The 115,343-nt window shown below is 36.0% G+C and carries 95 protein-coding genes and 1 pseudogene (2 of these 96 running past the window's edge); 35 read left to right on the top strand and 61 right to left on the bottom strand.

The window, feature by feature from the left end; all coding sequences use genetic code 11:
* From WH188_RS04115 to WH188_RS04095, 5 genes are all read right to left on the bottom strand, one after another.
* On the bottom strand, positions 1–131 hold the 5' end (the start) of the coding sequence (locus WH188_RS04115) for an FAD-dependent oxidoreductase (protein WP_339423344.1). The gene continues 1,870 nt to the left of window position 1, outside the view; only the first 131 of its 2,001 coding nucleotides appear in the window; it begins with the start codon at positions 129–131; its stop codon lies off the left edge, out of view.
* Positions 132–148: 17 nt separating this feature from the next.
* A complete protein-coding gene (locus WH188_RS04110) occupies positions 149–1,840 on the bottom strand; it encodes a RagB/SusD family nutrient uptake outer membrane protein (protein WP_339423342.1) in 1,692 nt (563 codons plus the stop codon).
* 11 nt (positions 1,841–1,851) lie between these two features.
* Positions 1,852–4,893: a SusC/RagA family TonB-linked outer membrane protein gene (locus WH188_RS04105; RefSeq protein ID WP_339423341.1), complete on the bottom strand. Its 3,042-nt coding sequence runs from the start codon at positions 4,891–4,893 to the stop codon at positions 1,852–1,854.
* 74 nt (positions 4,894–4,967) lie between these two features.
* Positions 4,968–6,062, bottom strand: coding sequence for a FecR family protein (locus tag WH188_RS04100; protein WP_339423340.1), 1,095 nt, complete (start codon positions 6,060–6,062; stop codon positions 4,968–4,970).
* Between the two features lie 88 nt (positions 6,063–6,150).
* Positions 6,151–6,741: an RNA polymerase sigma factor gene (locus WH188_RS04095; RefSeq protein WP_132771284.1), complete on the bottom strand. Its 591-nt coding sequence runs from the start codon at positions 6,739–6,741 to the stop codon at positions 6,151–6,153.
* A 288-nt stretch (positions 6,742–7,029) separates the two neighbouring features.
* On the opposite strand from WH188_RS04095, the gene WH188_RS04090 reads away from it, so the two are divergent.
* A complete protein-coding gene (locus WH188_RS04090; RefSeq protein WP_132771283.1) occupies positions 7,030–7,689 on the top strand; it encodes an SRPBCC family protein in 660 nt (219 codons plus the stop codon).
* Positions 7,690–7,710: 21 nt separating this feature from the next.
* Here the strand turns inward: WH188_RS04090 and WH188_RS04085 are convergent, their stop codons facing one another.
* The 10 genes from WH188_RS04085 to WH188_RS04040 form a co-directional block, all read right to left on the bottom strand.
* Positions 7,711–8,139: a DUF2225 domain-containing protein gene (locus tag WH188_RS04085; RefSeq protein WP_132771282.1), complete on the bottom strand. Its 429-nt coding sequence runs from the start codon at positions 8,137–8,139 to the stop codon at positions 7,711–7,713.
* A gap of 26 nt (positions 8,140–8,165) precedes the next feature.
* Entirely contained in the window at positions 8,166–8,306 is a 141-nt protein-coding gene (locus WH188_RS04080) for a DUF3606 domain-containing protein (RefSeq protein ID WP_132771281.1), read from the bottom strand.
* 662 nt (positions 8,307–8,968) lie between these two features.
* Positions 8,969–10,111: an AhpC/TSA family protein gene (locus WH188_RS04075; RefSeq protein ID WP_339423339.1), complete on the bottom strand. Its 1,143-nt coding sequence runs from the start codon at positions 10,109–10,111 to the stop codon at positions 8,969–8,971.
* Between the two features lie 27 nt (positions 10,112–10,138).
* Entirely contained in the window at positions 10,139–11,572 is a 1,434-nt protein-coding gene (locus WH188_RS04070; RefSeq protein ID WP_165905940.1) for a PKD-like family lipoprotein, read from the bottom strand.
* A 19-nt stretch (positions 11,573–11,591) separates the two neighbouring features.
* Complete coding sequence (locus WH188_RS04065; RefSeq protein ID WP_132771278.1) at positions 11,592–12,398, bottom strand: DUF4843 domain-containing protein; 807 nt, start codon at positions 12,396–12,398, stop codon at positions 11,592–11,594.
* A gap of 12 nt (positions 12,399–12,410) precedes the next feature.
* Positions 12,411–13,904: a RagB/SusD family nutrient uptake outer membrane protein gene (locus WH188_RS04060; protein WP_132771277.1), complete on the bottom strand. Its 1,494-nt coding sequence runs from the start codon at positions 13,902–13,904 to the stop codon at positions 12,411–12,413.
* Positions 13,905–13,932: 28 nt separating this feature from the next.
* Complete coding sequence (locus tag WH188_RS04055; RefSeq protein ID WP_339423338.1) at positions 13,933–17,298, bottom strand: SusC/RagA family TonB-linked outer membrane protein; 3,366 nt, start codon at positions 17,296–17,298, stop codon at positions 13,933–13,935.
* 97 nt (positions 17,299–17,395) lie between these two features.
* The gene (locus WH188_RS04050; protein ID WP_339423337.1) at positions 17,396–18,565 is read right to left on the bottom strand and encodes a FecR family protein; all 1,170 of its coding nucleotides are present in this window, start codon (positions 18,563–18,565) and stop codon (positions 17,396–17,398) included.
* Between the two features lie 66 nt (positions 18,566–18,631).
* Positions 18,632–19,219 carry an RNA polymerase sigma factor gene (locus WH188_RS04045; RefSeq protein ID WP_168126008.1) on the bottom strand — a complete coding sequence of 196 codons (588 nt, stop codon included), beginning with the start codon at positions 19,217–19,219 and terminating at the stop codon, positions 18,632–18,634.
* Between the two features lie 234 nt (positions 19,220–19,453).
* A complete protein-coding gene (locus WH188_RS04040) occupies positions 19,454–19,618 on the bottom strand; it encodes a hypothetical protein (RefSeq protein WP_207902464.1) in 165 nt (54 codons plus the stop codon).
* A 155-nt stretch (positions 19,619–19,773) separates the two neighbouring features.
* On the opposite strand from WH188_RS04040, the gene WH188_RS04035 reads away from it, so the two are divergent.
* The 6 genes from WH188_RS04035 (at position 19,774) to WH188_RS04010 (ending at position 31,117) form a co-directional block, all read left to right on the top strand.
* Positions 19,774–20,925 (top strand): TlpA family protein disulfide reductase, encoded by a 1,152-nt coding sequence (locus WH188_RS04035; RefSeq protein ID WP_339423336.1) that lies wholly within the window; start codon positions 19,774–19,776, stop codon positions 20,923–20,925.
* Positions 20,926–21,631: 706 nt separating this feature from the next.
* The gene (locus WH188_RS04030; RefSeq protein WP_339423335.1) at positions 21,632–23,284 is read left to right on the top strand and encodes a hypothetical protein; all 1,653 of its coding nucleotides are present in this window, start codon (positions 21,632–21,634) and stop codon (positions 23,282–23,284) included.
* A gap of 9 nt (positions 23,285–23,293) precedes the next feature.
* A complete protein-coding gene (locus WH188_RS04025) occupies positions 23,294–25,012 on the top strand; it encodes an IPT/TIG domain-containing protein (protein WP_132771271.1) in 1,719 nt (572 codons plus the stop codon).
* 22 nt (positions 25,013–25,034) lie between these two features.
* On the top strand, positions 25,035–26,732 hold the full coding sequence (locus WH188_RS04020) for an IPT/TIG domain-containing protein (RefSeq protein WP_165905938.1): 1,698 nt from the start codon (positions 25,035–25,037) through the stop codon (positions 26,730–26,732).
* 943 nt (positions 26,733–27,675) lie between these two features.
* Positions 27,676–29,409, top strand: a complete 1,734-nt coding sequence (locus WH188_RS04015; protein ID WP_339423334.1) for an IPT/TIG domain-containing protein — start codon at positions 27,676–27,678, stop codon at positions 29,407–29,409.
* A 25-nt stretch (positions 29,410–29,434) separates the two neighbouring features.
* A complete protein-coding gene (locus WH188_RS04010; RefSeq protein ID WP_168126005.1) occupies positions 29,435–31,117 on the top strand; it encodes an IPT/TIG domain-containing protein in 1,683 nt (560 codons plus the stop codon).
* Between the two features lie 289 nt (positions 31,118–31,406).
* Here WH188_RS04010 and WH188_RS04005 read toward each other — a convergent pair whose 3' ends face one another.
* From WH188_RS04005 to WH188_RS03970, 8 genes are all read right to left on the bottom strand, one after another.
* Positions 31,407–32,528 carry an acyltransferase family protein gene (locus WH188_RS04005; protein ID WP_339423333.1) on the bottom strand — a complete coding sequence of 374 codons (1,122 nt, stop codon included), beginning with the start codon at positions 32,526–32,528 and terminating at the stop codon, positions 31,407–31,409.
* Positions 32,529–32,536: 8 nt separating this feature from the next.
* On the bottom strand, positions 32,537–34,354 hold the full coding sequence (locus WH188_RS04000) for a right-handed parallel beta-helix repeat-containing protein (protein ID WP_339423332.1): 1,818 nt from the start codon (positions 34,352–34,354) through the stop codon (positions 32,537–32,539).
* A 108-nt stretch (positions 34,355–34,462) separates the two neighbouring features.
* Positions 34,463–35,860 (bottom strand): Gfo/Idh/MocA family protein, encoded by a 1,398-nt coding sequence (locus WH188_RS03995; RefSeq protein ID WP_339423331.1) that lies wholly within the window; start codon positions 35,858–35,860, stop codon positions 34,463–34,465.
* 27 nt (positions 35,861–35,887) lie between these two features.
* Positions 35,888–36,355, bottom strand: coding sequence for a DUF5018-related domain-containing protein (locus WH188_RS03990; protein WP_168126001.1), 468 nt, complete (start codon positions 36,353–36,355; stop codon positions 35,888–35,890).
* A gap of 25 nt (positions 36,356–36,380) precedes the next feature.
* Entirely contained in the window at positions 36,381–38,255 is a 1,875-nt protein-coding gene (locus WH188_RS03985; protein WP_339423330.1) for a RagB/SusD family nutrient uptake outer membrane protein, read from the bottom strand.
* Positions 38,256–38,266: 11 nt separating this feature from the next.
* Positions 38,267–41,560 carry a SusC/RagA family TonB-linked outer membrane protein gene (locus WH188_RS03980; RefSeq protein ID WP_339423329.1) on the bottom strand — a complete coding sequence of 1,098 codons (3,294 nt, stop codon included), beginning with the start codon at positions 41,558–41,560 and terminating at the stop codon, positions 38,267–38,269.
* A gap of 200 nt (positions 41,561–41,760) precedes the next feature.
* On the bottom strand, positions 41,761–43,002 hold the full coding sequence (locus WH188_RS03975) for a FecR family protein (protein WP_339423328.1): 1,242 nt from the start codon (positions 43,000–43,002) through the stop codon (positions 41,761–41,763).
* Positions 43,003–43,010: 8 nt separating this feature from the next.
* Positions 43,011–43,592 carry an RNA polymerase sigma factor gene (locus tag WH188_RS03970; protein ID WP_168125998.1) on the bottom strand — a complete coding sequence of 194 codons (582 nt, stop codon included), beginning with the start codon at positions 43,590–43,592 and terminating at the stop codon, positions 43,011–43,013.
* Between the two features lie 499 nt (positions 43,593–44,091).
* Here WH188_RS03970 and WH188_RS03965 point away from each other — a divergent pair, with 499 nt between their 5' ends.
* Genes WH188_RS03965 through WH188_RS03955 form a run of 3 tightly spaced genes read left to right on the top strand, consistent with a single transcriptional unit; the run spans position 44,092 to position 49,772 of the window.
* The gene (locus WH188_RS03965; protein ID WP_339423327.1) at positions 44,092–46,923 is read left to right on the top strand and encodes a TonB-dependent receptor; all 2,832 of its coding nucleotides are present in this window, start codon (positions 44,092–44,094) and stop codon (positions 46,921–46,923) included.
* A gap of 17 nt (positions 46,924–46,940) precedes the next feature.
* Entirely contained in the window at positions 46,941–48,179 is a 1,239-nt protein-coding gene (locus WH188_RS03960; RefSeq protein ID WP_339423326.1) for a DUF4876 domain-containing protein, read from the top strand.
* 36 nt (positions 48,180–48,215) lie between these two features.
* The gene (locus WH188_RS03955) at positions 48,216–49,772 is read left to right on the top strand and encodes a DUF6850 family outer membrane beta-barrel protein (RefSeq protein WP_339423325.1); all 1,557 of its coding nucleotides are present in this window, start codon (positions 48,216–48,218) and stop codon (positions 49,770–49,772) included.
* Between the two features lie 53 nt (positions 49,773–49,825).
* Here WH188_RS03955 and WH188_RS03950 read toward each other — a convergent pair whose 3' ends face one another.
* From WH188_RS03950 to WH188_RS03930, 5 genes are all read right to left on the bottom strand, one after another.
* Positions 49,826–51,034, bottom strand: a complete 1,209-nt coding sequence (locus WH188_RS03950) for an APC family permease (RefSeq protein ID WP_339423324.1) — start codon at positions 51,032–51,034, stop codon at positions 49,826–49,828.
* Positions 51,027–51,911 carry a hypothetical protein gene (locus WH188_RS03945; RefSeq protein WP_339423323.1) on the bottom strand — a complete coding sequence of 295 codons (885 nt, stop codon included), beginning with the start codon at positions 51,909–51,911 and terminating at the stop codon, positions 51,027–51,029. Before WH188_RS03945 ends, WH188_RS03950 begins: the two co-directional genes overlap by 8 nt.
* Before the next feature lie 791 nt (positions 51,912–52,702).
* Positions 52,703–52,927 carry a hypothetical protein gene (locus WH188_RS03940; RefSeq protein ID WP_132771263.1) on the bottom strand — a complete coding sequence of 75 codons (225 nt, stop codon included), beginning with the start codon at positions 52,925–52,927 and terminating at the stop codon, positions 52,703–52,705.
* Between the two features lie 94 nt (positions 52,928–53,021).
* Positions 53,022–53,426, bottom strand: a complete 405-nt coding sequence (locus WH188_RS03935; protein WP_045756394.1) for a DUF5675 family protein — start codon at positions 53,424–53,426, stop codon at positions 53,022–53,024.
* A gap of 122 nt (positions 53,427–53,548) precedes the next feature.
* Positions 53,549–54,307 carry a hypothetical protein gene (locus WH188_RS03930; protein ID WP_132771261.1) on the bottom strand — a complete coding sequence of 253 codons (759 nt, stop codon included), beginning with the start codon at positions 54,305–54,307 and terminating at the stop codon, positions 53,549–53,551.
* A gap of 543 nt (positions 54,308–54,850) precedes the next feature.
* Here WH188_RS03930 and WH188_RS03925 point away from each other — a divergent pair.
* Positions 54,851–55,048 (top strand): hypothetical protein, encoded by a 198-nt coding sequence (locus WH188_RS03925; RefSeq protein ID WP_132771260.1) that lies wholly within the window; start codon positions 54,851–54,853, stop codon positions 55,046–55,048.
* A 155-nt stretch (positions 55,049–55,203) separates the two neighbouring features.
* On the opposite strand, the gene WH188_RS03920 is transcribed toward WH188_RS03925, so the two are convergent.
* From WH188_RS03920 to WH188_RS03900, 5 genes are all read right to left on the bottom strand, one after another.
* Positions 55,204–56,298, bottom strand: coding sequence for an alpha/beta hydrolase (locus WH188_RS03920; protein ID WP_132771259.1), 1,095 nt, complete (start codon positions 56,296–56,298; stop codon positions 55,204–55,206).
* A 39-nt stretch (positions 56,299–56,337) separates the two neighbouring features.
* A complete protein-coding gene (locus WH188_RS03915; RefSeq protein WP_165905936.1) occupies positions 56,338–56,688 on the bottom strand; it encodes a cyclophilin-like fold protein in 351 nt (116 codons plus the stop codon).
* Positions 56,689–56,819: 131 nt separating this feature from the next.
* On the bottom strand, positions 56,820–57,383 hold the full coding sequence (locus WH188_RS03910; protein WP_132771257.1) for a sugar O-acetyltransferase: 564 nt from the start codon (positions 57,381–57,383) through the stop codon (positions 56,820–56,822).
* Between the two features lie 93 nt (positions 57,384–57,476).
* On the bottom strand, positions 57,477–58,298 hold the full coding sequence (locus tag WH188_RS03905) for a helix-turn-helix domain-containing protein (RefSeq protein WP_339423322.1): 822 nt from the start codon (positions 58,296–58,298) through the stop codon (positions 57,477–57,479).
* 214 nt (positions 58,299–58,512) lie between these two features.
* Positions 58,513–58,689, bottom strand: a complete 177-nt coding sequence (locus WH188_RS03900) for a hypothetical protein (protein WP_339423321.1) — start codon at positions 58,687–58,689, stop codon at positions 58,513–58,515.
* A 693-nt stretch (positions 58,690–59,382) separates the two neighbouring features.
* Here WH188_RS03900 and WH188_RS03895 point away from each other — a divergent pair.
* From WH188_RS03895 to WH188_RS03870, 6 genes are all read left to right on the top strand, one after another.
* On the top strand, positions 59,383–59,556 hold the full coding sequence (locus tag WH188_RS03895; protein WP_165905935.1) for a hypothetical protein: 174 nt from the start codon (positions 59,383–59,385) through the stop codon (positions 59,554–59,556).
* A 12-nt stretch (positions 59,557–59,568) separates the two neighbouring features.
* Positions 59,569–60,045 carry a hypothetical protein gene (locus tag WH188_RS03890; RefSeq protein WP_339423320.1) on the top strand — a complete coding sequence of 159 codons (477 nt, stop codon included), beginning with the start codon at positions 59,569–59,571 and terminating at the stop codon, positions 60,043–60,045.
* 256 nt (positions 60,046–60,301) lie between these two features.
* Positions 60,302–60,892 carry a hypothetical protein gene (locus tag WH188_RS03885; protein WP_132844831.1) on the top strand — a complete coding sequence of 197 codons (591 nt, stop codon included), beginning with the start codon at positions 60,302–60,304 and terminating at the stop codon, positions 60,890–60,892.
* Positions 60,893–61,297: 405 nt separating this feature from the next.
* Positions 61,298–63,979 carry a TonB-dependent receptor gene (locus WH188_RS03880; protein WP_339423319.1) on the top strand — a complete coding sequence of 894 codons (2,682 nt, stop codon included), beginning with the start codon at positions 61,298–61,300 and terminating at the stop codon, positions 63,977–63,979.
* Positions 63,980–64,753 (top strand): GLPGLI family protein, encoded by a 774-nt coding sequence (locus WH188_RS03875; RefSeq protein ID WP_132771251.1) that lies wholly within the window; start codon positions 63,980–63,982, stop codon positions 64,751–64,753.
* Between the two features lie 106 nt (positions 64,754–64,859).
* Entirely contained in the window at positions 64,860–65,303 is a 444-nt protein-coding gene (locus WH188_RS03870; RefSeq protein WP_339423318.1) for a hypothetical protein, read from the top strand.
* On the opposite strand, the gene WH188_RS03865 is transcribed toward WH188_RS03870, so the two are convergent.
* A complete protein-coding gene (locus WH188_RS03865; protein ID WP_132771249.1) occupies positions 65,232–65,609 on the bottom strand; it encodes a hypothetical protein in 378 nt (125 codons plus the stop codon). The genes WH188_RS03870 and WH188_RS03865 overlap by 72 nt on opposite strands.
* A 530-nt stretch (positions 65,610–66,139) precedes the next feature.
* Here WH188_RS03865 and WH188_RS03860 point away from each other — a divergent pair.
* Positions 66,140–66,337 (top strand): hypothetical protein, encoded by a 198-nt coding sequence (locus tag WH188_RS03860; RefSeq protein WP_132771248.1) that lies wholly within the window; start codon positions 66,140–66,142, stop codon positions 66,335–66,337.
* 56 nt (positions 66,338–66,393) lie between these two features.
* On the opposite strand, the gene WH188_RS03855 is transcribed toward WH188_RS03860, so the two are convergent.
* From WH188_RS03855 to WH188_RS03840, 4 genes are all read right to left on the bottom strand, one after another.
* On the bottom strand, positions 66,394–67,128 hold the full coding sequence (locus tag WH188_RS03855; RefSeq protein ID WP_339423317.1) for a LytR/AlgR family response regulator transcription factor: 735 nt from the start codon (positions 67,126–67,128) through the stop codon (positions 66,394–66,396).
* Positions 67,125–68,165, bottom strand: coding sequence for a hypothetical protein (locus WH188_RS03850; protein ID WP_339423316.1), 1,041 nt, complete (start codon positions 68,163–68,165; stop codon positions 67,125–67,127). The genes WH188_RS03855 and WH188_RS03850 overlap by 4 nt, the downstream gene beginning before the upstream one ends.
* A gap of 70 nt (positions 68,166–68,235) precedes the next feature.
* Positions 68,236–69,111: a hypothetical protein gene (locus WH188_RS03845; protein ID WP_339423315.1), complete on the bottom strand. Its 876-nt coding sequence runs from the start codon at positions 69,109–69,111 to the stop codon at positions 68,236–68,238.
* A gap of 60 nt (positions 69,112–69,171) precedes the next feature.
* Positions 69,172–69,309, bottom strand: a complete 138-nt coding sequence (locus WH188_RS03840) for a hypothetical protein (protein WP_021190927.1) — start codon at positions 69,307–69,309, stop codon at positions 69,172–69,174.
* Positions 69,310–69,599: 290 nt separating this feature from the next.
* On the opposite strand from WH188_RS03840, the gene WH188_RS03835 reads away from it, so the two are divergent.
* The 3 genes from WH188_RS03835 (at position 69,600) to WH188_RS03825 (ending at position 71,122) form a co-directional block, all read left to right on the top strand.
* Positions 69,600–70,154, top strand: a complete 555-nt coding sequence (locus WH188_RS03835) for a hypothetical protein (protein WP_339423314.1) — start codon at positions 69,600–69,602, stop codon at positions 70,152–70,154.
* 385 nt (positions 70,155–70,539) lie between these two features.
* Entirely contained in the window at positions 70,540–70,848 is a 309-nt protein-coding gene (locus tag WH188_RS03830; RefSeq protein WP_339423313.1) for a hypothetical protein, read from the top strand.
* A gap of 58 nt (positions 70,849–70,906) precedes the next feature.
* Positions 70,907–71,122, top strand: coding sequence for a hypothetical protein (locus tag WH188_RS03825; RefSeq protein ID WP_339423312.1), 216 nt, complete (start codon positions 70,907–70,909; stop codon positions 71,120–71,122).
* A gap of 67 nt (positions 71,123–71,189) precedes the next feature.
* On the opposite strand, the gene WH188_RS03820 is transcribed toward WH188_RS03825, so the two are convergent.
* The 4 genes from WH188_RS03820 to WH188_RS03805 form a co-directional block, all read right to left on the bottom strand.
* Positions 71,190–72,437: a TlpA family protein disulfide reductase gene (locus WH188_RS03820; RefSeq protein WP_339423311.1), complete on the bottom strand. Its 1,248-nt coding sequence runs from the start codon at positions 72,435–72,437 to the stop codon at positions 71,190–71,192.
* 4 nt (positions 72,438–72,441) lie between these two features.
* Complete coding sequence (locus WH188_RS03815; RefSeq protein WP_339423310.1) at positions 72,442–73,797, bottom strand: RagB/SusD family nutrient uptake outer membrane protein; 1,356 nt, start codon at positions 73,795–73,797, stop codon at positions 72,442–72,444.
* Positions 73,798–73,807: 10 nt separating this feature from the next.
* A complete protein-coding gene (locus WH188_RS03810; protein WP_339423309.1) occupies positions 73,808–77,155 on the bottom strand; it encodes a SusC/RagA family TonB-linked outer membrane protein in 3,348 nt (1,115 codons plus the stop codon).
* Between the two features lie 108 nt (positions 77,156–77,263).
* Positions 77,264–77,959, bottom strand: a complete 696-nt coding sequence (locus WH188_RS03805; RefSeq protein ID WP_339423308.1) for a hypothetical protein — start codon at positions 77,957–77,959, stop codon at positions 77,264–77,266.
* 988 nt (positions 77,960–78,947) lie between these two features.
* Here WH188_RS03805 and WH188_RS03800 point away from each other — a divergent pair.
* The 10 genes from WH188_RS03800 to WH188_RS03760 all read left to right on the top strand — a co-directional run bounded on the left by WH188_RS03800 (position 78,948) and on the right by WH188_RS03760 (position 84,244).
* Positions 78,948–79,151, top strand: a complete 204-nt coding sequence (locus WH188_RS03800; protein WP_339423307.1) for a helix-turn-helix transcriptional regulator — start codon at positions 78,948–78,950, stop codon at positions 79,149–79,151.
* 155 nt (positions 79,152–79,306) lie between these two features.
* On the top strand, positions 79,307–79,897 hold the full coding sequence (locus WH188_RS03795) for a hypothetical protein (protein ID WP_339423306.1): 591 nt from the start codon (positions 79,307–79,309) through the stop codon (positions 79,895–79,897).
* A 22-nt stretch (positions 79,898–79,919) separates the two neighbouring features.
* Complete coding sequence (locus WH188_RS03790) at positions 79,920–80,453, top strand: GNAT family N-acetyltransferase (protein ID WP_165905933.1); 534 nt, start codon at positions 79,920–79,922, stop codon at positions 80,451–80,453.
* Between the two features lie 19 nt (positions 80,454–80,472).
* Positions 80,473–80,691: a PLDc N-terminal domain-containing protein gene (locus tag WH188_RS26265; protein ID WP_132771234.1), complete on the top strand. Its 219-nt coding sequence runs from the start codon at positions 80,473–80,475 to the stop codon at positions 80,689–80,691.
* A complete protein-coding gene (locus WH188_RS03785; RefSeq protein WP_339423305.1) occupies positions 80,688–80,909 on the top strand; it encodes a hypothetical protein in 222 nt (73 codons plus the stop codon). The genes WH188_RS26265 and WH188_RS03785 overlap by 4 nt, the downstream gene beginning before the upstream one ends.
* Positions 80,910–80,954: 45 nt before the next feature.
* Entirely contained in the window at positions 80,955–81,755 is an 801-nt protein-coding gene (locus WH188_RS03780; protein ID WP_339423304.1) for a hypothetical protein, read from the top strand.
* The gene (locus tag WH188_RS03775) at positions 81,731–82,090 is read left to right on the top strand and encodes a TlpA family protein disulfide reductase (protein ID WP_339423303.1); all 360 of its coding nucleotides are present in this window, start codon (positions 81,731–81,733) and stop codon (positions 82,088–82,090) included. The genes WH188_RS03780 and WH188_RS03775 overlap by 25 nt, the downstream gene beginning before the upstream one ends.
* Positions 82,091–82,106: 16 nt before the next feature.
* A complete protein-coding gene (locus tag WH188_RS03770; RefSeq protein WP_339423302.1) occupies positions 82,107–82,592 on the top strand; it encodes a hypothetical protein in 486 nt (161 codons plus the stop codon).
* Positions 82,593–82,603: 11 nt separating this feature from the next.
* Entirely contained in the window at positions 82,604–84,004 is a 1,401-nt protein-coding gene (locus WH188_RS03765) for an HNH endonuclease (RefSeq protein ID WP_339423301.1), read from the top strand.
* A 6-nt stretch (positions 84,005–84,010) separates the two neighbouring features.
* Positions 84,011–84,244, top strand: a complete 234-nt coding sequence (locus tag WH188_RS03760) for a hypothetical protein (RefSeq protein ID WP_339423300.1) — start codon at positions 84,011–84,013, stop codon at positions 84,242–84,244.
* A 156-nt stretch (positions 84,245–84,400) separates the two neighbouring features.
* Here WH188_RS03760 and WH188_RS03755 read toward each other — a convergent pair whose 3' ends face one another.
* From WH188_RS03755 to WH188_RS03725, 7 genes and pseudogenes are all read right to left on the bottom strand, one after another.
* Positions 84,401–87,610 carry a DEAD/DEAH box helicase family protein gene (locus tag WH188_RS03755; protein WP_339423299.1) on the bottom strand — a complete coding sequence of 1,070 codons (3,210 nt, stop codon included), beginning with the start codon at positions 87,608–87,610 and terminating at the stop codon, positions 84,401–84,403.
* Between the two features lie 5 nt (positions 87,611–87,615).
* Positions 87,616–88,050 (bottom strand): hypothetical protein, encoded by a 435-nt coding sequence (locus WH188_RS03750; RefSeq protein WP_339423298.1) that lies wholly within the window; start codon positions 88,048–88,050, stop codon positions 87,616–87,618.
* 5 nt (positions 88,051–88,055) lie between these two features.
* Positions 88,056–88,490, bottom strand: a complete 435-nt coding sequence (locus tag WH188_RS03745; RefSeq protein WP_339423297.1) for a helix-turn-helix transcriptional regulator — start codon at positions 88,488–88,490, stop codon at positions 88,056–88,058.
* Between the two features lies 1 nt (position 88,491).
* Positions 88,492–89,019 carry a hypothetical protein gene (locus WH188_RS03740; RefSeq protein WP_339423296.1) on the bottom strand — a complete coding sequence of 176 codons (528 nt, stop codon included), beginning with the start codon at positions 89,017–89,019 and terminating at the stop codon, positions 88,492–88,494.
* A gap of 36 nt (positions 89,020–89,055) precedes the next feature.
* A complete protein-coding gene (locus WH188_RS03735) occupies positions 89,056–92,085 on the bottom strand; it encodes a site-specific DNA-methyltransferase (RefSeq protein ID WP_339423295.1) in 3,030 nt (1,009 codons plus the stop codon).
* A gap of 6 nt (positions 92,086–92,091) precedes the next feature.
* Positions 92,092–94,839, bottom strand: coding sequence for an SNF2-related protein (locus WH188_RS03730; protein ID WP_339423294.1), 2,748 nt, complete (start codon positions 94,837–94,839; stop codon positions 92,092–92,094).
* A 207-nt stretch (positions 94,840–95,046) separates the two neighbouring features.
* Positions 95,047–96,134: pseudogene (locus WH188_RS03725) on the bottom strand (IS3 family transposase).
* Between the two features lie 347 nt (positions 96,135–96,481).
* Here WH188_RS03725 and WH188_RS03720 point away from each other — a divergent pair.
* On the top strand, positions 96,482–97,417 hold the full coding sequence (locus tag WH188_RS03720) for a restriction endonuclease (RefSeq protein WP_339423293.1): 936 nt from the start codon (positions 96,482–96,484) through the stop codon (positions 97,415–97,417).
* A gap of 119 nt (positions 97,418–97,536) precedes the next feature.
* Positions 97,537–97,923: a hypothetical protein gene (locus tag WH188_RS03715; protein WP_339423292.1), complete on the top strand. Its 387-nt coding sequence runs from the start codon at positions 97,537–97,539 to the stop codon at positions 97,921–97,923.
* Positions 97,924–98,251: 328 nt separating this feature from the next.
* Here the strand turns inward: WH188_RS03715 and WH188_RS03710 are convergent, their stop codons facing one another.
* The 9 genes from WH188_RS03710 to WH188_RS03670 form a co-directional block, all read right to left on the bottom strand.
* Positions 98,252–99,067: a hypothetical protein gene (locus tag WH188_RS03710; RefSeq protein WP_339423291.1), complete on the bottom strand. Its 816-nt coding sequence runs from the start codon at positions 99,065–99,067 to the stop codon at positions 98,252–98,254.
* Positions 99,068–100,718: 1,651 nt separating this feature from the next.
* Positions 100,719–101,447 carry a hypothetical protein gene (locus tag WH188_RS03705; RefSeq protein WP_339423290.1) on the bottom strand — a complete coding sequence of 243 codons (729 nt, stop codon included), beginning with the start codon at positions 101,445–101,447 and terminating at the stop codon, positions 100,719–100,721.
* A 649-nt stretch (positions 101,448–102,096) separates the two neighbouring features.
* Positions 102,097–103,041: an Abi family protein gene (locus WH188_RS03700; protein ID WP_339423289.1), complete on the bottom strand. Its 945-nt coding sequence runs from the start codon at positions 103,039–103,041 to the stop codon at positions 102,097–102,099.
* A gap of 394 nt (positions 103,042–103,435) precedes the next feature.
* Positions 103,436–103,924 carry a hypothetical protein gene (locus WH188_RS03695; protein ID WP_339423288.1) on the bottom strand — a complete coding sequence of 163 codons (489 nt, stop codon included), beginning with the start codon at positions 103,922–103,924 and terminating at the stop codon, positions 103,436–103,438.
* Between the two features lie 201 nt (positions 103,925–104,125).
* The gene (locus WH188_RS03690; RefSeq protein WP_339423287.1) at positions 104,126–105,331 is read right to left on the bottom strand and encodes a hypothetical protein; all 1,206 of its coding nucleotides are present in this window, start codon (positions 105,329–105,331) and stop codon (positions 104,126–104,128) included.
* Between the two features lie 11 nt (positions 105,332–105,342).
* Positions 105,343–106,542 (bottom strand): hypothetical protein, encoded by a 1,200-nt coding sequence (locus tag WH188_RS03685; RefSeq protein WP_339423286.1) that lies wholly within the window; start codon positions 106,540–106,542, stop codon positions 105,343–105,345.
* Between the two features lie 237 nt (positions 106,543–106,779).
* A complete protein-coding gene (locus tag WH188_RS03680) occupies positions 106,780–107,907 on the bottom strand; it encodes a Fic family protein (RefSeq protein WP_339423285.1) in 1,128 nt (375 codons plus the stop codon).
* A 96-nt stretch (positions 107,908–108,003) separates the two neighbouring features.
* A complete protein-coding gene (locus tag WH188_RS03675) occupies positions 108,004–109,185 on the bottom strand; it encodes a hypothetical protein (protein WP_339423284.1) in 1,182 nt (393 codons plus the stop codon).
* A 368-nt stretch (positions 109,186–109,553) separates the two neighbouring features.
* Positions 109,554–110,024, bottom strand: coding sequence for a hypothetical protein (locus WH188_RS03670; RefSeq protein WP_132771186.1), 471 nt, complete (start codon positions 110,022–110,024; stop codon positions 109,554–109,556).
* A gap of 727 nt (positions 110,025–110,751) precedes the next feature.
* On the opposite strand from WH188_RS03670, the gene WH188_RS03665 reads away from it, so the two are divergent.
* Positions 110,752–111,630 carry a hypothetical protein gene (locus tag WH188_RS03665; protein WP_132771185.1) on the top strand — a complete coding sequence of 293 codons (879 nt, stop codon included), beginning with the start codon at positions 110,752–110,754 and terminating at the stop codon, positions 111,628–111,630.
* 172 nt (positions 111,631–111,802) lie between these two features.
* On the opposite strand, the gene WH188_RS03660 is transcribed toward WH188_RS03665, so the two are convergent.
* Complete coding sequence (locus WH188_RS03660) at positions 111,803–112,255, bottom strand: hypothetical protein (protein ID WP_339423283.1); 453 nt, start codon at positions 112,253–112,255, stop codon at positions 111,803–111,805.
* 1,183 nt (positions 112,256–113,438) lie between these two features.
* Here WH188_RS03660 and WH188_RS03655 point away from each other — a divergent pair.
* Positions 113,439–114,665, top strand: coding sequence for a helix-turn-helix transcriptional regulator (locus WH188_RS03655; protein ID WP_339423282.1), 1,227 nt, complete (start codon positions 113,439–113,441; stop codon positions 114,663–114,665).
* Between the two features lie 251 nt (positions 114,666–114,916).
* On the opposite strand, the gene WH188_RS03650 is transcribed toward WH188_RS03655, so the two are convergent.
* Both WH188_RS03650 and WH188_RS03645 read right to left on the bottom strand, forming a co-directional pair.
* The gene (locus tag WH188_RS03650; protein WP_339423281.1) at positions 114,917–115,072 is read right to left on the bottom strand and encodes a DUF2256 domain-containing protein; all 156 of its coding nucleotides are present in this window, start codon (positions 115,070–115,072) and stop codon (positions 114,917–114,919) included.
* A protein-coding gene (locus WH188_RS03645; RefSeq protein WP_339423280.1) for an ABC1 kinase family protein crosses the window boundary here: on the bottom strand, positions 115,073–115,343 show its 3' end. Its footprint extends 1,052 nt past the window's final position; 271 of the gene's 1,323 nt are visible here — the last part of the coding sequence; its start codon lies off the right edge, out of view — the gene reads right to left on this strand; its stop codon occupies positions 115,073–115,075.

Genomic DNA, 115,343 nt, shown 5'->3' with positions numbered 1-115,343 from the left:
GTATATGCGGCGGTAACGCCAGCAGAAGTCGCCCCATAGATGCACAGGTCCACTTGTTTATTCACTTGTCCATAAGCCACCTGCAGCATAACACTCCAAGTGGTTACAATTACTAAAAATCTGTTCATCATTATTCTAAATTTAAAGTTTAATAACCAGGATTTTGTTCTAAGTTTTTATTCGTTACAATTTCAATATTGGGAATAGGCCATAAATAATTCTTGTTCCCGTCGAACTTACGGATTTCTATGACACGCATATCCTTCTGATTTGCTACTTGTTGATAATTCGCCAGCCCATCTTGATCGATAGCGGGAGCATTAGCCAGCAATCCTTTCGGAATTCTTCCATACAAAGTCGAATTCATGGCTTTATTTGCCAATTTCCATCGTCTCAGATCAACCATCCTGAAACCTTCATTCGCCAGTTCATAGAGTCTTTCTTTACGTACAATCTCCCTAAGTTGCGTCTGAGACTGTCCGGCTCCAACCGCAGGCATATCGACAGTAGGACGCTGTCTAATTTTATTGATAGCATCATAGACACTTTGGTCAATGGTATTGGATTCTATCATTGCTTCCGCATAAATCAATAAAATTTCAGCATATCGGCTTTGAATAATATTCAGCTCGGATTCCATTGTAAAATCTTTATCTTTCATATCGACATATTTTTTCCAGCAGTACCCTGAGAAAGTCGCATATGCATTGATCGCATCCTGATTTTGAATACGGACTGGAGACGAGGTATTATAGTTATAATTCCAGCATAGCAGACTATCTTTGTGCGTTTCAAACTGAAATCCAAAGTATACAGAACCAGGAAGCGCAATCGTATAGGCCAATCGAGGGTCACGATTATTGAAAGGTTTCTTGGGATCATACATTGGTGATTTGTCAATAGCCAGTCCGTCGGTACATGTATAAGCATCAACAACAGATTGCGACGGTATCTTGTTTGAGGTACCTTGTGCGTTTCGAGATATAAACCCTCTTGTAGTACTATGCGTTTTTGTTTTTTGTAAACGCAGGTATTGAAAAGCAAATATTATTTCTTTCGACCCTTCTCCATCATAGGTAAAGAGCTGTCCAAAATCGGGATGTAAACTATAGACTTTAAGATCCATTACCGCTTTTGCTGATTTACTTGCTTGCTCCCACAACTCGTTGTTAAGAGCCGTGCGAGCACGGATAGCCAATGCGGCACCCTTTGTAGCCCTACCGATATCGGTATTACCATAGCTTACCGGCAGATTTGCGGCAGCATCTTCCAGTTCTTCTAAAATAAAATTAGCGATTTCAACCTTTGCACTTTTGGGAATATTAGCATCAGACAGGCTAACACTACTTTTAACCAAAGGCACTCCACCAAAATAATCGATCAGGTAAGAATACACATAAGCTCTGATAAATTGAGTTTCTGCTTTATATCTTTTTTGTAAGGTAGCATCCATCTTACCGTCCAGCTTAGAAATATTGTCCAAAATAAAATTGCATTTACTAATCACTTTGTAAGAGTTGGTCCAAATATTTCGGATATAACCATTATTACTATCATAATCTCCACGCCCCACGGCCTGCAGATCGGAAGTATTACGATCCCAACCAATATCTGTAGCATCGTCAAGTGTTAAATTAATAGGCATATCATCCGTGGGGTGAAATACGACGGCACTATATAATCCATTGACAACTAATGTCAGCTCTTCTTGATTAGCAAAATATTTTTCGTCAGACGGACCGTCCAATGGTGATCGATCCAAATATTTATCACATCCTCCCATCACAAACAGTATTCCGACAAATAAGATACTGAAAACATATTTACATAGATTTTTCATAAGTTCACAAATTATAAAGTAACATCTAAACCAAAACTATACACCTTAACCTGCGGATAAAAGTTACCATAACCGATAGGTGCCTCCACATCATAGCCATCCCAAAATTTGTCAATACTGAACAGGTTAGAACCATTAACAAAGAGCCGGAGTCTACTGACACCTATCGACTTCAAACTTTGGCCACGAAAGGTATAACCAAGCTGTACATTCTTCAATCGCAAATACGAAGCATTTTTCATCCAAAATTGAGAAGCTTGTTGATTATTATTTTGCCCAAAAGCTAGACGTGGGTATTTGGCATTTGTATGATCTGGGGTCCAACGATCTTTGTTGTCTTCTCTAATTGTTCCCCCAATGGCACCTGTAGTTGTAAACGGCTGTATCCCCGCCCCGTATAAATAACCATCTGCCTTACCGACTCCTTGCAGTAAGAAACTAAAGTCGATCCCCTTATAACTAAAATTGGAATTTAACGAATACGTATACCTTGGAATGGTGCTGCCTATGATAGTTTTATCAGATTCATTAATAACATTATCGCCATTTTGATCTTTGTATTTCAGATCTCCAGGAGCCAACGTTCCAAATTGAGTAGCGTGTGTCTTGATTTCATCTGCACTTTGGAAATATCCTTCAGAAACATAACCAAAAATAGAATTGATGGGATGACCTTCCCGATTCACAGTAAGCCCTGTTTGATTGACGCCGCGCATATCCAATACCTTGTTCTTCACATCTGAAAGATTGAATGTGAAATTGTATCGAAAAGCTTGAGCAGGATCATTTTTATAACCGACAGACATTTCCCAACCTTTATTTTCCACAACTCCGGCATTCTGATAGGGTTTATTTAATCCGATAATAAGTGGAATATCGAGCAATAACAAGATATCACTTGTCTTTCTATTGTAGAGATCAGCAGTAAAAGTCCATCTGTTGAATAATGTTAAATCAAGACCAATATTCTTTTCTTCAGTAGACTCCCAAGTAATATCAGGATTGGACATATCGTTGAGAGCAGCTGTATTTACAATACCATTTCCTAAAGTAGAGGACCCTAAGTTAAGCGTAGCAACAGAGGGATAAGTGCCAATATTCTGATTCCCTAATTTACCCCATGAAGCGCGAATCTTTCCCTCATTCAGCCACCCCTTAATTGAGCTCAGAAATTCTTCTTGGGAGAAACGCCAACCAGCAGACGCCGAAGGAAAAAAGCCATAACGGTTCCCTTTAGCAAAGCGAGAAGATCCATCGTAACGAGCATTGAGCTCGAGAAGGTAACGATCCTTAAAGACATAATTAATTCGAGAGAATAGCGATTGCAAAGCCCATTCCGAAGCACTTCCAGTAGCTGACTGATTCAAAGCCGATCCTGCATTCAATACCTCATAGTCAGGAAGAACATACGTATCTCGAAAGCCTTGGATATAATCAATCTTATAATCCTCACGGGCCCCCCCGACTAACCAGCGTACCTGATGCTGACCAAAATCCTTGTTAAAAGTCAATGTAGCACGCATATTATTAAATAACTCTTGGCTATTATACTGTGTTAGAGCAGTGCGAACAGGAACAGAAAAACTTGCTGTACCATCAGGAAAGTAAGACTGTACAGCTTTACGAAAGTTTTTATTTACTTGGGTAGCATATTTCGGTGCATAATTGACCTCTGCTGTAAGCCATTCTTTCGGTCTATAAATCAATGAGGCATTAATACTTCCAAACGGATTCTTATTGGTTGCAATACCTCCATCTGCTGCTGCAGAAACAGGATTATTACCATTCCAACCAAGCCCCCAAGTGCCATTAGCATTTCTAAAGGTTTGATTAGCAGGGATGCTACTCATCCATTGAAAAAGCTCCTCGATACCTGCCGATGGTGATGTAATGATTGGATTCACATATTGAAAATCAAACTTCATAGCAAGTTTTTCAGAAAACTTAACATCCACATTGTTCCTAATGGTATACCTTTTGAATGAACTGTTCAAAGTCAATCCTTGTTGATCAAAGTAGCCTACTGATGTCAACATTTTGACATTGTTAGTTCCCGCATTGACCGTTAGGAAATGACTGTGCTGAAATCCGTTGCCCTGTAATGATTCCTTCTGCCAATCCGTATTGGGGTATTCATCAGAACTCCCATTTCCTTGCGTTTGATAAGTTTTAATAATATCCTCTGGATACAGAGGACTAGCACCCACATTGGTATACGCTTCATTCGTAAGCAACATGTGGTCCAGTGCATTGACGATTTTAGGCATATTGGAAGCAGATTGCCACCCAAAATAATTATTATATGCTATTGCAACCTTTTCGGAGTTACCTCGTTTAGTGGTTACCAAAATTACACCATTAGCTGCTCTAGAACCATATATAGATGCTGATGCAGCATCTTTAAGAATGGAAATATTTTCGACGACATTAGGATCTATATTGTTCATGGATCCCTCAATACCATCAATCAATACCAAGGGGTTTGCGTTACCGAGTGTGCCGATACCTCGAATGCGAATGTCCCCGCCATCAGCACCAGGTTTACCTGAACGCTGGGTGACCGTCACACCAGATGCCATACCTTGAAGGGCAGATGATGTCTGGCCGGCTGGTCGATTATTTAAGTCAGCCCCCGACACCGCAGACACCGCTCCCGTTAGATTTACTTTTTTCTGAACGCCATAGCCGACAACTACGACTTCATCAATAGTCTTCGCATTGGTTTTTAACCGGATAAGAATTGTGTTTTTACTAGTTGCAGAGGCTACAAAATGCTTAACAGAATCAGCAGCATAGCCTACATGATGTCCAAAAATGGAATAGCTCTCGCCTTCAGTTAATGGACTCAAGGTGAATAATCCGTCATTATCCGCAATGAAATTCCATTTCTTATTCGTTTTTTCATGAATGAGATCAATGGTTGAACCGGGCAAGGAATTTCCTTCGGCATCCACTACTTTACCACTGACTTTCAGGTTGGATTGGGCAAATCCTACCGAAAAGTATAGGAATAGCTGTCCCATTAGCATTAATTTGATTAAAATATGCTTCATAATTTTAAGTATTGGTTATTAAAAATTAAAAAACTGGTCGTTTTATTTTTTATGTATCATAAAGGGTTGATTTCCTAATTTGGCCCCTCCTTTCTTGCTGAATTGCTCAAGGTGACGATTCCATTATCAAGGCGGAACGAGCAACCGTTTAATTGACAGAAATTGCTTAAGAATTTTTCAAGAGGCTCTTTTCTGTTGAGGCTTCCTGTAAAAGAATTGGATAGTAACTCGGGGCTTTCGCAGATAATCGAAACTTCATATAAATTTTCAATCACTTGCAGGAGTTGCGTATTTTTGGTTTGACTGAATTCAACGGATTGACTGGTCCATGCTACGTTCGCATTAAAACTTGGAATAAGCTCGCTCAGTTTTTTATCCACGCGCGCTATCCTGGATTTATCCAAAACTTTCTCCGTTAGTTTGGTCATTTTATGCAACTTCAGATCAACTTCCACCTCTTCATTCGGATTCAGGTACAAGAGGTCTTTTGGTAACGCACCAAAATGGCCAACTGAAATCCTACCCTCCAAAAGTTTGATTAGGATATTTTCATTCGCTTTGGGATCAACACTAAATACTGTACCCAGTGCCCGCGTCACATAGCCCATATAATTAACGGTAAAAGGAGCATTAGGATTTTTATGGACTTTATAAATTACTTTTCCCTGCATGTGTTTAATCTCGCGTATCCCTTCCTTGTTAAGTGCATAGCTGATCTTAGCATGTGGATACAGAATAGCAATGGAGCTATCCGGAAGCTGCATATCGATGGTATAATGATGCGTATTTTCGTAGTAGGACAACATTTGCTTATTGCTAACTTCGGACTGCGTTTTAAATTGGAATACATAAAGCAGTGAAAGGACACATAGGAATATTGCTGCAGTAGATGCCCACATCCAATACGTCATTTTTCGAGTTTTTAGCGCAACAGGCGGATCTATTTCATGGACCTTCTGCAGTACATGTTTATGAACCCTAGAAAGATCAGGTATGGAAATCCGTGCACTCACAGTTCCATCTTCCTCCTCTAAAATTTCGGCAATCCACTCCTGAAGAAGAACAGGGTCCACCTGGTTCAGCTCATCAAAGAATGCCTCATATTCCTTTAGGTCGAGTCTATTATGAATATACTCTTGCAGTTTATACTTAAAAAATTGTCCTTTCAAAACAGTTTATAATTAGTCCATACATTGCTGTATATAACTCTCTATACGTCTGTCAGACAAAAACACACTATTGCATTTTCAATTATTTTTAAAGTTTAAAGAGTAAAGTGGCTAAAAAGCTGATTATAGCCTCATTTCGGTAGTTTTTTTGAATATATTCTTTAATATCTTTCAATGCACTGACCAATTGATTACTAACAGTAGAAACCGAAATTCCAAGTTCTTCTGCTATTTCTTTGTAGCTCTTTTCCTGAAATTTATTAAGAATCAAAATTTCTTTTCGCTTTGGACTTAGCGAATCTATTGCTTTTGCTAAAATGTCTTGTGTATCTTTTAAATGAATATGTTCTTCTGTATGATAATACAATTCTACTGCCGATACCCATAGTTCCAGCTGCAGGGATTTATCACGTTGTACTTTCCGAAAAAAATCAATCGCCAGATTATCAGAAATATGATTGAGAAAAGAAACAAAACCTTTAGTAGCGTCGATCTTAGCACGGTTGACCCATACTTTAGTAAATACATCCTGCAAGATTTCTTCTGCCACAACTTGATCTTTTACCAACTTGATCAACCGCACATAAATCTTTGGAGAATATTGAAAATAGATCTCATTAAATGAAGCTAAATCCCCATCTTTCAATTTTTCTAATGTAGCTATTTCTTTTGGAGACATCCTATTGGTTTAACATTTAATTGGCATGAACGTTAAAGTCAAGGTAAAGATAAATTTTTCAAAATAAAAATATTATCGGATACCCATTTTAAAAATCATATTTTTTTACCGAGATAGCTAAGGAAAAGTTACAGCAATTTCTTTCGGTATTACTAAAGGATAGGTCTTGTAACATTGAAAAAACTCCGTGCCTAGCAGATTAAGATGTAAATGAACATTATCCATTTTGATTTGTACATATAGAAAGAAATCTGAGCAACAAAAATCTAGTATATAGATAATTATATCATGATGAATTATAAACAAAATATCAGTAAAACTGAACGCATAATCACGATCTTATCATCGTCATATTTACTTTATACAAGCCTAACGGGTAAAAAGAAAGATCCAGCACTGGCCGTCTCTAGTGCTCTACTTTTATTAAGAGGATCTACTGGTTACTGTCCAATATACGATAGGCTCGCGATCGACCAGGCAAATAACCCGACTGATGTGTTTATAGAATCGGTCATTACAGTAGACAGTCCTCGCCACGTCGTATATGCGTTCTGGAGAAAACTTGAAAATCTTCCGTCAATAATGAAACATCTGGATCGCGTTGATATAATTGATGAAAAGCATTCTGAATGGCATGTAAAAACACCCGCGGGACTAGATCCTTTATCCTGGAAGGCCACCATCACGGCTGATATTATCAACGAGCAGATTTCTTGGTCAAGTATGGCTGATTCGAAGGTTCAAAATGCTGGCACAGTAAAGTTTAAAGAAGCAGGAGAAAACAAAACGGAGATATCATTAAAAATGAGCTATAAAGCCCCGGTTGGTGAGTTAGGGAAAGCAGTTGCAAAGTTTTTAAATCCGGGTTTAGAAAGAATGATCCACAAAGATTTTAAGAACTTTAAGGATTATGTCGAATCTGAGGAATTAACAAAAGAGCAAGCCTAACTTAGAAAAAGCAATGATCGCTTATTTACGTTTTTTAGACTTCAGACTTGATGCTTCTAATTTTTTTTGAACGGTTTCCAGACGTTTCCGCCACGTGTTAATATGCGGTTCTTCGTATACCGGTAGGCCATCTTCATTCACAAGACCCAACGCTTTCGCTAGATCTTGACTAAGATCTGCCGATTGCTGATTTGTTTTTCTCCACGCTTGCTGGTCCTGCTTAATATCTTTATCGTACATCTTGATAGCCTTTTGAATTACCGCAAGTTCTTTCTTATAATCCTTCTGCTTGCGGTATAAGACCATAAGCCGATGATATGCCCCAGCGTTCAATGCATCTTTTTTAAGTACTTGCTTATAGCTATCGGCTGCTGCAGTATTCTCACTTTTCCCTTCCTGCTCCCTCCCTATTTTCATAAGCTCATGGACTGAAATACGGCCTTTGGTCATGCTATTATGTTAATTATAAATAATGTTTAATTATTTTTATCCAATCGGCCTATCACTTCTTGTCTGCTCACCCCCATTTTATCTTTAAAATATTGAATTTCGTAGTTTTCTGATCCACTCACCTGCGAACGATCCTGTTTTCCTTTTTTTGATTTATCATCTGCCATACTATGCAATTTTTATCTGTTAACGAATAGATTTTCCTTTGATCATAGCATTTTTCGTCCTGGTCATGCTTTGACAGATTGATCTATGTTCTAATTGATAACAAGTGTGAATAAAGGAAAGTTTGAAAAGACACTTCGAAGCAATATTTATCGCCACTAGGAAAAGCATAAATACCATCTTTAACATCTAAATTCTCCGGTTAACACCTTCATGTTGCTACCAAATACAGTGCTGACACATAAATAAAGGAATATGAATGTCCCACCATTTCAAAATGTAAATGGCTAGATTATCCTATAAAAAAGTTTAAAAATAATTTTTTTATGACCCTTTTTAAGGGACAGTTGTTTTATTATTGAAAACTATAGCAAACCTGCTTTTTATAAGGCAGAAAATAAATCGACGTAGTACAGTAGAAAGTCCAAATGCACCCAAAACTTTTGGATGACGAAACAAAAAAGAGGAAACGATAAAAAACATAAAAAAATTACTGTACATCAAAACGTCAAGATAAAGGGTCTAATGAGAATTAGGCCCTTTTGACTTTAAACAAAAGGGTAGCATACCGCTACCCTTTTAATATTAATAAAGCTTAACAGATCTCCCAATAGCAAGCAATAAGCTTAAATTTTAACAAAAAAGTGTACTTTATAAAGCATTATCAATTACCAAATACCTTTGCCAATTCGGCGTGTAAGTTATCGCCTTTTAAATTGATTGCAACAATAGTTCCTTGCGGATCCACCAGATAATTCTGCGGAACAGCCCTTACCCCATATAAAACTGCTGCGTCGTTAGACCACCCTTTCAAGTCAGCAACCTGGATCCATGGCATGCCATCATCTTCTATTGCTTTTAGCCAAGCATTCTTTCCTTTAGTATCATCTAGAGAAACAGCCAATACCTCTAAGCCTTTATTCTTATATTTGTGATATGCTTTAACCAAATTCGGGTTCTCAGCACGGCATGGGCCGCACCAGCTGGCCCAAAAATCGATCAAGACATATTTCCCTTTAAAATCGGAAACCTTAACCATTTTACCTTTGGTATCCGGTTGTGAAAAATCGGGAGCTTTACTGCCGATCTTTATGCTTCGCTCCGCTAAAAACCGTGCCTCCAACTGGCGCGCTGTAGTAAGCTGGCGTACCTCCTTCGATAGTTTTAAAAATATCGGCTCAATTTCAGAAAGCTTTCGTTTATTGGAAGCATCTACTAACGCATCAATTGAAAATATAGAGTTCGGATTATTTTCTGCGAAGACTAATTCCTTTACCCGACGCGCCTCAAATTTGGCTTCAAATTTTTCATGAATAGCTTGATATTGTTCATTTGCATCAGCAGCGTCTTTGTTTACTGCAGAGAATGCCTTATTGCCAGCGTCAATGATATCCATAAATCCTCCGCCTATTTCTTTTAAATATGCACTATATTCATCATGAATGGCTGATCCTTTAATTGAGGCCGTACGTAAAGAATCCTTAATCGTAAAATTATAATTCTCGTTGCCGAGGTAAAAGTATAAACGATCGCCCACATTTTGTGCCATCAGCTTCCCAGTTCCTTCTTGATCAAGAACCATTCTGGAATAAATAGGTTCATCGACCGTACCTTGCAAACTGAATTTTCCATTCACAATCTGGACAGAATCCGATGCTGGAAATCCATCTTTCGTATAGTCCAGATAGATCATCTTACCGTTAAACATTTTAGAAGCTGTTCCTTTAATCTGAAAAGCAGTCTCTTGTGCAAACAACAATGTTGGTGCTGCTGCCAGTATGATGGCAGCAATTTTTAAAATTTTCATATGTATAATTTAGCTATAGTTTATTACTTATTTCCTCCAGGTTAGGTCTACTATGTCGCCTGGTATTCCATCAATTTTCTTAAGGAGCTGTCCATCTTTTCCTACCTGAATATCCAGATAGTAGAGTGAGCTTCCAGCTCCAACTATAAGTGTATTTTCGTCATCGTCCAATTTCAATAAACTAACAGGCGACTGTATATTAACTTTTAATTCCTGCACCTGTTGATTGAGCGGATTATAACGGAACACTTTGTTTTGATAACCCACATAAATATATCCAATCCGACTAGCCACCATTTTAGTATTTGCATTGATCCATTCCTGATGTACAAAAAGCTTTTTATGATTTGCGGTAACTAAAAATGGTCCATTAAAATTAGCTGTAAACTTCAGTTCATAAACTTTACCTGAATTATCTTTCACAAAAGCATAAGTGTCCTTATTATTGATCTGCACCATGTGTAACAGATCCATCCTCACCTGGCTAGGATCAAATATTTCTGGATTCACGCTCGTATATTGCGTACCAAAATACATGGGTGAACCATATATATTGATCCGGATAAATTGTTTTTTATTTTTGTCAAAACCGATAATACTGAAATTATTGTCCACCGATGATAGGACAAATTGTGACGCCAGCTCATAATCACCATCTGCAAACGTTCCAAACATACCATAGGTTACCGATTGATCCCATGTAGTCGTTGCTCCACCATAAAATTTACCATTGATCACACCCAATAATGCCCCAAACGGATAAGTTTGTAAACTTCCGACATCGATACGTGGCGGTGCTAAGAAAAAGTTGTCATGCAATGTCCCCGGTTTCAAGGTCTCCTTCTTCAAATTATTCACATCCAGTCTAACTCCACCGTTTTTTGAAATAATCCAATATCCTAACGGAGTATTTCCTGTAAACTGATTCCTGACATAATGGATATGTAATGGATTAGCCGGAAGATTTTCACCATTAATGATTTCGTAAATATTAGCCTGAACCGAATGATCAGGTTTTATAAAAGAGAGCTTACTAATACCATTATCGACCGACAGCACCAATGATCCTCTCGAAAATGCTGTCACCCCTTGAATATGAAAATTATAGAAATATTTCATCCCATTTTCCTTGTTTGTAACGGTCAGTCTTGCGCGATAACGCTTAGCTTCCAAACCAAAAGCGATCCGTAGTGCTTGTCCTTCGTAATGATTAGTCTCCGGATTAATTGCTTCAGGAACATCAATTCGCCAGTTGCACTGTACCGAACCTGGATCAATTCCTAAAATTTTTGGACTAATGATCAAGCTGTCACCCACTGAAGCCTCATACAGCGTATCCAGCCCCGTGATTTGAGGTTCCTGCGGTAATGCAATGTTATAGTTACCTTTATCTTTATAGCAGCTGTATAAAGTTGCTATAACCATCACAATGCAAACAGATGCGAAGAACCCTTTCCTCATAAAAATATTTATAGCCATATTACCTCACCTCCTTTCCTGTTTCATCAATAAAAAAATACTTACCCGAACCTGCATTTTTCCTTAACAATATGGTTCGATTTGGATTATCCACATGGTAAAAGACATAAGTCTGCCCATCATCAGTGGACTCCAGTTTATAGTCCTTTTCAGGATGATCCTGAACCCACTTGAAGGGATCATTTAACATGATTAGCAATAAATTTGCGAAATAGAGATTTTTTGGTGCATCTATGCCCTGCATCGACAAAGTGCGCTGTTCTGTTACAAGCAAAAACAATTGATGTTTTACCCTGGAATAATTATCCAACCACATGGACCACCATTGGGGCTGTTCCAATTGTGCGGAGAGGATGATCCGGGCACGAATAAGGTTTTTATTTTCCGTCCCAAAATCCGTACTTGCTTTGAGTTTGATTATTAGAGACACGGCATGAGTTTCCAGGTCCTTGACGTTATGAATGATAATGGGTAAAAAAGTTTGTCCAGCTCCTTCCATAAGCGGATAGTCTGGCTTCAATTTGTCGTAATGAATCTCCGCTTGAGCTGTTGAAGAATCATTTTCTATATACGCCTGGAAGCTTCTTGATTTTTCATCCCGGTACCCCATTAATTTGACCGGTAGAAAGATCGTATCAGTAGCCTTAGTCATATCATATGCAAAAGTGTACACCATACTGTCACGATCTGCAGCAGTCAGATTAAAATAAATATTTGCTGGCCGGTCATACGTCATGACCGATACTTTTTTGCAAGAAAAGAACATAGAAATGCCAAGTGTCATGATTAAAAATGTAGTATATTTCATTTTGATGTTCAATTATCTTTGTCCATAAATTATTTCATCATCAGGAAGCGGCCACGTAAATACCTGCTGGTTCACGGGTATTAAAGCTCCCTGCTGACCAACTATAGGTTGATTTAATCGTTTATATGCAAAAAATAGCTGCCCCTCCGCATACATTTCCTTACGATACTCCTTTATCAGCACCTGACGAAAAGCAGCTTGGCTCATCATTTCCAGCTTCTGCCCGATTCCCCGATTTTGCCTCACCTCATCTAAATAAGCAAGTGCTTGAGCAGGATCATTTCCAAAAGTGCATTCAGCAGCGATATAATACATTTCACTTAACCTTACTGCTGGGGCGACCAAGTAATGCAAGTTGGCCGAAAAGTTCTCGCTGAAAACATTTCTTCTATATTTGAGCAAAGGAGAAATAAAAGCTGAACCTACGCTTGTACTTCCAAACCACTGCGTATAGCGCATATCGCTCCCTCCAGCCCCACCAACATCATATATAATCTTCGCTTCCTCTTGATCCAGGTACATCCCCGAGTTTCCCTCTGTAAACCACTCGTTATTAAACGTGTTGCTCATTGCAGGGATATACCAAGCAAACAACAATTCTTTATACAGGATACGGTCCTTTTTATCGGCATCAACTGCCAGGAAATCCGTACGATTTGTCCACGGAAACTTCTTTGCAACAATAATTTCTTTGGCATATGCTAACGCTTTTATTTGGTCGCCTTTATACAAATTAACACGAGCAAGTAAGCCACATACCGCAAAATAGTTCAGTCTGTGTCTCCTATTTTGCAAGAAAAGATTTCGGTCGCTGAGTTCCGAATTTTCTAGTGTGTCTGTACTTGTCGGATAACCGACAATGTAGGATTTCTGGCGAATGGGGTCTATTTTTAACAAATCCTTCGCCTGTTCCAAATCACGGATTACGGAGTCCAGCACTTGAGATACAGAGGACAATTTTGTCGATTTGTTGGAATAAGTTGTAACGTATGGTATTGCATCCACTTTATCATTGATAACAGGCGCTGGAGCAAATAATCTCAGGGCATCAAAATGCAGAAAAGCGCGCAAGGCCAATGCCTCCCCTTTAATCAAGGCGTAGTTGTTACCAATAAAAAGATTTTGTTTTTTATCGACTTCGCCTAGAATCAAATTAGCATTGACAATGCCATTATATAAGCCTTTCCATACATCATCCTTACGAGCGGTGAAATTCGCATCGTTGTACCTGAAGTTTTTAGTTTGCTGGTATCTTAATGGGTCATTACTGGGAATGGTATAGTTTTGGACCAATACTTCAGATGTACCGATGGTCAACTCTTTACCATATAAATCACTTTTCGCAGCTCTGGTGTAAACACCTATAAGAGCCTCTTTAAAGCCATCTTCTGTCGAGAACAGAATATTCTTATCCACATCACTTTCAGGCTGTATATCAAGCCATTTCGCACAAGAAAAAAAACCTAAAGTGGAAATAAACATTAGTGTTATATAAATCTTTTTCATTCTTCAATTAGTATAAGTCATTAGATATTTATAAGCCCGCTTGAAGGGTAAAAGAGATACTCCGCGCGAAAGGATAATTTATCCCACGTTCTTGCTTGACCGATGACCAACGAAAGATATCATTTGCAACCAGCCCCATCCGTAAGCTTGACAGTGCTAATTTTTTTGTAAAAGCTTTTCCAGCATCATATGAAATATTGAGTGACTGAAGCGCAAGTAAACGATCTGGCATTATAAATCGCGAAGAGACACGTGTCTGTCCAAGGTCTTGAATACTCTTATAGAAAGACACATCCCCCGGGTTTTTCCATTTTTCTTCCAGCACCCGGCTATCTACATTATATCTTGGATCTGCATTTTCCACCCGGTCCACCAAAGTTTGATTATAAGTTTTACCGCCCACCCGTGTTTGAAAATAAGCCACCATCATAAATTGCTTATAACGCAGCGTTCCTCCGAAAAAACCTTCTATTTTAGGAGTGGCCACAGCCACTACATCGATATCCTTCGCATCCCAGTCATAGGTCAACGATCCATCTTTTTTAATGAAAACTTCCTTTCCATTTTCAGGGTCGATACCAAGCGATGGCACGGCATAAATGGCATCTAACGATTGTCCTTCCTTGTATCTCAGCAAAGGCACAGCCATCAGATCACTTCCCTGCTGTGACTCATCCACCCTATCGTTATAACTTTTCAGTGCATTGGAAATCCGGATGATCTTATTTTCGTTCCGAACTAAATTAGCCAGCAAACTAAGCGTCCAGTTTTCGTTGCGGATAGGTATCCAGTTTGCATTAAGCTCAAAACCTTTATTTTCCATATCACCCAGATTTTCTTTATAGGATGTAAATCCGGTGGAAGGTGCTAAGTTGATGTCCGCCAAAATATCCCGTGTTATCTTATGATAATATCTTGGAGAAAATGTCAAGCGGTCGTTCCAGAAACCTAAGTCAATCCCAACATCTGTATTTTGGGTCTTTTGCCAGGTCAGATTCTCATTGCCATAATTCCGGACTGTACTACCTAACCCCGATGAATACCAGTTACTTTTATCATAATTGTAAGTAGTTCTTGCCATGTAGGGATCAAACTGCACAGAACCTGTCAGACCGATCGTTGTCCGCACACGTAACTGGCTAATAGATTCATTATCGAACCAGGATTCCTTATGTATATTCCAGCCGATACCCGTTGACCAAAATGGAGCAGAACGCCTGTTAGCTCCAAATTTAGATGAACCATCGATCCGCAAGGTGGCATCAAAAAGATACCTACTGTCAAATGAATAGTTTGAACTCAAGAATGCACCAAATAACCTGGAAGCGCTTAAGCTGCTTTGTGGACTTGCATTTTCAGCATACCCCTTTGCAAAACCGACACTTGTAAAACGATCATTAGGAAAACCTACAGCTGTAAAAGAACGCTCATCATAACTTTCCGTTCTTATATTTGTTCCCGCTACAATATTGAAATTATGTTTTTCGATTGTCCGCATCCAGTTCGCCCGCACATTGGCATCCCAGTACAGTTCATTATTCGTATAACTGGTATAACTACCTTTTAAATCTGTTTGACTTGTCGGATAATAAAAAAAATCATTGGCCAAAGGCGAACGGAAGTTGTCATTATTGTTTAGTCTCTTCAGTAAGCTTACTTGTCCACGCAATCGCAAACCATTGCCTAGATCTAGATCTGCAGATAGATTATCTAATAGTTCGGTATAGCCTAATTTGTTGAAGCTACTTAAAGTAGCATTATAAAGTGGGTTCAATACATGCTCCCTTTGGCTTGACCCTGAGTTGGCGACCCTGGTCCAAACATCAATTTCCTGAAGAATATTACCGTTATCGTCTTTCATCCGATAATAGGGGTTCATCAGCACATAATCTGAAAAATTACCATATGGAGATTCCGTACCATTCACGATGGTCACTGATAATTCATTTTGGAAGCGAACTTTATCACGAAGATTGTAGCTGAAATTCAGACCTCCTGAATATTGGTTTCTACCGGACCCTTTCATGACTCCAGGTCGTGTCTGGTAACGAAGGTCCACGCCATATCTGAATGTTTCTGCACCTCCCTGGATGTAAAGTCCATGCTTTTGCCCAACAGCAGTTCGCACAGGCTGAGAGAGCCAGTACGTGTCTACTCCGCCCAATACATTTGCTAATTTGCTATAATATAATTGATCAAGAACATCTTGCGACTGTCGTTGTAAATCACTATCATAGAGCCCTGCCAATTTTTCGTAAGCTAATTTATCTGGCGCATTCAAGACTTTATATCCGGTCAGATCAGGAACATTGACATTGCTTTCATGCGTATAAGTCAGCTGTAACTTTCCATCTTTAGGTGCTTTTGTCGTGATCACCATTACCCCATTTGCAGCACGTGATCCATATATCGCTGTTGCTGCAGCGTCTTTTAAAATGGTTACACTCTCAATACGGGTCATATCCAGATCCAAAACTTTTTGAACACTAACTTCAAAACCATCCATAATAAAGGCAGGCATATTGATCGAGGTCGTAATATTATCACGTCGCAGTACCTCATTATTTCCAGAAGGCAAGGAAGAAGATCCTCTGACATTGATATTGGGAAGCGCATTGGGATTAGATCCTGCTAAATTATTGTCCAGTAACTTGAATGATGGATCGAACACTTGCATCGCTTGGAGCACATTCTGAGGATTCACCTGTCTTAATTCTTCTCCGCTTTTGGTAACCGCAGTACCTGTGTAAGAATCTTTTTTGATGACCTGATACCCCGTTACGACCACTTGCTCAAGTGCATTAGGCTCCTCCTCCATGCGAATAGAATAGTCAAATTTATCATCCAATAACTGCAATAAATAAGTCCGATATCCCACCATACTCATGGTCAGCGTACCCTTTGCTTCCCCCAGAAAAAATTGTCCATTTTGATCTGAAATCGTGACTGGTTTCCCATTGTAAAGCACCGTTACTCCGTTTAAGGGATTTTGATCCTTACCCCTTACGGTAACTTTGATCTCTCGCTGTGAAGGTTTTTTAACCGCCGGAGCAGTTTTTTGATTGGTAGTATGCGATAGTTGTTCCAAGAATATTGTTTTTGAATCAATCGTATAGCTCATATCCTGATCCTTTAAAATCTGATCAAGAAAAACCTTAAGTGTCACCTTTTCGACTTTCACGGTTATCGGCTTTGCCCTATCAAGTAATTTTTTGGCACCCATGAACTCATAATTAGTCTGTTTCTTGATCGCCTGCAATACTTCTGTAAGTGCCACATCGCGACCCGAATAGGTAATGGTTTGCGCATTCAAATTTTGACAGATGAAAAATAGAAGCACAACAAACAATGACAATGGCTTTGTCACTTTTAAAGAGTAAGAATTTATTTTCATTAATAATGTTTAGGTTAGTTTGTCGGACTAGGTCCAATAAAATTCATATAGGCTTTCGTGTTAAGTTGTTTCTAATAGTCCTCCTTTCTTTTTAAAATCAGTTCTTTTCTATGATTAATTTTCCATTTGCTGTAAAATGGTAATGTAAATTCTGGTCTTTTAAGATCTTTAATATGGTACTCAGTTTACTGGTGCGATACGTTCCACCGAAAAACTCGACATCAGGCATCTGGCCCCTGTACTCAACATCCACATTATACCACCGTGACAAATCGTCCATGACTTCAAAGAGAGACTTTCCGTCAAAATTAAATCGGCCGTCTACCCAAGCCAGTTCCTGATCCACATCAACAGCACGGCTGGTTAGCTTACCTTTATTTACAAGAGACTGGTAACCTGGCAATAGAACAATATGCTTTCCACTAGTTAATTCTTTTACTTGTACTTTACCCTCCAGCAGTGTTGTTCTCATATCACTCTTGTTACCATAGGTATTCACATTAAAATGAGTACCAAGGACAGAAACTTGCTGATTTGCAGTTTCAACGATAAAGGGTTGATTTTTACGCTTGGCAACCTCAAAATAGGCTTCGCCATGCACATTGACCTCACGTTTATCCGTTGCAAATACGGTAGGATAACGAAGTGTCGTTGCCGCATTTAATTTGACACGTGTACCATCAGGTAAAATAACATCATAAATACCTCCTCGAGGAGTTTCTATTGTGGCAAATTGAGCTGCTTGTGTCTCTGCCACTTCCCCCCCATCATCATAATGAACTCCTTTATTACTGATAAAGACTTCACTTTCACGCTCATTTAGCTGAAATTGGCGTCCATCAGAAAAAGTTACTGTAGCTCGGTTTTTAGCAGGAAGTCTATCTGTCTGTGACAGTTGGTTTTCAGCAGGAATTTTTAAGCCAATCTGGTTATAGTACCAAACTGATCCAAAAGCAATAAGCAAACATGCTGCGGCAACATACGGTAGCAGACGTTTAAATTGAAAAGCTTTTTGAGGAACAGGCCTTACAAATAGTTTTGATCTTACTTTCTCAAAATCTCTATTTTTCTCAAATTCCTGTAAACTTTCAAAAGCCTTTTTTTGCATTATCTGATCAAAGCAACGTTTGTAAACCGCTTGATTCTCTTGAGACTCACTCAACCATTTTTTTATAAGCAAACGGTCTTCAGCGTGCTGTTCACCCTTCATTTCTTGAACAATGAGGGTGCTAATACGAATCAATAATTCTTCTTCTGTTAGGTTCATAATATCTCTTTTCAATAATAGATACCGCACCGAATTAAAAAAGTACTAAAGAAGAATAAAAAAAAATTAAATTTTTGAAGAAAAGAATACGATGGACATCAGGTAATGAAAAGAATCGCGGCTTAATAGCTTTCGCAATAAGCTTAAGGCGCGCAGTTTCTGATTCTTTACAGTTTGAATGTTAATATTTAACAAGTCGGCCACTTCCTGATTGCTATGACCTTCTAAATACGTAAGCTCCACGATCTCACGTGCTTTAGGAGGAAGTTTATTAAGAGCATGATACAGCTCTGCCATCGTTTCTGTATACACGATTTCCTGAAGTTGATTCGATTGATTTTGATCCTGAAGACGGATATAAGTATCCACCCGATTAAATCTTCTTTGCCGAGAAGCTTGATAATTTAGTCCCAAACGACGTGCAGTTTGATATAAGGCGGCTTTGAGATGCTGCATACTTTCATAATTGCGTTTACTTTGCCATAGTCGGATAAAACTTTCCTCTGCTATATCTTCCGATTCTTTAGACTCATAAACAAAACTTGATGCAAACAAACAGATACGAGCAAAATAGCGATGGTATATATACGCACATGCTTCTTCTTTTCCTTCAGAGAAGTCTTCAAGCAATTCTTTTTCGCTTGTATATTTCATTCATAAATCTATTTTCAGGTTCGGTAGCTGTTTTAAAACTCAAATATATACATAAAAGTTATAAAATATACCGCAAAAAACATGAAACAGGAGATTCAAGTAGAGTCTTCTCTCTCCCGCAATAGAGAAACATACCACCGCTTCAGTAAATAATCTAATAGGACACTTTCCGAATAGAATTGTTTACAAGAGCGTTTTCAAAAATGGAAATTAATTTTGTATATTAGGATTCGATTAAATCATCAATTCGGGCTTGGCTTGATGAATTGCCCCAGATAGTAAACTATCTGGGGCTTTTTTCATATCATTTTGATTTTCCCCATAATTCTTCAGCGAAATCATGTGAGTACTTGTATAAGCTGTATTATTATAAGTATTTACATCTTTTGAAAAATTCATAAAAATTCCTATATTGAAGATAATTACAAAGTGATCAGCTAAGATTATATTTCTTTCTTCTTAAAATGAAGTTAGTATTTAAGTAAGGTATAATCTGTTTTTTACCTTTCCCATTATTCTATTTAAATATTTTTAAATCATTAATAAATATGGTTATGAGATTACATTGCTTAATTGTTTTAACGATATTAATGACATTTTCTGCTATTGTGTATGGACAAGACCATGTTAAAGTCAGAATAAATCTCAGAGGTATTGACAAAGAGAAATTAATAGTGCATTTTGATGACGGTATTGTATTAGACGTACTTGAACTAGACCAAGCAGATTCTAGTATTAACATTGATAAACCTGTCTATACACGCTACCCTACATTAAATGTCACTTATGATCGTAAATATGATAAAAACTATTTCATAGATAGTAATCTCAGTATTTTGAATCTTTTTTATGATCCAAAGAGGAAAGAAACGCCATTTTATTCTGAAGGTAATACCCATATAACTGCTATTTATGATACGGCTTCAAATGAGATTTATCGTAATCTTAAAAGAGAGCAAGAAATAGAATTGATAAAACTGAATAATCTGTTTACAAAGCATGGTAGTGAGCTTCGCACGAATGATTCTATTAAATACGAACTTGCTAATACCGTGAAAGTCATCAACACTAAATCACTGGACTACCTAACACCATATGCCAATGACTTTTTTTCTTTTTACTATTTCAAAGATCAAGTACTTGGATTAGCTAGTTTAGTAGAAAATGATTCAGAATATTACAGTAACTTATTAGCGTATTACAATAATACATTTCCGGATGAATTTAGAAATACGAAGGAAGGGAAAAAAATCGCCGCTCAGTTACAGCAAAAAATATCACCTACACGTCTAAAAGAGAATGAAATTTTACCAGATATTCACTTTAAAGATATCAATCGCGGGGCAATTAAACTTAAAAACTCGAAAGAAAATTTTGTTTTGTTAGATTTTTGGGCAAGTTGGTGTGGACCTTGTTTACAACAGATACCAGATATCACGGAGCTGCGTAAGCAATTCTCCACAGATGTATTGAAGATAGTTAGCATTTCGATTGATAGAGATTCCACTAGTTTTATCAATAGTGTAAAGGAACATAAGATGGACTGGATAAATAGTTTGGATAGAGGTAGTTTGTTGAGCGATTCACTAGGTATCAGCAGCGTTCCAACACTTTTGTTATTGAATCGACATGGTAAGATCGTTTACTATAAAAACGGAGGAAAACTTGATGTAGATAGAATTCGTGCAATTATTAGGGAGGATTGATGTTTAGACAATATCATTTTTTAAATTAAACCTTTATCTTGATTTCTAAGCTAAGGTACATAAAAGATAGATCTCAGCTAATTTAAAGACGCATGAATCCTCTGTCATTTCAAAATGTAAATGGCTAGATTATCCTAAAAAAAAAGTTTAAAAATATTTTTTGTCATGAACCTTTTTATGGGACAGTTGTTTTATTATTGAAAACTATAGCAAACCTGCTTTTTATAAAGCAGCAAATAAATCGACGTAGTACAGTAGAAAATCCAAATGCACCCAAAACTTTTGGATGACGAAACAAAAAAGAGGAAACGATAAGAAACATAAAAAAAATTACTATACACCAAAACGTCAAGATAAAGGGTCTAATGAAAATTAGGCCCTTTTGACTTTAAAGAACTCTCCAATTAGCATGAAATCCATTAAGAAGATCAAAATGGATTATTTTTTATACCATTCAATGTTTTGATAATTTACACTGACGTAAATTTAGATTTCACTAATAATAAGCAAAAAAATGCAATCAATTAGGAACATTTAAAATCCCCTTTTTTAATATACTATTTAAATTTGTGCCAATTAATTATTTTTCAACAGTATAATTATTTCGCTAATATGGGATTTTTCATATCTTTGCGATCTAATAGCCATCTTAATTATACTTATGAAAAGACAGCATCTTTTGCGATGTTTATTATTTATATTAATCATGCAAATTTCCTGTAACAAAGTGGAAACAATCCCCATGGAAGATACCAAACCTATCCGGATTGAAACCCAAGGAATTGAAATCACCGAAGATAAGAAAACCATTTTGACAGCCAATATCTTACATCTTAACACAGATAAGGTTATTGAACATGGATTTGAATTCTTATACATTAGCTATATTGACAACCAGTCAATAGAAAAAACTAAAACCTATCCAATAACAGAAAAGGCTGTTCCCGGTCGAGTTTCATTAGCCTTAGAAGATAATATTCTAAATGAGCTAACGAATTTATCACGATACCGTTACTATATTAAAACTGATAAAGATGAAATAAAAGGTAATTATGTTCCCCTATATATCACTACTACACAAGATTTCAGTATTCATCCCAATCAAGCAATTACCGGCTATTCTGGTGAAACTGTAAAACTGAAAGGAAATTTTAAAGATGTCTCCATAAAATATGATTTATATATTGGTGACCATCCTACTCCGATTCCTTACAACATCAGTAATAACAGTATCGATTTAAGCTTTACGCTACCCGTCAATGGGTTTAAAGAAGAAGCTTCTGTTTATCTAATTAAAAAAGAAGATACCTCAAATTATCCTTCTCAGTTTTATATCGCTTCAGTAAAATATCTGACCCGTATCAATCCGCCAGATGATTACAATATTTCTCCTTACTCTTATCTACATTTAACTGTAAAAGAAGGGCCCGCTTACAACAGTTCCATTATTATTGGCAATAAACTTGTTCCTTATCGCGATTACATTATGCTCAGCGATTACATAAGTCCTGACGATGGTGATGTATTCCGTTTAGGCTATTATGATGGACGGGACACAGTAATTTTCCCTAAAAAATTACAAATTTTCCGTCCCGACATAAATAAAATATACTTTCCTTCGCTACGAGCTCATCCTTCTGGAAATGCGCTTGTATTAGGATTAAGCCATGATCAATTATTTGGCGATGTTGCCTTTTCATTAGGTTCGCACCCCGTACATATGGGATATGATAATCAAGGTATTTATTCCATCTATCCAGGAAGCTTACCTGATGGTGAATACCCATTGGAAATAAAATCCAAAAATTACCATCTCATATCCCAAAAGAAACTAAAAATAGAAACCTTAAAAGCAACCCATCTAACTCAAAACGGTCAGGATATGGGAAGTACGGTCACCGTATTTGGCAACTTTATTAAGGGACACCATTATAATATCATGTTAGATAACAATGGTCACTATGGCATACCTGCTGAAGAAGGCAAACTAAATTTTACCATCCCTATGCTCAAAGGCGGCAAACACAATCTCACAATTGGTTATACAGATGCTCATGAAAATTCAAGTACAGCAATTCAGACCAATCTCACTATAGAAGTTAACCAATTTACATTCACTAGTTTCTCTCCGCTTAAGGGAAACACCAGCACAAACATAAGGCTAAAAGGTAAATCGATAGCATTTGCGATGATTTATTTTGGAGATAACTGGGTACATGCTTCGCAAGTTGGCAATTCGCATGACGAAGTAATAATCAGTCTACCCTTTATGACACAACCCGGGAAATACAAAATCAGTGCCCGGATAGGTGAACGCTGGTTACAACTTTCAGATGCATTTGAAGTAACTAATCCCTAAACGAAGATTATGAAAACAGCATTTTATACAAAAAAATACGTTTTTTTGTTCGCACCTTTTTTTATGGCGATTATCCTATCCATAACATCAAGCTGCAAAAAAGAAAACACAACGACCATTTTCGATACCAGATCTATTCAAATCGTAAACGAAGGTGTCAGTGAAATTAGTGATGACAAGATCATACTAAACGGTATAATCGAAAATTTAAACAGTGAAACCATAATAGATCATGGATTTATCATTAAAGAAGAAAACCAACAGACTGCAGGAACAACCATAAGTCTTGGCAATACCCCAAAAATTGGCCCATTTCAATATACCTATATCCCACATACCAAACCCGAATTGGGCAATAGCTTCAGTTATCATTTTTATCTTAAAACAGACAAATCCTATTATAAATCAGGTGAATACTATTTTAAAGTCGATGGCATAAAGATAATTCAGTCGGGTACATTTGCACAAGCTACAGGCGATACCGTTCATATTAAAGGTGAGTTTTCAAAAGTTGATAGCAAATACAGTATAGATATTCTTGATCTCAATGCACGTCAGATTCCTATTGTATTAAATAAGGAAAAAACGCAATTATCATTTGTTATGCCTGCGACATTAGGGACACATAATAAAATTGTTAAGGCAACTCTTAATCGTTATGAATCAACAAAATTTTACAGCAGACCACTCATCAATCTACGCACATTAGGTCGTATTACCGCGCCCACAAAATTAAATTATTTTTTATATGAACCCGTTGCTTTTGGGGGAGTAAATTCTTATGAGGTTAATAATTATGACGGCAGCCTACGTTTGATCATAGGTGAACTGCAGATTCCCTTCAGTCCGAATGTCAATTTAAGTACCTTAAGTAATTTAAAAGGTAGCAGCTTTCGTATCGGGTATTTAAATGGCCGAGACTCTGTCATATTTCCACAACAGATAGCGATCAACAGACCAACTGCAGATCTTTTTCAATTGACAGCAAAAGAAGCGCACCCGAACACTTTGATCAAATTGCGATTTGATGATTACACCAAGTACTATTACAACTTAGAAAGACCCACGTTGATCTTTACGGATCGTGGTAACAGTTACACCATACCAAACAGTCCACATGATTATTCTGAATATTATCTCGGAGAGATTCCCGAAGCCACCTATAACGTTAACCTCAAACATGCAATAGGTTCCGTACAGTCTAGTCAACAAGTAAATATTAAAAAATTACATTGGACTCTCCCTACCCAATCCGATTATTATCCAGGAGACAATATTACGATTAGTGGAAATTTTATCGATGGCAATCATTATACGTTAAAATTAGAAAACAGCGATTATATTTATGAACTTCCTGTTGTAAAAGACAAATTGCAATTTCAGATCCCTTCAATTGCTCATGGGAATACAAGTTGGAAAATCGGATACAAACAATACGATGGCAGTACGTACTTTACAAGTGATGCTTTAAAGTTTAATGTATTATCACCTGCTTTTGATTCATTTTCTCCTTCTAAAGGAACTGTAGGAGAAGTCATCGTTATGAAAGGCAGAGCGATCAAGTATGCTCAACATTTCTTTTTAGGGGATATTCCAATCATTCCGATAATCTCCAACAATGATGAAATCATGTTTCAAATCCCACTCAGCATGTCAAAAGGAAAGATCAGATTATCAATCGTCACTAATGGAAAAACGATTTCTCCTGGTTATCTTGAAATTTACTAATCCATCATACTATATATACGATATGAAACGCATTATATATCTCTTAGTCGTAACAATAATCACGTTAGGTAGTTGTACCAAAACCGAAAATAAAGTAGAGGCTGTCGACACCAAACCTATAAATTTAGAAGCACCTATAGTTGACGGAATATCCAAGGAAGGAGCCACACTTTCGTGCCGTATCCTTTCTCTCAACAATGAGTCTGTCCAAGACTATGGAGTTCTGATCTATAAGATGGAAAGTGGAAATTTGAAAAAAGAGCAAGAGATATCGGTCGGTAAAGACGTAAAAATTGGAAAACTTAATTACTCCTTTCTTCCGAAGGGAGGATTAAAGAGTTATGAAACCTATGCTATTGCTTTTTATATACAAACCGAAAAAGGATTTTATAGATCAATTCCCACTACAATCCACTGGAATAATATCGCTATACAAGCTGTTGATCAAAAAAATGTCACATCGGGTGAAAAAATTATTGTTAACGGAAATTTTGAAGGCATCGACGAATCATATTTCGTCCTCAATTCTGGTAATCAATCAAGTGTTTCCTATCAAATAAGTTCAGATAAAAAAAGTTTAACCTTTGATATCCCTAAAACCACAGTACCACACGGGACTACAATGGAATTTTATCTGCAAAATAAAACAAATAATAGTTCTTTACCTGGGTATGAAAGCTATTTACTGGCACGCGTTAAAATAGTCGGTACTATTGATCCGATCACTGTCACTCAGATTTACTTAGGCACTCCGATCAAGCTTACAGGAAAAAATCTACCCAATATGTATGATTCGCCAGCAGACTTTCAATTGATTGTAAACGGAATAAAAGTAAAATATCAAAATCCATTAAACTTAATAGATGTGGAAGGGTTAAAGGGCAATAATTTTAAGATTGGTTATACTAATGGTAAAGAAGAGATCATATTCCCTATTCCCGTCAAGCTATTTACACCTAATAAAGACGATATCAGTTTTGCTACACAAGTAGTACATCCAAAGAGCACATTGCAGATTAAAGGTCTAAAATTTGGGCAATTCTTTAATTACAGTCAAGTGACAGTCCTATTCGACGGCAAAGCATTGCCACCTAGCTACGATTATAACGATGAGTATTTAAATGTTACCGTCCCTGATGTAGCAAACGGCTTTTATAGTGTTGGTATCAACAGTGCCTTTTATGATAAACTAGAAAGCAAAAATAAGATTGAAGTTCGAAAACTTGTGTTATCAAATATAGATGTGCAGCAAGCTTACGTTGGCGATAAAATTACGATCAAAGGTTCCTTTATTGATGGTCAACAATATGGTTTGGCATTAAATGACAATGGATATTTTGATGTGAAAGCCGATAATGGAGAAGTAAGCTTCCTGGTTCCAGATAGTAAGACTGGCCATACCGCTATTAAAATATATTACTATGGAACCAATGATCAATATTATGCCGGAGAAAATCTTTCTTTCAAAATAGAAAAAAGTAGCATCAGCAGCGTAAGTCCACTGCAAGCATACCCTGGCGACCTGATTACCGTAAAAGGAAATGGATTGACACAGGCTAGTTTTGTTTATTTAGGTGGAAAGTATGTTAATGTTGTAAATAGAACCAAAGATGGATTTCAATTTTTAGCACCATCCAATTTTATCCAGTCTAAAGGACGTGTTACCATCAATATCAATGAGGATATTATCCAGTCGGACGACTATATTGAAATCAAGTAATAATGCATGATACGAGCATAGTCAAACAGTAAAAATAATAAAAGCACCCCGTGAGAGGTGCTTTTTCCTTTCCATCACTGCTGGCATTTTTTCAAGAGTACTATCAAAAATGGAAATTAGTTTAGTATATTAGGGTCTGGTTAATCATCAATTCGGACTTGGTTTGATGGATTGCCCTAGATAGTTACATATCTGAGGCTTTTTTTGTGGTAATACAAAAAGCAATTATGGTTTAGATAAAGATTTAATTAAAGACTCCTTTTCTATGTTTAAGAATTATTGAGGATAGATATCGCTTTTTTTATATTCCCCTTAGAACTGTTTCAGCTAGTAAGAAAGTTATGAGGTGACATTGTTAATAGGTTAGTTAAATGGTGAGGAGTGGCGATTGTTAATCCGTTAGTAAGAAAGTTATGGGATTAGATCGTAAGCAGGTTAATTAAACGGCTATGAGACTGCGGAATCAGTACTTTAGAAATCGTATACTTTAGTTCCTCATGAAATTAATATTATGTACCACTTACCCTTTGGTATATTATAAAATTTTGCGTTATTTCACAATGTTGATAATTAATCTAAATACATTTTCCCCAAACAAAACGTTCTGATGCTTTATGCACGCGTTACTGCTGAGGAGATCAAAGAATTACAACAACTAAAAGGCAATACCAGTGTCCATAACTTCCTCATGCAGCTAAAACACTTGATTAGAAGTGATACAATAAAAAGCTATGTAATAAATAATAAATATTTATATTTGAACGAAATATAAATCACCTTTTATACTAAAGTTAAGTTGCTCTCCAAAATCCATGTAGTCTTTTAGTTTCTATGCTCTTATTTCATTTAAGACTGGACCTTAAAGTATACCTGCTATTAAAGATCAATCTACAGCCATAATAAAAAGATTTTTTATGCACATCAAATAACATTTTTAATTAGCATGTACTTTAAGTTTACCAATTCCATTCTGCGCACGGCACTTCCTTACAGCCTGCTCATCTTTACTATTTCTTTCTTTTTACTAAGCTGCAGTAAAGAAGAAAAAATAACTATGATCGATACAACTCCAATTTCAATAGAAATAGATGGTTACAAAAACTTAAAAAAAGATGAAATCACATTGTTAGGTAAAGTAACCTACCTAAATGATGAAAAAATTATTGATTTTGGATGGATTATCCAAGAACGTTTATTTGATGAGTCAGGAAAAGAAAAAGTGGTGGAAACTACAATCAGCATGGGCAAAGATCCAAAAGTAGGTACCGTCGAATATCATTACAAACCCAAAAAAAAGTTCGAATTCAATCAAGATTATAGTTATTTCTTATACTTAAAGACTGAAGAAAATGTTTACCGTTCAGAAAGCAATTCCTTTGTATTTAATGGCCTTGTTATAAAGACAGAGAAAACGTTAAAAGCTGCATTTGGCGATCAAGTAACCATAGAGGGGGATTTCAGTATGATAAATAGCGACTTTCAGCTCCAAATTGATGATTTTACAACGACAAGTATTCCTTATGAAGTAAAAAAAAATGGAACAATACTTAATTTTCAATTTCCCAAAAACCCTGGAAACATTTTCAGTGGTGAAGAACTAAATATTACCCTTAATAAAGTTGATCGAAACAAAACATACCGTGCCATTATAGGAAAAATTAAAGTCATAGCCACTGCAGAAGTGTCTGCAAAATTAAGTTACAAGTTTAGCGAGTCAATTGACTTTACGTCAAATGATTATTCACCTTCTAATCCACGCAATGGTTATCTAAAACTACTAATTGGAGACAATATTATTGATTTCACCAATAACGTCTATTTTAGGCACCTCAAAAAGGTCTCTCCGACCATGCGTATTGGATATATTAATGATCGAGATACTGTTATCTTTAAAGATGTCGTTACTTTTGAATTACCAGACCAAAAGCTAATTAATTTTAGCAGTATTGCTGTACATCCGCATTCCGATTTCAAACTTACAGGTGTAAATTTTGGTCAATACTTCACCAATCTTAATCCAATTGCACTCTTCGATAATAAATATCAAATATCATATCATGAAAATAATAATAGTTTCGTCGTTCCCGATATCCCAGACGGCACCTACAGTCTTACATTAAGATATCCGATAGGTACATTAAACATACCCAAAAACATTGAAGTCAGAAAATTAAAATGGACCAGTTTATCTACTATTAATCCCCATTATGGTGAAACTGTCACTATCAAGGGTAATTTTATCAAAGGTCAAGAGTATAGGATATTGACTCCCGAAAATCAAGACCAAGCGACGGTAGTTGCAGAAAAAGAAAATCAACTCGAAGTCGTAATATCGCCAAGATCTTTCTCTTCAGGTGAATGGAAAATAGGATATCGTGACCAGGATTACAACTTTACTTACAACGATAAAAGTCAATTTGTAACAATCAAATCACCTGTGCTTACTTCAGCCAGCCCTCTCCGCGGAAGAATAGGCCAAGTGATCACACTGAAAGGAGCAGGTATTTCCTATATTAATCGCGTTATGCTCGGCGATATGGATGTATACCGCACCGAAATAAACAATAATGAAATTCAAATCACAGTACCATCTTATGCACCAAAAGGCAAGATGAGATTGTCAATTATTACAAAAGACCAAATAAACACGCTACCAGAATTATTTGAAGTTTATTAATTTAATATACAGCACAAAATTAGCAATGAAAACTCTAATCCATTATATCTTATTTTTAATCACGCTACTGGTTATAGGATGCAGCAAGACAGAAGACCGTGTAGAAGCTGGAATCACAAAACCATTTCTTTTTGACGAGATGAAGCTTGAAAGCATGAATGGGGAAAGTATTGTCTTTTCAAGCAAACTCTTAGAGGAAAATAAGGATAAAATAACAGACTACGGTATTGTGATAGGATATACCCAAAGCGGAGAAACAAATGAAGAAAAAATTTCACTTGGTACAACGCCTAAATTGGGACCGATTTCTTACGAATATAAACCGAAATCACCATTCAAAGTGGCGACAGATTACTACGTACAATTCTATATCCAAACAGCAAAAGGATTTTACACGAGTCATAAATTACCCTTCACAGCTGGTTACCTACAAGTAACAGAAGGGCTTCACCAATATGCCAATACGGGAGATACCATATCGGTAGGAGGCAATTTTGATGGTATTGATAAGGACTTCAAATTAAAAAACTCAATAAATGATGTAAGTATACCATTCACCATCAACACGGAAAAAAATCTTATCACATTTATTGTACCCCAAAATTCCTTAGATCATGGGGCTGGTATCCGTTTCAATCTCGTTAAACAAAAATCTAACACTGAAAAATTTATTTTTGAATTATGTGAAACGATCATTGTGGCCAAATTAAACCCTCCTTCAGAAAAAAAAGTGTATCTAACAGATGCCATTACCTTCACTGGAACTAATCTCCCCGGACCATATAGTTACAGGGATGAGTTATGGTTATTAATAGGTGGACAAAAGTTCAAGTTTCAAAGTACGATATCCCTAGCGATTATAGATGGCCTTAAAGGTACAAGTTTCAAAATTGGTTATTTAAGTGGTAATGATAGCATTATCTTCCCCCACCCTATTGAACTTCTTCAGCCTGGGGGACAAAACATACATATATCCCCTAAAGTTGTCCACCCATCTTCAAATTCTCTTATTACTGGTGATAATTTTGAAAAATTTTACGGAGCGGCATGGAACACGATATATGTTGGAAAACAAGTAGTAGAGAAGCCAAGTTATTACGACCGAGGGTTTTCATTTAAGATTCCTCAAATGAAAGACGGAACATATACAGTGACAATTTCCAATCCATTTTTTAACATAAGCAGTACCGAAACAGTAGAAGTCCGCAAATTAAAAATAGCCGACATCAGTACTACGACCGTATATCCTGAAGAAAAAATTACGATAAAAGGTAATTTTATAGATTATACCAACTATGTAGTACGCATTGGCGAACATGAGGTTATTGCATTAGCACTAAATGGAGAAATTACGTTTAACAACAGCTCAGAAAGTAGTGGCACTAAAACCGTTTCAGTCTGCTATGTAGCAAATGATGGTGAAACGACTTTTGCGGATAAAACTTTTAACGTCAAATCTGAAAAAGGATTTATTAGTTCCGTCAATAAAACTGAAGGCTATCCTGGAGATGTGATTACTGTTAAGGGAAAAGGGTTTTCAGTATTTGCCACTTACAAATTAGGTAATACTCCAATTATTATGCTTAATAGAACGTCTGATGAATTTACATTTTTGATTCCCACAAATTTGCCAAAAGGAAAAAGTAAAATATCAATCAACATGGGTGACTACATACTTGAATCACCAGATTATCTTGACATAAAATAAAATATCAATCAACAATGCCTTAAACAATTAGGAAGATTAACGTCACTTCTGGAGTTTCATGCATAAAACAAAAAATAATACCTTTTATAATAAAGGGGATAGTAAAAAGCTATCCCCTTTAGTTTGTGAACCTTTAAAGTTAATCTCGTCTCATTTTAATAAGGAAAAAAACTAGTCGCTTTTACGTCACCGCACGCCCACCAAGACCCTACTAGTCAGATAACTAACTTCTGTATCTCCACAGCCATCAATTTTTTTTTAGAATACCTACCAATGGTAAACCATAAACTTAAATTTTAACAAAAATGCGTGCTCTATAGAATGCTAGCAAGATCAAAAAAACAAGTGTAAAATTACCTGTTGTCAAAATGAGTTGTTTATAAGTCGGCAGCATATTTTCTAGACCATAAGTTAAGGAATGTACAACAGATCTAAAATTAATCATCTCCCCTAAAAAATAAGCAACGATTGAATTCATGCCATAAATCTTCAGCCATTGGAAAGGCTTCAAAACTTTTTTCAGGTCGATAATATAGTAAAACACAGCCATCATCAAAAAGCAGATCCCTCCGGAAAAGAGCGTCATACTACTTGTCCAGATCCGTTTTATAATCGGCATCTGTAAACTCCATAATAATCCGATCGCCAGACAAACAACCCCCGTCAAAACTAACTGCCAAAAAACACGTTTCGGGTTAGTCTTTATCCCAGTTTTCATCAACTTCCCTGCAAGACACCCCATCATAACGGTTACCGAAAAAGTTAAACTGCTCCATATCCAGCTGTAATCGTATTGATCAGAAAAAATAGCATTTCCATTCTTCCAGTACGCACCATCCGTAAATCCGCGCAAAAGCATTCGATCCACTTTAATCGCAAAATTTGACTGCGACGAATAATCCCCATCCAATAAAAAAGGTATAGCATATACGATCAGTAATACTATAGCGATCATAACGACCTTACGAATCCCCAGATTCAGGTATAAAACTGCCGTTACGACATAGCCCATCGCAATCGCCTGTAAAGTATTGGAATATAATTTAAACTGTTGCCAATCCCAGGACAATAGATTCCCCTGCATCACCATACCTAAGATCCATAAGATGAAGAACCGTTTGAAAATATGGCGGTAGATCGGCCCGGTAGGTAACCCTTTTTTATTATCCAAAGAAAACGCAATTGTTATCCCTGTCATAAATAAAAACAGGGGCATAACCAGGTCCCAAAAACGAAACCCGATCCATATTTCATGATCAAATTGAAGCAATAAACTATGGTAATAAATATTATCCCAAACCTGTCCGACGCCAATTAAAATAGGTTGCAAACCAACCAGTAAGAAAAGATCAAACCCACGAAGTACATCTAACGATTCTAAACGATTTGATTTATTTGAAAGCGTATCCATCCCATTATTTAATTTATCGATTTTATCTCTTTCAGATCCGTCTTGATATCTTTTTTAGACATTTTTTCAATTTCAATCACCGCATCTTCACCCCCAAAATCGTTATTTCTAACGGTAACATTTTTAGCGCCTATCAATTGGATTTCAGCTCGCTTGTCGCCCGATTTCATAAAATTTGTCATCACAACCTTATTATTATTAAACAACAATCCATCTGTACTTTTTACCGACAAGACTGGATAATCATAGACTTTGAAGCGGTTATTTTCTATTTTAATATTCTTATGCACCCAATAATTAGGTAAAAATGCACTGTTTTGCGGAGAGATCTGAATGATATAATTTCCTGGATAAGAATTATAAGCGCAGTTTTCAAATAAATTATTTTCAATCGTAACATCCTGTACCGGACCAGACTCAAACCAACCCAATGCATCATTTTCAATTAAAATGGCGTGCATACCAATGCCTATAAAAACATTATTTTCGATGATAACTTTTTTACGGGTTGTCACCAGAATTCCTCTCGTATTCGTTCTTTCAAAACGAGAATTTCTGATCGTTACCGCAGGTGTAGCCGTTATATTCTCCAGAAATGTACCCACTTGAACAGCTTTAGAAATGGGTTTATCCAATTCGACCAGCATCTCCCTTTCAGAAACAAGCGAAGCTTTTTTTATAATGCCATCATTAAAAACCTGAAGCGTTGCCGGCTGTACAAATCCGACTGTATCTCCTTCATGAAATGCCATAAACCCATAACTTTGACCATGCATAAATCGAAGCTTCAATGCCGTTGGCGATACCATTTCAACCACTTTTAAATGTGTTCCATGCACATTGATGGGGTCATCATGCATACCTTTAAAACGGCAATTATCAACGATAACTTCACCTTTACAACCAGAAAAATGCATACCGTCGGCAGAAGAAGCCATCACGCGGCCACTATGCATAGCAGGTTCGACATATACATGATCGTAATGTAGATTTTCAGAAAACTGCGAGACAATACCTAATCCCTGCATATAATGCATATAAACATGATCCAGCGCAATATCCTTCGACTCATAGACCAATGCCCCCACATAATCGCGATAAGTATCCCGAACCGTTAAGATATCACCAGATTTCCCCTTAAACTTCGAAAAATCACCGGTGAATTTCACTTTTAAAGGTGCAATGATCTGGGCTTTACTATTTCTAAAAGGTATCCAGCTGCTATATACATTAATACCCTTTACCGTATCCACCAATATTGCGTGGAAGTTTTTGCTCACCCATTTTTCTCCGTACCATGCTAAGGTATTATCGATAATATCAAATTTAGCATCAGGATGCACATTTCCGATCACATATTGAGAAGTTGCCTCCACAATAGTAAGTTCAGACATACCAGGTCGCTCATAATCGATTTTAACATTTTGAATCCGGATATTTTCACAGTTGTCCAAAATCCAGGAAATCATTTTTCCATGAAAGATAAAAGTAGCATTGTTGCCTTCGATGGTGATGTTTTTCATTCCCTTTAAGTAAAGACCTGCCCGTTGCTTCTTGGACGGATATTCTTTCTCAGTAGAAGTATTGCTAATATAGTAAACATGCTCTTCCGCTTGATCTGGCCAAAAATCATATCTCCCTTCCGGAAAATTAATCACCGAACTCGTTTCATTGCGAGCAGCCTCTATAGCCTTACGTACTGCAGATGTCGCATCCGAGAAACTATTAGGTATAGCACCATATTCGGTTACGTCGATCTTCTTTTGTGCTTGGAGTACATTATTGAAAAATAGCGTAATCACCAGCAATAAATAACTTGTTTTCATATCATTAAGCCTATTTAAATTAAAACAAATCCATTTAAAAAAACGTATCCTTGGTCATAGGCCAAGGATACGATCACTACATATTATTGCGCCATACAAGCGTCCGACTTATTTAAATGATGTGGTACCACCACCTTTTAATGTCAGTTCCATTTTAAGATTGGTTTTCCATTTTCCTCTTGTAAAATCAGGTACATCAATTGAGTTAGAGCGCTTTTTAACCGATTGCTCACTTAATGGTGCAATTGCACTCCATAACGCAGCATCATAAACGTCTTGATCGAGCGGTAAACCATTACGCAGACAATCAATTAACCGCCAATCCATCATCATATCCATACCGCCATGTCCACCTATTTTTTTTGCCATCTCCCCCACTTTCTGTACGATTTCAGGTCTAAATTGTTCTTCCAAACGTTTCATTTCATCAGGAGAGATCCAATCATGTCCAAAAGCAATCCGCTCCGGTTCCGGCCATTTTTGTGCAATGCCCTTTGTACCAGAAATCTGATGGATACGTGAGTACGGTCTTGGGCTAGACACATCGTGCTCCACTACAATTGTGCGACCTTGATAGGTTTTGATAGTCGTCACATTCATATTACCACGATAAGTATGTTTTGCAAAAGGCTCATAGAATGGATCTTTCGCCGCCAATGATTTAGCAAGAGGTTCCATACTGAAATCTTTTGAAGACATGGACGACAAATATTCCATTTTATCACCTCTATTGATATCCATGATCTGACAGATCGGTCCCAACCCATGGGTTGGATAAAGATTACCATTCTTAAAATTTTCCTTTAACCGCCACATATCGTAATAACTGTTCTTTCCAAAATTTTCATGGAGCAGATCATGTATATAAGCACCTTCACCATGGATAATCTCTCCGAAAATCCCCTGTCTAGCCATATTTAAAGTCATCAGCTCAAAAAAATCATAGCAGCAGTTTTCGAGCATCATGCAATGCTTTTGATATTTCTCCGATGTCTCCACCAATTCCCAACAATCATCCACTGTAGTGGCAGCAGGCACTTCGATAGCCACATGTTTATCTGCTTTCATCGCATAATTCGCAATTTTCGCATGTAAAGACCAAGGTGTACAGATATAAACCAGATCGATGTCCTGTCGATCACAGAGCTCTTTCCATGCTTCTTCCTTATCCGCGTATACCGCAGGCTTTTTACTACCTTTTACTCCATTGGCAGATTTTTCAGCGTAACTTCTTCTGATATCACAGATGGCATTAATTTCGACACCTTGAATATGGTCAATCCGGTAAACAGCAGATGCACCCCTATTTCCCACGCCAATAAATCCAATGCGCACCACATCAAGCTTTGGCGCAGCAAAACCACACATATTGCTCTGCGATTTTAAGTTTTGTACCGCAGCATCAGTCCAAGTTTCCTCAGTGGGATTAGCCATTAACTTATTTCCCATTATCCCTAAACTTGTCAAACCTGCCAAGCGGATAAAATCTCTACGAGAAGTTTCCATTATCGTTTTTTAAAAAGTATTTCTTAATTATTTCTTAAATGACACGACCCTGATTGTCCATGTTTTAGCATTCCCATTTGCCGCTGTAACCTGGTACTGCCATTCCTTCGTTAAATCCGCAGGATCACCTAGTTTAGGAGCACCACCTATGGGAGCAATTTTTGCCGCGGTCGATATATCCATATACATCCACAAATAATTCTGCATCAACTTCTTGCGAACTTCCTCCGTAAAAGTACCAGACGCTTGCGGTACCTCAATAGACAATTCGATCGTATTGCTATTTGCAACGACATTCTTCTGCACATTCAGTCGCTGATAAGCGACCACCGGTTTATCATTCAATATTTTACCACTTTCATAGCGGTATTCGACGTAAACATTATCAATATTATTCACATCCCAGCTTTCATACTCCGGTAATCCCTTTTTAAGACAACCGTTCAGTAGCACCAGGATCATAGCTGCGAAGCCTATTATCTGTATTCTTTTCATTTTCATTATCTTTTATCATTAAAACTTACCAACCTGGATTCTGAAGACCAAAATTTGGATTACGATCCAGAAATGATTGTGCTATCGGGAAAAGGTATCTTCTAGAAGCATCAAACTCCCGTATATTATTGGATGAAAAGAAAGCGCCCGATACAATAGAAAAATGCTTTCGATCCTTACTCACATCCATCACTTGTGGAAGCGTTGTCAACTCAGGAATTTTAGCCCCCGAAGCTAAACCATGATTAGCATGGCCACCGTATCTTCCCCATCTCAACAAACTCCAGTAGTAGTCATTTTCTAAAACAAGATCCACTCTTCGCTCCCTTTTATAATCTGTCCACGCTGTGGCTAGATCTGACAGTTTCGCGGGTGGCAGTTGACCATGGGTAACCCGTGTCTGATTCAACAACTCAACTGCTTTCGGTAAATTTTGCTGCAACAGGTAAGCTTCGGCCATATTAAGATATACCCGTCCCAAACGCGTAGACACATAGTGATAATCCGTTGGCACACCCACATATATGCGTGGGTTAACATTATTGTACACGCCTTTCCGCCAATACATATTCGTCAACGAAGTATAATAAGCATGGCCATTCAATTTCAGCCATCGACCCGCATTACCTTTCACATCCGTTGTCAATGTTTCTCCGTAAAAAACTGCTGAAGAATCACTCAATACACTTGCATTCCAGCGGGCATCTCTGTTAGTATTGGTCAATTTCCATATCGTTTCAGTTTGGCCAGACTTGACCGAGCCCCGTTTTACCTCAGATTCTCCTGTTGCTTTTGGTATCACAGAAGATGTAATCGAAACTTGCTCATCCACAGCACTTTTATACTGCGTAGTTTCAAACCAGCGCACAGCTTTCTGTTTATCTTGATCGTCAATCACTAAATAATCATCGGTCAAATTCATCGAAGGCCCATGATCACCCCAAGCTTCAAAAATATAAATAGATGATTTCAGTAGCGGTGTTCCACCGGATCGTTTAATATTATCATTATTCAGATTTGGTATCATCACCTGCATCGGTGTTCCATCGCAGGTTGTATTAATAGCCTTACGATAAACGCCAAAAATTGTTTCATTTGAATTGGGTTTTACATCGTTGAACATCGCACCGTATTCGGCCTCCAATTGATACCCTCCCGATTTAACTAGTTCACCATATTGAATGACTTTAGCCAATAAAGCATTGTTGGGCGCTACCGTATTAGACTGTGGATACCCTTCGTATGCAAGCGCCTGTAAGCATACTTCGGTCAACATCGCTGCCGCGACATATTTATTAGCTCTACCGTTTACTTTTGCAGTTGTAAGACCTTCAACCGCATCTTCCAGATCTTTGATGATATAACCATATGATTCCGTCGGATTTTTAGTTGCGGGCAACATGAGCTCATCATTGGGCGTCAGCACCTTATCGATCCAAACGATCCGACCGATTTTTCTCGCTACATCATAGTAGGACATCGCTCTTAAAAACTTTGCTTCTGCGATCAATTCTTTTTTATCCGCTTCACTGATCGTTGCCGAAGCTCCCACGTTCTGAATAATCATATTGCAGCGACGTACACTTGCCCAGTTATTAAAGCCCATATCTGAAGTTCGGTCCAATCGCTCTGTAAACACATTTGCCGCACCATTATAAGTACCATCCATGCTGATCAGATTCATGGTCCAAGCATCCGTAGCAGGACCGCCGTTAAAATTATTCATGATACTATAGGTACTAAAGATAAACGTCTCGGCATTGGCACGGTTTGACCATATAACTTCTTCACCAACCTTGTCAAAAGGTTGCGTATCCAATACATCTTTACATGCATTTAAAGACAAAGTCAACATGAACAAAGCAGACGATATATAGGTAATCTTTTTATTATTTTTCATATACATTAAACTTAAAATCCAACATTTACACCAATAGAAATAGTACGTTGAATAGGATAATTTTCATTATTCTGTTCAGATTCCGGATCTACAAAATATTTCTTTGTATTCGAGAACGTCAATAGATTCGTACCACTAGCAAATACTCTGAATTGTTTAAATTTTGTATTCTTCAACAAATGTGACTTTAGGTCATAGCCCAATTGAAAATATTTTAAGCGTACAAAACGAGACGGTAATATCCAAAAATCACTACTCACAAAATTATTACCGCCATTGACGCCAGAGGTAGATACCTGCCTTGGGAACAAGGCATCGGTATTGTCCGTTCGCCAATAATCCTGCTGAAAACCATAAATCAGTAAACCTTGAGGACTTCCCCCTTGAATTATACTACCTAAATAGCGATCACGATTGCCTGATCCCATTATTACAGCAGAAAGTGACCAGGCTTTATATCCAAGATCGATTGTTGTACCATAATTGATTCTAGGGAATGAGGCATTACCGATACGGGTCTGATCATTGCCATCAATTTTACCATCGCCGTTAAAATCTTGGTAGCGCAAATCACCGGCAATCACATTGATCGAACTGATCCGTCGGGCACCATACAATAAATCTGCATTATCCTGATAAAACCCTTGGCTGGTATATCCCGTTGCAACCCCCAGATTAAGCGTTCCGGATTCCCTTGTATATGGATTTTTAAGGGCTGCATCATCCTCTCCGGGATTACGTTCCCACAGTTGGTTGAAATACGTAAAGTTAACACCTAGTTTATATGAAAAATCACCTTTCTTGTCATTCCAGGTCAAATTAAACTCCGCTCCATGTCTACGCATCGCTCCCGGATCAAAGTTTATTGGAGGAAGCCCAATACCTAAAGTGGCAGCATAACGTGTATCTGCTACCACATACCCAGTGGTACGTTTATAGAAATAATCAAATGAACCACTTAAACGACTATTAAGTGAACTGAAATCCAATCCGATATTTCGTTCGCGGATACTATACCAAGAAAACATCGTACTTGGAAGGCTCCCTGGCTCAGAAGTTCCCTGCACCGGTCGGTCATTGACCACCCATGTATTTGCATTGATGGAGTATCCTGGTACATATGAAAACGGCGTAATTCCTTCTGCACTACCTACCAGTCCATAAGAACCTCTTATTTTCAAATAATTCAAGATATTACGCTCTTTCAGCTCTTTAAAATAATTTTCTTCAGACAAGGCATAACCACCTGAAAAGGCATAAAATGTACCCCATTGTTTTTGTTTTGGAAAAAGATCCAGCCCATCATAACGCAAGGATGCATCTACGAAATACTTTGAATCATAATTGTAAGATAGACGCCCCACATAACCCGCACGTCCACTTTCAGATTCCGAACCACTGGCCAGTTGGTTTACTGTAGGTCCTGCCACAAATTGATCAAACAATATTTGATATTGCTGACGTGTTGCCGATACCGAGCTGCCTAAATTTTTAGCCTGTTCATATACTCCAGTAAAATCCACATTATGCTTACCAAACTGTCGGTTATAAAGCAAATAACCCTGTAATAACAGTGTACTTCCATCACCACGCGTTGCGGTTAGATTCGGTGGATTTCCCAATATGGGTGTTTTACTGCCATTCGCATAAGAGGGAGCAGTCAAGTTCCATGATTTATTTTTTGAATTCCACATGTTATAGTTTCCATTGGCCTTCAAGGTCAATCCTTCTAAAAAAGGAGCTGTATATTCTAAGGAAAGAATACCATTAAAAATCCTCGAATTGGACTTATAATATCCCGACTGGTCTGATAGTTCTACCGCAGGATTGTCCGTTGTATTTGCCGAAGGAAGTCCAAATTCATTATAGGCAAGCTGTGAAGATTTTCTTTGCTGAATGTGCTGAAAGAATGCGCCATAAGAAGAAGCCGTAGACGAACTCGGAAGTATATTGTCTTCTACGTAACCATCCAATCCCGTAGTCACTTTCAAGTTCACCTCCTTAAAGTTACTCACCGTATTCAAACGATAGGTAATACGCTTATTATGGTTATTATCTGTCCGCAGGTTACTGTTTTGATTATAGTAAGATCCCGAAGCAAAATAAGTCAATTTTTCAGTTCCAGAAGTGACAGACAAATCGTGTCGCTGTTCGGAAGCAAAATCCTTCATTCCAACTTTTCTCCAGTCGGTATTTGGATACTCAAATGGCTTTTCCTGTGTTCTGTAAAATTCCAGAATATTTTCTGGAGTAGGTATCTGTAAACCCTCAAATTTGTATACATCATTGATCGTTTTCAAATTCTCATAAGAACTCAATTTTTCAGGAAAAATAGTCGGTTGAGAAATCGTTTCATTAAACGTATAGTTGATATCCATCTGCCCATCCCTACCCTTTTTTGTGGTTACCAAAATAACGCCATTTCCACCTTGTGCACCGTAAAGCGCTGTAGCGGCAGCATCTTTTAATACCGAGTAACTTTGGATATCACCAGGGTTGATATTCACAAAATCATTAGCAGAACGAATCACATTATCGATTACATACAGCGGCGTACCCGCACCACGAATAGAGACCGAGCTTTTAGCTCCTGGAGCACCCGAACTACTGGTCACTATAACACCCTGTATACGACCTGCAATACCATCATTGATAGACTGAACCGGTAATTTAGCGACATTATCGATATCTAAGGTACTGATAGAACTGTTGATATTCTTACGGTTACTATTACCATAACCAACCACGATAACTTCATCCAAAGCCGCGACATCGCGAACCATATTAATCAATAATTCATTTTGACCAGCTTTCACCTCTTGGGTGAAAAAACCTATATATTTAATTACAATGGTCGCATTTGGTTTACAGTCCGTCAATGTAAAAAAGCCATTTTCGTCTGTTGTCGTACCATTTAAGGTTCCCTTTTCAAGTACCGTAGCACCGGCTATCGGCTCTCCTTCTTCATTGACGATTTTACCTTTTACGGTCACTTTCTGTACAGATAAATCTTTCTGTGGTAACAAATAGATCATACCGTTCTTGATTTTATAAGAAATGGCATATCTATTTTTTAACACATTAAGTGCTTCCTCTAAGTTTACATTTCTAAAATCAGCATCAACAGTACCAACAGATTCTATAAAATCAACATTATAAAAAATATCATGATTTGACTGCTGTTTAATTTGTTCCAGAACTTCTGCTAATGGCGCATTTTTCAGATGTAGATTTATTTTTTGGGAATACGCAGCTCCATAAGAGGTTAAAGTTCCCAAAAGTGTTAACATGGCGATTAATTTCATAATCAGTAAGTCATACATAATTGGTCTATGCTTAAATTTTAGGCAATAGACCGCATAATACAATTTCTTGTATAGAATTTTTAAATTCATACTTTTGTAAGGTTAGGTTATAAGATTCGTTTTTTAATTTCCTGGCATTATCGGATGTGCTGGTACCACATCCGATTCCTTTCTTTAATCGTGTTTGTTTTTTAGCATAATCATATTTTAAAAGTTAATTGGTTATTTATTAATTTTATCTTAAGGCCACCTACTTCATTTAGAACTTCCACAACCTCTTCAATCGTAAGTTCTTGCGGAATTGTCCCTTGAAAGCGTAGGTCGGGCACAGTATCCCAGTCCACCTCCACGTTATACCAACGCGTCAGATCTTTCAGCATAATTTTTAACGGCGTATTGTTATAAATAAACTTGCCTGTCGTCCAGCCCAATATTTCGTCGTGATCAACAATTGCTTGCTTTTTTATTTGCATGTGGTTTTTCTCGATATCCAGCTGCTCGCCAGGTCTAAGCATACGTTCTAACCCAATACGATCGCCTTCAATCACTTTTACAGATACTTTACCTTCAAATAATGCTGTAGAAACTGCTTCTTCATCTAAATAATTGCGCACATTAAATTTCGTTCCAAACACCTGGATTAATTGATTTGGTGTCTTCACCAGAAATCGCTTTTCTTTATTATGAGCTACTTCAAAATATCCTTCCCCAACGAGTTCAGTCCCTCTATTATCATCAGAAAAGATCATTGGAAATTTAAACTGCGACATTGAATTGATCAGGGCTACACTACCATCTGCCAATAATACTTCCATGTGCTTACCCTTAGGAACATCAAGACTTACCCATTCTATACCCTTTTCTTCAGTTCCCTTTTTAGTGTTAACTTGGATTTTATCGACTGCTAATTGCTCGATCCGGGCTTCTTGATTTTCATAGAGGAGTTTTGGACCATGGGCTATTGTATCTAAATAGACCACATCACCATTGGCAAACAAAAGCTTCGATTGAATAGATTTTTTTTCTGATAAGCTTGAAGCGACAGAAGAGATTCCGTCTTCTTTTAAGAAAAATTTATACATAGGAACTGAACTTGCAAGTAATAAACAAGCTGCAGCATAAGAAATCCATCTGATATTTTTTTTGAAGAATCCTTTTTCTTCGGAACGGTTTATCTGTTTGCTTAAATAGGCATCTGTTTTCAAAAATGATTGACGCATTTTGAATTGAAAATCAAGATCATTACTTAATTCATGCGACCAGTTCGATTCGATGAGTTTTTTTAACTCTCCTTCATATTGGTCGTCAGCAAAATACCCAAACAAAAGATCCAACTCTTGCTCAGTACATTCTTTCCGCAAAAATTTTGCGAATAATTGGTTTAATTCTTTTTCACGCAATGGTTTATTGTTATTGATTGTACCTAATACGAATCGTAACAAAAAACCAATTACTTAAAAATGTAAAAAAATAAAATTAATGTGTAATAATCTGATTTCCAATTCTTTTTTATTATACGAGATGCCTTAACAATATGACTATTTACTGTAGCAATCGAAATATTGAGCAGTTTAGAGACATCTTCATAACTTCTTCCTTCCAATTTACAAAGAATATATACTTGACGGCATTTTTCAGGAACCTGTTCTAATATTTTATCTAAATAAGCTTGAGTTTCTTTAAGATCGAGGGCATTCTCCGTATCATTTCCAGAGGTTTTCAGGTAATAAGTCTTAAATGTATCTAATTTCTTTCTATTGGCCGTTAACTGCCTCAAATGATCATAAACCAGGTTTTGAGCAATCATATAGAGATAAGATTTAAAGGATTTATCAGGATCCAGTCTGTCTCTTTGATTCCAGATTCGAACAAACACATCCTGAAAGATTTCCTGGCTCAACTCGTGCGATTTTATCAACTTAAAAATAGCGGTATAGATTAAGGGTCTATAACGATGATATAAGTCTTCAAAAGCTTCAGTATTCCCTTCAATTAGCTCCTTAACCCTTTTCCTTTCCTCTACTGGTTGCATTTTATTGATTAATAATTAGGTATGTATAATAATTAAGATCAAAATTATCATAAAATTTAGAAAAACAAAATTACTTAAGAAATCCCGCCCTAGAAAGTAATTATCAATTAGAAATACAAAAAGATAAGTTTTATCTATACATTTTATCATCCATTACAATCTCCAGCCCGCCCCAGCGCAATGTATTTAATCATATTCAGTTATTACAAAAGTTATGAGGTGAGATTGTTATTAGGTTATTTAGCAAGCTATTTCCCCTAGTTACTACTTTACTCACTACTTTGCTACTTCGTTACTCCATCACTTGTTACTCCGTCACTCCTTCACTTGTTTCTATGTTACCTTAATCTGACTCCGCTAGAGGAGCATCATAATTCCATATTTTCTATTCAATAATCTTGTAAAAAGCATTTTAATAAAAATCAGCAATTTTCTAAAAGCAATTTAGTTGCATTTACAATATATACCTTTATATTTGTCAAAACTTAGCCGAATAAAAATGATCGTTAAAAAATTTAAGCATCTGCCCAGTCTAGTGGTAGTTCTTGCAGGTTTAAATTCCACTTCCGTTTTTGCACAAGAATCCCATCAAATTAAAGGAACAATCTTTTCGCAAGATTACGGAGCAAACAAAAAACCGCTGGCGAATGCAACAGTCGCCATTCAGAACATAGGACTTAGCACCACAACAGACCACAATGGAAACTTCAGCTTCTCTGCCATTCCTGCTGGACAACTGAAAATAAATGTATCCTATGTTGGAAGAGTTACTTCCGATACAGTAGTTTTTTTTTCAGGTAAAGTACCCCATCTTGAATTTGTACTTCGAGCCACAAATTTCAGACTGCAAGAAGCGGATGTAACTGCAAAAAATGAAAACAGCTATAATGGTACTTCTTCCCTGATCTCGCGCAACGCACTGGATCATCTACAGGCAAATAGTTTGGCTGATGTCATGGCGCTTTTACCTGGCGGAACGGTCAGCAATCAGGATCTAACCGGTAGTAAACAGATCAACATCCGTAACGTGGTCGGTTCAAATAGTAACGCAAATGCATTTGGCACCGGTATCGTGTTAAACGGTGCTCCAATGAACAACAATGCCAATCTCCAGACTATTTCCGCTACTGTCGCCGGAAATACGGCACCCTTAGCCGGCGGAGCTAACCCCAGCGGCGGTTTTGATACGCGACTACTAGCAGTCGATCATATCGAATCGATCGAGATCATACGTGGTGTGCCAAGTGTTGAGCACGGTGATATTACCAACGGACTGGTCATCGTCAAAACGCAGGCTGGACAAGCGCCTTTCAGAATCAATGCAAAGACCAACCCGAATGTATACCAACTATCCCTCTCAAAAGGTCTTTTACTTGGAAAAGATGCCGGTGCATTAAATATCGCTTTAGACTATGCCAAGAATACCAATGATCCGGTACAATCGTACCTGAGTTATCAGCGGTTCAATGCGAACAGCCAATACAGCAATTCTTTTTTTGATAAAAGATTGCGTACAAACTCAACTTTAAGTGTACTTTTCGGAAAAGATACGCGTAGACAAAATCCGGATGATGCCGTAACCATGAAAGCTTCCAACGGACGTGATCTGGGCTTATCTTTCAATACAGAAGGAAACCTCTCCTTCACTGCAAAGTGGCTTAAAAACATCAACTATGTCGCCAACATTGCTTACACCAACAAAACCGCCTTTGCACAGGAACAGCAGACTTCAGCGACAGCCCCCTATTCCATGACCAAAGAAGACGGGACTGTGCTCACAAACAAACCCGGAATGCCGATTTATGATGTCGATGGTCATCTTCTAAACCCTCAAAGTTTGACACTTACAGATCATTATGCACATTACTTGCCCAGTACTTATCTCGGTATGTACAATATTTACGGCAAAGAATTCAGTACCTTTTTAAAAGCGAAAGCAACATTTTTCAATAATATCGGAAATACTCAAAATAAGTGGTCAATAGGTGCCGATTATCGAATCAATAAGAATTTCGGAAAGGGAACTGTTTTTTCACCAACAGCACCGCCCTACCGCAACCTGTCTTACGTAAACTCGACTTATCGACCTCGGGCATTTCAAGACATTCCTGCATTTAACCAGTTTGGTGCCTATGCTGAAAATCAGTTTTCCATGGATCTCGGCGAACGCCAATTAGCGATAGCGGCAGGAATTCGATATGATGTTTTTTCGACCAATAAACAAGCTTTGTCCCCACGTATTAATCTAAACTATGAACTGGTTCCGCGTACACTTAATTTTCGAGCTGCATATGGTAAATTAGCAAAGGGTCCCAGCCTTCTTTACCTCTACCCGCAAGCTGCTTATTTTGAGTACATCAATATCAACGAGATGGCAGATTCATATCTCGCAGAAGAAGAGCGAATTTTTATGACCACAACACGAAGTTTTGAGACGAAAAACACGAACCTTAACATCGCTTCAAATGAACGTATCGAAATCGGTACAGATTTGTTTTTGGGTAAAAAGAAATTTTCAATAACCGCCTTTCGCGACCATTTGAGAAATGGCTATGCAATGGGACTCACTCAAAACTCTTTTAAACCCGTCAGTTATATGGAATATAAGCGGACAGGTGATAACAGTAAGCCCATCTATGAAGTAGCGGCAAACAACCCTGTATTGGCAAAATATAATATGCCCACCAACAATAGGCAGATCAATACCAAGGGAGTTGAAATTGACTTTTCTCTCGGAAGATTTGAAAATATCCGGACCGAATTTGCGTTGAACGGTGCTTGGATCCGTAACGAAAGCTACTCCAATGATTATCATTATTTTGACGACAATAGCACAACTGGTGGTGCTGGACGAACACATATTGCCCTTTATGATCCCAACATAAGCCGTTCTTATGAGCAGTCTATGACTTCCACACTGACCACTACCCACAATATCCCCAAAATAGGATTTGTCGTGACACTGCGTACCCAGGTCATCTGGAACGAAAGTAACTGGAACACGTTTGGAAATGATTCTATCCCCATTAAGTATATCTCAAAATTCGACGGAAAAGTTTATGATTTTGATCCTGCGCAAAGCGAAAACCCCGAATTTAAACCCTTAATGCGTAATATCGACCGGTTAAATGCCATTCGCGAGTCATTCAGTCCGCTCCTTTCTTTTCATATCAATATCAGTAAAGAGATCGCAGATCTTGGACGCATTTCATTCTTTGCAAACAACATGTTCAGACACTATCAGATCGCATCATCACAACGTGTAAAAGGATATTATTACAAAAGAAATGTTCCCTATTACTTTGGGATGGAACTCTCTTTCAAATTATAATTTATAAAAATCAGATCATGTCAACAGTTAAAAACTATATAGGGCTTGCCATTAGTATCCTATTACTCTTTGGTTCATGTAAAAAAATCAATTCGGCACTGGATACACCGATTGTCCAGTATTACAAAATTCAAGTCAAAACAACATCAACCATACCAACAATTTCAAATTTGGACGGATTAACGGTCAAGTTCACCAATTTTAAAGAGGGAATCGTAAGATCCGGAACCATTGCTCACGGTCAGCTCCTTATGGATAGCCTTCCCCCGGGCTTATATAGCATCAACATCGCCGGGTTGCGAAAGGATGATCTTGAAGATTCATATTACTTAAATGCAGGTGTGGTCAATTATGGTATTGTAAAAAATGACCAGCAGCTCAATCTAGCTGTAAGCGGACTCAAACAGAGCCCTTTAGTATTTAGTCAGATCTATTACTCAGGGTCAGCACCTTTCTATTTCAGGGATCAATTTTATGAAATATACAACAATTCAGAGGAAACTATTTACTTAGACGGTTTACACTTTGCAACTTTGACTCCGACCATAGCCACCCAAGTATTACCTGTATGGCCGACTGAGGATGGAGACAAATACGTTTACGGTGACCGCGTTTGGAAAATTCCTGGTACAGGAAAAGAATATCCCCTACTTCCTGGCGAATCCATTCATATAGCCCAATTTGCAGCAAACCATAAACTCGCACAATACAACCCTTCATCACCAATCGATTGTTCGACAGCTGAATTTGAATTTAACATGGACAATCCCAATTTCCCCAATCAGCCAGCATTGGATATGCAGCACGTATTTTATAATGGCAATTCATCCAAAGGATCTGTTCCGCAATACCTGACCTCGGTCTTTGGAGCGGCATACGTTATTTTCCGCATACCAGAGGCATCAAACTGGGATCCTGTAAACAATATAAACCTCAGGACCAGAAATCTTGGAACCACAGGTACCCAACTTTTTGCCAAAATACCGCGCAGCTACCTTTTAGATGCTGTGGAGGCAGGGCACAATGCCAATATGATCACAGCCAAAAGAGTTCCTGCTCAAGTGGATGCCGGTATGACATACGTCGGAGCGACATATATCGGACAGGCTGTGGCCCGTAAAGTCAGGGAGAAAAAAGAAGATGGCCGACCTTTCTACATGGATACAAATAATAGTACGGACGACTTTGAACGCAATACCGCTCCTCAATTCAGAAGAAATGGCGAAAAAAAACCGAACTGGAGCCATGCGAATTAAGCTAAAAAATTACGATCACATAGCAATGAATAAAAAATGAAAATATCTTCTAAAATAGTCTATTTAACACTGATCGCAACATTAAGCGGTACGCAGTTACGTGCACAAAAAAGCCCCAACTCATTGGAACCTTCATCCGTTTCCTTAAATGAAAGCAGACGGCTTTGGCAACATACAGGAGTTGCAGCGGCATTGACGTTAGATTCAGTGCTACACTATTCCACCTTATACCTTGCACATCGTTCTGATCAAGGAGATTTCAGGCGTCCCCAGCAAGCTAGATCAGCAAATGAACAAACAATCGCCACTCGCGGTAATTTAAACCTCGGCCAGTTCTATTTGGAAGGTGGATTTAAATATAAACGGCAGCAATTGAATGAGGTCGATTTTAATGCTTCACTTATCGATCCTTACCGAGGAATGCCTTTTTTAGTTGCAGATACCAACTGTAGTGATTGGCGCAAACAACATTATACTTTGGACTTTGCTGTAACTTCCCCGAGATACAAAGATCGCTGGACTTTTGGATTAGAAAGCCAATATAAAGCCTCATCCGGAGCAAAACAGCGTGATATTAGAGCCGAAAATTATTATTACTCCCTCTACCTGAGTCCGAGTATCATGTACCATTTAGGCAAACACCATCTTGGAACAAGTTTTATATATCAAGATACGAAAGAAGAGTCTGCTCAATCTTTGGTCAATACCTATGTCAACCAACAATACTATACCGTTATGGGTCTGGGGCATTCCACAGCTGCACTTGGAGGAAGTGGATTGTATAACTATATGGGCAATTCCAGGGGGCTAGGTTTGCACTATGAATACAGTGGATCGGTCCGCGTTCTTCTCAGCGGCCGTTACAAATGGGAAGTAGAAGATGTCAACAGCTCCTACAGCAGTCCGATGCCTATGGGTTCTGTATCACGAAAAATTCTGTCCGCAAACGCTTCCCTATTCAAAGAAGATAACGTACGGCTCCATCGCATAAATGCAACCTTTTATCAGCGCGATATGAACGGTATCGAATATGTATTACAACGTGTCAACCGTGAGGAGGAAAATTATTGGGATATCTTATCAAAAGATGTCAGATCCACTTACCGCACGACAATCAGTGGTCTGAACTATACATTCTTACATAAGAAAAATGTTGGCTATAAATGGAAATTTAATGGGGGTATCCAATATGAAAAGATTGACGACCGCTATATCATCCCCGGTAGTAATAAAAAATCAGAAACATTTTTATATCAATTAGGCACCGAGAGACAAATCGTATTATCTTCCCACCTCGAACAAGGATTAATGATCGGTTTACAGACATCCTATCGTCAGCGCATCAGTGCAAACTATCATTATAAAGGAAATTTCCCTAAATATCCTACCGTAACGAAGCTCGAAAATAATGATCTAGCCTGGATGCAGAGCGATGCGCTATGCTTACACATTCCGGTCAGCTATTCGCGTCAGGTGCAGGAAAATAAGCTACCGCAACTTTATATTCAGGCTGAGGGAAGTTTAATGAAACCCTCAAGCAAAACATTTGATAAACGAACCTCCTACCAAGTGAGCGTTGGAATTAATTTTTAGATCAAGGATTACAAATGGGAGCATACAAAAAACATGCTTCCATTTGTAATTTCTTAAACATAAGCCATAACAGCAGCATAAAAGAGATAAAGGTTGGAAGTGCTGATGACTAAACAATAGCCTATCGCACAGATTTTAACAAATAATGATAAATCTGCCCGATCTCCCTGTCTTTTATCATGAATAAACAATCCCAGCACTACCGAAACCGAGCACAAGGATAAGACGACCGATGTGAGCGCAAGAATTGTTTCAAAATTAACAATCCAGATAAATAAAATACTGACAAGCGCCTGGATTACGATATGCTTCCTGGGGATTTCAACGGCAGAAATAGTTCCCTTAAAAAGTTCTTCGACCTTCATCGAAACACGAGAACCAGCCCAGACCATTGCGCTGATCCCCGATACAAGCAGTAGCGCGATGACAACAGAAAATGCACGGCCTATTGTGCTGCCAAAAATATTTTTTGCAGCCACTTCCCCTACTTCGACCACGCCTTTAAGTTGTGCTATACCGGACGAAGTCAAAAACACGTAATTCAGCAACATATATAAGACTGTGACCAGAGCCACAGACAAAAATAAAGAACGGTATAAGATCGTATCCTGTTTAATTTCACGGAAGATATAGACGCTTGCATTCCATCCCGAAAATGCATAGTGAACATACATTAATGATAACATATAGGGCACCGTAAATATCGCATCCATATCACGCTCACTCGGTTGGATCCGCACAGCTCCTTGATTACCGGCACTCAATCCAAAGCCTATAAAAATCAGTAACACAACCACCTTAAAACCTGAAGAGATGGACTGTAAACGGCTACTTGTACGAATATCGATGGAATGCATGACACTGATACCGATAACCAGTGCTGAGGCCAAAATTGTGGCATTACATAACGTTGTGGGTATTAAATAATTTGCAAACGCGAGCGCAGATAACGCAATTGGTGCAGAAAATCCAAATATTAATGTGATAACCCCTGTTAGATAGGACGCCTGCTTACCGTAGAGCTGGCTGACAAAGTAAGTCTCTCCTCCAGAATCAGGAAAATAGCGAATCAACTGCCTGTAACTGACCGCTCCGCAGAAAGCAGTCAGCCCACCGATAAACCACAAAAGCATAATCGGAAATACAGAAGTGACACCCTCTAATTGAAAACCTAAACTTGTAAAAATTCCTGTTCCGATCATATTGGCAACAACAAGAGCAATCGCACCCAATAACCCTACTTTTGTGGAACCTTTAGTCATTCCTTTTCTTTTTGTTCAGTGCTTTAGCATGATCTTGGATTAACTCATAAGCTCGCACTGTACTATCTTGGTTTAAATAATGCCCACGTAATGCTTTATAATTTTCTAAAACATGTTTTGCACTTTTATAAATTGCCGAATCGATAGCTGATGGCACCTGGTCTTTGGGGTACGCATATACAAAATTACCGGTTTCACGAGCGTAAGTCGGAATTTGAAAAAAGTTTCTTTCAACATGTATACCTGTGCTATCCGATTGTTGAAAAGCTTTAACGAAAAAATCTACCGCATAGTCCGGATAGCCAAATAAATAGCCATACCCGCGAAGCCTTTCATAACGTTTTTCGTACTCATTGACCGTAAGGAGCACTGCAGGATCCGTACCGGGCACAAAACCATATTGTCCAAAGAACGATTTTCTTGCACTGAGCACACTGTCTACAGCAGAAATACGTAACACGGTCACTTGCAGTACCCGTGAAGAGCTGTACCCCGATCGATAAGGAACAAGAACAAATTTAAGGTCAGGAATCTGAATCAAATTTAACGCCTGCTGAATCTGGTGAAGTGTATCCAATTCACGAAACTGTTTTTCACCCGTTACAATACTCCCTTCCAGCCTTTTACTGCTATCACGATTGCCAATTGGAAAGTTAAAAGCCACAACGCTGCTCATAGGCTTAATGTGACCAAGAATGGTGTACAAAGCTTCACCATCAAGTCCCGCCTGCAAAATAGAATCTCGCAAGCGAAGTATGGAGCTGTCATCTTTTTTTGATAACAAATTTCTGTTTGGAACCGTCCGACAGGAGTTGTTTGCAACCACTGTTAGGACAGATAAAAAAATTAATGCGAACAAGCGCTGACTACGTTTCATATGATAAATGTGTATTTCTTATGCATACAAATGTACTGATTGAAAACTCCAAAAGCAATATTGTTGCATTTATAACTTATTTAAAGAGTAGTTCTTTTTAAATAAAGTTGTTATATCATTGAAAGCTATAGCAGACCTGCTGTTTATAAAGCAGCAAAATGGATTGAAGTAGTACAGTAGAAAATCAAAATGCACCCAAAACTTTTGGATGACTAAACAAAAAAGAGGAAACGATAAGAAACTTAAAAATACTGTACATCAAAACGTCAAGATAAAGGGTCTAATGAAAATTAGTTACTTTTAATAACTCTCCAATTGGCATGAAATCCATTATCAAGCAAAAGTTTAAAACACTAGACACTTTGGTTATAAACAATCACATATTCAAAGATTTTGTTATCAGCGAAGAACATATAATGGATTTTAATTTTTGCACTTTCCGTTTTGTAGAAATGTTCTCAAAAATGTACTATAATCCAGAAGAAAAGAGAGTAACATTTGTACCAAAACAAGATGGTAATAAATAATAATAGCGTATCTATTTAAAATAAAAAGGGGATAGCAAAAAGCTATCCCCTTTAGATTGAGAACCTTTAAAGTTGATCTCTGCTCATTTAAAAAGGAGAAGAATTTAGTCGCTTTTACCTCGCCGTACTCTCCCTAAAAGCTTACTTGTCACAAAACTCACCACCGTACCCACCACAGCCATTAAGGCTGTTTGTAGGAGATCCCCCAAAGAAAAGCTTGCCCAGATTGAACACAAAGTACCCCCGATAGTGCCTATCCGGATATCATTCCATTTCATCCCTTACCTCCTTTTCTTCCTGCTGCACGATAGGTACAGCTGGTGGCGACTTCCCCACTCCTTTTTTATCTTTATCATCCATTACGGTCTCCACCACACCAAGACCCAGTGCGATGTATTTAATAATATTTAATGCCTTGCCCGGCAGTTTAATCGGCGCCATAAGCACCACCTGTAGCGCACGGCTTATTTTTTGAATTATATTTTTCATTTGTTTAATTGTTAGTAGGTTAGAAACTATTACTCTTAACTCCGTTACCACATCACTCGTCACTCTGTTACTTCGTTACTCCTTCACTACGTCACTACTTAATATGTAAAAACACGTCCTGCTCCATATCCCAAAGCGAATAAACCAGAGACTTCAATTTTGCGAGAGCCTTTTTACTTTCGGTACCGCAACCTTCCCCTGTCAGTGTAGTGACCGGAGCGATGCATCCCAATAACTGCTTCTGTGCATCGTTGGCCGCATGGATCAATATCGCTTCGCGTCCCAGTACAGCAGGAATTCCGATCTGCTCTCCATGTCTGGTATACTTTCGTTTTTCCAATTTATAACTCCCTACCGGGATACAGCTGAGCCTTGGCAGGTTATTGCGCCAGGGTAATTCGATAGTACGGCAGATGACCTCACCTTCAAAAGTAAGTGTACCGTTCGTTCCCTGCTCCCCATAAATCCGTTGGAGATGCAAGATTTTTTTTGTTGACATTTTTTGATTGATTAAAAAGAATAAGAAGTTCTTTTTAGATGAAAGGATATATCAGGAGGCACAAGTTCATCAATAACGAACGGCCTCCTGAAGATATCCCATCAATACACGATTAAATTAGGTTACGGTATCACGACCTGATGAATGGTCAGCGCATTGTACTGCCCATTTGCCAATGGATAATAAGCACCGTTCACAAGCTGATAATACCCTGTCCCTACCAGTACCATCACACTTTTATCAGGATCATGAACAATAGTCGCCGCAATATCCAGATCCATGGGCTGCATTTCACCAAGCATGATATAAGCAGACCGCTGGATCACAGGACGCTGATCGGTTTCATCTCCCGAGAACTCCTGCAGCACCAACGTGTACTGCACATGCGTTGCTCCGCTCAGCTTGGCGATATGCAGATTCGGAATCAGTTGCTCACATGTTAAAAAACCTTCACCACTAAAATTGTCGAAGGAAACCGACAGCGGTTTTAACGTGATATTTTTTAAACTGGCGCGCTGATTACATTCCAGACCATTCAGCAATACCATGTTCTGCGGTACTAAAACGCGCTCCCCGCGGACACTGACCGGATCCATCTGGATGACTTTTAACATCCGGCTCGCCAGCCTGGAGCTGAATTTGTTGTCCGCATTTTCAAACAGCACATCACGCAACAGATCGCGTAGCTTTTTGCCTTCCTGCTGTGCTCTGCCAAATTCACTGCCGTTCTCACGAGTACGTGCAAATGCTGGATCATTGGCAATACGGTCGCCCGATACACCGGTTTTCATACGTGCCTGATAACCCACACTTTTCGATTTGTAAAAGGAAAGATCCCCGATCGTTCCATTTAATTTGATTAAACTTTCTACTCTTGCCATGACATTATTGTTTTGACACTGCTAAGATGATCATCAGTAAAAAAGCACTAGGATCAAAAGCGTATAAAAGAGGAAAAATGCGGAAAAATGATACTGAATTGGCGTAATAAATTGACGAAAATGTACCGAAATGAGAATAAAACTATTTTTTATAGAAAAAACTTATCTTAGTAAATGAATAACCAATAACATCATTTTCTGGAGAGGAATCAAACCTAATCTGCAAAGCTTAAGGAATAAAGTATGCTTTAAACTTGGACGTTACCTAGTAATCAAGCAGGGCATAAGCGTATATAAAGCGTAGATAGAGCATAGATACAGTGTAAAAACAGTATGTTTCATGCACTTACCACGCACTTAACACGCACTTAGCCTATGCGCATACTGTACATAGCAAAATAAGCTTTATGCGTGCTTGATTTATGCTTTATACCTGCTTAACAGGTGGTTTGATAGGATATGTTTGTCTGCGGGAGTAACAAATCACGAACAATCCAGATGATCTGATTATCAAAAGATCATCCCTCTAAAAACCAGGATAACATGAAAAATAACGATCGTTTATGCATATACCCCAAAGAAGCGGCGGTTATATTAGGACGTACAGAAAAACACACCTACAAAATCTTCCAGTCTATACGCGATTGCTACGGACTGAAAGCAAACCAGTATGTCAGCATCAGTATATTTGCGGAGTATACTGGATTACCGGAAGAAGAAATTAGAAAGCTACTGCTCTAATTAGCTTTAAATAGAAACAGCTGGAGAGGACTGTTTCTAAACAAGCTACCCTGAAAAGTAAAGGCAGGAATTATTTACTTCAATAAGCAACAAAAAAAGACTGCCTTTTGTTAGACAGTCTTGTAAAAAAATTGACCCGTAAGGAATTGATAGTATTATTTCAAATTATCTTTAAAAAACGTTTCCAATCTGTCAAAAGGAATTTTATCCTTTTTATCGTATAGATCGACATGATCGGCACCAGGTATTATAACCAGTTCCTTTGGCCCTGAAATCATTTTATAAACATCTTCAGAATAATAGCGCGAATGCGCATTTTCTCCAGCAACAAGCATGACCGCACGAGCTCCGATCATTTCAATGTTTGCATGCATCGGAAAACTAAAAAATGACATCGGTGTTGTAGCTGTCCAGGCTGTGGTAGAATTGATAGATCTGGAATGAAAACCACGCGCTGTTCTATAATAATCAAAGAAAGAGGCTAGTACAGGATCGGGATTAGCAGGCAACGTTTCAGGAAGTATACGTGTTCCTTTTATCATATTGCCGTTTTCATCAAACGGTACTTCATGCAGCCCCACTGCATAGTTGCCATTCTCCGCATCTTTCCAGCGCTGCTGACTTAAGTAATCGACAACTTGTTGACGCTGCTCTTGGGTATAACTGTCTTGATAGCTTCGGCTGATACTACGGGACATATCGTACATCGAGGCAGTAGCTACCGCCTTGATCCGCGAATCGCTTGTCGCTGCCGTAAGCGCCATACCACTCAGACCACAGATCGCCATTAGACCAATACGATTTCGGTCAACAGTAGGCAATAGTCCAATATAATCTACCGCAGCACTGAAATCTTCCGTAAAGATATCAGGTGAAGCGACACCGCGAACCTCGCCACCGCTTTCCCCCGTAAAAGAAGGGTCAAAAGCTAAGGTCACAAACCCTCTAGAGGCCAGTTCGCTTGCATATAAACCAGATGACTGTTCTTTTACAGCTCCAAACGGCCCGCTTAATACCAAAGCAGGTAGTTTCTCGGTTCCCGCATTTTTCGGCGTATATAAATCTCCGGAAACCATGATTCCATAACGGTTCTTAAAAGTAATTTCCTTACGCTCTACCTTATCGTTCAGTTGAAACGTATAATGTTCTTGATTTTCCATTTCTTTTTGATTTTGAGTTAATAACGTCTGACCATACGATTGCCCCAACAGGATCAAAGAAACCGCTATTAAAATTGATAGTTTTTTCATCACTTTATTTTTCTAATTATGAAGATTAACCTTCACATACTATTGTTCCACCAGTTCAAAATATACGTTCTTTACAGTACCTGTAACATTGAATGCATCAATACCCTCGGTTATTCTACCTATCCTGATCAAGTCTCGGGAGCCTGAATAACTGCCATAAAAAATAGCAATATTACCCCACGGAGCATATACATTTATATCTCCAATTTTAGGGTCGCCAACGGCTTTTCGTGCTGCTGTAGATAATTTTTTCGGTGGGTAGAATATCTTTTCTTTACCGGCGAAGTCCTCCATATCAACAGTTAAAGGAAGTTGGGCAATGAAATCTCTTGTAGTAGGATTTTCATACAAAATTGCCATAACCACCTTATCTCCACTAGTTATTTTCAATTTCATAGCTTTTTTGTTTGCTAGAGTGTCCTTTTGGATTTCATTTTTAACCCTATTTTCCGATGGCGTACAGGCACTGCTCTGTAAGCTGGTAAAAAGGAATAGCAGCATATACATCATCCTTTCCATCACTATTCAATGTGCTTCAGCATTTTCGCCGGGATCCCCCCAAAAACGCAATTATCGGGTACATCTTTTGAAACAACTGCACCTGCCGCGACAACAGAATTTTCGCCAATGGTCACGCCTGCCAGTATAGTCGCATTTGCTCCGATCCATGCATTTCTTTTAATGTGAATATGGCCAGGAACCAGCGATTGTCTGTCTTTAGCGGCTATCGGATGCCCTTCCGACAGCAGACTGACTTTGGGTGCAATCTGCACATTGTCTTCTATCGTGATACCGCCCAGGTCCAAAAAAACACAATCAAAATTGATAAAAACGTTTTTACCGATCTTGGTATTTTTCCCATAATTGATATACAAGGGTGTAAAAACCGCCGTATTTTCATCAATTTCTGTTGCTGTAATCTGCGATAACAAATTGCGTACCTCGGCAGGATCATCAGAACTGTTCATCTGGAGAAGCAACTTTTTTGTAGCAAAGGAAGCTTCCCTCAATTTATATGCTTCGGGATCACCTGCTGGTACAGTTTCACCGTTTCGCAAGCGTTCAAAAATATCAACTGTTTGCATTATATCTCCTTTATTTACAATACAAAATTAAAGCAAAAACCTCACAACAGCATTGTTGTGAGGCTCAATTATCTTTTCTCTAAAGCTCAATTTTTAAGCTTCTGTAGGCGGTACGCCATATTGCTTTTTAAATGCCGTAGAAAAATGTGAGGGATTTTTAAAACCCACTTCCACATAAACTTCCTGTACTTTTTTGCCCTCTTCTTTCAGTTTGACGTAGGCCGCTTCCAGCCGTTTTTTGATCAACCATTTTTGGGGGCTAAGGTTACTGATTTTTTGAAAATCCCTTTTAAATGTTGCCAAACTCCGCCCCGTATAGGCAGCAATCTGTTCCATCGTGAGGTCGTCCATATAATGATCGTTCAGAAACTCCATGATATCGATCTTCCAAGGGTCAGTAAAATCAAATAATATAGGATAAAAAATATCCGAATTATCCAGCAGCGCATAAATACCTTCCAGCAATTTCAGATGGGTAACACCATCGGTCGGTTTTATATTTTCATCAAAATAAGGCGTGAGCGATTGAAACAGACTAGTGATAGCAGGACTCGGTTCAATCTTAACAACATTTTTATCAGAAATCACGACTCTTTTAGGCAAGTACGCCTTATCAAACTTGCTGTAAAACTCGCGCAATATGCTCCGGTTGAATGTCAAAGAAATTCCTTTATATAATTCACTTCCTTTGCTGTTTTTGTACATGGTCAATCGGTGGTTTCGCCTTACAAATGCACATTCACCAGCTTTTATTGTAGTTCTTTTATTTCCGTCCTCTATAATCTGCTCGCCCGAATACAGGTACACCAAAACATGCTCCGGTGCTGCATGAATACATTTTTCACTAAAATCTGTAAAACAGGAAAGGAAAATACCCGAATAGCTTATCGTCTTTAATGTATCATTCTGTTTCATCGTTGAGAGATTATATCACATATTTATTAGATAAAGACAAAGCTACACATTCTATCTCAAGAGAATATTTCTGTACGGCTCAAAGTTGCTACACCAAGAGATTTGCAAGTATAGTATTGCTAGAACAAGAAATTACAAAACTATCTAATTAGCTTTAAATAGAAACAGCTGGAAAGGACTGTTTCTATCAAAAATAGAGTCCAATATTAAAATGTTATTTCCTTATCGGAATCCAGCTATCCCAGCCATCATGCACAAGGGTATTCCTGCGTTCCCATAAAGCTTTAATATTTTTATCCGATATACCTTTTCCAAAAGTCAACATGGAAGTAATGTCTTCAGCAGACATATAGTATCGTTCAAAAGGTCTTTCTCGCGCTACATACCGCATACCCATCTGCGTAAATCAATCGACGGAATCTAGATCGAGCTTTTTAAATAATCGTGCGGGTAAAAGTGTTATCATAATTGGTTTTTTGATAACGTCGACCTGATTTTCACTCAAATACGAGCACAGTCCTTCTCCTGGATACAACGAATAGTTGTCCCCTTTGCAAGTTTTTTCATTTTTTTAAGGTTTAAATTGGTTCCCCTTATACCCTATCCTATTGGACATAACTTGGGCATTAAGGAAACTAGGTTAAAAAAATAAATCGAGAAAATGCAATTAAATAGTCTTCGTCGAATGATTATGTAATGGTCTCCGCTATTGCATAACCATTTGAAGAACAAAACCGATTTTTATGATATTAAAGTATTATGATAAAATATTAACGAAAATTATTTGCTTTAATAAAGAAAAGATTGTACTTTTAAAGTGGCAATTAGAAAAGTAGGCCTCCGATCCTCTTTTTCTTGGAGCATATACAACTGTGCACTAATAAAATAAAAGTCGGTAACATACAACCATTCAGGAATGGTAAGAAGCTGATAATAACCTATCAAGAAATTAAGGAGATCAAGAAAATTTAAGAATAAGAAAGGTGAAGATGTTAATGATCCTCTCTACCTGATTCACAAACCTATGGACGAAAGCTTAATAGGAAAGGCTAAAAGGAAGTTAGAAAATCAATAATAACATTAAATGAAACATCAATTTACACTACCAGCTTTACCTGATTCCAATTTTGAGATAGAAGTTTCATTTTGGACAGGTAAGCAAACATTATACAAAGACGAAGTTCCCGTGGAGCGATCCACTGAAAAAGGCAAGCCTTTTTTAATACAAGATAATAACGGAGATATTGTGAAAAGCTAAAAAGTTATGATTATGAAAGCAACAAAAATATATGCAGTTATGACAAATGATAAAAGCATAGCGTATGTTACTAATTTGGAGGCTGTATTTTCAACGTATGAAAAGGCAGAGAACCACATTAATCAGCTATTCCCAAATACAGTGAACACCACTAGAGAAATATGTGAATTTGATTTGGACCCCTATGAAAATCAGATTCTTAATAAACTTAATTATTACTTTTTAGCTGCGTACTGTAAAGATGATTTCTACCAGATACAGGTCGATAAAACCTCTGACCATATATTTTCTCAGAATATGAACTATTTAGATGTCGACGGTGATCCGACAGAACAAGAGCCGGATTTCACCTATTATTGCTTTGCAGCATCTGCTGAAGAAGCGCTAACGAAATTTAAAGCCGAGCTCCTACCCTATATGAAAGCACATAATATCAATTTACCATTTGCTGAGCCACAAATAAATCTAAATGGAAAAGGTTTTTATTAGTGGCAATCAATATGCAATCACATCAGTAATTGATAATGAATATGCTGAGCTAGAAAATATTTACGGCGTTTCAGGGGGAAAGTTTGATGACTAACGCATTGAAATTGATATTAAATCATATCGAAGCGAAAACAGATCAGAATAGTTTAAAAGCACATAAACTTGGATATAAAACATTTTTCCCACAATTTGCAGAAAATTGAATGCTCGCTTTAAGGCATTCTTAAAAGGTATAAAATAAAATGGATAAATAGATATGAATGATTTAATTAAATCCTTTGAGCAAAAGCTTATGATATTTGATCAAGAAAGTATTGAAAGAGACCTTATTATAAAAGCTAAAAAAGAAAAAGAAAAAATAGAAAATGATAACTATTGGAGTAATTTCAAAAAATTTCAAGAAGAGTTCGAAAAATTAGTCTGTACTGACTTCAAGAAACTCTATAGTGCTTTGAAAGGCCCTCTCATGCAAAGAAATATCGTAATTAGAAACGAATCGCATAGAAATATTGGTCGCAAATATTTTGATTTAAAGTTTTATACTTACGCATTGATCTCACTTAGTGACCGATCACTATGTGTGAGTGATCGGTGGAATAAACAAGCCTTTATTTTATTAAAAGGTGATCATGTAAAAAATACGATTTCACTTTATGATTGTAATCAGGACTTAGAATATATATCTATTTTTTTTGAGAACAATGTACTCGATAACCCATTAGAGCAGTTTCTGATCGAGGATTATAAGTTTACTTTATTGAAACCTCATATTGAAAAGTGGTTAGATCGCAATTTGGACAGAATTCTTAAGACTGAAAATTACAAATCGAATAACAACATTATTTGACCCTAAAAGTGTTACTTACACAACATGAAATTTCGTTGGTGACTGGAAAGTTTATCTTCAGGGGGAACGTTTATTAACAGTAGAGCTGACAGAATTTAGACATTAATCTCTGCTAGAGGATTACAATCCTAAGAAAACGAGAAAGATTTTGGGATAAAATAAAATATAAGACTGATATGGATGACCTTATTAAATCACTAGAAAAAAGTCTTTTAGACTTTGATAAAGAAAGCATTGAAAAAGACTTAACAAGAGGTTTATTAAAATATCAGAAGATATTAAAGATGATATTATTAACATCTTTAATCAGGATAAGAACCTTATTTTCGATTATAAGAATAATCTCTCTTTATTGTCAGGTCTCTCCGGCATATTCCTTTCAATATCCAATAATAATTCAAACTTATGGCGAAAGCTAATACTTTTATAAAATCAATTGCTCTTTTTGTCTTCATTTCTATAATGGGAAAGACAAATGCACAAATGATAACAGGAAAGGTAAGTACAGAAGAAGGTATTTCATTAAATGGAGCTATTGTCAATATTATCCATCAAAAAGATTCTATCTTTCATTCCTTTGGACGGACAGACGAGAAAGGTAAATTTTCCTTACCCGCCCCATTAGAAAAGGGAACGTATTTACTTGTATTCGTATATCCTAAACATACGGATGTGGCTGTTCCATTACGTGTAGATGAACTATTCCAGGGAAAGGAACTAGATGCTATCAAACTTCCGTTGAACTCTATTTTTCTAGAGGAAGTCACAATTACTGCAAAAGGCCTTATGAATATCAAAGGTGACACCTTGGAATACAATATTAGCAGCCTTAAACTTGCACCAAATTCCCGAGTGGAAGATGTTATAAATCAGTTGCCCGGAATGCAAATTACCAAAGGAGGACAGATTTTCTCACATGGGAAGGTTATTGAAAGAGTTTTGGTAGATGGAGAGCCTTTCTTCGGAAATGATCCCACATTAGTTACGAAAAACCTTCGTTCCGATATGGTCGATAAAATTCAGGTTTACGACGATGCTAGTAAAAACGAAAAAATTACCGGAATCAAGGACAATAACAAAATGAAAACGATCGATATAAAACTTAAAGAAGACAAGAAAAGAGGCGTATTCGGAATGGCTCAATTGGGTTATCTGAATAGATATTATAACAATATGTTTATGTTGAACAGGTTTAACGGTAAGGAAAAGATATTCGGATATGGCGTCATGAGCAACACGGGAAAATTAGGCATCGGTTATAAAAGCATGACAAGTGGTGGAGGTAGCTTGGGTAGTGATTTTGACGGGAATACAGGGAAATTCACAGGAGAAGGAAGACCGAAAGTTTATAGCAGTGGAATGAGTTATTCTAACGATTGGGAAAAGTATAAACTAAACACTAATGTAAGTGTCAAAGGTATGACCGTAAAGGGGGATAAGGAAGTATATCAGGTCATTGATGTCAAAGACCAACCAAGGGAAAACACAAGTACAATGGACTTCAAAAGAACGTCACATGAGCAAAATTTTGTCCTCAATTTTGAGAATAAAGGAAGTTCAAAGCTTTATGTTTCTCTCAATGCTGGACATGAACGGGCTTTAGAAATTGATCAAAAAAAGTCTCTAATGAAGTATATTGGCGAGGCGGGTGTGATCAAAAATATAGAACAAGGCAATGATTCAAAAGAAGATATTTTTCAAACCAACCTAAATGTTAATTGGTCCACAAAGCTCAAAAAAGAGGGTAGAAAAATAGCTATAGGTTTTCAGCCTAGTCTTACAACGGCCTCCAAAGATACCTATATTAAAATAACTAATAATACCCAAAAACAGTCTACGGTTTCGGAACTTAAGACAGAAGGTGATAAGCATGAAAATAATTTAGATTTTAGTCTTAGCTATAGTGAGCCGGTTTTCGAGGGTGCTCTTATTAGCAGCGTCGAGAGCAAGAGCCATATTAGCGGTAGTAGGTCAAATATAGAGAGTCAGGAAGCGCTCTATTCTCATATATTAGAAGGCGACTTTAAATACAACTATATGGTCAAAAGGTTCAAATCTGTATATCGGAGGACCATAAAAGGTTTCACAACAGAATTTGGAACTGCTCTATCATTGGAGAGATCCAATCTGAAAGATATAGCTAAAGGTAATATAACCCGTAAGAACTTCCTTTTTTTACAACCTACAGCAGATCTGGAATATAAATTCAGTCAAAACCATACTATAGAAGGTCACTATAGTAAAACCAATATTTCCCCGACTTCTTATCTTGTCCAGCCTTTCGGAGACGCCAGTGATCTGCTAAATATATACACGGGTAATACAGAATTGGAGCCTAGGTCTATTAATAGTTTTTCTTTAAATTACCATAACTTCAAGCTCCAAAAGTTAAGAGCAATCAACGCTTCGTTTGAATATAAACTGAAATATAATGATATCGGTTATTCCATTCTAACTAGTGAGGACCGTAATACCATTAAACCTATAAACATCGAGAAGTCAACTTATGACTATACGTTTAACTCATCATACGGGAAGGAAGTGAGCAATAAAAAAGACTATCTATGGTTACAGCTTGAAGGAAAGAAAAGTATGAGTTATAGTTATGTGGATAAAACAGAAAACAGATTAAGTAATCTATCCGTCAAATTTACCCCAACTTTAACGTTTAAAGAACGTGCAGGAATTCAATTTAACTTAGGAACAGGACCTATTTTTGAAAATCTGAACTATTCGCAAAATGAAGACCTTAACTTTGAAGGAATTGGTTTTCAAGGAAATGGAGACCTCAATATAAGTTTTCCACTGAACTTCCGATTGGAGCAACGCTTCAATTATGTTTATAAACCGCAGAACAAATTACTTGGTACAACTTTGAACCAATTACTATGGGACATATCGCTGATTAAAAACTTCGGGAAGGAAAATATTTTCACAGCAGAACTCTCTGTGAATGATCTTCTTAATCAGAATTTGGGACTGCAGAGAGTATATGGCAACACGGGATTTATCGAAAGTAAATATTCGACAATTAACAGGTATTTCTTATTATCCTTTAAATGGGACTTAAACAGAATGGGGGAATAAATGATACGATACTTTATTTTTTTTGTTTTACTGATAATGATATCAATCGATTCGAAGGCGCAATATAACCACATGGCAGATCAAGGGAAAATCGAATATGAATTCAAAATCAACAGATTTGAACGGGCCAAAAAGCTTTTGGGAGCTCAGGCAAGTTCGACTAGATATCGTGATTATATATTGTCTCTTCAAGACAATCGTTTTCTTATAAGGACCTATCAGATGGAATTTGATCAAAATCACACTTTCTACGGACTAGTAAACAAAGAAGAATCACAGGACTTTATTGACCTATTAATTGGCATTCCTACTTCAGCAGTACTACGTGATAATGAAACTGATTCGACCTTCATGAAAAAACAATTCGGTGAAGAGAATTTCTTTTTAGCTGAAAAATCTAAAAACATCAAATGGAAATATACAAACGAAAGAATGGACATAATGGGCTATGAATGCCGTCGCGCTAATGGCCTTTTTATGGATTCGATATACGTTGTGGCTTTTTACTGCCCTGATATTAACGTTCGCTCAGGACCTTCTTTATTTTGGGGTCTGCCTGGAATGATTCTAGGCATTTCCCTCCCACAAGACCATATCAATATCTTTGCTACGAAAATAGATCTGAATGAAAACCCATCGATAAGAGGTGAAACAGTAATAAACAGAACTGAGCAAAAGTCATTTTCAGAATTTAGCGAATATCTTAAAAATATTTTGGGAAATCGTTTTGATAAAGATAAATGGGATATGAATATGCGCGGTATAAGATTTTAAAAATCCAAGCCATTGCTCAGGCGAACCCTATGGGCCATTTTAAATGATATCCTAAGCTGGTTCTATATGATTTATTTTGCTTTTACGCGATAGAAAAATCTAAAAAATGGAAGCAACAAAAGGGATGAATTATAGTCAAATTATCATAAAGAAAATTACAATAGTTGTATGTTTTATTTGTGCAATAGGACATTCATCGTATGGAAAGAAGAAATACCTCCTATTAGATAGTCTGAAACACTCCTATAATGTAGAAAGATACACTTTAAAGATGGATTCATTATATCGTGTTGCGAGTACAGTTGAACTTTTCAATATTATATTGCCAGAACAAGAAGGTTTGGTACTAATTTCTGTTTTACCTCCAAATTTAAATGACAAAGGTTTATGGACAAAAATCAATATTGAAAATATTGCAGTAGACGATTTCATAAAACCTGCCGATTATACTAAATATTTTGAATTTACACTGCATATCCTAAACCCTCATACCCTGCCATTTCACCTGAATAAGAAAAACATTCAGCAGCACCATGTTCTGCGGTACTAGCACGCGTTCCCCGCGGACACTGACCGGATCCATCTGGATGACTTTTAACATCCGGCTCGCCAGCCTGGAGCTAAATTTGTTGTCCGCATTTTCAAACAGCACATCGCGTAGCTTTTTGCCTTCCTGCTGTGCTCTGCCAAATTCACTGCCGTTCTCACGAGTACGTGCAAATGCTGGATCATTGGCAATACGGTCGCCCGATACACCGGTTTTCATACGTGCCTGATAACCCACACTATTTGATTTGTAAAAGGAAAGATCCCCGATCGTTCCTTTTAATTTGATTAAACTTTCTACTCTTGCCATGACATTATTGTTTTGACACTGCTGAGATGATCATCAGTACAAAAGCACCAGAAACAAAAGCGTATAAAAAGGGGAAAATGCGGAATAATGATACTGAATTGGTTCGCTAAATTGACAAAAATGTAGCGGAATGCAAATAAAACTATATTATACAGAAAAACTTATCTTAGTAAATGAATAACCAATAACATCATTTTCTGGAGAGGAATTAAACCTAATCTGTAAAGCTTAAGGAATAAAGTATGCTGTAAACTTGAACGTTACTTAGTGATAAGGCATGGCATAAGCATATATAGAGCGTAGATACAGTTTAAAAACAGTATGTTTCATGCACTTACTACGCACTTACCACGCACTTCGCCTGCATACATACTGTTTATAGCAAAATAAACTTTATGCGTGCTTAATCCACACTTTATACCTGCTTAACAGGTGGTTTGATAGGATATGTTTGTCTGCCGGAATAACAATCACGAACAATCCAGATGATCTGATAATCAAAAGCTCATCCCTCTAAAAACTAGGATAACATGAAAAATAACGATCGTTTATGCATATACCCCAAAGAAGCGGCGGTTATATTAGGACGTACAGAAAAACACACCTACAAAATCTTCCAGTCTATACGCGATTGCTACGGACTGAAAGCAAACCAGTATGTCAGCATCAGTATATTTGCGGACTATACCGGATTACCGGAAGAAGAAATTAGAAAGCTACTGCTCTAATAAATTTTAAATAGAAACAGCTGGAGAGGACTGTTTCTAAACAAAAATTGATCAATCTATTCCGCTTGATTTATAAAAGATAACAACTCCTGGTAATCCAACGCTGAAACAGGGATCTTCATCTTGAGATCTTTAATTACAATTTTCGAATGCGTATAGCCCTCAATAGCCTTACGGTGGATGACATAGCTTCTTCCTATTCTTATAAAATCTTGCAACGACAACTGGTTGTACAGTTCTGTTAACGTAATATTGGATTGCAACTTTTCAATTTGATTATCCGCACCTTTCAAATAAACAGTCAATTCCTTCCCATTAATTTCAGCAATATAAATATGTGCTTTATCAATGATCTTCATCACTTTTGTTTCCATACAGCGCAAAGATATCGTGGTGGATTTTCGGATGCGTGAAGCGGCACGCTTATCTACCTCTGCAACTGCAAGCTTTAAAGTTCTTACCAATTTCTCATGGCCGACCATCTTATCCACATACCCTACGGCCTGCATATCGTATGATTCATACGCATAACTATTATGTCCTGAACAGATGATCACCACCGGTGGCTCGGGTAATGATTGAATCAACGTAAATCCGTCCATTCCCGGCATATCCATATCTAAAAAAAGAATATCGATCTTATTCTCCGTGATAAAAGATCGTGCTTCAAATGGATCCGACTGGATAGGCAAAACATTTAAAAAATCAAACGCTTTTAACCGATCGCGCAATACCTTGACAGCATCTGGCATATCATCTACCAGTAGCACCTGATATAACTCCTGTTTCATCTATTCTGAATATTAATCTGAAAAATAAATACGCCTTTCTGATCCCGATAGCTGATGGATATGGGCCAATCATCGGCCTCTATTTTATGCTGCATCAAAGAAAACCCGGTCCCGAGCGATTGTATGCTATTCCTTTTAACAGCATCATATGGATTTGTAAATGTCATGATTAAATGATTTCCATCTTGCTCCCAATTGACCTGTAAACCACAGTGTCCTTTTCTCCATATCCCATATTTGAGTGCATTCTCTATTGGTAAGAGCAATAAGCCAGCTGGTAAGCGCCCCGCCCATCCCTGCAACGGTTTATTAAATTGAACTGCCTGGTCTCCGTACACCAAACAGATTAATTTTGTAAAGCTTAAGAACATATCACATTCTTCCTCCGCCGAAACCCCATCATTGAGGTTATCGGAGTCCAACATATAACCCATCAAACTAGTAAATTCCATAAAATATGCTTCCATCAATTTGGGATCATTCTTTAGATTTTGTTGGTAGCTCAAAGCCACAAAGTTTTTGACAAAATGAGGAGCAATATGTCTTGATTCCAATTGAAGTACATAGCGCTCAATTTTATTTTGCAACTTTTTTTCCCTGTGTCTGGAAGCTTGAAAATGAAAAAAAGATTTTATTCCACATATCGCTAACGGAACTATATTGACTAAAATCGAGGAAAATAATAACCGGAATAAAAATTGAATGAAAGAAAAAGGATATTTACCGCTATCAAAATAAATCCCGATCTGTGGTAGCAAGATATAAACCAATACATATACCAATAATGGGATGGATAACATGAGCTTCAGCCAAGCCCACAAAAATAACTTCTTTTTATTCCAATGCTCTGCTTGGAAAAGACCATCAAATATGCGGTAAAACCCAAATCCATAACCCGTATACAGCAAGCCAATGATGATAAATTTACTCTCTTGAATATCTTTCAATTTCACCGACCAGTTCAAAGTCGAAAAAAAGAAGGTTATCCCGATAAAAATAAAAGTAAAACTTATCCATTTAGGGAGTATAAATTTCATTAAGTTCTTTGGTCGTTGATCAATAAGCAATTTATAAAATATTTCCTAAAAATCAATTTAGAAAATAATATTAATGATACAGCATATAATTTACACGATCAAAGTAGGCCCAGCCATCCTGAATAGGCAATTTCACGAAATGAACGAGGATCTTTTCATCTTCGCTTAAATTAACATTTTTAGGATTCCACATGCCATTCCTGTGCAGATACCCCCAACATTCCCAACGGTAAGGTTGCTGTTGCATCACTGCGGCGAAACCAGCAAACAGGCTCTGCATGGTTTGCATGACGTAACTTTCTCTTGATATTGGAGTATTAGGAAGAGAAATATGCATAAGATCCAGTATCAATACATCTTCTATCATATGAGAATGCAAGGCATAAATCGGGCATTTGAGCAGATAGCTGATCACAGCAATGCCTGGCTTCACGGCTAGTTTCCCAGCAAGAAAATCAACTTCAACACGTTTGTCAACCGCAGAAGCAGCGCTGGTACCATCGGCAAATATCAACACGTGACGATGCTGTTTCAGACTCGCTTTGATTTTAAAGATCAGCATCGGATCGTCACTAAAAAAATAACAGCATTTCGCTCCATTTACGGTGCATTTTCTTTGCAAAGCTGTCAGAACAGCTGTGTTTTTCTCCCATACAGCCCGATCCATCACAAGATCAAATGCAATACCCTCATCTGCCAATTTCTGTGGCCAGAACAAGTGATCGCCCAAATGGAAAAGTACCAAAATGCCAGCCGGCAATCCATACCAATCGATCTTATTCGATAAATGCATATTTGGTAACGCAAGAAGTTTGTTTTTGGGACTGTGATAGTGCTCCCATTCCTGAAAAATAACAATATGCTGTTCCCAAGATATATCTGGTATAAAATGATGCAGATGCGAAGAGAATAATGCAAAACCCCAAGTATTCAGTGTATTGTTCATAACGGTTTTATTTAAGCACTTTGCCTCAGAACTGAGGCAAAGCGCAAGTGTTATCGGTTCTTAAAATAAGATTGGACATTTTAACTCCATCTCATCATCTTTATCTTTGCTTAGCATAGCTGATAATTCTGTCCATTCCATGCATGTCAACCCATTCATCTGACGCACATCTCTGATTTCTATATTTTTCAATTTCATAATATTAGTCGTTTAAATTTTTAAAATAGTCTTCCCCTGGCCATAGCGGAAAGACAATGTTTATTGTGAATTCACATGTCAAAAATGGGCATGAAATTGAGACTAAACCAAATAAAACCCTACATAGGCAATAAAGGAGATTGAACGCCAAAAGCTTATCCCTGAAGCCGCTCATACCAAAAAAAGCGAGATTGATACCAAAAAAATGCCTGTGTGCGATTATTTTCAATACCCGGACACAATCTTTATATATTTAAAAGTTTAAGCCCTTTAAAACCAATAAAGCCATTATGAATAGATCTGATTATGAGCAGCAGTTTTTTGAATATATGAGTCAAAATTACCCGATCCCACCGCAGTTGTGGCAGGAACTTAAAACCGTGTTGGAAATTAAAAAAATCAAGAAAAATAGATACATCACTGCGGAGCAATTTGATCTGCATTTTATCTTGGACGGTATGATCATCAAGCGTATTGAAAATGAATCTGAAGCACGCGAGGATGTCGTGGATTTTATCAGCACCAACCAATTGATCTATCACATTGAAAAGATGGATCATAGCCAATTTGAAGCAGATGTCGACTCGACGGTGATTTTGATCAGGAACAGTAACCTGTCTAAAGTCTTAGAAAAACACCCTATATTTCTCAAACATCTCGAACATTTATTTGGCGAGGTATTGATAAGACGCAGTTACCGAGGCAAACTCATTCACCTCACAGCCAGGGAACGGATCTTGAAATTTAAAGAGGATTATCCCGAAGCCTACAAATACTGTAGTGTCAATGATAAAAGTTCCTTTTTAGGAATGACCGCTGCATACTATAGCAATATTAACATTTAAACGATACTCAGCTATTAGCGCTATTCAGATTGATCAACCACGCATTTCATCAATCTGAATTGCAAAATAGACTCACGTTAAGGATTATCAATTCATGACTTGCGAGAAATTCAAAGATTTATTTCATCAAATTTAATGATGCAAATCTCATAATTTCATGTTGCATATCTCGAATTTTAAAGATTCAAACCGCCCTTTCTGCCCCTAACTTTACTTTAGTTGATCGGTACAATAATTACGGATGTCTCCTCTCCCATTGGTGGTTAGCAGATTGATCAAAATAAAAGATGCAACGGGTGAACGCTAACGAGAGCGAAACCAGTATGATACAAGCAGAACCTAAGTTCTCCCAAAGCATCTTAAATTATAAACTAGATTTTTAAACATGAAGCGACAGCAGAAAATTAGTACAGGACAATCTGGAAGGCAGCCAAAAGGAAGGCGCTTTGCTAGCTCCAGGATGAGCTACGGGTCTACAGCAATAAGCTGCAGGACTGCTGGACAGATTGCGGTAAATCGCAGGTCTTTACTGGGAAGCTGTTGCTGCGCAGGTCCGGTGCGTGATGCACATGGACGTAGATTTACGACATTCCCCAGAAAATGGTACGGGGAAAAAGTTTTTGGCCGAATAAGGAGTCCTAAAGCCAAAAAAAGCAGTTCCCATTTGGCAACTGCAGGGGGCCGAAGCGCTTAAAAAGCGTCTTCGAGATCAATTAACTAAATTATGATAGTATCTAAAGAAATAAGTAATTATGGCTTGGTTTATATTAACTGGCTCTAATCCTACTGACTCCCAAGACTACGATGCAGCAACTCCATCAGGTTGTACAGGAACAAATAAAATCTGTGCAGTGCAAGCCAATCCGGATTTAAATAATAAACCGGAATTAACAGATGCACTTAAAGATGAAATGATTTTAGCCTTACACAACAGATCAGCGTCTGCTAACGTACAATTGAAGAGTTAATAAGGATTAGACCCGTAAAATAGGTTTTATTAGAAAGGGGTTAGTGATGAACTAACCCCTTATTGCGTCAATTTCGTTGATCAAATACAAGCACATCAATTAATCTATATTTTTCTTTCAATTGCAATCCATAACCTAACAATTGCAAATTAATTTGCTCTAAATTTGAGTAATCAGTTAGCCGTATTTTTTGTTTAGAATTAACCTCATCTACCACTGGTGGGTATTTATTTTGGTAGTCAATCATAAATGCCAATACGGAAGTTCCTGCAAGTTCGCCATCGTCAGTTTTAACTTCACCAGACTTTAAATTTGCCTTTTCCAAAACCAAGCAAGGCATATCTCTTTTAGACCAATAAACATGCAATCCTAAAAAACCATTTAAATCATTTAGAATAAATTGCGCTTGTAACGAATCAGGTCTTACAACATGATCATAACGTTCATAACAAATTCCATTTCGCAACAGCCACTCGTTAAAAGCAATTTCTCCATTTGGATACTTATACAATGATGAATCTCTTACCTTCCAAACTATACGTTCATCTTTTAATAAAAATTGAGGTTTTTTGATTTTACTCAAAGCTCCAGTATAAGCACCTAAAATATCAATATTGTAAAAAGAACTTTTTTGCATACCTGATATAGAATCGTATTTGATTATAATTCCATTCGGATCTACAGCATCCCTATAACCTGAAATAGAAACAGATCCCAATTGTTTGCCCCTCTCATTTACCGTATTATTTTTAAGACCATCATTAAAATCAGACTTAACAGGCAACTGAATAGAACCATTTGCATATAGATATTCAATATTTTCTGCTTTCACAAAATCCGAAAAAGTAATTGCCTGTACTTTATTTTTGTAAATCCATGCGGTATGTGGTACTCCTTTGTGAGGAAAATATTTCCGTAATAAGGTATCTGCATATACTGTAATGAGGTTTATCTTATTTTCTTTCAGAAAAGCGTTTGCCTTGAAGAATTTTTCAATAGTGGCTTTATCTTGCCAAGTGACCAAAATGACTTGTATTTTATCTGCATATTCATTTTGTAGTTTTTGCAACTTAGGCATTGCTGCGATACAGTTTGTACAATAAGTATCGAAAAAATCAAGGATGATGATCTTGTTAGATAACTGATCGAGCGAAACTTGATTTTTAGCGCTATTTAATACCGATAACTTTGGAATATCGGGAAATGCCTGTCCAATCCGCAATTCCAAACTACGGTCAATTGTTTGCGTATTTTGAGCCCAAATAAATGGACTTAAAAATAAGAATATTACTAGTGTTGTAATTTTATTAAACATGATGTTAGCGTTTATTTTGTGGTATTCCTGATTCTGATATTACTAAATCTGGAATTAAGTGTGCATATTTTAAACTATTCGGTTCAAGTGTATAGTTTTGTCCATCTATACTACGTTTTAAGGTTTTTAGGAATCGCTCATCTTGATTTAATCTCCGAAGATCAGACCACCTTCTACCTCTGAAAACCAATTCCTTTCTACGCTCCTGTAAAACAATTCTTAAGAGCAGATCAGGATCGTTCTCTGTTACTGCAACAAAAAACACTGGATCAATCCGATTTTTCAAAAGTGTATTAAGATCTCGCAGTCCTTGACCTATATTATTTGTTCGCACAGCCGATTCGGCCCGGATCAGATAAACTTCGCTAGTTGTAAGACCTACAAAAGGAGTTGTTGCCGAATTATCATAAGATCCTTTGAATGCATAGGTGCCGACATCAAATGAATTGGGTTTAAAATACACCGTCTTCCTGTAATCATGCACATCATAACTCTGGTAGAGATCTGGAGCAATACGAGCAAATGATTGTCCCAAGGGGCTGCTAAATATACTTATCGCTGGAAATAAGACCTCAATGTTAAACCTTGGAATAGGTAGAGATGCAGATGCTTTGAGATCTTTATAATTCAGCAGATCAGACTTTAAATTCAAACAAGAATCTGCATAAGCATAGGCATTATCATAATCTTGCATATCTAGATATACTCTAGCCAGCCCTGCATAAGCAGCCGCTTTGGCAGGTCTTCCTTTTAAAGTTTCGACCACAGGTAGATAGCGAATCGCATGTTTATAATCTACCACAATTTGCGTATAGGTAGCAGCTAAATTGCTGCGCGATGACTTATAATCAAGATCTGGACTCAGACGCAATGGAATTCCCAATTCTGATTCTGCAGTTCCGGCTTGATAAGGCATTGTAAAAACAGAAGCAATTTGATGGAAAGCAAATGCCCTAAAAAAATGTGCCGCGCCGAGCGTTTTCTCGTACTTTACTTTATCATTATTTTGATCCAAATGACTTAATATGGACAGAATCTGATTACTCAGATAAACAGTTTTATAAGGATTTTGCCAATGGGTATTTAATGTCATAAATTCAAGTGACCAGTTGTATGTATGCTGTTCATCAAAATTTGATAATGATTTCCAATCTGAGGTATTCAGATAGTAATCATCTGCGGCGACCTCTCCCAATGTAGGGTAACCAGTATTCATAGCACTGTAATCGTTGAGTAGCAATTCGCAATGCTCCAACGTTTTTGGAATAGCCATTTTCTGATCAGGCTTGAGATCTAGATAATCGGAACAGGAACTGCTCATGATTATGACAAGTAGAAGGTAAATTATTGAGTATTTCATGATTCCAGATTTATAGGTTAAAATTAAGGCCTAACGATAATGACAAAGGTTCAGGAATGGAATTGCCATATTCGGGGTCTAGCCCGAGTTTATTCGCACGCCATATAACTCCCAAATTTTGGGCATATGCATATATTCGCATATTTTTAAGACCTATTTTTTGTAATTGACTGAAAGTGTAGCTTAATTGTAGATCACGCCATTTAATCTGCCCAGCTGACTCGACCAGTGCGGCCGATTGACGGTAAAATTCACTAGCATAAAAATTATTAGGGTATGTAAATGCCGGCACATTGGATTTCAACTCATCTCCAGATTGCTTCCACCGCAGCGCATAGTCTGCGTGTCCTACTCCAGATTCAATAAAAGCATCATTGCTAAAGGAAGATCTCATAAATTTATGACCAAGCTGATAAGAGATATTAAAAGATAGATCTAGATTTTTATAAACGAAACCATTTCGGAAAGAACCGAAATACTTTGGACGTAAAGTACCATGATTCTGAAGATCGTCAATTGTGCTCCGATTAACTATTGTACCATAGTCATCCGATATCTCACCCGCCACGTAGCCTCTTGGCTTACCTGTTTCAGGATCCAAGCCAGCCCATTTATAGGTCAGTAAACTATATAGATCCATCCCCTCTATCGGTGTGAGCAACATACCATATGCACCGGTTATGTAATCCTTCCCTCTGGTGTTGCTGACATATGATTTGGCCACTTTAGTTCTGTTATAAGCGAAGACAAGATTAGAGCTCCATGTAAATAGCTTTGTTTTAATATTAACACTATTCAAAGAGAGATCTACACCTCGTCCATCTAAATTGGAACTGTTAATGTTCAGTGAACTATATCCTGTTGTTGGATCAATGCGTGAGCTTGCTATTAAATCCTTAGGGCGTTTGACATAGTACTCTACACTGCCCGATATCCTATTAATGAAAGAAAAGTCCAATCCCAAATTAAAAATTCCTACACGTTCCCATCGTAAACTGGGATTTGGTGGCGACTGCATACTCGCATACGACTGACCTGTATTAAAATGTGGGGATGATTGAATATTGATAATCGGATAAGCTGAAGTACTATTGTTCACATTACCATTATATCCATAAGTCGCTCGTAATTTTAAAAGTTGAACAGCATTATTATTTATGAAAGCTTCGTTAGACAATAGCCATGCCCCTCCAAATGACCAAAAAGGCTGGCCACGATCATTAGTTTTTACACCGAATAAATTAGAAGCGTCCTTACGGATACTCCCACTTATGGTATACCGTTTATTATAGGTATAAGATCCATTTGCGAAGTACGAAGTAAACCGATTGGTATATTTTTCAATTTCCGAAAAATCATATATTGCGGTCATTCCAGCAATCCCATTTAATGCGGGCATCATCACATCGTAAATTACATTTTTATAAGTTAGATTTTCTGGATCATATCCCCACAGTATGTTAGTCATCGCTTCACTCTGAATTTCTCTGATTTCAAACCCAGCGATTGCATTGACACTATGTAATTGACCAAAATCTTTATTAAAATTTAGCTGAAGCCTTCCTTGATTCGTAGCATTATAGCGATCCGTTTTATAAAGATTATCACCCACTGGTAGATTCCATATCACCTTATTATTGTCCCATGATGCCCGATAGTTGATATCCCCTCGGTGTCGGCTTGATCCCATTCCCATCCACGTCTCTTGAGGTTGGCTTGCATGCTGAAAAGCGTATAAAAGAGAAGCACTTAATTCGGGTAATATCTGATAAGCACCTTTAATATTTAAGAATGTTTCCTTAATATTGGTCATTACATGAGTATCATTCAATTCTGCTAATGGTCGATATTTCCAGTCCAAAAGCCTCCCTCCGGCTACAGTATCACGAAATATTGGATTAAATCCGATCGCATCCACTACTAAGGGATTACCCTGATCATCTGCCATTCGCATATATGGAAAGTTTCCCACTCCTCTGCCCATCGCATTATATCCGATCATATTAGCCGCAGCATTTTTACGCTGCGAATTAGTGTAAGTAACTCCTAAATCTAAAGTCAAATTTTTAACAGGACGCAGCTGTGTGTTATTCTTTGCTGTGAAGCGCTTATAAGAAGAAGTAACCAGATTATCCAAATTTTTATCATACCCTATAGAAAAAGAAGTATTGATCTTTTCAGATCCACCACTTAATTGTACATTATATTGTTGGTTTACTGATTTTCTATAGATGTACTTGTTAAAATCATCACGCATATCGATTCCTCTCAATAAATCCAATTGCATATTCAAGTCACCTTCATTCAAATCACCCTCTTTATGTCTTTTGAGCAATTGAATTACTGGTGTTAAATTGATTGAAAAATCATACATACGGCTATCCCAATAGCCTTTGTCGAAAAGATCCTTTTCCAGATTTATATAATCTGACGTATTCATCTGCGGATAGTAATAAAGATCAGGTTTGTTTCCAACAGTCACATTACTATTCACTGATAACTGAAAAGGTTGATTATATTCTCCGCGTTTTGTAGTTATTACGATTACACCATTGCCAGATTGAGCTCCCCATATTGAGGATGCTGCGGCATCTTTCAGTACAGTAACATTTTCAATGTCATTAGGATTAATATTCATGAAATAACCGTTCAACATATCAAAATTATTTTGATATGGAATACCATCAATTACTACTAAAGGCCAGACATTTGATCGCATTGTGCTCAATCCTCTTATGTTTATCCCTAAAAGTTTACCTTTATTTTCAGGAAATACCTTTAGAGAAGATATACTCGGCACCACATCCTCTAGCCTACTCACAAAATCGGTAGACACCTTCCTATTGAAAAGCTTATTATCGACAAACTCAAAACTTCCAGTTGCTCGTTCTTTTGGAATCTTCTGGTATCCAGTCGACACCACCTCCACTTCGTCAAGCTTATTATCCTCAGGTATCAATTTTACGATTATTGATACTCCTGAGGTATAATTGATTTCTTGGCTTTTGTAGCCGACATAGGTAAACTTCACCAATCCTTTCAGACTCTCGACCGAAAGACTGAAAGTACCATCTTTCTTGGTGGAGGTTCTAGCCTTTTCGGCTTCGACTCGGACCGATACACCATCTAATGGTTTGTTATCTACAGCAGATACGACAGTACCGCGCAATACATGATTCATAGGCCCATCAGCCCCGCTGTCCTTGCGGGGCGTCTGAGCACTACTCAACATATGAAAGGTCATGAATAAGCACACTAAGAGCACCTTACTGATCAGCAGTATGTCTGCTCCTCGTGGCTTGCATTGCTTCCGGAGATATCCCCAGAGCTTGTTTATATATATTATATATGTGTTCATTGTTGTTAATTTTTGGATAAAGCTTCCCCTTTCACCGTTTCTTACCGAGGGTTGACCAGGTCGTCAATGTATCCCTCGGAAGAATCGGCGTCCACAGGTAGTGAAACTTTATTTAATTCTTTCTAATATGAATTCTTGATTCATTTCTACTGCAGCTTTAGCTTTTATGATCAGCATCAACTGTTCTTCCCACAGCAATTCGACAGACTCTCCACGGATGGTCAGTACTTTTCTGCTGTCTTTGACAATGGTGAGTTTTTCAACCCGTACATCAATCCCAAAGTGCTCATTCAGATCATTCAATATCCTTTGGCAGTATTCTTCCCGTTCTGTACGTGCAGGTACAGTCAGTTCATAACAGTAAGTCGATATATGATCACCTTTATACTTGGGTAAAAACTGTTCACTATGCTCCCCGAGTATCAGAATCTGATCGGTCGGAAAGTTTGCAGGCAGTCCCAGCGCAAATAGATAGATCTCATAAATGGTCATATTGATCAGTGATATCCGAAGCACATCGGTACTGTCATTTCGAACTACTGAGCTAAAGGAATCCGACGGCTCTAACAAGCATATCATCAACGAGTAATAGCGCTGTGGAGGTCTTTCCTGCATCAGATATTTCATCGCCGACTGCTTGGAGCTCTGAGTAGATGATGACTCAGGCTTTTTAAAAAATCGATCTGGTAAGAGTGTTATCATAGTTCGTTTTTTGATAACGGGGACACACTTTTCACTCAAATAAGAAAACATTTCTTCCTCTCGGGATAGCGCATAGCTGTCCCCTTTGCAAGTTTTTTGCATTTTTTTAAGGTTTAAATTGGTTCCCTTAAACCCTACCAGATTGGACATAGCATGGGCCTTAAGGAAACCAGGTTAAAAAAATAAAGAATGAAAATGCAATTATATAGTCTTCGTCAATTGGTTATTTGTAGTCTCCGCTATTGCATAATTTGGATTAAAGAACAAAACCGAATTCTATAATATTAATGTATTACGATAAAATATTAACGAATATTATTTGCTTAACTAAGGGAAAGATTGTACTTTTAAAGTATCAAGTTGAAAAGTAGGCCTCCGATCCTCTTTTTGTTGGAGCATAATATTGTGCACAAATAAAATAAAAGTCGGTAACATAAAACCATTCAGGAATGGTAAGAAGCTGATAATAACCGATCAAGAGCTCGAATTTTTTAGTATCAGGTATGGTCATCACACCATGCTTTCTACTATCTGCGCACCTTTTGATTTGGTACTAGTTTCCCCCTCACCTATTTGGAAATATGTTTTTTATTAGCGAGCTATTGTGGAGCTCGAATGACGTTCTTTAAAAGTTTTAAATAAGCGAACCGATGACCTTTATCCTGGATAAGGTGAGTGGTGGTTCTGTTGGTGGTTACTTTTTGTTCAATCATAATTGTTTTGGTTATGTGAACAAGCCGTCTAGAGAAGAGATAAATGAATTACCAGAAGACTGGTCCTCACTCCTTCTGTTTTGGAGGAAAATCCGGCTAAAGAAAAACCTTGGAATATTAATAAATTAATATTCTTACCCACAGAAGTACAAACGCAAGGACCGTCTTGCCGGCATATGATCGATAAAGATACAATATTCCAGCATTACATAGACGATCCACGTGTACTCTCTAGGGATTATTTCTAGCCGGATTTATTCCCAAATAGAGAGACTCGTTCAATTAACAGTTACCTGTTAATTAAGCTTCGCTATTATTATTAACACAAATATACAACAATTGATTTTAAACAGCAAGTTATTTCCAAATATTTTTTTATGATAAAAATTAATCGTCTTAAGGAAGTTTTTATTGAACATGGTATCTCTAACCTAACTATTGTTGAATTGTTCAATGTATCAGAATCCACTGTGTCTAGATGGGTTAATAATAAGCAACAACCAGATCTTTTAAAATTTTACAAAATAGCTGAATACTTAAAAATAGACATTAGAGAGCTATTACATTCTACAAAATGGTAGTAAAATTTAGACGATCAAATAATAACAATTATAAATAAAGAAAATATCAACAAACACATCATATAACGAGCAATAAGTGGCTTGAGTAGCTGGATATACGACATTTACTTTGCGATTAGTAGACTGGGAAATACACAATAAAATATTATACTAATATGGATGACCTTATTAAATCACTAAAAAAAAGTCTTTTAGAACTTGATAAAAATAGCATTAAGAGGGAGCTAACAGCAAAGGAAAAGAAACAAAAGGAATATCTTAAGTATGAAATCTACTGGGCTAAATACAAGAAATTTAAAGCAGATTTTGAGAGACTAATCGTCACTGATGTAGAAAAACTAGCGAGTAGTTTAAAAAAACCTCTTCTGGAAAAAAAAATTGTGATAAGAACCGAATCTCATATAAAAAATAGTACTAGATTTTTTGAACCTGATCTTCCTTTTTATATGATCGTATCGATTAGTAATAAATCCAATAGCCTAATTAATCGTTGGGAAAAATCGCCTTTTCTCTTAATAAAAGGCAATGATGAAAATGGTACAGTTGAGCTTTTTGATGTTAATCAAGACCTAACATATGTGTCTAATTTTATTAAAAAAAATGTATGGGAAAATCCAATAGAGCAGGTTAAAATAAGTGAATATAAGTTTACTTTATTTAGACCACATTTTGAAATGTGGTTAAATAGGAATTTCGACAGAACTCATAACATCAAGGCTTACAAAATGAATAATATGATTGTTTGATGTGAAAGCCGGCCAAAACAAGATGAGTTTAGAGACAAAATTTAAAGATATGAACCACCAGATGGTATTGAATAATGTTTTGCTGAAATATGTGGACATCATGGATATTAAAGATGTCCATAAATTAAGGACTGATCCAGACGTTGGTAAATTTTTAATGAGAAGTCTTGACCAATCTCTTGAAGAAATTCAAATCTTCGTGGAGGATAGAATGAGAATAGACGAGTTTTTCATTATCAGAACAAAAGATACAAATGAATTTGCAGGCACAATTGCGCTGTGGCGTATAGATCTTGATAATCAGTATGCTGAATTGGGTTATGAAATGTTACCTGAGTTTCAAGGAAAGGGATTAATGGATAGTGCGTTGAAATTGATACTAAAGCATGCAGCTTCTTTACATATAAACCGTATCGAAGCGAAAACACATCGGGATAATCTGAAATCACGCAAACTGGTTCAAAGAAATGGTTTTACACTTCTTGAAGACGTTACTGATGACAATTATCTTGATAATGTAGTGTATGAATATATAAATGCTAACAATAAAACCTAATCAATAAAACGAATAAATTATGACATTAGCCTTCTTAAACCTTGGAACATCAGAAATGCTTTTAGCAATTTTCATCGTTCCTTTTATTATTGTTTTATATACTGTTTATCACATTCTAAAAAATAAAAATCTGTCTAGCAATAAGCAGATTCTATGGATAATAGTTGTGTTTCTTTTCAATTTCATTGGGAGCATTTTCTACTGGTGGTTTGGTAAAGATAAATCACAAGATATATGAGAAAACTAACATTACTCCTATTCCTATTAACAATGACGACTATAGTTTTCGGGCAGGACTTTACAGAAAACACAAAGATTGTTACGACATCAGGAATTGGACTGGGATCCGTGATCGCTGTTGTAGCCTCATGGGATCGCAATAAATCAATCCTATGGGCCATTTTACATGGTATTTTAAGCTGGTTCTATGTGATTTATTTTGCTTTTACAAGGTAGGAATGATTGAAAAATAAAAAGACATATATTAAATAAAGCTTCGACATGACAAATAAATCCCTTTTAATATTATCATCTTATCTTTATGTAATTGTATTAATTTTTATTAATTGTGCCTTAAGTTTTTCTCAAACGGTAAAAATATCAGGTAGAAGCGAAATATCTGAAGGAAAATTGATGATTTCCTTTCTTACAAAAAATGGATCGTATTTGGATTCAACATTTATAAGAAGCGGAGTCTTCGAAAAGATAATTCCTAAAAGTATTAATGAAAAATATAACATTAAATATGATAAGGATAATAAATCTTATGAATTCTATTGTTCAGAGCCTATAACAGACCTTTATTTAACAAGCGATATTAGTGGATCACATGTAAAAAATCCTTCCGATGCACAACTAGATAATATTCGATATAATGAATCATTGCTTGAGATCAGAAGAGATATTACTTCTACTATTCAACAGCTTTCTCATCTTCAAGGAACAAAAACGGACACAGATTCTCTTATCTATTTAACGTATAAGATCGACTCGCTTGAAAATTTGAGAATAACCACTGCATTATCATACTATAAAGAGTATCCTTTTTCATTGACAGCTTTAGAAAGCCTTGAGATTCTTTTGAAAAAAAAATACGGTAGAGATAGATACGAAGAGTTTAAACCACTGTTTTCTTCAGATAATGAAATTTTAAAAGACAATGCTATTTATAAAGCGATAAAACAATTTATCGTCGTATTAGATGACTATCATGCTCAAAAAAGCATCAAAAATTATACAGGACCTGATGTCAACAGCGACACTATTAATCTTTTTTTTTGGCTAAAGGTAAAATTATGTTAATTGATTTTTGGGCAAGCTGGTGTATTCCATGCAGAAAAGAACATCCACAACTAATAGCATTACGTGAAAAATATAAAGATAAGTTTCAAATATTGTCCATATCCATTGATGAAGATCTGGCGAAGTGGAAGAAAGCTATTTATGAAGACAAAATAGATATATGGAAACATCTTTCTTACAAGTCAGGTAATCTACAAAATATAAGGCGAGAGCTATTGGTCTTTGCTGTTCCTTTAAGATTATTGATCAATGAAAGAGGAGAAATTCTGGGAAGATGGGAAGGAGCCAATGAGTTATTTTTAGAAGAAATAGAACAGAAAATCCAGAAATTTTAATTCAGATTTAGTTAATATGAATAGCCAATTTACATTACCCAACTTTCCGGACTCAACCTTTGAAATAGAAGTTTTATTTTGGACAGGTAAGCAGATATTATACAAAGACGAAGTACTCGTGGAGCGATCAGTTGAAATAGGTAAACCATTTTTAATACCTGATAGCAATGGAAAAATTGTGAAAGCATATCCAAAATCTGCATTTCCTGACATCATACCTGTTTTAGAAATTAATGATGTAAAATATAGTATCGTCGAAAGATTGCCCTGGTACCAAATGGCATTCGCCCTCCTACCCTTTTTACTGGCCTTTATTGGTGGTGGTGCTTTAGGTGCCGTATTAGCTGGTGTAATTGGAGCTGTTGCCTCCTTATTGAATATAGTAATATTGAGAAATGACCAATTTGGAAAAATCAAATACCTATATGTGATAAACGTAACACTTATAGCATATGCATCTTATTTTTTCTACGAAGCAATGATTAAAGAGTGGATTAGTTAGAAAAAAATAAAATGGGAAAACTACGTGAAAAAATGGTTGAAATAGCAGCATTTTCAAACCTTATAAAACAAGCTGTTAGTGATAATGATAAATTATTTGACATTATTCAATCGATAAAACCAGAAACAAAAGATCGATTATACAATAAATATATAAATTCAAAAGGTCCTGTAACTAGCATTCGTAAAGATTTGGCGAGTCAACTTAAAGAGGGTTCAATTAATAGATTAGCTATCAATCAGAGTTTTGCTAGCGGTAAAAAAGAGTTTCCTAAGAAATTCACCCAATATAAAAATCTTTTTTCAATCCTTTATCCATTCCTCACTTCCGAAAAAAATAATTTAGTTTATGAGACGTTTTATGATTTGACAGAATCTCTTCGTATAGACTTGAATATTATGTCTACAACTTCTGTCAAAACAGTAGCGTTTGATGGTGCTCGTAATACTGGAAGTGAACGTGTCTGGTTTGCCATATTTAATAAAAATCATCAAAATCAAAAAACAGCTAAACAATTATTTCTGTCATTTGACGATGATTATGTATGGTATGCATTGTATGATAGACCTAATGATAAGATTCTTTCTAGCGAGAGAGAAGCAGTTCCAGAATTTAAATATGGTAATGTATTAAGTTTTTTTAAAGAACATGTTGAAGTAATTTTGAAAGATACAAATGGTCTTATAAATAGCTCTAACATTATCTCTGCAGCTTCGACTGAAGAAATCCTTTTTAAAAATTGGCTCCTAGATAACCATATTCAGATAACTAGACCAGAAAAATATGTAAGCGCGGTAAAAACTATTTCAAATGATCTTAAAGGTACAATAGCTATCGACTCTATCTATAATATCAAAGATATAAGTGAGTTAAAAAAAATCCAGACATTATATAATGAAACTCCCGATTTAATCGCTAAAAATTCCAGAGGAAATAGTATGTATAGTAGGGCATTGGATTTGTACATTGAATATATTTCAGATGATCAAAATACGACATCAAAAGATATCATTGAAATTATTAACAATGATCAAAGTCCAAAAGAAAAAGAGATACTAATTCTAGCACGCATTGGTCAAGGTCAATTTCGAAAGAAACTTATCGAAATCTGGAATGGATGTTCAATTTCAAACTATACAGATGTATCACTATTAATTGCGTCACATATTAAACCTTGGTGCAAATGTGAAAATCATGAGAAAATAGACCCTAACAACGGTCTACTCCTGCTTCCTAACTATGATAAACTATTTGACAGGGGGTATATTTCATTTGATGAAGATGGGTTTATAATAATTTCAAAACGATTGGATAAACCAGAGATATTTGGAATTACAAATAACATGAACATAGAATTAACGGAAGACAACAAGCGGTATATGAAATACCACAGAGAAGAAGTATTTAAATAGAAGCATATGAATGATTTTTACCGAACTCTATTAAACAACAGCATTAAAAAGGCTCTTGCAGATGCAGATACTGCAAGTAAAATTAATCACCCTTATCTTATTGGAAAACTAAGAGAATTGTTTATCGATAGTTTACTTCAGCCTAAAAAATACATTGTTCATCTTTTGGGTCAAACTAATTGTTCAAATTTTGCTCCACGAAGATTGTTTTTGTCCCATCGTATCAAAGAAAATGTTTAAGGTTCAGCACCTACTGGTAATCTTGCTATTAGCAGATTCCTTAAACTTCACTAAATTGCTAAACATTTCCATTTATTTGGATTATGGAATAAAAGAATTAAGCTGCCAAAACTAGTTTTGGCAGCTTTTAGAAGCTAACCCAGCTACAGTATACCCTTAGTTCAATATTCGTTCAATATAAGCTCCTACATTCTCTTTCTGAAAATACACATGTTGTTCGTTCAACGCTTCGATGCTTAATTTATCTTTCCATTGAACTTCCAAATACGAGCTATTAGAAACAATATATGAATCCAATTCAATACCAGCATGAGCCACTTGCGGCTGTATCTTTTCCTTCAGCACCTTATGGAACTGAATCTTAGGATCATTGATACCTTTAGAATTACGAATACCCTTAGGATCAATAAACTTAATAAACTGCTTATCATCTTTTATTATCCAAAGGATAAAATCAGGGTAGAAATTATTGCCATCTGTGAAGAAACCCAATCCCTTCTTACTTTGATTCCGTAAGACATGAACTTCAGTATCCTTTAATTTGTCTTGATGCCTCAGTGTATAGTCTACCAAATCATCTAAGAACTGCTTTTCTGAAGCATCCAATGCTATTGGACTCACTTGAATCTTATTCTGATAATCTTTCCCTAAATAAACTAATGGCTTATACAAATGAAGTAAATTATCAAAAGCACTAGCCTCATTAGCAATTCGGATATTTGTAAAAGCAGGATCTACAACAGATGATTTTAACTCATCAATTTTCTGTTGAAACTGCTCTACATCTTCATCTGTATTTAATCTAAAATCATATTCCAAAACAAAGTTCTCATCAGCTCCTTGGAGTTGAATAGCTTCAACATGATCTGAATGGAAATCATTTTTATGGTACAAATAGTATTGTTCAATATACTTTTTCAATAAAGCAATAGCCAGCTCCTGCCAAATAGCAACATTACTATACTGATTAAAACCGAGTTTATGTGCCGGAACCAAAAGTCTATACCAGAAGCTATTTTTTAAAATAGTTTGTAGCGATTCCAAATTAACAGAAAGATTATGATACGCTTTATCTGCCTTAAAATGCTGAATAGCCATATAAATAGCATTCCAATTTAAAAAGCTTAAATGCAGCTCTGACAAAACACCTTCATGCTTCCGTATCGCTGTGCTTGAAGATTTTTTCTCCATTACATCAATCTTAGGATACCAGTCCAGTTCAACAATCTTATTATCAAACATCGCTAAATTTAGATGCAAAGGAACAATGACCTTTCGTTTAAAATTTTCAGAATCTTTGACAGCGATTAACTTCAATTTATTCTGATGAACGATATCTTTTTGAACGGTCGGTACTTTAATCGTGATCCAAGATGAATCATTAACAGGCAATCCTTCTTCTTCCAAGAACTGTTTAAATTGCTCCATATAATCCGCTTTTATACCGAAAATCTGTAGCGTTTCCAAATGTCTTAGAATAGACTTCGTTTGTTTTACATCAGCAGGCTTTTGATAATCATCTAAACCTGAAGAACGTTTTAATGAAAAATTATACCCTTTTAGTCGTACACCTCGTCCAAACAACTGAATGATCTGCGAGCCTTCACTCTTACCTACATTCATCAATCCCATAGAAGAAACTCGCCACGATGACCAACCTTCTGAGAACTTCTTAGATCCAATTAATAGATTTATAGGAGAAGTATCTTCATTAATAGATTTAAAGAGGGAATCCGAAAAATCACGATCTCCTCCCAGTAATTGATTATCAATTGCCAATTGATGTAGCGTTTTCTCATCACCCACATTAACAACACCAAAATAGTCATTATCTCCCACACGCAAACCTAACTCCCCATCAGCACCTTTCAGATTATCTAAATATAGATTTGCGCCTATAGTCGAATTATTGAATACAAGAGCATTGATTTGATTAAAAATCGTACCTGCATCCAAATTTTGATTCACCAAATAACTAAAAGATGTTTCAAAAATAGAATAACCATTCTTATCAACTAAGCCGGCCGTATTCTGAACAACTGCTTCTATATGTTGTATGGAAACAGCAGGATTTTTCAAGAAATCAGCGAAGAAATTGATAATTTCTAATACATCAGATACTATCAACTTTTCTTCTTTTGTTAACTTTTCAATTTTCTTTTTACCTACCACAGTTGATCCCACAAATACCCAAAGCGGCTTATGCAACAAAAAATCACGCAACTGATTTTTCTGTTCCTTATAAACCAATTGCTGTTGAAAGAAAGAAACCAAATTGGCTGTTAAGTACAATTTACGATATTGCTCATCGTCTCCCTTGAGATTTAAGATTCGATAATCCTTACCATAACCATCTTCATAGAAATACTTATACGAGTAATCGAATAGAATACTCTTCGCATACTCTTGCGTAAACCGCGTTTTCTTTACACCAGCTGCCGCATTGATAGCTTGACCAAAGGTTGCCGAATATTCAAACGCAAAACCTGTTTCACTTAATTGATCACGATATTTTTTCCAAGTGTCACCAGACATCCCACCATGACCTTCATCAATCAATACTAAGTTGTCCGTTTCAAAACTCTCAACAGCCACCGTTTTATCTCCACTGGTCTCGGACAACTTAGTAATCTCAAGTATTTCTACCTCTTTACCCGAAAACATCCCTGGACTGTTCTTCGCAAAGATATTGGCTCTGATATCGGATAATTTAAATTCTTCTATATGCTGTTTCGTTAAACCTTCATTGGGCGTAATCAACAACACCTTATTTTGATGATGTTGATTATATTGATTTGCATAATGTAAATACTGCTTAATATTGACATGCATCAACAAGGTCTTCCCCGAACCAGTAGCATTCCAAAAAGCTAATTTATTCAAACCTTCCAAAGTGAATGGCTCCGCAATAAATAAATCTTTTGATTTCTTTTTCCCAGCTGCAGCCTCTGCCTGCTTTAGATTAAACTTTTTTACAAACTCGTTTAAATCTGCTAATAATTTTATTTTATTCTGAAAGTATTTATCCAGATACACCTCTGCAAACAAAAGAGACAAGTATTGAAAATACTTCCAAATGATTTGCTCACCACGTTTTTCTGATATCTGCTTAGTAAAGCGCACGATATTTTCATCATACGTCTGTAACATCGTCGCTGTGATTTGCTCCGAATTATACAGATGACTGATCAAAGTTTGTAAGTATCGGGTATTTCCTTCTTCAGTATAGCCTTCGTTTATAGATAGCTTTAGTTCCGAAAAGATTTCTACTCCTTTTTTTCCTGTTATTTTTTTACCAATACTTTCTATTCCGAATAAAGACAATAGATATTTATTCAGAACCAGTTTATCATGAAAACCTGCCATACTGATTACAATTTAATATGGATATTTTCTATAAACATTTTATCTACATCTACTAAACCAATAATGAATTTATTAAATTCTGTATTCTTAGTATTTGAAAACAATACACCACGAGCAGTACCCGTAGTTAACATTGCTAAATGTTTTCCAAAACTAAATGGCAATACGACTTCATCGTCTGCTAATAATTTGTCTTGAAATACTTGTTTTTCGATTTCAAAATAACACGTAATTTCTAATTTTACTAATGGCTGATTTTGTTTGTGTAAAACAAATTCCATAGCCAAAGCAATTATATTGTTTGCTGCATCGGCACCAAAACCGAAACCAATTTGTTGCTGAATAGGTTCTGCGACAGCAAGTGTCTCTTCAAAAATAGAAAATTGATTTTCTTCTACTTTAACTATTTTAAAAGGTATTGGCAACTTTTTTGAACTCATACTGTTTATGCCGTTTGATAGTTATTTTCATAAAGTCTATCATCACTCATTGTAATTATAGGCTTTAACTGTTTAATAGATGTTGTAATCGAATAATCTTCTGAATATTTGAATTTCGCTCCTTCCCTAATTGCTTCTGCCTTTGGAGTTGCTACGGTAATAAGATCAATAGCTAATACTTTACTTAACAACACTAATGTTTCTAAAGTAAAGTTTTCGTTTCCTTTTACCCATTTGTTCACTTGCTGAGGCGAAACTTCCATTTTTTCAGCTAAATCTTTTTGTTTCCAACTTAACTCATCTAAGCGGGATAAAATAGAAATTGCTATTCTATTAGAAATTCTTGTGTAAGCTTTCTTCGCAATTCTTGCCTTTGCTCTTTCTACGGTCTTTGTTTCTTCTTTAGATACTAAAGCTAAAAACTTTTCTTTGTTCGTCATTTTAATTTTCGTTTAGAAATTCAAAAAATGATTCTCTGTCGTAAATGCCCATTTCTTTTAAGTAATCTTGGGCTTTATTTAATTTTTGTAATTCTACTTTTGTATGATCTTTATCCTCCATTAAATGCTGTAAGGGTAACTTAATGGCTCCACCTGTTATTACAAAAGTATCCTCGTCTATTTTAATTGCATATATTCTCAAACAAAATTGTCTTCCTTTTTGTAAGGATAAAATTCTTGCCCCACTTTCTAAGTTATGTAAAGGTTTGAAAAAGTGACTAAGTAATTTATCTTCTGTTTCAGTTATATCAATTAAAGTTTTATCTATTTCTATAGCATCATCTATAATATACCCCGCAATTTGAGAAATGGTTCTATGTTTTGGAATATCCTGTTTATTCTCTTTTAGGAAATTGTAAACATATTCCATATCCCCCCATAGATCTAATAACCTATCGTATTCATTATCTGCTTCTCCAGCATAACGAAAAGCGAATAATCTTTCTGCAAATATATCAACTATTTCCATGAAATCAACTTATAAGTTTATTTTATTATGCTAATTTTACAATTCTGAAATATTAAACATTTGCTTAAAGAAGGCTTCTTCTATAGATTTCACTTTAAAAACATCATCTCCTGTACGCATATTCTCAAAATGATGATCTCCGTTGATATAGATTTGGCCAAACTCTGACGAGCGAACACCATCATACAATTTACGGAATACCGTAGCAACCTCATCATGCGATGTAGTTTCAGTATTACGCCAAATGATTAAAGTTTTCTCACCTTCTCGTGTTTTTCCTTCTACGACTTTAATATCTTTGATACGCTGTACACGAGATACATACATACCGATAAGATAATTAAAGGTTTCCACCAAATCTACGTTTGTAGGCACCAACTCATTGTTTTCTGTTACCTTTAATTGATAATTGAACGGATTTTTGAACAGTTGAATATTAAACAAATGATCTTGTATTTCTACATCCAACATATAGTTTAGTAAATACTCTTCTTGTCCTGCTTCGCTAAAATTCAATAAACCCTCTGGTTGTTTTAACACCAAATTATTTAAAGCATCTTCATAGCTTTCTAACACATGGTATTTGAATATCTGCGATATTCCAGCTTTATCCTGTGGCTTACCGTCCTTCCAATTATCAGTATAGGTAACCCTTTTAATTCGGTATTTTAATGTACTATCAAAGTAACTACCCATATCTACTAAAATATACTTGTATTTTTTTGCTGTAGATTTTTTATTTAACTGTAGTATAGAATGTCCTAAAGTACCTGAGCCAGCAAAGTAATCCAGAATAATTGGATTATCTTGATGTTTAGTTAAACTTTCAATTAGATACTTTGTTTCAATCAAAGGTTTTGGATTTGGAAATTCAATTCCTAAATCTTTAAATAATTTATCATCACTTCCTCCTAAATAATATAATGAACTTAAATTTTCGGTTAAATTATCCCTCAACAAATATTTTCTTCTTGGCTGTGTAGATTCATCTTTACCAAATACAATTAAATTCTTGTCTAATAGATTCTTCATAGATACAGAAGGATACCTCCATCCCTTATTTGGAATAGGACAATCTTTTTTAGTAATAGGATGTATTAATGGAATAAAATAATCTTCTGGTGCTTTTTCTTTATTAGGCCACGACATTGATACTGCCTGGAACGGTTCTCCATCATCATCTAATGTATTATATGCTCTTTCACCCCCTGAAAGCAATCCGTGTTGCTTAACAAATTGTTTATATTCCTTTTTTGCTTCTTCCGTTACGCCTTTATGTTTTTTTACAATTGAAGCTGCTTTTTTTAATAATTCTTCTGCGTTATTTTTATCCTTAACTAAGAAGTTTTCAATTGATTTTGATATATTGAAATTTTTATTGGCAATTTGAATGTATTCGTGTTGAGTAGCAATACCTTTGGCATCACCTTTAGGATTTCTTTTATCCCAAGTAATTTTACCTAAGTTATTTTCGTCACCAAAAACAATATTAACAAGCTTACTAAGATTCACATCTTCATTTTCATCAATATTGATAGAAATATTTCCAGAATCATTAAGTAAATATTTTCCTAATTCCAATCTTTCTTTCATAAATGATAACCAAGATGAGCTTTTAAACGAATCTTTATATATAAAGCCATCTCCTCCTGTATTATATGGAGGATCAATTATCTCAGCTGATATTTTCTCCTGATACTTTTCTTGCATCACATTCAATGCTTGGAAATTCTCAGAATTGATTAATACACCGTTGGTTTCTTCATCTAAATCGTCAAACTCGGCTAATAGTTTGTCTTTGAATTCTTCGGAGAAGTGTTTGGTATCAAGCACTAAATAGGGCTCGTTCCCCAGGGTCTCGAGAGCCTCGCCCTCCGATGATGGAATAGTAACATCGAATAACACTTTCCATTCATCCAATTGGGCTTGGTTGGCTACAATTTCAGAATAGTATTTTTCTGGGATACGATCTATCGTAATACAATAATTTGTAGCAATAACAAACTTCTTCTTCAGCCACAGTTTCTTTTGAAAATCTTCTATCTGTGCCAAGAATGCTATAATCTTACTTGCTACCGTTTTTAAGGCTTTTATCTTTGACAATTGAGCCGTAAAATGTGCTGGATTTTCAGTATTGATATCATCAATAAACAGGACTTCGTTTTTAATGTAGAAATCCAATTCACGCGATAAAAATCCACCCAAATCTTTATGAATAAAATAATCAAAACTATTACGGGAGATGAAGTCATTCAAATGCTTTTCTACCAGCGTACGACTTTTGTTTTTCTCCGTTGGTGCTTTATCAAAGGCTAAAGCAAATTCAGCAGGAATGTTGTTTTGGATTACCTCAAAAGCTTTGGTTGCCAAATCCGCCTGCTTTACTGTTTTTTTATGTTGTTCGTAAGTAAAGTTGATGTATAATGCTCCATCAATTACTTCTACTGGTTCTTCTTCATATATCGCAAAACGACGTTCTGCATCACCTTGTGTTTTATTGTTATTTTGCTCGGTTGATGCTTCCTTTAGTTGGAAATGAACTTTCTTACCATTTTTTAAATTGAAGGTGTAATTCTTCAAATATTCAGATGTTTTGATATAATACTGGTCATGGTTCGCCCAATGCAATTTCACTTCTTCGCCTTCGTACGGAATAGCATAGACATCTTTCTTATAGCGACGTAAGGAAATGAAGTCACCATCTTTATAATAACGCTTAAAGAAATTTGCTAAATGCGAAAATACCTCTTGTTCTAGGGCATTGGTATCAATAGCATTTTCTAATTGACTTTTTAAGGCAATATAATTAGGTGCTGTTTCCCTAGCTACGCCAGCGGCATCAAGTGCAGCACCCATTTTGTCTAATTCTGCTTGAATACTTACACCATCTTTGGATTGCGTAAGCGCTAAAATGGATTTGATATCTTGTGGCAAATGCCGGTCTATAAAATCCATCACTTGTCCCCGTTTCTGATTCATAATGCGATAGATTCCGAAATCTAAATCCGCCTTATCCATCTCAAATATTTCCTTTAAAACTTCTTGAAGCTTATTATAATTATTCATTGGATATTATATCAATTCAAAAGAAATGGTAAACACTTCTTCTTCTGTTATTGTTCTGTTTAACTTTTGTTTGGCTTCTGCAATCAATTGATCACGTTCTTCGTCGATTTCGTCTTCTCGATCAAACATTTCACGCTTCAATCGGCTTACTTTTCTTTTTGCTTTTGCAAGATATTCTTGTAATTGCAATGCTTCACTAGATGATAATCCTTCTTGCATCGCTTTTCGGTCTATCTCTTTTTCTTCCCTCCTGGCATCTTTTAACTCATTCTCTAAATAGAAAATACGATCATCCGCCCAGTTATTAAATTTCTTAAACTCTCGCTGCATCAACAATGCATCGGTATCTTCTAAGTGACTAAGGCGACTTGTTTTAACTTTTAAATGTAATTCTTCTATATCGATATCATGCTGCAAGTTATTTGCTAAAACAGAAGAAGGTAAACCTAATATATAGCGGCAAATATCATCATTTAAAACCTCATTTGCTTCTGTAGAACCCGAAAAAAGCAATACGCTATGACTTTCAATCACTGAATTAACTTCTAAGTTACTGATTTTCAATACGCCTTTTTTTGATTTAAGTTTATCAACTGCTGAATTATTCACTTTAGCTGAACTCAAATTAAACTCTAAATGTGCTGCAGGTGTTTCTTCACTTTTAGCCTGACCAATAATTCTTTGTGCTACAGGACCATTAACCAAGAAGCGTTTAGCGTCTTCTCGCTTCTTATTCAGAGTATACGTTTCTCCGTTATCCAGAATAAAACTAAAATCATCGTAAATGAATTTTGCTTTGTTTTTAAGATAAAACCTGGTCAATTCCCAAAGCCATTTCTCAAATTTCTCTATAAAAACTTTTGTTTCTGAAAGGGATATTTTCAACTTATCAATCACACTGGCTTCAAAATGATCAAACAGCTTTGATTGTACAGCCTTTACTTTTTGATCAATTTCTTCTTCAAAGTCCTTTTGGAGCTGATTAAAATAGTTTTCAATTTCTTCCTTGGTACGACATTGCTTATAAATCTCAATGATTCGCTTTTCAAAGTCAACACCACTTTCAATACTTCCTAAAACCTCATCTGAAGAACCAAAAACACCTTCAAATAATTTAAATTTAGAATCTAACAATTCAAATACTCTGGCTTCAACAATATTAGAAGCATTTAAAAAGTTTACTACAACTACATCAAACTCTTGTCCATAACGGTGACATCTACCAATGCGCTGTTCTACACGTTGCGGATTCCAGGGCAAATCATAGTTCACGATCATACTACAGAACTGTAAATTAATTCCTTCAGCAGCGGCTTCAGTAGCAATCATAATGTCATAATCATCACTTCTAAAAGCATCAACCAAAGCTTGACGAATATCCACTGCCTTAGAGCCAGTAATCTTCCGCGCATTTTTATCGTCTGATAACCAATCTCTATAAATCTGACTGGAAATCGAATCACTATTATTCCCGTTGAATAAAAGAATTTTACCTTGATATTTCTCTTTCGACAAGCGTTCAAACAAATATTGCTGTGTTCTGGTTGATTCAGTAAAAATTAAAGCTTTTTGCTTTGCTCCAACTTCATGTAACTTTTCAAACCCTTTATCTAAAGCAACTAATAGCTTTTCGCCTTTTGCATTATGTTCAATAGAATTAGCTAATGTAAGAAAATTTTCGAGCTGTTTAATTTCTTCCTCTATAGCAATTTTATCCTCGATAGTTATTTCTGGACGATCATCTAACTCGTCTTCATCTAACTCGTCAACTTCGTCATTTAAATTTTCATATTCTTCCAAAAACAGCTCATAAAAATCGTCTTCGACAATTTTTGCATCTTCCAACAATTGCTTCAATCGCTTTAATAAAGCTTCTAAAGTTCTACCAATAGCAAAACTAGAAGAGCCTAATAGTTTAAAAATAACAGATTGCATCAAATGTTTTTGTGCAGGCGGAAAAGCATAGGTATTATCCTGTCGTAAATAATCTAATACATGATCATATAAAGCCTGTTCTTCTGCAGATGGAGTAAATTGCTCTGTAATGGGAAAACGATCACGATAATTAATAAATTCTTTCACATCACGTCTTAGCGTCCTATGAACAACACTTTCAAGACGCTGTTTTAAACCTTCTGTATCTTGTTGACCAGATTCCAACACATAATTACGTCTAAAAGACTTAATATCTCCAAATATTTCAGGATCTATAAAAGAAACAAGACCATACAACTCATCCAATTTATTCTGTAATGGTGTAGCTGTTAGTAGTACCTTTTTATAATCACGAATAGCATTTTGAATAGTTTGTGCTGTGACATTACCATATTTATAGGCATTACGTAAGTAATGTGCCTCGTCTAAGACCACCAAGTCCCATGAAGTCAATTGAATTTCCTCTGCTTTTTTTCTAGCAAATTGGTAACTGCATATTTTGATCGTTTTGCCATCATCAAAAGGATTTTTGATTCCTTTTTTGGTTTTTTTATTAAACGATATTATATCTAAAACCTCAGATTCCAAAGAAAACTTATCCTCCAATTCGTTTACCCATTGTTTACGTAAAGAAGATGGACATATAATCAAAATTTTGCGTTTGCCTTCCGCCCATTTTTGACTCAATAATATTCCTGCTTCAATCGTTTTCCCTAATCCTACCTCATCTGCAAGAATAGCTCCTTTAGAATAAGGTGATTTAAACGCAAAAAGTGCAGCTTCTACTTGATGAGGGTTTAATTCTACTTTTGCATCCATTAAGGTTGCTCCAAATTTCTCAGCGTTATCTGATGCCGCTTTTTTTGATAATTCGTAAGCGTAATATTTAGCCTGGTATTGGTTAATCATATTAAATTTGACTTATGATGATTTCTAATAACAACGATTATAATAAGTTGACTGAATATACTCAAATTAGAGACATTTAAATACGGAAAACTGTAATAAAGTGACCTCCTCCAAATTTCAACAGCATTGTAAATTAGAAAAATTTGCTGTTTTGTCCTGTTTTTCAATAAACATTTCAGGTGTTAAATCCCTTAAACAGTATGGGGTCTGAAGGTGTTATATTCGTTTCTCCAGTCTTCAATTTTCAGCTTAGCATCCTCCAACGAAAGGAACCAATTGGTGTTTAAGCATTCGTCTCGGAAGCTTCCGTTGAACGACTCAATATACGCATTATCAGTTGTTTTTCCAGGTCTGGAGAAAACGAGTTCAACTTTTTGTTCGTAGGCCCACCTGTCCATTTCTTTTGATATAAACTCAGACCCATTATCCACTTGAATTTTCTTTGGTTTAGTTCCTTTAAACAACCTCATTTCTTCCAGAACTTCTACAATCTGATAGCCTTCTATACCCTGTCCAACATGGATTACCATGCATTTGCGACTATAATTATCCACTATAGTTAAGCAACGGATTTTCTTCCCGTCGAACAGTGCGTCCGCGACAAAGTCCATACTCCAGCAGTCATGTAAATTGGAAAATGAACGTCTTTCAGAACGATGAGAGGCTGCTCTGCAGCGTCTAGGGCGTTTACTCCTTAAGTTCAGACCTTCTTCCTTATAGATCCGATAAACACGTTTATGATTGTCAGACCAGCCTTCGCGACGTAAAAGAATATAAACACGCCAGAGCCCATAACGTACCCGTGCTTCGGCTATAGTACGTATCCTTAAGCGTAATGAAAGATCTTCGCGGCGGCGGGCTTTATAGTACCAAACAGAAGTGCTTAGTAGTGATACCTCGCATGCTTTCCGCAATGAAACGCGATAGTCAGCAACTAATCCCTTCAATATTTTTCTGCGCTGAGAAGGTCTTAATACTTTTTTTTAACACATCCTGCAACATCTGCTTATCCAAACTCAGATCTGCAACAAGTTTCTCCAGCTGAGCATTTTCTTGTTCTAGTTGGTGCAGCTTTCGAAGTTCGGAGATACCCAGACCTCCGTATTTTTTCTTCCAATTGTAGAATGTCGCCTCACTGACACCCGGGTACCCGTCTCAGACTGCTTAATCGCAAAGGCGATTTGAGCTTCGGTAAACCGACCCAAGGGAGCTCATGCGAAGCATAATTTCGATCTTTTCGTCGTTTTTCCTCCTATTTAAAATTAGTAATTCTATCCGGAATTCCCTACCTTTAAATACTCAAGTTTTTAGGGAGGAGGTCAAGGTCAAAGGAGGTTAAGATTACATAGATTACAATAGTAATAAAATCTAGGCTTTATAATCTGATAACGCGAATATAGATTTTCAGCTTAATTTTTTTATGTGTTTTTAGAAAGGAAACCTTTCCTGCAAAAAATCAATCCTTTAACGAAAAGATGGTATTTTCAAGAAAAAAAATTTATTGAGATATTTTTGAATTAAAATAATTACTATTGTATTTTAAAGAAGAACAATGAAGGCACTGCCATTACCTAAACACGATGAGTTGCGCGTTCCGATTATGGAACTATTGAATACTAAGGGGACAATGAAACTTCGTGATTTCGTTGAACCATTAGCAGGACATTATAAACTCTCTGACGATGCAGTAAACGAAATGTACCCTTCTGGAAATGGTCACATTTTCTACGACCGTATTTCTTGGGCGCTGAGCTACCTAAATATGGGAGGACTATTGGATAAGCCGAAACGTGGCGTTTATAACATTAACGAGAAAGGCAAAGATCTGTTATTAACTCCGGAATTGATTGATTCATATATTGACAATGAATTAAAAAAAAGAGAACCTGTAAGAAGTAAAAATAAAAGTGATTTCACTTCAAATATCAAAGAACAATCACTTTCAAATAATACACCCCAAGAAGAATTGTATGCTTCATTTGAAAGCATAAAGGAATCTATTTTTGATGAGATACTGGAAACGATTCTTTCAAAAACACCTGCCGCTTTTGAACAACTAGTTTTACAGCTATTGCAAAAGATGGGATATGGTGGTGCAATAAAGAATTCTGGTTTTTTGACCAAATATTCAAATGACGGAGGTATAGACGGGATTATAAAAGAAGACATCTTAGGATTCGGTAGAATTCACCTGCAAGCCAAACGGTATAAAACAGACTCCATAATTGGAAGAGAAGATATCCAGAAATTTGTCGGAGCTCTGGCTGTAGCACAATCTAATAAAGGAGTATTCATAACAACATCAAGTTTCTCAAAAGGTGCTATTGACTATGCTAATAGTTTAAATGGTTCGACTACCATTATCTTAATAAATGGAAAGCAACTTGCAAGCTATATTTACGAGTATAGTCTAGGTATGCAAGTGGAACAAACGATCGAGATTAAAAAATTAGATGCCGATTATTGGGATTCCATGATAGATGAATAAGATTTTAGATTTTTGACCAATTATATTGCTAATAGTTTTAATATCACTCTAAGCGAGCTCTTAAATATTTGTCTATTTCTCCTATATGTTTTTTATAATATTCTAAAAATAAATCAATTATGGAACACTTTTATTCATGGATAATTTCGTTAGCTAAAGACATTATCACTGCAATTATTGCGAAATATGCAGAAAAACATTTAGACAAAATCTCATTCAAAAAGCTACTTTCAAATCTAAAGGAGTATATAGTTGAGGCTTACAATTCTAGAAGAGGATTAAAAATCCAACTAAAGCCACTATCACCAATATTGATGAAACGATTCAATATTTTTGCGGATCTAGCATTGACGGGTGTATTATTTGTAGCAATTTTTATTGGCGGAATCATCCTACTTTTAGGCATCGGAGCTGAGAAAAACATTTACTTAACTGCATTATTAGCAGCTTCTATACCAATGGCGGTATACATTCCTAGAAAAATGCTATTAAACGATAATTTCTAAAATTAGAATCATTTTTTGACCATAGTGGAATATATAGTACCTTTAAGCCACCATGCTACAAATAACCTGTGCCATAATTGAACATAATAATAAAGTGTTAATCTGTCAACGTTCTGCGACGATGAAGCTTCCGATGAAATGGGAATTTCCGGGTAGTGGGCGGAAGCTGATTTGCCGATTGTACGTGAATATTTGAGCTTATGACTTTTGGAATATTAAGAATCGCTGATAACACAATCGTTAGCAAATAAATTGAAGTAATTGCCTGAAAAGGAATTCTCTAAGCTAATGTCGATAACTTGGAAATAATTCCCACGTCCTTAAATCTTTATTTATCATTTTGTTCAAAAAATGATTTCGCCATATTTCGTATTAAATCTCTATTTTCCTGAGAATTATCGATTGCACTTCGAATATGGGATTCAGGGCCATAGATATCTTCATAAATTGTTGTTTTTTTGAATTTAGCATAATCCCCCTTCATCATGAATAACATGAGCAAAGTATATAAATCATTATTCTCCTTTTTATCCAATTGCTCCAATACAATAGGAATACCTTCTCTAAAATTCAGGGATTCCATCATAAGTAAAGAATTAGTCCCTATAAAGCCATCCTTACTTATAACATTACGCAAAAGATGAAATATGGTATCTCTATGCTGCTTTAAAGCATTCAATTGCCTATCGCTCCACACAAATTCCCTATACTTTCTATAAAAAGTGCCATATAATTGTGGTTCATCTTCCTTTGTTACTATTCTTCCACTACAATTTTGATTATACCATTCATAGTTAATCATGCAATATGTAAATAACTCAGATGGACTTAGACTCTGGAAATTAGGTTGGGCAATAATTGTATTCATACCTCCCCAATGAGGAATCGGATAAAAATATAAAATACTGTCTTTTTCTTCTTTCGCAATATTGACGCTATTTATCATGCTCAAGATTTTCACTAAATGAAAATCAGGAACATTTGATTTGGTCCATTGCTTTATCCAGACTATATCTTTTTCTACCCTTCTTTCAATACTATCATCTGATGTTTGTGCTTGGGAATAACCAATTGACAGGATAGCGAATAATATAAGAATAGAGATATTGAGCAGGCATTTATTTGAAAGATATTTAACCCTCATTCTGACACGGTTTGATACCTTGAAGGTAATCAAAAATATTCATTTTTATTTGTGTTGTAAATATTTGATTACCCCTCTAAATACCTTATTTATATGTAGATTTGAGTTTAAATACACTTTCAGCAGATACATAATCAATCACATAATTAAGCTCAAATTTACGAATGTTGTATAACAAGAAAGTTCAATCTTACTCATATTGAACACAATAACTATTAAACTCACCACTAGTTGTATCATACAGAACTCTCTCCCCTATTTTTCCTCAATGTAACCCAGTCCACTATAATTGAAATAATTGTATCTGAGCTAATCTTTTGTTGCGAAGAAATGGCAATAATCGTATTAAATGATTCCAAAAGAACTAAATAATTCATAATTCCAAGATATTAAATAAAAAAGCCTTTGGTCCGCAAAACCAAAGGCTTCAATATTCATAAAATAATAAGGTAAATTATTGATCTAAAAATAATATGATTTTTTATATTTTCAATGTGTGAAACAAAAAAAAGCTCCAAATGATTATCTGGAGCTTGAATTTTCAGCATTGGGTACTGACTAAATGTATTTGATATGATTGGAAGCTTCCGACGGCTTCAAAATAAAGTTAATGAATTAATTATCAAACCGCAATAGGATTTAAAAATTTATTTTCAAGAGTTCAAAAGCCTTTATTCGCAATGAATAGGGATTTTAAACTAACAATAAAATAGAAAACGATTTTTACACCGTCCTTCCTATCAAGTACAGATTGACTTAGATTCAATCATGTTGTTATGCACAACTTGGAAGAAGAACGTATGCGTATGCTTTCCATGATAGCAAACTGGCAAAAGAGTAAAAAAATCAAGAAAGCTTATTGCACGGAAAATGGGAGATTCAATTCTTTCATTATATGGACCAGTCCCAATCTTATCGTATGAGACTACCTCCGATCCAGAAATTGAAACTACCCATGGAGTAATCTTGAAGAAGCTTTGATTTTTTAAAGATGTCCCTTCTAATGTGGTATTTTGGAATAAGAAAAAAACTTAAAGGAATATTATAACATTATTTAGAAGTTATGAGAATTATTTGTATTTTAACAGTTCTAAACCTAATAACAACAACTTATTTTTTGTTTTTCTTTATTAAAATAGCTATATTAGGAATGATCCACGGTGGATCAGTAATAGGATTTAGTTTTATCGGTAAACAGCTCTAGGATGATATCTTAGAGCTGTTTTTTTTAAATAGTTTTTTACAAAAAAAACAAATGACTATATTAGGAAAAGCTTGTCATAAGAGCTGAAATATTTAGGTAAAATAAAAGTTTAAACAGCTTTAGGCGCCCGCTTAAAGCTGTTTTTTTATGTATGTTGAAAATACTGGAAATCGATAAGTACAAACACTGTTTTTTAATTTTGAGCATTGAACAAAAAAATATTTTTTATAATTTCATCACGAGCTTCAATTATAATTTAGTAATCTACAGATTGCGGGGTTCTATCAGTTTGATAGAACCCTTTTTTATCCTGAAAAAGTTGTAGTTTATTTATGGCCAATGTTTATTTTCAAGCCTCAGGTTGTTTCGATCTGAGACTTTTTTAACTTTAAAATTTACTTATTGAGATTCTGCGAGTTATCAATTTATTTAATATCCATAAACGTTTTAAAGCTGGCGAGCATCTTCTTTTTCATCTTTATCATAAGTTTTTAACATATAATCTTGCCCTAAATTCCCGGAAAAGACCTTTACTTCAGCAGTCATCTCCTCATAAAAAGCTCCTTCATTCTCCATAAAAAACAGATTCATATATCTTGAACCCCAATCCGGATTCACAAACACTGCATCATTATAATTACCACCGAAAGTAACTAAAAGGCAAAATGTTGATATTTTAGCTTGTTCCCATTTTACAAATTGTCTGGCATTAAAAATATTACCAAGTGAAAGCAATCCATTTAAATAAATAGTGGTAAATAAGACTAAAACACTTAAATCAATTAATTTAGAAACCGATTTGGGCATACCCATATTTTTTGTTTTTACAAATACGATTACAACAACTGATATCACTCCTCCTATTAATACTGCATAAGGAAGAAAATACCAATCATTTTTGAGATGAACCTGATCATACAAAAAATATGCGAAACCCAACACACTCATAAAAGTACCAATTGCTACTACCCAGGTCATCTCCGATCTATAATGATACCAGTTTCCAAAAAATAAAATAAGCTGAAGGCCCACAAATATTCCGTAAAGTAGGGCAATGGACTGATTAAAAACGGTAAAGCCAAGGGCTTGCATAAATCCAGCTAACACAAAGCCAAAAAAAGCTAACTTTTCATAATTTGTCGTAGTATACAAATTCAGGTTTTTAAGAAATTTCATTTAATTAACACAATTGATTATTACACTAATTTAGTTAAAAAATAAATAAAAAGCAAAAAATAATATTTTAAAGCTTACTAGTTAATTAATAAATATCATATCACTTCGCACCGTCCATCTGATTAGGAAGCTGATACTGCGCTTCCCGAATCGGCGTACAACAAAAGAGATCCGTTTTAGTGAGATATTAAATCCTGGTTTCAATCCAATTTACAATTTTTAAAATAATCTATTGTAGCTTTTTTAGGTAGGAAGCTTTTACTATTTAAGGAAACGATATTGCAGCGCAGCTGGGAAATGCCAGTATGTTGAAACATGCGGTCTTTAAACTGGAAAAATCGGGCCTAGTAAAAGTCTTTAACAATGATAATCCTTTAAAACGTAAGAACAAGAAATCTTACGATAACGTGGGAATATATTATGTTAGCCCATTTAGTTTTGCTCCTGTCAATATGTACAATCTGGATTCGAACAGCAAGCTACTGTTAACGGATAATTAGCTAATAAATTTGAAAGCGAATCAGATTCTTGATTAGCTTGTGCTATTTTTTAAGAAGATGATTAAAGATTTGATTTTGAAAGAATAATTGAACTGCAAGTACAAAGTCCATATGAAATCGGTGAAACATTTGAAAACGCACAAAAAAGTTTATGACAAATATTCAATTTTCCACGGAGCTCTCTTTTCCCAATCTTCTGGAAAACCTAAATTGCTGACTTTAATCTGATGAGTTTTCACCAATTCTTCAATTTTATCCGTAAATGAATTTGAAATATTAAAAGTATTCAATAAATGGTTAATCGCAATTATTGCCCCATATACATTTGAATTAGCCTTTTCAGGAATATTCCCCATTATTTTGTGCTTATCCCTACTTGGAAATGATAATTTATTTGCCGTAAACTTTCTATTCCATAATCTTGAATGATGAGCACAAACATTTCGAACATCATTTAAAAATAACAACCAATTAACTAAAGACTTACCATTTGGTAATTTAAAATTTTTAGCGATACTATTTTTATATTCATCATTTTTTAAGCAGGTATATAACTTAATTAATTTACCGAAAGAAAGTACTTCAAAAGACATATTTTCAGGAGGAAGTATCTCGCTTGTATATTTCAATTTAAAAGCTCTAAGAAATTGTTCCTTAGGATCTTTCAATGATACTCGAATGGAATCCAAAACATAATTTTGATAACCTAAAATCTCCTCCTTCTCATCTCTTAATTCATTTTTATTGAGAAAGTAACTATCATTGTTATGCCAATAAAATCCGTATTGATTTGAATAGGTATTTATTATTTTTGTTCTAAAACTTACTTCAATTCTTTCCAAATAATCAAGAAAAATACGTCTGAGGTTTTTATCAAATGTATATAGATTGATAATATCTTCAAACGTAGTTCCATCCAAAAATTTAGTATCTCCAGTTTTAGTCTGTAAATGGAACATATAACCACTCAATCGATAATAACTTACATTTTGAAGATACTTTTCAGCTCGAATTAAACAACCAATAGATAAGGCTCGTTTTTGCAAAAGCTCAATCTGCTTATCGATAGATAAAGCTTCCTTAGAATATTTCATAAATTAGGCAAAAAAAAACCTCGCAAGATGCGCTTGAGTCAGAGGCGTGCGAGGGTATAACAGTACAAACATAGATTTTAAATATTTAATTCACAAATATTTTTCAAACTATTTCACTCTTTATCAATGAATTATATTTAGCAACACATACATCGTAAATTGTGAGAGCTTGATGATCAGTTTAAAAGCAACATTTACAAAGTTGCTGCTTACACTAAAAGTACTATCCCCAATACATATTGATACCGGGAAATAAAATCGCATCATTTTTTGGCTTTCAGAAAGGGGAAAACTCATCTTACATCTTTATGTCATATCAATAATGATCTTAACCAAAAGATAGCGTCCTGAAGATGACAAACAACAGGGATTAAAATGCATTCAGCGTGATTTTTTAAAATATCAGGGGTAATAAATCGTCTGATTCACCATATTTTTCATACCTGTAAATAATAAAAACCATGTATGAAACTGCTAAAAACCCCATAATTATCAGGCATATTCCCTCTTTTTTGATATTACTTACAATTACCTGATCATTTTTTTCAATTTGAAGTACATAGAAACTTGGTGTTACATTTTTTGATTCTTTCGACTCGTAATATACTTTAATCTTATCTCCTATTTTTATCTCGCTGTTAAGATTGTCATAATTTCTAAAAGTCTGATATACTTCTAAAGTTCCATTAAAACCCATAAGATTTAATGCAAATACATCGAAATCCCTATAATCTTGAAGTACTCTCTTTTCTGTTACTATATTTTCATAACTCGAATATGTATTTACATCTCTCAGCAATTTAGCAACACCAATATATGAAATGAATGCAAAAAATAAGATGCCTAAGCAACCGATAAGTCTTCCTATAAATTTTCTAAACATTTGGTTTATCTGGTTAATTGTTCTGAACTGGTTAGGTTAGTTATCAAAGATTACTTCTTGGATTTCTTGGATATAAAATTAACATTTTTCATGACACTTACGAAAGAAATTGAGATGTTGCGCAAAAAAGTTGTATCATCTAAAGTCAATGTGGCAAGGATAATTTAAATCAACAAATGTAAAGAGCCCAATGCCGCACCCTTAGCTTTGCGGTCCATGATCATCATAACGGTATTCAAGGCTATCTAACGACACTATATTTCCTTTATTATCCTCACTGTAAAAGATGACCATTTTTCGTTTAAAATATAAGGTTTTCCTATTTTCCCAAGCCGCTGTCCAAACGCAGGAATGCTGCTTGATGGCCTGTAGAAACTTTGCATGAACTGGCTTTTGCGAGCTAATGGATTCAAGTCCAGTAATTGCTCCGTTATGAAGAACAATAAACTGCACCAGGATCGAATCACGTGTGGTTTCTGCCTGAGATTGATCAGCAGGTAGGCCTATATGAGCAGAGAGCTTTTTCAGATAAGCTGCTTCTCCCAGAGATGGTTCAGGTTCCCCTTGTGCACGGCTACGGATATCTTTGCCAGCAATATCAAAATCGGCTATATAACAGGGTGCTTTAGGGTCAAAGTCCCTAGGGTGATAGAAAACCACAAAATTCTTTTGAGGTGTCCTCCAGCCTTTTCCCGTTAAATTACTGTACCGATACCCTTGATCTACCAGATGTACAAAATAGCGTTCGCCCTCGGCAAACCGAATACGGTCAACCTTAACTTCCTCTAGACCTTTGGGATTGATATAATACAAAGGAAAGTGATCCTGGACAATAACGCCAGGGTTAAGTGCATCCCAATAGCGATCGCGCCAATGTACAATGACATTTTCGAGCGGTAAACCGGTATACTTCTTGACGATCTCAGATATTGTCATGCGGTTGGCAAAAAAATCTTCATCGGTATCCACATGTATTGAACCTTGGTACACAATCCCGTCAATAAGAGTATCCTGTTCCGATCGCCTAATAGCAGTATACTCTTCTACTAATGTAGAACGGATGGCATAGGGGCTGACCTGTATGTTATTGATAAAATAAGCAGGATCATCGGCATGGTGATCGGCTGGTGAAGGTGGATACCAGGGTGTGTGGAGATACAGAACGCCTTGATATTTACGCTTCGGCCCTTGGATATAATCGAATACCCGCCCAAACTTGGCCTCCGGATATTTAAGCAACTCCTCTTTCTCAATGCGTGCACCATTTAAGATAAACTCATAATTTTCAAACGTTCCATATTGCTTTGGATATAATAGCGTACTGTCTAGAGGGCTGGTCGTTAACTGCTGCGATCGTGCAGTAAAGCTACCAACCAGCATGAGCAGTAATATTTGGTAATACTTCATATAGGCTGTGATCATGGTTTGTTGTTGGTTTGAACAAAATTGTAGCGATATTTAAGGCCATCTAGCGATTGGATATTTCCCTTTTGATCTTTACTATAGAAAATCACCATTTTTCGTTTAAATAACAGCGGTCTGCCCCCCTGTATGGATGGTAACCAGAGACAGGCATTTTTTTTGATCGCAGTAAGTATATCTTCATGACCGTGTTTATCTGATTCTACGCTTTTTAAATTCGCAATCATACCATCCTTCAGCACGATAAACTGGACGGTGATCGAATCTATCTGAGTAGCTGTACTCGGTTTAACTGTAGGAAGGCCCATTGTAGATGACAATTTCTTTAGGTAAAAATTTAGATCTTTACCAGGTGCAGGTTGAACCTCTGTATGGGTAAAAAGACCATCATCTTGCACATCGAAATCTGGCACATAACAAGGAAATAACGTATCAATAGCCAACGGCTCTGCAAAGAATGCTGCTGCTTTAGCATTACTCCAGTTATAGCTATTGTCGATAACGTGAACCACATACTGTTCGCCCCGGGCAAATCGAACAAGATCTACCTCAACTTTTTGAACCGATAAATTTCCGATCTTGAATGAATAAAGCGGAAAATTATTTTCGATTATCCTACCAATTTCATTCTCATAACTATAACGGTTTGTGGAACTTCTCCAATGTACGATGACATTTTCGAGCGGTAAGCCAGTATACTTTGCGATAAGATCGGGCAAGGAAATACGGTCTGCAAAAAAATCCTCATCGGTATCTACATGTATGGAGCCCCGGTACAATATGCCATTTATCGTGGTATCCTGTGTTGACTTTGCGATCCGCTTATACAATTCCATCTTGATCAAACGAATCTGATAAGGGCTAACCTGAGTTCCATTGATGAAATACGCAGGTAGATTAATATCTCGAACTGGAGGCGCATAGCGTGCTTCAGTATGAAAATATACGGCTCCAAGATAGCGCCTCCCTCCCAACCTAATCGGATAAGGGAAAATATTATTTAGCTGTGCTTCCGGATTATTAACCAACGTTTGATGCTCAATAACCTTTCCGTTAAGCACAAAGGCATAGTGTTCAAATGCGCCATATTTTTTAGGGAACATGGCGGCACTATCTGGACTGTTGAAGTACCCTAATTGCGGAAAAGCCCGTAATCCGGATAGGACTAAAATAAAAAGTAGGATATATCTGTACATTGAAAACATCTTATTACCTGTCCGATGTTTGCTGCACTGCACAAGCAATCAAATAAGCATTAAATAATATCTTGTTGGTTAGTTGCATAATGGTTTATCATTAATCTACACCTAAAATAACATTAAAATGTTATTGATGATGATTATATTCAATAAATAAAAGCCATTCTTGGCAGAATGGCTTTTATGATTTTGATAAAAGGTGATATATCTTATAGTCAGTTAAAAATGAAAAGACTACCAATTTAGTTCATAATTTGTGCTTCTGCCACCGGAATCTGCTTTAATTAAAATACCTTTATTAACTAAATCTGTAATATCTCGTAATGCGGTATCAGCCGATACCTTGGTCATCTTTGCCCATTTTGATGAAGTCAGGTTTCCTTCAAAATTATCCATTAATTTATTCAACATCATACGTTGCCTTTCATTACTGATATGAACATTGTTTTGTAGCCAAAAGTGATGTTTTCCCACGACTTTATCTATTATCGTATTCGAAGCAATAATAGCTTTTTTAAGGCAGTTTAAAAACCAAACTACCCAATTGGTAATATCAGAATCGCCTTTTTGCGTTTTCTCTAGAATCGTATAATATTCCTTACGCTCTTGTTTAATTTGCCCAGACATACTATAAAAGCGTTGATTGACACCATCCGCTTTCGATAGTTGCATATCTGTTAATGCACGACCAATACGTCCGTTTCCATCATCAAATGGATGTACAGTCACAAACCATAAATGTACAATAGCAGCTTTTAAGACTGGATCTATACTAGAATCCATATTAAACCAGCCTATGAATCTCTTCATTTCCTCTTCGAGACGTTCAGCTTTAGGTCCTTCAAAGTGTACGACTTCTCTTCCCATTCCTCCCGAAACCACTTGCATATCTCCACTTCTCCATTGTGCTACATCAATCTTGTACAAGCCACTTCTACCGATTGGAAATAATGCGCCATGCCAGCCAAATAATCTTTCTATACTTATGGTCTTATCTGTATTCTGTGTAGCATCTAACATCATCTCTACCACACCATCAATATGTCGGTCAGATTGTATCAAACCTGAATTATCTAATCCTAATCGAGTAGCTATTGAAGAGCGGACTTGTTCTGGATTAAGTATTTCACCCTCTATTTCTGATGATTTCACTACATCTTGTATAAGTGTTTCTAAGTTTGCTTCGTCTTGTAATTCAAATCCTAGCAACTCTACTTTTCCAATAAGTTTTCCTTGCAGATGTCTAACTTCGCTTAATAAATTAAGTATCTTCTGGTCTTCCCATTGGAAATCTGTCCAACTATGTCGCTCGTGTATATAGACTGCCATCGCTTCTAAAGTGTATGCGGTAAATATAAGCATTATTCACCGCAACAAAAGCGGAGAATAAACTATTTAATATCCGCACGAAATAATTGTGCTTCATCAAAATTTGAAATATCAGTGAGTTATATTCGGTTAATGATGATCATAACGGTATTCAACACGATCTAACGATTGAATATTTCCCTTATTATCTATACTATAGAAGATCACCATTTTTTTATGACAAAAAACAGGTCTGCCGCCCATTATGGCCGGAGACCAGACGCAGGCATTTTTTTTTATAGCAGAAAGAATGTCTCCATGACCAGGTTTATCTGATTCGACACTGCTTAGAGCGGTAATCATACCATTCTTCATCACGATAAACTGAACGGTAATCGAATCAGGCTGTGTAGCCGTACTCGGTTTAACTTCAAGAAGTTCCATTGTCGATGATAATTTCTTTAGGTAAAAATTTAGACCATTATAGACCATCGGATCAATTTCTGCGTGAGTAAAAATACTATATTCTTGCATATCATAGTCCGAAACATAACAGGGAAATACCGTATCAAGAGCCAAAGGCTCTTCAAAGAATAATGCAGCTTTAGATTTACTCCATTTATAACTGTAATCACTAAGATGAACCACATACCGCTTACCCTGAGCGAAGTGGACACGATCTACCTCTATTTTCTCAACGGATAAATTACCGATTTTGAATGAATACAGTGGAAAATTACTTCGGATTATCGTACCCGTATCATTTTCACTATTATATAGGTTTTGAGAACCGAGCCAACGAACGGTGACCAGTTCAGGTTTTAAACCGGTATACTTTTCAATAAGATCGGGCAAGGCAATACGGTCTGCAAAAAAATCTTCATCGGTATCTACATGTATAGAACCCCGGTAAAGGCCACCATTTATCGTTGTATCCTGTGCTGACTTCGAGATCCGCTTATAGAGTTCCAACTTGATCAACCGGATCTGATAGGGACTAACCTGTCTGCCATTAATGAAATAGGCCGGTTGATCGGCATATCGGACATGAGGAGCATACCGCTCTTCCGTATGAAAATATACTGCTCCGGCATAACGTTTACCTTCCAGCGTAATGCTGTTCGAGAAAACATTATTCAGCTTAGCTTCTGGATTATTAAGCAAAGCCTTTCGCTTGATAAGCTTTCCATTAAGCAAAAATGCGTAATCTTTGAAAGTCCCATATTGTTTCGGGTATAACGCGGCACTGTCAGAAGTATTGGAGCATGTGGACTGGGAAAAGACCTGTAATCCAGATAGAACTATAATAAAAACTAGGATATATCTGTTCATTGAATACATGTTATTACCTGTCCGACGTTTGCTACCCTGCATATCCCATCAAGTTAGTATTAAAAAGAATGTTACTGGTTAGTTAGGGTCTATCATTAATATCCTTCTAAAATAACATTAAAAAGTTATTGCCGATGATTATATTTAAGAAATAAAAGCCATTCTTGGCAGAATGGCTTTTCATGATTTATGCGAAATTTGATCGATTCATTTTAATTTTTCAATTTCCTCAACAATAGTATCCCATAGTAATCTAGGTAAGGATAACGCTTAAAATGTTTATAGAAAATCAGAACTGAAATTTTTCTACTTTACAATGTTTCTATAATTTGAAAGAGATCATCATTTTGAAATTGTTAAATCGCTTGTTAGGGATTAAATACAGACATCATGTTATGAAGAATACCTTTATCATTAAATTCTAGTATACAGCTTGTATATTCATTTTCGATAGACTTTCTATTAACATAATATTTAAAATGCGTTTTCGACGGTCCTTCCATATCAATAGCAACAAGTTTATTCCCTAACAAAGCTTTAACTTGCTTATAATTTTTTCCAATTAATGTAGTTTCAATACCACTAAGTCTAACTAAAGGTGATGATGAAGTGATTACCCAAAGTTGTAGACGACCTTCACTTTCTTGGAAACTCAATTCCAATGGCACTCCTTCATATATTACTTTTGCAATATCATCCTTTAGTCTAAAGTTAATCACCTCTCGAGCCTCCTGGACGGCCATTCCAAGTTTTAATTTTTTATATCCTAAATCGGACATTTGACAAATAGCTGGTAAAGCTGCCAATAAAGCAATACAAAGCAATAGATATTTTTTCATATTCATTTAATAATTTATTCTTCTGCAAAGATAGGTTGGCAAAATCATGTCTTGCAGTTTTACGAGAGTAGTATTAGGGGTAGTTTAAATTTCACGAAGGGTAGTAATATCTATAAATAATTACTACACTGACAGTTATGAGGTCATTATTATAAAGGAATGAAAATAATATTGCACCCTATCAAGAACTGCTAAATGAACTAAAAGCTTTTTGAAAGTGCATAAATGGAGTTGTTTTCGGAGTCTATATTTATTTGATAAGGTTACTTTTCTTAAGGACTTTTAAAGTCAGAGGAGATTATTGCTCAAAATTAGCATTAAAGAGATAACCTGTCGAATATTAATATTAATCCTTTTAAGATATTATTAATGCATAAGATGCAAACAGCGGTTATCATACCATTTAAACAGCTTTCAAAATAGAAAAGCAAGCGGTCCTATTTAGGCATTTAGAAAATACTGAACTAGCAACTCCAGAATATTTTAATAATTATTTTGGAATATTCGATATATACTACCTGTCGACTATATTTAAACTACACGAATTACTACCCTTGATATTTACAACATCTAGATCAATATGATTTACCTTTATCATGACAAAAATATGTTTGAAAATGGTTTATAAAAATATTCCTACGTCAAAATTTTCATCCCATTACGATTTAATTTTAAACAAAAAATCCACATAATTATCTTTTAGTAAATTTAGTAACATTACATTATTATGAAAAAATTATTTTCACTCCTCTTTGCAATTATTATAACATGCATGAATGCTTTCTCGCAAACCTCTATTAAATTACCTTATTTCAAAGAGTTCAATGAGACCAGTAAAAAATGGCCGGTTGAGTGGTTGAGTTCTAAAAAGGAATTTGATTTTATACCTATTTTAAGTATTAAAAAATTGGATAATGAAATATTTACGATAAATATAGACTTTGGAGGCTCTTCATCAGGTATTTTTAAGAATAATGTTGTATACGATCCAGCAGAAACAAAGAAAATACAAAAGAATAATGCTAATACAAATTTGATGGCTTATCGATATACCGGGTCAGATGACTACTTATGGACCGAAAATATAACTTTGAACGAAATATGGACTAATCCTACTAAATGGACGTCTTCTTCCAATGCCAAAATCTATACTTTTGAAAAATCTATCGGTAATAAATCCGTTTATTCAGCAAATCTTGCTGTTCAGTCAGCAAAGAAATTTCCAGTAAAATTTATATCAACAAATAAGCAAATTAAAGGAACCTGGGAAGGCTTTACAAATTGGACTTCTGTCCCTACAAACTCATATTTTGAATTAAAAGTTATTACAGAATTAAAAGTTTATAATTTTAAATACTTTGAAAATGGTACTTTAAAAATGAATTATGATATTACTTATAATGATGCGAAAACGAAGGAGTTAAGAAAAGAAAATAATACCATTTCATGCTATAAAGTTAACGGTTCGCAAGATGCTTGGGTCTATCTATTAAATACAACTATGGGTAATATATTTTTAAATCCGGATAAATGGTCTAATGAAAACAATGCTGTGGTCAGCATTGTGGATTTACAGAAAAATGGAAAATTAATAAAAATTAAATAGCGATCTAGACTAGTTTATAATCAAAAAAAGCCCATCTTAATTTTAAAATTAAGATGGGCTTTTTTTTTGATATATTTTGGTTTCCCTCCTAAACGTTTAATAAAGTGTTGTTTTACTTTAGATGGATTTTGATCAAGCTTTGTAATGTATCAAAGCTTAGTGTTTAGTAAAGTTATCGATTATATATTGTGATTGTTCCAGCTTTTGTTTTAGACCAATATATCCAAATTGAACCGTCGCTAAAGTAACTTTTTCTTTCTATTAGGGATTTAAAAGAAGTCTTTACAATATAAAAGTAATCTCCATTTGAAACCTGATAGCAATTTAATGTTTTATCGTTCCAAGCTATCCGCTCTGACTTTGTTTTTTGAGGATCGTAGATTGCACTTAATCTGACTTTTGATGTGTTATCATCCAAAAACAAATCGTAAGTACCCGATTCCGAATTCAGTGTAATGACAAATGTTGCAGGATAATTATTCGCAAAGTATTTTAATGTTGATGGATAGTGCTTCTCTTTAATGTTTTTTGTTTGATAGGTGTTAAAGTTTAATGATACCGATTGTCCAAAGGACTCCAGAGAGCAAGTCATGAATGTTAGTGTCAGAATAATTATAAATTTCATAATGATAAAGAATTATTTAATATTTAAAAATAAATTAAAAGAGATGATAAAGCAACTAATTGAATGGCAACTACCCAGTAAGCATCAATTACCGAATGTTTATAAGATTGATTATTAACCACTTAATTCACCAAGTAGTTAATAATACTACCCAGTGAATTAAATGCATGGAACAAATTAATATGAGTATGTATACTGCTCATAGATATAGTAAGTTGAAGATGAACCTTCATTATGGTTAACTGATTAAATAGTCAGTAACATCAGAACACTTTGTTAATAATCTGCGAGCGTGTTTTCCTGGTAAAATCGCAACAGAAATCATTAAAGATGTCGTCGCAGTACGCGAAGAATCTCCACATGTTGTTATAAATAGGCTGTAGCAAAAAGAATAATTATAAGCTGTATCATAGAGCTAAATAACCAAAATAAAAGTCCGACGAGATACCCTGTACCCTTCATTTTTCCAAATACATATACGGCAGACCAGCTCTGAACACATCTAAGGATTACCAAAATTGATGTAGCAAGCAAACCTATTAGCCCCAAGAATATACACAACCCCTGTATTGTCCTGGGCACAACACTTATAAAAATCATATTTGGAAATAAAAAATTTAAATTGATTAATAACATAGTAACGGAACTAAGAAGAATAGTAGATCTGATCAACACTTTTCCCCAAATGTTCTGTAGATTAAAGAATGCTAACGTAGGGTTAGGATAACTAAGGCAAGATCCGATCAAGATAACACTTAATGTCCCAATAACTGTGCAGGAAATAATCATAGTAAAATAACTTTTATTCTAAATAAAATGATAAGAAAAACAAAACATATTTAAAACTCTTGTTTTCTTATGAACAAGTACAAATATCGGTCTGTAAGAGGTTAATGAACAAATTCTATTAGGGTAGTTTTAGCCTTTTAATGGGTAGTATTCAGATCCTACCCGAGAATAGTGCCTCATAAAAGTATATTCATCTTCCTTAGAAAATATTGAATAGTAAGATGTAATTGAGGACATACCATTTTGGTAGAATTATCTGTTTATCAATAAACATGAAAAGTATTTCTATTATATTTTAAATGAATTTATTTTGGATTTTCCATATATTTGGGCATTTCTAGTTACATATCCTAACGGAAGGACTAGGTGTTAGCCATTATTTGCAATAAAATTTATGTTTTTCTTTAAAAAGTATTTATTATTTATTATAATTTCACTTTATTTCACGCAGTTATATAGTCAAAACATTGATCATAAATCTTTGGAGCTTGAAATCTCAAACTTTAATGATAAAAATCAAAACGAGAAGTCAATAGTAAAGCTTGACAAAATCATAAATGACACGAAATCTACTGATTATGATCGATATCACGCTTACTTACAAAAGTCATTGACGTACAAAAATCTCTATAATTATACAGGAGCACTGACTAATCTAACATTAGCAGAAAAAGCGGGTAGAAACACGAAATATAATAAAGAAACAAGTACACGAATTCTAATTGAGCAACTATTTATTTACTTTGATCTGAAAAAAAACAAAGAGTTTAACGAATTGCTTCTGCAAGTAAAACCAGAGAACCTCAAATATATCAAAAATGAAACTAGAGCATTTTATGAATGTATCCTGGGCAATTTGGAAATGAAAAAAGGGAACTATGTCTTTGCTGATAAATATTTTGATAACTGTATTATACTCCTAAAAAAAGAAAATCCCAAGCATTTACCTATTATTTATAAAGTAAAAGTAGAGCTATATAATTTGATGGGAAAACATAAGGAGGCAATAAAAGCTTTTGAAATAGGAATGGACTATGCCGAGAAGTTTCAAATAGATATTTATAAAATCACGATGCTAGAGACCATAATCTATTATTATACCTCCAATGAGCAATATAAAGAAGCATACCTGGCGCAAAGTGAGGTAACACGACAGAGAAAATTATATGATGCTGCAAATAGAAGCGGACAACTTAATAATCTAGAAAAAGAGCTGCTTCAACAAAGGAGTGACATCGAATTGAATAATAAGAAGAATATGCAACTCGTGCTCAGCACTATAATTATATTGCTGTGTATTTTAATTTTCGTTCTTTTTAAGCTTTTTCAATCAAATAAACAACGAAGACTTTTAATTGAAAAAGAAATAGCGCGTATGAGAATTCAACTAGAATCCTATATCAATCATACTGCAGAAAATAAAAATAATCAACTATATTTAAACCTTGAAAAGTATAATTTGAAACCTCGTCATCTCGAAATCATTGAACTGATTAGAAAAGGAAAAACAAATAAGGAAATTGGAAATGAATTGTTTATTTCAGAAAACACTGTTAAATACCACTTAAAAATAATTTATGAAATATTAGATATCGACAATCGATCTGAATTAACCAAATAAATAAATGCTCGATAACTATGCTGTATACGTCCTAGTAATTATATATTTGCAGCTCTCAAGCAAACATAGTAACCCTATACTAATTCGCTATAAGCTGGGCAGTATGCTTCTGTATATACATCTAGCCAAGTCTGGAAAATAATCTAAGCTTTTTGGTCAAGAATTCTCAATATTCTGCTTATAAATAAACTTATTTAAAGATGTAATTGCTTACGCAGATTTACAGCTTCGTGATTATTTATCTTTGATTATTAAACTGTTACCAAGAGAAAACATGTTGATTTCTTATTTTTTCGACATTTTTCGCTACAATATTTTACGTTGCCCCAATTTTTCTTCCATTTTTTTCGCCAATTAAAGCGTAATCCGCAGACTACACAAATCTTCGAAGGTAAGTTAGAAGGCATTTATTGTTTAAAATTTTTATATTGATTGATGACGATATTTTGCGCTTTCAGATCGTGCATCATATTGTACAATCCAAAAAATGTGCGGTTCAGATAAATAAAATGTTTCGACCCCCTGTTGGTGTTCATCCCTTTTATATTACTCAGTTTCGCATACCGCTGACCTAAATCTGCAATTTCCTGAAAAAAAGTTTCATCAGAAAAATCAAAATTCACGACATTGAAAGGTCTTGTAAATAATTCCAGTAATTCGTAGAATAATTTAGTAAAA

The sequence above is a fragment of the Sphingobacterium sp. MYb388 genome, assembly GCF_037479535.1.
Taxonomy (GTDB): Bacteria; Bacteroidota; Bacteroidia; order Sphingobacteriales; family Sphingobacteriaceae; genus Sphingobacterium; species Sphingobacterium anhuiense.
Note: the sequence above shows the minus strand (reverse complement) of the source record. Positions and strands in the feature narration are given on the sequence as shown.

Bases quoted from the DNA above. Each gene is read 5' to 3' on its own strand.
- WH188_RS03700 (WP_339423289.1), bottom strand. From the start codon at position 103,041: ATGAAATATTCTAAGGAAGCTTTATCTATCGATAAGCAGATTGAGCTT.
- WH188_RS26265 (WP_132771234.1), top strand. From the start codon at position 80,473: ATGACATTAGCCTTCTTAAACCTTGGAACATCAGAAATGCTTTTAGCA.
- WH188_RS04010 (WP_168126005.1), top strand. From the start codon at position 29,435: ATGAAAACTCTAATCCATTATATCTTATTTTTAATCACGCTACTGGTT.
- WH188_RS03990 (WP_168126001.1), bottom strand. From the start codon at position 36,355: ATGAAAAGAATACAGATAATAGGCTTCGCAGCTATGATCCTGGTGCTA.
- WH188_RS03805 (WP_339423308.1), bottom strand. From the start codon at position 77,959: ATGCAAAAAACTTGCAAAGGGGACAGCTATGCGCTATCCCGAGAGGAA.
- WH188_RS03985 (WP_339423330.1), bottom strand. From the start codon at position 38,255: ATGAAAAATAATAAAAAGATTACCTATATATCGTCTGCTTTGTTCATG.
- WH188_RS03825 (WP_339423312.1), top strand. From the start codon at position 70,907: ATGGCTTGGTTTATATTAACTGGCTCTAATCCTACTGACTCCCAAGAC.
- WH188_RS03880 (WP_339423319.1), top strand. From the start codon at position 61,298: ATGGCGAAAGCTAATACTTTTATAAAATCAATTGCTCTTTTTGTCTTC.
- WH188_RS04060 (WP_132771277.1), bottom strand. From the start codon at position 13,904: ATGAAAAAGATTTATATAACACTAATGTTTATTTCCACTTTAGGTTTT.
- WH188_RS03760 (WP_339423300.1), top strand. From the start codon at position 84,011: ATGAATGATTTTTACCGAACTCTATTAAACAACAGCATTAAAAAGGCT.
- WH188_RS03795 (WP_339423306.1), top strand. From the start codon at position 79,307: ATGGATGACCTTATTAAATCACTAAAAAAAAGTCTTTTAGAACTTGAT.
- WH188_RS03815 (WP_339423310.1), bottom strand. From the start codon at position 73,797: ATGAAATACTCAATAATTTACCTTCTACTTGTCATAATCATGAGCAGT.
- WH188_RS03800 (WP_339423307.1), top strand. From the start codon at position 78,948: ATGATAAAAATTAATCGTCTTAAGGAAGTTTTTATTGAACATGGTATC.
- WH188_RS03995 (WP_339423331.1), bottom strand. From the start codon at position 35,860: ATGGAAACTTCTCGTAGAGATTTTATCCGCTTGGCAGGTTTGACAAGT.
- WH188_RS03855 (WP_339423317.1), bottom strand. From the start codon at position 67,128: ATGAAACAGGAGTTATATCAGGTGCTACTGGTAGATGATATGCCAGAT.
- WH188_RS03830 (WP_339423313.1), top strand. From the start codon at position 70,540: ATGAAGCGACAGCAGAAAATTAGTACAGGACAATCTGGAAGGCAGCCA.
- WH188_RS04025 (WP_132771271.1), top strand. From the start codon at position 23,294: ATGAAAACAGCATTTTATACAAAAAAATACGTTTTTTTGTTCGCACCT.
- WH188_RS03900 (WP_339423321.1), bottom strand. From the start codon at position 58,689: ATGCGGTATGTAGCGCGAGAAAGACCTTTTGAACGATACTATATGTCT.
- WH188_RS03850 (WP_339423316.1), bottom strand. From the start codon at position 68,165: ATGAAATTTATACTCCCTAAATGGATAAGTTTTACTTTTATTTTTATC.
- WH188_RS03860 (WP_132771248.1), top strand. From the start codon at position 66,140: ATGAAAAATAACGATCGTTTATGCATATACCCCAAAGAAGCGGCGGTT.
- WH188_RS04020 (WP_165905938.1), top strand. From the start codon at position 25,035: ATGAAACGCATTATATATCTCTTAGTCGTAACAATAATCACGTTAGGT.
- WH188_RS03930 (WP_132771261.1), bottom strand. From the start codon at position 54,307: ATGGCAAGAGTAGAAAGTTTAATCAAATTAAATGGAACGATCGGGGAT.
- WH188_RS03720 (WP_339423293.1), top strand. From the start codon at position 96,482: ATGAAGGCACTGCCATTACCTAAACACGATGAGTTGCGCGTTCCGATT.
- WH188_RS03940 (WP_132771263.1), bottom strand. From the start codon at position 52,927: ATGAAAAATATAATTCAAAAAATAAGCCGTGCGCTACAGGTGGTGCTT.
- WH188_RS03970 (WP_168125998.1), bottom strand. From the start codon at position 43,592: ATGCAACCAGTAGAGGAAAGGAAAAGGGTTAAGGAGCTAATTGAAGGG.
- WH188_RS03660 (WP_339423283.1), bottom strand. From the start codon at position 112,255: ATGAAATTTATAATTATTCTGACACTAACATTCATGACTTGCTCTCTG.
- WH188_RS03785 (WP_339423305.1), top strand. From the start codon at position 80,688: ATGAGAAAACTAACATTACTCCTATTCCTATTAACAATGACGACTATA.
- WH188_RS03695 (WP_339423288.1), bottom strand. From the start codon at position 103,924: ATGTTTAGAAAATTTATAGGAAGACTTATCGGTTGCTTAGGCATCTTA.
- WH188_RS04110 (WP_339423342.1), bottom strand. From the start codon at position 1,840: ATGAAAAATCTATGTAAATATGTTTTCAGTATCTTATTTGTCGGAATA.
- WH188_RS03780 (WP_339423304.1), top strand. From the start codon at position 80,955: ATGACAAATAAATCCCTTTTAATATTATCATCTTATCTTTATGTAATT.
- WH188_RS04000 (WP_339423332.1), bottom strand. From the start codon at position 34,354: ATGAAAACAAGTTATTTATTGCTGGTGATTACGCTATTTTTCAATAAT.
- WH188_RS04080 (WP_132771281.1), bottom strand. From the start codon at position 8,306: ATGGCAGATGATAAATCAAAAAAAGGAAAACAGGATCGTTCGCAGGTG.
- WH188_RS03790 (WP_165905933.1), top strand. From the start codon at position 79,920: ATGAGTTTAGAGACAAAATTTAAAGATATGAACCACCAGATGGTATTG.
- WH188_RS03935 (WP_045756394.1), bottom strand. From the start codon at position 53,426: ATGTCAACAAAAAAAATCTTGCATCTCCAACGGATTTATGGGGAGCAG.
- WH188_RS03980 (WP_339423329.1), bottom strand. From the start codon at position 41,560: ATGAAATTAATCGCCATGTTAACACTTTTGGGAACTTTAACCTCTTAT.
- WH188_RS03910 (WP_132771257.1), bottom strand. From the start codon at position 57,383: ATGCAAACAGTTGATATTTTTGAACGCTTGCGAAACGGTGAAACTGTA.
- WH188_RS03895 (WP_165905935.1), top strand. From the start codon at position 59,383: ATGAAACATCAATTTACACTACCAGCTTTACCTGATTCCAATTTTGAG.
- WH188_RS04040 (WP_207902464.1), bottom strand. From the start codon at position 19,618: ATGAATTTTTCAAAAGATGTAAATACTTATAATAATACAGCTTATACA.
- WH188_RS03705 (WP_339423290.1), bottom strand. From the start codon at position 101,447: ATGAAATTTCTTAAAAACCTGAATTTGTATACTACGACAAATTATGAA.
- WH188_RS03685 (WP_339423286.1), bottom strand. From the start codon at position 106,542: ATGTACAGATATATCCTACTTTTTATTTTAGTCCTATCCGGATTACGG.
- WH188_RS03810 (WP_339423309.1), bottom strand. From the start codon at position 77,155: ATGAACACATATATAATATATATAAACAAGCTCTGGGGATATCTCCGG.
- WH188_RS03740 (WP_339423296.1), bottom strand. From the start codon at position 89,019: ATGGAAATAGTTGATATATTTGCAGAAAGATTATTCGCTTTTCGTTAT.
- WH188_RS03920 (WP_132771259.1), bottom strand. From the start codon at position 56,298: ATGAAAAAACTATCAATTTTAATAGCGGTTTCTTTGATCCTGTTGGGG.
- WH188_RS03925 (WP_132771260.1), top strand. From the start codon at position 54,851: ATGAAAAATAACGATCGTTTATGCATATACCCCAAAGAAGCGGCGGTT.
- WH188_RS03735 (WP_339423295.1), bottom strand. From the start codon at position 92,085: ATGAATAATTATAATAAGCTTCAAGAAGTTTTAAAGGAAATATTTGAG.
- WH188_RS04095 (WP_132771284.1), bottom strand. From the start codon at position 6,741: ATGTCTCCAAAAGAAATAGCTACATTAGAAAAATTGAAAGATGGGGAT.
- WH188_RS03665 (WP_132771185.1), top strand. From the start codon at position 110,752: ATGAAAAAATTATTTTCACTCCTCTTTGCAATTATTATAACATGCATG.
- WH188_RS03870 (WP_339423318.1), top strand. From the start codon at position 64,860: ATGGAAGCAACAAAAGGGATGAATTATAGTCAAATTATCATAAAGAAA.
- WH188_RS03835 (WP_339423314.1), top strand. From the start codon at position 69,600: ATGAATAGATCTGATTATGAGCAGCAGTTTTTTGAATATATGAGTCAA.
- WH188_RS03875 (WP_132771251.1), top strand. From the start codon at position 63,980: ATGATACGATACTTTATTTTTTTTGTTTTACTGATAATGATATCAATC.
- WH188_RS03845 (WP_339423315.1), bottom strand. From the start codon at position 69,111: ATGAACAATACACTGAATACTTGGGGTTTTGCATTATTCTCTTCGCAT.
- WH188_RS03840 (WP_021190927.1), bottom strand. From the start codon at position 69,309: ATGAAATTGAAAAATATAGAAATCAGAGATGTGCGTCAGATGAATGGG.
- WH188_RS03730 (WP_339423294.1), bottom strand. From the start codon at position 94,839: ATGGATGCAAAAGTAGAATTAAACCCTCATCAAGTAGAAGCTGCACTT.
- WH188_RS03865 (WP_132771249.1), bottom strand. From the start codon at position 65,609: ATGGCAAGAGTAGAAAGTTTAATCAAATTAAAAGGAACGATCGGGGAT.
- WH188_RS03955 (WP_339423325.1), top strand. From the start codon at position 48,216: ATGAAAATATCTTCTAAAATAGTCTATTTAACACTGATCGCAACATTA.
- WH188_RS03885 (WP_132844831.1), top strand. From the start codon at position 60,302: ATGAATGATTTAATTAAATCCTTTGAGCAAAAGCTTATGATATTTGAT.
- WH188_RS03960 (WP_339423326.1), top strand. From the start codon at position 46,941: ATGTCAACAGTTAAAAACTATATAGGGCTTGCCATTAGTATCCTATTA.
- WH188_RS03765 (WP_339423301.1), top strand. From the start codon at position 82,604: ATGGGAAAACTACGTGAAAAAATGGTTGAAATAGCAGCATTTTCAAAC.
- WH188_RS04030 (WP_339423335.1), top strand. From the start codon at position 21,632: ATGCAAATTTCCTGTAACAAAGTGGAAACAATCCCCATGGAAGATACC.
- WH188_RS03690 (WP_339423287.1), bottom strand. From the start codon at position 105,331: ATGAAGTATTACCAAATATTACTGCTCATGCTGGTTGGTAGCTTTACT.
- WH188_RS03650 (WP_339423281.1), bottom strand. From the start codon at position 115,072: ATGCCTTCTAACTTACCTTCGAAGATTTGTGTAGTCTGCGGATTACGC.
- WH188_RS03890 (WP_339423320.1), top strand. From the start codon at position 59,569: ATGAAAGCAACAAAAATATATGCAGTTATGACAAATGATAAAAGCATA.
- WH188_RS03680 (WP_339423285.1), bottom strand. From the start codon at position 107,907: ATGCTTATATTTACCGCATACACTTTAGAAGCGATGGCAGTCTATATA.
- WH188_RS04045 (WP_168126008.1), bottom strand. From the start codon at position 19,219: ATGAAATATACAAGCGAAAAAGAATTGCTTGAAGACTTCTCTGAAGGA.
- WH188_RS03710 (WP_339423291.1), bottom strand. From the start codon at position 99,067: ATGAGGGTTAAATATCTTTCAAATAAATGCCTGCTCAATATCTCTATT.
- WH188_RS04005 (WP_339423333.1), bottom strand. From the start codon at position 32,528: ATGGATACGCTTTCAAATAAATCAAATCGTTTAGAATCGTTAGATGTA.
- WH188_RS03945 (WP_339423323.1), bottom strand. From the start codon at position 51,911: ATGAAACGTAGTCAGCGCTTGTTCGCATTAATTTTTTTATCTGTCCTA.
- WH188_RS04105 (WP_339423341.1), bottom strand. From the start codon at position 4,893: ATGAAGCATATTTTAATCAAATTAATGCTAATGGGACAGCTATTCCTA.
- WH188_RS03950 (WP_339423324.1), bottom strand. From the start codon at position 51,034: ATGACTAAAGGTTCCACAAAAGTAGGGTTATTGGGTGCGATTGCTCTT.
- WH188_RS03755 (WP_339423299.1), bottom strand. From the start codon at position 87,610: ATGGCAGGTTTTCATGATAAACTGGTTCTGAATAAATATCTATTGTCT.
- WH188_RS04090 (WP_132771283.1), top strand. From the start codon at position 7,030: ATGATGAATTATAAACAAAATATCAGTAAAACTGAACGCATAATCACG.
- WH188_RS03745 (WP_339423297.1), bottom strand. From the start codon at position 88,490: ATGACGAACAAAGAAAAGTTTTTAGCTTTAGTATCTAAAGAAGAAACA.
- WH188_RS04070 (WP_165905940.1), bottom strand. From the start codon at position 11,572: ATGAGGAAAGGGTTCTTCGCATCTGTTTGCATTGTGATGGTTATAGCA.
- WH188_RS04075 (WP_339423339.1), bottom strand. From the start codon at position 10,111: ATGAAAATTTTAAAAATTGCTGCCATCATACTGGCAGCAGCACCAACA.
- WH188_RS04055 (WP_339423338.1), bottom strand. From the start codon at position 17,298: ATGAAAATAAATTCTTACTCTTTAAAAGTGACAAAGCCATTGTCATTG.
- WH188_RS03750 (WP_339423298.1), bottom strand. From the start codon at position 88,050: ATGAGTTCAAAAAAGTTGCCAATACCTTTTAAAATAGTTAAAGTAGAA.
- WH188_RS03905 (WP_339423322.1), bottom strand. From the start codon at position 58,298: ATGAAACAGAATGATACATTAAAGACGATAAGCTATTCGGGTATTTTC.
- WH188_RS04085 (WP_132771282.1), bottom strand. From the start codon at position 8,139: ATGACCAAAGGCCGTATTTCAGTCCATGAGCTTATGAAAATAGGGAGG.
- WH188_RS03715 (WP_339423292.1), top strand. From the start codon at position 97,537: ATGGAACACTTTTATTCATGGATAATTTCGTTAGCTAAAGACATTATC.
- WH188_RS04050 (WP_339423337.1), bottom strand. From the start codon at position 18,565: ATGAACCTAACAGAAGAAGAATTATTGATTCGTATTAGCACCCTCATT.
- WH188_RS03655 (WP_339423282.1), top strand. From the start codon at position 113,439: ATGTTTTTCTTTAAAAAGTATTTATTATTTATTATAATTTCACTTTAT.
- WH188_RS04035 (WP_339423336.1), top strand. From the start codon at position 19,774: ATGAGATTACATTGCTTAATTGTTTTAACGATATTAATGACATTTTCT.
- WH188_RS03670 (WP_132771186.1), bottom strand. From the start codon at position 110,024: ATGAAAAAATATCTATTGCTTTGTATTGCTTTATTGGCAGCTTTACCA.
- WH188_RS04065 (WP_132771278.1), bottom strand. From the start codon at position 12,398: ATGAAATATACTACATTTTTAATCATGACACTTGGCATTTCTATGTTC.
- WH188_RS03965 (WP_339423327.1), top strand. From the start codon at position 44,092: ATGATCGTTAAAAAATTTAAGCATCTGCCCAGTCTAGTGGTAGTTCTT.
- WH188_RS03770 (WP_339423302.1), top strand. From the start codon at position 82,107: ATGAATAGCCAATTTACATTACCCAACTTTCCGGACTCAACCTTTGAA.
- WH188_RS03820 (WP_339423311.1), bottom strand. From the start codon at position 72,437: ATGTTTAATAAAATTACAACACTAGTAATATTCTTATTTTTAAGTCCA.
- WH188_RS04015 (WP_339423334.1), top strand. From the start codon at position 27,676: ATGTACTTTAAGTTTACCAATTCCATTCTGCGCACGGCACTTCCTTAC.
- WH188_RS03675 (WP_339423284.1), bottom strand. From the start codon at position 109,185: ATGAACAGATATATCCTAGTTTTTATTATAGTTCTATCTGGATTACAG.